Annotated in this window: 89 protein-coding genes and 4 tRNA genes (1 of these 93 running past the window's edge); 42 read left to right on the top strand and 51 right to left on the bottom strand. The window is 60.7% G+C overall.

Features of this window, described 5'->3' with window-relative positions:
• Positions 1-667: the 3' portion of an exodeoxyribonuclease III gene (gene xthA / locus KW840_RS15875; RefSeq protein WP_057714133.1), read on the top strand. It extends 146 nt beyond the left edge of the window; the window shows 667 of its 813 coding nt (coding positions 147-813); its start codon lies off the left edge, out of view; it ends in the stop codon at positions 665-667.
• A gap of 198 nt (positions 668-865) precedes the next feature.
• Positions 866-2,206, top strand: a complete 1,341-nt coding sequence (locus KW840_RS15870) for a phosphate ABC transporter substrate-binding/OmpA family protein (RefSeq protein WP_218496185.1) — start codon at positions 866-868, stop codon at positions 2,204-2,206.
• Positions 2,207-2,401: 195 nt separating this feature from the next.
• Here KW840_RS15870 and KW840_RS15865 read toward each other — a convergent pair whose 3' ends face one another.
• A complete protein-coding gene (locus KW840_RS15865) occupies positions 2,402-3,631 on the bottom strand; it encodes an acyl-CoA dehydrogenase (protein ID WP_218496184.1) in 1,230 nt (409 codons plus the stop codon).
• A 165-nt stretch (positions 3,632-3,796) separates the two neighbouring features.
• On the opposite strand from KW840_RS15865, the gene KW840_RS15860 reads away from it, so the two are divergent.
• The 3 genes from KW840_RS15860 to KW840_RS15850 all read left to right on the top strand — a co-directional run bounded on the left by KW840_RS15860 (position 3,797) and on the right by KW840_RS15850 (position 6,379).
• Positions 3,797-4,726: a LysR family transcriptional regulator gene (locus tag KW840_RS15860; RefSeq protein WP_090456650.1), complete on the top strand. Its 930-nt coding sequence runs from the start codon at positions 3,797-3,799 to the stop codon at positions 4,724-4,726.
• A 205-nt stretch (positions 4,727-4,931) separates the two neighbouring features.
• Positions 4,932-5,333, top strand: coding sequence for a MerR family DNA-binding transcriptional regulator (locus tag KW840_RS15855; protein WP_057714129.1), 402 nt, complete (start codon positions 4,932-4,934; stop codon positions 5,331-5,333).
• A 146-nt stretch (positions 5,334-5,479) separates the two neighbouring features.
• Entirely contained in the window at positions 5,480-6,379 is a 900-nt protein-coding gene (locus KW840_RS15850) for a hydroxymethylglutaryl-CoA lyase (protein ID WP_150812596.1), read from the top strand.
• A gap of 682 nt (positions 6,380-7,061) precedes the next feature.
• Here KW840_RS15850 and KW840_RS15845 read toward each other — a convergent pair.
• On the bottom strand, positions 7,062-8,759 hold the full coding sequence (locus tag KW840_RS15845) for an AMP-binding protein (protein ID WP_218496180.1): 1,698 nt from the start codon (positions 8,757-8,759) through the stop codon (positions 7,062-7,064).
• A gap of 248 nt (positions 8,760-9,007) precedes the next feature.
• Between KW840_RS15845 and KW840_RS15840 the strand changes: the two genes are divergently transcribed.
• The 4 genes from KW840_RS15840 to KW840_RS15825 all read left to right on the top strand — a co-directional run bounded on the left by KW840_RS15840 (position 9,008) and on the right by KW840_RS15825 (position 14,689).
• The gene (locus KW840_RS15840; protein ID WP_007946948.1) at positions 9,008-10,171 is read left to right on the top strand and encodes an isovaleryl-CoA dehydrogenase; all 1,164 of its coding nucleotides are present in this window, start codon (positions 9,008-9,010) and stop codon (positions 10,169-10,171) included.
• Between the two features lie 12 nt (positions 10,172-10,183).
• Positions 10,184-11,791, top strand: coding sequence for a carboxyl transferase domain-containing protein (locus KW840_RS15835; RefSeq protein ID WP_090456656.1), 1,608 nt, complete (start codon positions 10,184-10,186; stop codon positions 11,789-11,791).
• Positions 11,792-11,921: 130 nt separating this feature from the next.
• Positions 11,922-12,734, top strand: a complete 813-nt coding sequence (locus KW840_RS15830; RefSeq protein WP_090456658.1) for a gamma-carboxygeranoyl-CoA hydratase — start codon at positions 11,922-11,924, stop codon at positions 12,732-12,734.
• Complete coding sequence (locus KW840_RS15825; protein ID WP_218496179.1) at positions 12,734-14,689, top strand: acetyl/propionyl/methylcrotonyl-CoA carboxylase subunit alpha; 1,956 nt, start codon at positions 12,734-12,736, stop codon at positions 14,687-14,689. The genes KW840_RS15830 and KW840_RS15825 overlap by 1 nt, the downstream gene beginning before the upstream one ends.
• Positions 14,690-14,727: 38 nt before the next feature.
• Here the strand turns inward: KW840_RS15825 and KW840_RS15820 are convergent, their stop codons facing one another.
• A complete protein-coding gene (locus KW840_RS15820; protein ID WP_150812591.1) occupies positions 14,728-15,375 on the bottom strand; it encodes a LexA family transcriptional regulator in 648 nt (215 codons plus the stop codon).
• A 129-nt stretch (positions 15,376-15,504) separates the two neighbouring features.
• Here KW840_RS15820 and KW840_RS15815 point away from each other — a divergent pair, with 129 nt between their 5' ends.
• On the top strand, positions 15,505-15,846 hold the full coding sequence (locus KW840_RS15815) for a DUF6124 family protein (protein ID WP_090456664.1): 342 nt from the start codon (positions 15,505-15,507) through the stop codon (positions 15,844-15,846).
• 486 nt (positions 15,847-16,332) lie between these two features.
• Positions 16,333-17,484, top strand: a complete 1,152-nt coding sequence (locus KW840_RS15810; protein WP_218496178.1) for a M14-type cytosolic carboxypeptidase — start codon at positions 16,333-16,335, stop codon at positions 17,482-17,484.
• 66 nt (positions 17,485-17,550) lie between these two features.
• Here the strand turns inward: KW840_RS15810 and KW840_RS15805 are convergent, their stop codons facing one another.
• The 3 genes from KW840_RS15805 to KW840_RS15795 all read right to left on the bottom strand — a co-directional run bounded on the left by KW840_RS15805 (position 17,551) and on the right by KW840_RS15795 (position 20,708).
• Positions 17,551-18,918, bottom strand: a complete 1,368-nt coding sequence (locus tag KW840_RS15805; protein WP_218496176.1) for a hypothetical protein — start codon at positions 18,916-18,918, stop codon at positions 17,551-17,553.
• Between the two features lie 162 nt (positions 18,919-19,080).
• A complete protein-coding gene (locus tag KW840_RS15800; RefSeq protein WP_218496174.1) occupies positions 19,081-19,626 on the bottom strand; it encodes a cytochrome b in 546 nt (181 codons plus the stop codon).
• The gene (locus KW840_RS15795) at positions 19,623-20,708 is read right to left on the bottom strand and encodes a catalase family peroxidase (protein WP_218496173.1); all 1,086 of its coding nucleotides are present in this window, start codon (positions 20,706-20,708) and stop codon (positions 19,623-19,625) included. The genes KW840_RS15800 and KW840_RS15795 overlap by 4 nt, the downstream gene beginning before the upstream one ends.
• A 158-nt stretch (positions 20,709-20,866) precedes the next feature.
• Here KW840_RS15795 and KW840_RS15790 point away from each other — a divergent pair, with 158 nt between their 5' ends.
• The 4 genes from KW840_RS15790 to KW840_RS15775 all read left to right on the top strand — a co-directional run bounded on the left by KW840_RS15790 (position 20,867) and on the right by KW840_RS15775 (position 24,850).
• Complete coding sequence (locus KW840_RS15790; protein ID WP_090456673.1) at positions 20,867-21,373, top strand: sigma-70 family RNA polymerase sigma factor; 507 nt, start codon at positions 20,867-20,869, stop codon at positions 21,371-21,373.
• Positions 21,370-22,122, top strand: a complete 753-nt coding sequence (locus KW840_RS15785) for an anti-sigma factor (RefSeq protein ID WP_090456675.1) — start codon at positions 21,370-21,372, stop codon at positions 22,120-22,122. The genes KW840_RS15790 and KW840_RS15785 overlap by 4 nt, the downstream gene beginning before the upstream one ends.
• A gap of 164 nt (positions 22,123-22,286) precedes the next feature.
• Positions 22,287-23,411, top strand: coding sequence for a cell division protein ZapE (gene zapE, locus KW840_RS15780; protein WP_218496172.1), 1,125 nt, complete (start codon positions 22,287-22,289; stop codon positions 23,409-23,411).
• A gap of 125 nt (positions 23,412-23,536) precedes the next feature.
• Positions 23,537-24,850, top strand: a complete 1,314-nt coding sequence (locus KW840_RS15775) for a leucine-rich repeat-containing protein kinase family protein (RefSeq protein ID WP_218496171.1) — start codon at positions 23,537-23,539, stop codon at positions 24,848-24,850.
• A 132-nt stretch (positions 24,851-24,982) separates the two neighbouring features.
• Here KW840_RS15775 and KW840_RS15770 read toward each other — a convergent pair whose 3' ends face one another.
• Complete coding sequence (locus KW840_RS15770; RefSeq protein ID WP_056854673.1) at positions 24,983-25,687, bottom strand: YebC/PmpR family DNA-binding transcriptional regulator; 705 nt, start codon at positions 25,685-25,687, stop codon at positions 24,983-24,985.
• Between the two features lie 225 nt (positions 25,688-25,912).
• Here KW840_RS15770 and KW840_RS15765 point away from each other — a divergent pair, with 225 nt between their 5' ends.
• Positions 25,913-27,334 carry a type VI secretion system Vgr family protein gene (locus KW840_RS15765; RefSeq protein WP_218496507.1) on the top strand — a complete coding sequence of 474 codons (1,422 nt, stop codon included), beginning with the start codon at positions 25,913-25,915 and terminating at the stop codon, positions 27,332-27,334.
• 3 nt (positions 27,335-27,337) lie between these two features.
• On the opposite strand, the gene KW840_RS15760 is transcribed toward KW840_RS15765, so the two are convergent.
• The gene (locus KW840_RS15760) at positions 27,338-28,729 is read right to left on the bottom strand and encodes an FAD-dependent oxidoreductase (RefSeq protein ID WP_218496170.1); all 1,392 of its coding nucleotides are present in this window, start codon (positions 28,727-28,729) and stop codon (positions 27,338-27,340) included.
• A gap of 70 nt (positions 28,730-28,799) precedes the next feature.
• Positions 28,800-30,125: an MFS transporter gene (locus tag KW840_RS15755; RefSeq protein WP_057714112.1), complete on the bottom strand. Its 1,326-nt coding sequence runs from the start codon at positions 30,123-30,125 to the stop codon at positions 28,800-28,802.
• Positions 30,126-30,393: 268 nt separating this feature from the next.
• Here KW840_RS15755 and KW840_RS15750 point away from each other — a divergent pair, with 268 nt between their 5' ends.
• Positions 30,394-31,266 (top strand): LysR family transcriptional regulator, encoded by an 873-nt coding sequence (locus KW840_RS15750; RefSeq protein WP_057714111.1) that lies wholly within the window; start codon positions 30,394-30,396, stop codon positions 31,264-31,266.
• A 121-nt stretch (positions 31,267-31,387) separates the two neighbouring features.
• On the opposite strand, the gene KW840_RS15745 is transcribed toward KW840_RS15750, so the two are convergent.
• Positions 31,388-32,251, bottom strand: a complete 864-nt coding sequence (locus tag KW840_RS15745) for a LysR substrate-binding domain-containing protein (protein ID WP_154861372.1) — start codon at positions 32,249-32,251, stop codon at positions 31,388-31,390.
• 109 nt (positions 32,252-32,360) lie between these two features.
• Here KW840_RS15745 and KW840_RS15740 point away from each other — a divergent pair, with 109 nt between their 5' ends.
• The 3 genes from KW840_RS15740 (at position 32,361) to KW840_RS15730 (ending at position 35,255) form a co-directional block, all read left to right on the top strand.
• On the top strand, positions 32,361-33,470 hold the full coding sequence (locus tag KW840_RS15740; RefSeq protein WP_218496169.1) for a 2-aminoethylphosphonate--pyruvate transaminase: 1,110 nt from the start codon (positions 32,361-32,363) through the stop codon (positions 33,468-33,470).
• Positions 33,471-33,624: 154 nt separating this feature from the next.
• Positions 33,625-34,452 carry a phosphonoacetaldehyde hydrolase gene (phnX, locus tag KW840_RS15735; RefSeq protein WP_218496168.1) on the top strand — a complete coding sequence of 276 codons (828 nt, stop codon included), beginning with the start codon at positions 33,625-33,627 and terminating at the stop codon, positions 34,450-34,452.
• Positions 34,453-34,694: 242 nt separating this feature from the next.
• Positions 34,695-35,255 carry a cytochrome b gene (locus tag KW840_RS15730; RefSeq protein ID WP_218496167.1) on the top strand — a complete coding sequence of 187 codons (561 nt, stop codon included), beginning with the start codon at positions 34,695-34,697 and terminating at the stop codon, positions 35,253-35,255.
• A gap of 34 nt (positions 35,256-35,289) precedes the next feature.
• On the opposite strand, the gene KW840_RS15725 is transcribed toward KW840_RS15730, so the two are convergent.
• From KW840_RS15725 to KW840_RS15710, 4 genes are all read right to left on the bottom strand, one after another.
• Entirely contained in the window at positions 35,290-36,216 is a 927-nt protein-coding gene (locus KW840_RS15725; protein WP_218496163.1) for a 1-aminocyclopropane-1-carboxylate deaminase/D-cysteine desulfhydrase, read from the bottom strand.
• A gap of 156 nt (positions 36,217-36,372) precedes the next feature.
• Positions 36,373-38,412, bottom strand: coding sequence for an FAD-dependent oxidoreductase (locus KW840_RS15720; protein WP_218496161.1), 2,040 nt, complete (start codon positions 38,410-38,412; stop codon positions 36,373-36,375).
• A 154-nt stretch (positions 38,413-38,566) separates the two neighbouring features.
• Positions 38,567-39,298 carry a hypothetical protein gene (locus KW840_RS15715; RefSeq protein ID WP_349735504.1) on the bottom strand — a complete coding sequence of 244 codons (732 nt, stop codon included), beginning with the start codon at positions 39,296-39,298 and terminating at the stop codon, positions 38,567-38,569.
• 50 nt (positions 39,299-39,348) lie between these two features.
• Entirely contained in the window at positions 39,349-50,589 is an 11,241-nt protein-coding gene (locus KW840_RS15710) for a peroxidase family protein (RefSeq protein ID WP_218496159.1), read from the bottom strand.
• Positions 50,590-51,259: 670 nt separating this feature from the next.
• On the opposite strand from KW840_RS15710, the gene KW840_RS15705 reads away from it, so the two are divergent.
• The 5 genes from KW840_RS15705 (at position 51,260) to KW840_RS15685 (ending at position 58,048) form a co-directional block, all read left to right on the top strand.
• Entirely contained in the window at positions 51,260-52,996 is a 1,737-nt protein-coding gene (locus KW840_RS15705; protein WP_090456696.1) for a type I secretion system permease/ATPase, read from the top strand.
• Positions 52,997-53,002: 6 nt separating this feature from the next.
• Positions 53,003-54,343: an HlyD family type I secretion periplasmic adaptor subunit gene (locus KW840_RS15700; RefSeq protein WP_218496157.1), complete on the top strand. Its 1,341-nt coding sequence runs from the start codon at positions 53,003-53,005 to the stop codon at positions 54,341-54,343.
• Between the two features lies 1 nt (position 54,344).
• On the top strand, positions 54,345-55,673 hold the full coding sequence (locus KW840_RS15695; protein WP_090456698.1) for a TolC family outer membrane protein: 1,329 nt from the start codon (positions 54,345-54,347) through the stop codon (positions 55,671-55,673).
• 201 nt (positions 55,674-55,874) lie between these two features.
• Complete coding sequence (locus KW840_RS15690; RefSeq protein WP_218496154.1) at positions 55,875-57,005, top strand: carbon-nitrogen hydrolase family protein; 1,131 nt, start codon at positions 55,875-55,877, stop codon at positions 57,003-57,005.
• A gap of 2 nt (positions 57,006-57,007) precedes the next feature.
• Positions 57,008-58,048: an AraC family transcriptional regulator gene (locus tag KW840_RS15685; RefSeq protein WP_218496152.1), complete on the top strand. Its 1,041-nt coding sequence runs from the start codon at positions 57,008-57,010 to the stop codon at positions 58,046-58,048.
• 343 nt (positions 58,049-58,391) lie between these two features.
• On the opposite strand, the gene KW840_RS15680 is transcribed toward KW840_RS15685, so the two are convergent.
• The 11 genes from KW840_RS15680 to KW840_RS15630 form a co-directional block, all read right to left on the bottom strand.
• Positions 58,392-59,249 (bottom strand): DUF2242 domain-containing protein, encoded by an 858-nt coding sequence (locus KW840_RS15680; protein ID WP_218496150.1) that lies wholly within the window; start codon positions 59,247-59,249, stop codon positions 58,392-58,394.
• A gap of 203 nt (positions 59,250-59,452) precedes the next feature.
• The gene (locus tag KW840_RS15675; protein ID WP_057714094.1) at positions 59,453-61,324 is read right to left on the bottom strand and encodes a SurA N-terminal domain-containing protein; all 1,872 of its coding nucleotides are present in this window, start codon (positions 61,322-61,324) and stop codon (positions 59,453-59,455) included.
• A gap of 235 nt (positions 61,325-61,559) precedes the next feature.
• On the bottom strand, positions 61,560-61,832 hold the full coding sequence (locus tag KW840_RS15670) for an HU family DNA-binding protein (RefSeq protein ID WP_002552737.1): 273 nt from the start codon (positions 61,830-61,832) through the stop codon (positions 61,560-61,562).
• 149 nt (positions 61,833-61,981) lie between these two features.
• On the bottom strand, positions 61,982-64,378 hold the full coding sequence (gene lon / locus KW840_RS15665; RefSeq protein WP_056722330.1) for an endopeptidase La: 2,397 nt from the start codon (positions 64,376-64,378) through the stop codon (positions 61,982-61,984).
• Positions 64,379-64,628: 250 nt separating this feature from the next.
• Complete coding sequence (gene clpX / locus KW840_RS15660; protein ID WP_008048848.1) at positions 64,629-65,912, bottom strand: ATP-dependent Clp protease ATP-binding subunit ClpX; 1,284 nt, start codon at positions 65,910-65,912, stop codon at positions 64,629-64,631.
• Between the two features lie 112 nt (positions 65,913-66,024).
• Positions 66,025-66,660, bottom strand: a complete 636-nt coding sequence (clpP, locus tag KW840_RS15655) for an ATP-dependent Clp endopeptidase proteolytic subunit ClpP (protein WP_057714093.1) — start codon at positions 66,658-66,660, stop codon at positions 66,025-66,027.
• A 93-nt stretch (positions 66,661-66,753) separates the two neighbouring features.
• Positions 66,754-68,064, bottom strand: a complete 1,311-nt coding sequence (gene tig, locus KW840_RS15650; protein WP_057714092.1) for a trigger factor — start codon at positions 68,062-68,064, stop codon at positions 66,754-66,756.
• A gap of 385 nt (positions 68,065-68,449) precedes the next feature.
• A tRNA-His gene (locus tag KW840_RS15645) sits at positions 68,450-68,525 on the bottom strand.
• 77 nt (positions 68,526-68,602) lie between these two features.
• Positions 68,603-68,687, bottom strand: a tRNA-Leu gene (locus KW840_RS15640).
• Positions 68,688-68,743: 56 nt separating this feature from the next.
• Positions 68,744-68,819 (bottom strand) — tRNA-His (locus KW840_RS15635).
• A 32-nt stretch (positions 68,820-68,851) separates the two neighbouring features.
• Positions 68,852-68,928: transfer RNA gene (locus KW840_RS15630), tRNA-Arg, on the bottom strand.
• A gap of 274 nt (positions 68,929-69,202) precedes the next feature.
• On the opposite strand from KW840_RS15630, the gene folD reads away from it, so the two are divergent.
• On the top strand, positions 69,203-70,057 hold the full coding sequence (gene folD, locus KW840_RS15625; RefSeq protein WP_046043051.1) for a bifunctional methylenetetrahydrofolate dehydrogenase/methenyltetrahydrofolate cyclohydrolase FolD: 855 nt from the start codon (positions 69,203-69,205) through the stop codon (positions 70,055-70,057).
• 235 nt (positions 70,058-70,292) lie between these two features.
• Positions 70,293-71,231 (top strand): D-alanyl-D-alanine endopeptidase, encoded by a 939-nt coding sequence (gene pbpG, locus KW840_RS15620; RefSeq protein ID WP_150812572.1) that lies wholly within the window; start codon positions 70,293-70,295, stop codon positions 71,229-71,231.
• Between the two features lie 58 nt (positions 71,232-71,289).
• Here pbpG and KW840_RS15615 read toward each other — a convergent pair whose 3' ends face one another.
• From KW840_RS15615 to KW840_RS15605, 3 genes are all read right to left on the bottom strand, one after another.
• On the bottom strand, positions 71,290-71,505 hold the full coding sequence (locus KW840_RS15615; RefSeq protein ID WP_057714090.1) for a hypothetical protein: 216 nt from the start codon (positions 71,503-71,505) through the stop codon (positions 71,290-71,292).
• Positions 71,506-71,522: 17 nt separating this feature from the next.
• Positions 71,523-71,729, bottom strand: coding sequence for a DUF6021 family protein (locus KW840_RS15610; protein WP_218496148.1), 207 nt, complete (start codon positions 71,727-71,729; stop codon positions 71,523-71,525).
• 93 nt (positions 71,730-71,822) lie between these two features.
• Positions 71,823-72,551 carry a peptidase C39 family protein gene (locus KW840_RS15605; protein ID WP_090456705.1) on the bottom strand — a complete coding sequence of 243 codons (729 nt, stop codon included), beginning with the start codon at positions 72,549-72,551 and terminating at the stop codon, positions 71,823-71,825.
• A gap of 179 nt (positions 72,552-72,730) precedes the next feature.
• Here KW840_RS15605 and KW840_RS15600 point away from each other — a divergent pair, with 179 nt between their 5' ends.
• The gene (locus KW840_RS15600; RefSeq protein ID WP_218496146.1) at positions 72,731-72,898 is read left to right on the top strand and encodes a hypothetical protein; all 168 of its coding nucleotides are present in this window, start codon (positions 72,731-72,733) and stop codon (positions 72,896-72,898) included.
• A 78-nt stretch (positions 72,899-72,976) separates the two neighbouring features.
• Here the strand turns inward: KW840_RS15600 and KW840_RS15595 are convergent, their stop codons facing one another.
• Complete coding sequence (locus KW840_RS15595) at positions 72,977-73,726, bottom strand: TerC family protein (RefSeq protein ID WP_090456707.1); 750 nt, start codon at positions 73,724-73,726, stop codon at positions 72,977-72,979.
• Between the two features lie 29 nt (positions 73,727-73,755).
• The gene (locus tag KW840_RS15590; RefSeq protein WP_102672741.1) at positions 73,756-73,998 is read right to left on the bottom strand and encodes a hypothetical protein; all 243 of its coding nucleotides are present in this window, start codon (positions 73,996-73,998) and stop codon (positions 73,756-73,758) included.
• A 135-nt stretch (positions 73,999-74,133) separates the two neighbouring features.
• Between KW840_RS15590 and nhaR the strand changes: the two genes are divergently transcribed.
• Positions 74,134-75,033: a transcriptional activator NhaR gene (nhaR, locus tag KW840_RS15585; protein ID WP_218496144.1), complete on the top strand. Its 900-nt coding sequence runs from the start codon at positions 74,134-74,136 to the stop codon at positions 75,031-75,033.
• 5 nt (positions 75,034-75,038) lie between these two features.
• Here nhaR and KW840_RS15580 read toward each other — a convergent pair whose 3' ends face one another.
• Positions 75,039-76,193, bottom strand: coding sequence for an MFS transporter (locus KW840_RS15580; RefSeq protein WP_057714084.1), 1,155 nt, complete (start codon positions 76,191-76,193; stop codon positions 75,039-75,041).
• 452 nt (positions 76,194-76,645) lie between these two features.
• On the opposite strand from KW840_RS15580, the gene sstT reads away from it, so the two are divergent.
• Positions 76,646-77,878 (top strand): serine/threonine transporter SstT, encoded by a 1,233-nt coding sequence (gene sstT / locus KW840_RS15575; RefSeq protein WP_218496142.1) that lies wholly within the window; start codon positions 76,646-76,648, stop codon positions 77,876-77,878.
• A gap of 189 nt (positions 77,879-78,067) precedes the next feature.
• Here the strand turns inward: sstT and KW840_RS15570 are convergent, their stop codons facing one another.
• The 14 genes from KW840_RS15570 to KW840_RS15505 form a co-directional block, all read right to left on the bottom strand.
• Complete coding sequence (locus KW840_RS15570) at positions 78,068-78,577, bottom strand: DUF1993 family protein (protein WP_057714082.1); 510 nt, start codon at positions 78,575-78,577, stop codon at positions 78,068-78,070.
• A 204-nt stretch (positions 78,578-78,781) separates the two neighbouring features.
• Positions 78,782-79,657, bottom strand: coding sequence for an SDR family oxidoreductase (locus tag KW840_RS15565; RefSeq protein WP_218496141.1), 876 nt, complete (start codon positions 79,655-79,657; stop codon positions 78,782-78,784).
• A 162-nt stretch (positions 79,658-79,819) separates the two neighbouring features.
• Positions 79,820-80,968 carry an acetyl-CoA C-acetyltransferase gene (locus KW840_RS15560; protein WP_057714080.1) on the bottom strand — a complete coding sequence of 383 codons (1,149 nt, stop codon included), beginning with the start codon at positions 80,966-80,968 and terminating at the stop codon, positions 79,820-79,822.
• Positions 80,969-81,135: 167 nt separating this feature from the next.
• Positions 81,136-82,191, bottom strand: coding sequence for an acyl-CoA dehydrogenase family protein (locus KW840_RS15555; RefSeq protein ID WP_218496139.1), 1,056 nt, complete (start codon positions 82,189-82,191; stop codon positions 81,136-81,138).
• A 10-nt stretch (positions 82,192-82,201) separates the two neighbouring features.
• Positions 82,202-83,368 (bottom strand): acyl-CoA dehydrogenase family protein, encoded by a 1,167-nt coding sequence (locus KW840_RS15550; RefSeq protein WP_057714078.1) that lies wholly within the window; start codon positions 83,366-83,368, stop codon positions 82,202-82,204.
• Between the two features lie 10 nt (positions 83,369-83,378).
• Positions 83,379-84,134, bottom strand: a complete 756-nt coding sequence (locus KW840_RS15545; RefSeq protein WP_090456721.1) for an enoyl-CoA hydratase family protein — start codon at positions 84,132-84,134, stop codon at positions 83,379-83,381.
• 9 nt (positions 84,135-84,143) lie between these two features.
• Positions 84,144-85,211, bottom strand: coding sequence for a nitronate monooxygenase family protein (locus KW840_RS15540; RefSeq protein WP_057714076.1), 1,068 nt, complete (start codon positions 85,209-85,211; stop codon positions 84,144-84,146).
• A 2-nt stretch (positions 85,212-85,213) separates the two neighbouring features.
• Positions 85,214-86,086: an enoyl-CoA hydratase gene (locus KW840_RS15535; protein WP_046043072.1), complete on the bottom strand. Its 873-nt coding sequence runs from the start codon at positions 86,084-86,086 to the stop codon at positions 85,214-85,216.
• A gap of 23 nt (positions 86,087-86,109) precedes the next feature.
• Positions 86,110-86,898: a CoA-transferase subunit beta gene (locus KW840_RS15530; protein WP_218496128.1), complete on the bottom strand. Its 789-nt coding sequence runs from the start codon at positions 86,896-86,898 to the stop codon at positions 86,110-86,112.
• A gap of 12 nt (positions 86,899-86,910) precedes the next feature.
• Positions 86,911-87,792: a CoA transferase subunit A gene (locus KW840_RS15525; RefSeq protein ID WP_218496126.1), complete on the bottom strand. Its 882-nt coding sequence runs from the start codon at positions 87,790-87,792 to the stop codon at positions 86,911-86,913.
• Between the two features lie 11 nt (positions 87,793-87,803).
• The gene (locus tag KW840_RS15520) at positions 87,804-88,700 is read right to left on the bottom strand and encodes a VOC family protein (RefSeq protein ID WP_057714072.1); all 897 of its coding nucleotides are present in this window, start codon (positions 88,698-88,700) and stop codon (positions 87,804-87,806) included.
• Positions 88,701-88,953: 253 nt separating this feature from the next.
• Positions 88,954-89,313 carry a DUF6124 family protein gene (locus KW840_RS15515; protein WP_154861394.1) on the bottom strand — a complete coding sequence of 120 codons (360 nt, stop codon included), beginning with the start codon at positions 89,311-89,313 and terminating at the stop codon, positions 88,954-88,956.
• A gap of 696 nt (positions 89,314-90,009) precedes the next feature.
• Positions 90,010-91,131 (bottom strand): LLM class flavin-dependent oxidoreductase, encoded by a 1,122-nt coding sequence (locus tag KW840_RS15510; RefSeq protein ID WP_102672755.1) that lies wholly within the window; start codon positions 91,129-91,131, stop codon positions 90,010-90,012.
• Between the two features lie 138 nt (positions 91,132-91,269).
• On the bottom strand, positions 91,270-92,454 hold the full coding sequence (locus KW840_RS15505; RefSeq protein WP_150812557.1) for a flavin-dependent monooxygenase: 1,185 nt from the start codon (positions 92,452-92,454) through the stop codon (positions 91,270-91,272).
• A 1,230-nt stretch (positions 92,455-93,684) separates the two neighbouring features.
• On the opposite strand from KW840_RS15505, the gene KW840_RS15500 reads away from it, so the two are divergent.
• The 6 genes from KW840_RS15500 (at position 93,685) to KW840_RS15475 (ending at position 100,365) form a co-directional block, all read left to right on the top strand.
• On the top strand, positions 93,685-94,200 hold the full coding sequence (locus tag KW840_RS15500; RefSeq protein ID WP_218496125.1) for a flavin reductase family protein: 516 nt from the start codon (positions 93,685-93,687) through the stop codon (positions 94,198-94,200).
• Positions 94,201-94,209: 9 nt separating this feature from the next.
• Positions 94,210-95,889: an FAD-binding protein gene (locus KW840_RS15495; RefSeq protein WP_218496124.1), complete on the top strand. Its 1,680-nt coding sequence runs from the start codon at positions 94,210-94,212 to the stop codon at positions 95,887-95,889.
• Positions 95,877-96,632: a glucose 1-dehydrogenase gene (locus tag KW840_RS15490; RefSeq protein ID WP_090456735.1), complete on the top strand. Its 756-nt coding sequence runs from the start codon at positions 95,877-95,879 to the stop codon at positions 96,630-96,632. Before KW840_RS15495 ends, KW840_RS15490 begins: the two co-directional genes overlap by 13 nt.
• A 13-nt stretch (positions 96,633-96,645) precedes the next feature.
• Positions 96,646-97,728, top strand: a complete 1,083-nt coding sequence (locus tag KW840_RS15485; RefSeq protein ID WP_218496123.1) for a ferredoxin--NADP reductase — start codon at positions 96,646-96,648, stop codon at positions 97,726-97,728.
• A gap of 237 nt (positions 97,729-97,965) precedes the next feature.
• Positions 97,966-98,712, top strand: coding sequence for an SDR family NAD(P)-dependent oxidoreductase (locus KW840_RS15480; RefSeq protein ID WP_218496122.1), 747 nt, complete (start codon positions 97,966-97,968; stop codon positions 98,710-98,712).
• Positions 98,713-98,784: 72 nt separating this feature from the next.
• Complete coding sequence (locus tag KW840_RS15475; RefSeq protein ID WP_218496121.1) at positions 98,785-100,365, top strand: FadD3 family acyl-CoA ligase; 1,581 nt, start codon at positions 98,785-98,787, stop codon at positions 100,363-100,365.
• A gap of 254 nt (positions 100,366-100,619) precedes the next feature.
• Here the strand turns inward: KW840_RS15475 and KW840_RS15470 are convergent, their stop codons facing one another.
• Positions 100,620-101,498: an SDR family NAD(P)-dependent oxidoreductase gene (locus tag KW840_RS15470; protein WP_218496120.1), complete on the bottom strand. Its 879-nt coding sequence runs from the start codon at positions 101,496-101,498 to the stop codon at positions 100,620-100,622.
• A complete protein-coding gene (locus KW840_RS15465) occupies positions 101,495-103,237 on the bottom strand; it encodes an FAD-binding protein (protein ID WP_218496117.1) in 1,743 nt (580 codons plus the stop codon). Before KW840_RS15465 ends, KW840_RS15470 begins: the two co-directional genes overlap by 4 nt.
• A gap of 266 nt (positions 103,238-103,503) precedes the next feature.
• On the opposite strand from KW840_RS15465, the gene KW840_RS15460 reads away from it, so the two are divergent.
• From KW840_RS15460 to KW840_RS15450, 3 genes are all read left to right on the top strand, one after another.
• A complete protein-coding gene (locus tag KW840_RS15460) occupies positions 103,504-105,081 on the top strand; it encodes a DUF1302 domain-containing protein (RefSeq protein WP_057714061.1) in 1,578 nt (525 codons plus the stop codon).
• Between the two features lie 23 nt (positions 105,082-105,104).
• Positions 105,105-106,484 (top strand): DUF1329 domain-containing protein, encoded by a 1,380-nt coding sequence (locus tag KW840_RS15455; protein WP_218496105.1) that lies wholly within the window; start codon positions 105,105-105,107, stop codon positions 106,482-106,484.
• A 79-nt stretch (positions 106,485-106,563) separates the two neighbouring features.
• Entirely contained in the window at positions 106,564-107,541 is a 978-nt protein-coding gene (locus KW840_RS15450; RefSeq protein ID WP_218496102.1) for a 5'/3'-nucleotidase SurE, read from the top strand.
• Positions 107,542-108,274: 733 nt separating this feature from the next.
• Here KW840_RS15450 and KW840_RS15445 read toward each other — a convergent pair.
• The 4 genes from KW840_RS15445 to KW840_RS15430 all read right to left on the bottom strand — a co-directional run bounded on the left by KW840_RS15445 (position 108,275) and on the right by KW840_RS15430 (position 111,804).
• Positions 108,275-108,733 carry a transposase gene (locus KW840_RS15445; RefSeq protein ID WP_218496100.1) on the bottom strand — a complete coding sequence of 153 codons (459 nt, stop codon included), beginning with the start codon at positions 108,731-108,733 and terminating at the stop codon, positions 108,275-108,277.
• Between the two features lie 206 nt (positions 108,734-108,939).
• The gene (locus tag KW840_RS15440) at positions 108,940-110,055 is read right to left on the bottom strand and encodes a 3,4-dihydroxy-2-butanone-4-phosphate synthase (protein ID WP_218496095.1); all 1,116 of its coding nucleotides are present in this window, start codon (positions 110,053-110,055) and stop codon (positions 108,940-108,942) included.
• On the bottom strand, positions 110,052-110,978 hold the full coding sequence (locus KW840_RS15435; protein WP_218496093.1) for an alpha/beta hydrolase: 927 nt from the start codon (positions 110,976-110,978) through the stop codon (positions 110,052-110,054). Before KW840_RS15435 ends, KW840_RS15440 begins: the two co-directional genes overlap by 4 nt.
• Positions 110,965-111,804 (bottom strand): SDR family NAD(P)-dependent oxidoreductase, encoded by an 840-nt coding sequence (locus tag KW840_RS15430; protein WP_218496092.1) that lies wholly within the window; start codon positions 111,802-111,804, stop codon positions 110,965-110,967. Before KW840_RS15430 ends, KW840_RS15435 begins: the two co-directional genes overlap by 14 nt.
• Before the next feature lie 146 nt (positions 111,805-111,950).
• Between KW840_RS15430 and KW840_RS15425 the strand changes: the two genes are divergently transcribed.
• From KW840_RS15425 to nudE, 3 genes are all read left to right on the top strand, one after another.
• Positions 111,951-112,994 (top strand): Rieske 2Fe-2S domain-containing protein, encoded by a 1,044-nt coding sequence (locus KW840_RS15425; RefSeq protein WP_057714054.1) that lies wholly within the window; start codon positions 111,951-111,953, stop codon positions 112,992-112,994.
• Between the two features lie 136 nt (positions 112,995-113,130).
• Positions 113,131-114,261 (top strand): helix-turn-helix transcriptional regulator, encoded by a 1,131-nt coding sequence (locus tag KW840_RS15420; RefSeq protein ID WP_057714053.1) that lies wholly within the window; start codon positions 113,131-113,133, stop codon positions 114,259-114,261.
• Between the two features lie 87 nt (positions 114,262-114,348).
• A complete protein-coding gene (nudE, locus tag KW840_RS15415) occupies positions 114,349-114,897 on the top strand; it encodes an ADP compounds hydrolase NudE (protein ID WP_057714052.1) in 549 nt (182 codons plus the stop codon).
• Positions 114,898-115,343 lie beyond the last annotated feature (446 nt).

Genomic DNA, 115,343 nt, shown 5'->3' with positions numbered 1-115,343 from the left:
CCTGGGTTATCACGTGTACTTCCACGGGCAAAAAGGCCATTACGGCGTCGCCCTGCTCTCGCGCCAGGAGCCGCTGGCCCTGCATAAAGGTTTCGCCACCGACGAAGAAGACGCCCAACGACGCTTCATCTGGGGCACCTTCGCCGACGCCAACGGCGTACCGGTGACCATCATGAACGGTTATTTCCCACAGGGCGAAAGCCGCGACCACCCGACCAAGTTCCCGGCCAAGCAGCGTTTCTACGGCGATTTGCAGCAATTGCTGGAAAGCCAGTTCAAGAACGACCAGCCGCTGGTGGTGATGGGCGATGTGAACATTTCCCCGGAAGACTGCGACATCGGCATCGGCCCGGACAACATGAAGCGATGGCTGAAAACCGGCAAGTGCAGCTTCCTGCCGGAAGAGCGCGAGTGGATGGCCCGTCTGAAGAACTGGGGCCTGGTCGACAGTTTCCGTCACTTGAACCCGGACGTGACCGACACCTTCAGCTGGTTCGACTATCGCAGCCGTGGCTTCGAAGACGAGCCCAAGCGTGGCCTGCGCATCGACCTGATCCTCGCCTCCCACGGCCTGTTGCCACGGGTGAAGGCTGCCGGTGTGGACTATGAACTGCGAGGCATGGAAAAACCTTCGGACCATGCGCCGATCTGGCTTGAGTTGAGCTGATTCAGGACCAACCACAATCCCCTGTGGGAGCGAGCTTGCTCGCGATAGCAGTCTTACATTCAACATCGATATTGAATGTAAAGGCCCCATCGCGAGCAAGCTCGCTCCCACAGGGGACCACCACTGCAACTTGTCATTTTTCGGAAACCTTACTGACTTAATCTCCCGACACCTCCTTTGGCTATATATGGTGCCGGCATGATGCTGCGCGTGTTGTTCCTGTTGATGCTGTGCACGGGCTTGCCGCAGGCGGCCTCGGCCGGCGACTTGCCGACACCCGAACACGGCCCGGCGCTGCGGATTCAGGGTTCCAACACCATCGGTGCGGCATTGGGGCCGGCGCTGGTAGAGGGTCTGTTGAGTGAACAGGGCCTGCGCAAGATCCGCCGTGAAACCCCGGACACCGCCAACGAACTGCGCATCGTCGGCGAAACCGTTCAGGGCCGTCGGGTCGTGGTGGAGGTAGCGGCCCATGGCTCCAGCACCGGTTTCACTGCACTCAAAGCAGCCAGCGCCGATCTGGCCGCCTCGTCGCGCCCGATCAAGGACAGCGAACTGGCCAGCCTGCAATCGCTCGGTGACCTGAAAAGCCCGAGCGCCGAACAGGTCATTGCCATCGATGGCCTGGCGATCATCCTTCATCCGGACAATCCGCTGAACCAACTCGACACCGTGCAACTGGCGCGCATTTTCAGTGGCGAGGTGAAGAGCTGGGAAGACATTGGCGGTCGCGGCGGGCCGATTCATCTGTATGCACGGGATAATCAGTCCGGGACCTACGACACCTTCAAGGAACTGGTCCTCAGCGGCCACGGGAAAACCCTCGGCAGTGCGGCGAAGCGCTTCGAGTCCAGCGAACAACTGTCCGATGCGGTCAGCGCCGACCCGCAAGGCATCGGTTTCATCGGTTTGCCCTACGTGCGCCAGGCTAAAGCCGTGGCCATTATCGACGGTCAATCGCAAGCCATGCCGCCGCTCAACAGCCTGATTGCCACGGAAGATTATCCGCTGTCCCGTCGGCTGTTCTTCTATCTGCCACCCAACGGGAAAAATCCCTGGGCCAATGCCCTGGTGGCGTTTGCCCAAAGCACTAAGGGTCAGGCCATTGTGGCCGCCAACGGTTTTATTGCCCAAACCGTCCAGGCCATGGCCGTTACCCCTAATGCGTTGATGCCAGAGGGTTATCAGGCGCTAAGCAGACATGCTCAGCGGTTGTCGGTGAACTTCCGTTTCGAGGAAGGCAGCGCCACCCTGGACAACAAGGCCCGACAAGACCTGTGGCGGGTGCTCGACTATATAAAGCAGCACGACAAAACGGCTGGGCAAGTGACGCTGGTGGGGTTTGGCGATGCCAAGAGCGACCCGGCGCGCGCCGATCTGTTGTCGAAGCTGCGGGCCATGGCGGTACGGCGGGAGTTGGTGAAGAGCGGCGTGGTGTTTCGCGAGATTCGCGGATTCGGTGCCGAAATGCCGGTGGCGGCCAATAGCGCCGATGAGGGAAGGATCAAGAATCGGCGAGTTGAGGTTTGGGTGTATTGAATTGAAATGCGAACAAATGTGGCGAGGGGGCTTGTCGGAACGCCGCACCGCCCCGTTCGGCTGCGAAGCAGTCGTGAATCATCCACCGCGTTGTATCAGAGCCAACACGGTGAATGGATTCAGGCCCGCTTCGCGGTCCAACGGGGGCAAGCCCCCTCGCCACAAATACTCACTGCCCACAATTTTTTTGCGGTCTTATTGCCCGCTACGCATCATCTCCTTCGGCACATATTTGCCGATTTCGAACTTGCCGATTGCCGCACGGTGCACTTCGTCCGGGCCGTCGGCCAGGCGCAGGGTGCGTTGCATTGCATACATGTAGGCCAGCGGGAAATCGTTGGAAACCCCTGCCCCGCCATGGATCTGGATCGCCCGGTCGATCACCCGCAATGCCACGTTTGGCGCGACGACCTTGATCTGCGCGATCTCGCTTTTCGCCACTTTGTTGCCGACGGTGTCCATCATGTACGCCGCTTTCAACGTCAGCAGGCGTGCCATGTCGATTTCCATCCGCGAGTCGGCGATCTTGTCGATGTTGCCGCCCAGGCGTGCCAGAGGCTTGCCGAACGCCGTGCGGTTCACCGAGCGCTTGCACATCAGTTCCAGGGCGCGCTCGGCCATGCCGATCGAACGCATGCAATGGTGAATCCGGCCAGGGCCAAGGCGACCTTGAGCAATTTCGAAGCCGCGTCCTTCGCCCAGCAGGACGTTTTCGTATGGCACCCGTACGTTTTCGAAATGCACTTCGGCGTGCCCATGAGGTGCATCGTCGTAACCGAACACCGGCAGTGGACGCACGATCTTCACACCGGGCGCATCCACCGGCACCAGAATCATCGAGTGCTGGGCGTGACGTGGCGCATCCGGATTGCTCAGGCCCATGAAAATCAGGATTTTGCAGCGCGGGTCGCAAGCACCCGAGGTCCACCATTTCTTGCCGTTGATCACCCACTCGTCGCCATCGCGCTCGGCACGGGCGGCCATGTTGGTGGCGTCGGAGGACGCGACATCCGGTTCGGTCATGGCGAACGCCGAGCGGATCTCGCCCCGCAGCAGCGGTTCGAGCCAACGTTGTTTCTGCTCTTCGTTGGCGTAGCGCACCAGCACTTCCATGTTGCCGGTGTCCGGTGCCGAGCAGTTGAACGGCTCTGGCCCCAGCAGCGAGCGGCCCATGATTTCCGCCAGTGGCGCGTATTCGAGGTTGGTCAGGCCGGCACCCAGTTCGGACTCAGGCAGAAACAAATTCCACAGGCCTTCGGCCTTGGCCTTGAGTTTCAGTTCTTCCATGATCGCCGTCGGCTGCCAGCGATCGCCCTCGGCGACCTGGCGCTCGAACACGGCTTCGGCGGGATAGACGTAGGTGTCCATGAACGCTGTTACGCGCTCACGCAGTTCCTGAACCTTGGGCGAATAAGCGAAATCCATGAGCGAGATACCTTCTTGGGGGAGGTTGTTTTAGGTCATGTATCGATGCTAGAACAGCGTTGATAATTTACCTAGCCTATTCTCGGCGTGTATAAACATTCATCACCGATATATGATCGGCTGATCGTCACGGTCAGCCCGCCCACACAATAAGAGAGCCGCGTAATGAATCTGAGCAAGGTCGATCTCAACCTTTTCATCGTCTTCGACGCGATCTACACCGAAGCCAACCTGACCCGCGCCGGGCAGATTGTGGGCATTACCCAGCCAGCGGTGTCGAACGCTCTGGCCCGGTTGCGCGAGACCTTCAACGACCCGTTGTTCGTGCGCACAGCCCAGGGCATGGTGCCCACGCCCATGGCACAGAACATCATCGGCCCGGTGCGCAACGCGCTCTCGCTGCTGCGCGTGTCGGTGCAGGAAAGCCGCATTTTCAACCCGCAGCAAGCGGTCAAGACCTATCGCATCAGCATGACCGACCTGACCGAAGCGGTGATCCTGCCGCCGCTGTTCCAGCGCCTGCGCCGCCTGGCTCCGGCGGTGATCATCGAAAGCTTCCTGTCCAAACGTCGCGAAACCACCAAGGAACTGGCCGCCGGTCGCCTCGACTTCGCGGTGGATGCGCCACTCAACACCGACCCGCAGGTGCGTCACGTCAAGTTGATGGAGGACCGCTACGTGTGCGCCATGCGCAAGGGGCATCCGCTGGCGGGCAAGGAAAAACTCACACTGGACGATTACCTGAGCCTGACCCACATCCATATTTCCAGTCGTCGCAGCGGCCTCGGCTATGTCGACCTGGCGCTGGGCAAGATGGGCATCCAGCGCAAGATCGCCCTGCGCTCCCAGCATTACCTGATGGCCTCACAAGTGTTGCAGCAGACCGACATGGTCATGACCGTACCGGAACGCTTCGCCCGTCGTAACGATTTGCATGCCTTTTATCTGCCGGTCAACGATGTACCGCCGGTGGAAACCCACCTCTACTGGCACGAAAGCACTGACCAGGACCCGGCGAACCGTTGGATGCGCGAGCAGATGATCGAGTTGTGCCAGCAGGTGACGGCGCAGGAGAAAAAGCTCGAGAAGGTGTAGGGCTTGATACCGAGGTGCCCCCATCGCGAGCAAGCTCGCTCCCACAGTAGGTATCCAGTGAACACAATACTTGTGTCCGACACAGATCCCTGTGGGAGCGAGCTTGCTCGCGATGAGGCCCTTCTCCACACCGCAAAGACCTACCCCTTGACGTAAACGTCAACCTGCCATTAGCTTAGCGCCATGACCTTTTGCGAGCGCGTCCATGAGCAGCCAGACCTACAGCATTTCCGATCTCGCCCGCGAGCTCGACATCACCACCCGTGCCATTCGCTTTTATGAAGAGCAAGGCCTGCTCAGCCCCGAGCGCCGTGGCCAGGAACGCATTTACTCGCCCCGCGACAAGGTCAGCCTGAAGCTGATCCTGCGGGGCAAGCGCATCGGTTTCTCCCTGGCTGAATGCCGCGAGCTGATCGAGCTCTACGATCCGTCCAGCGGTAACACCAAACAGTTGCACAGCATGCTGGCGAAAATCAGCGAACGCCGGGAGCAGCTTGAACAGCAAATGCTGGACATCGAACAGATGAAACTGGAACTCGATACCGCCGAAGAGCGCTGCGTGCAGGCGCTGGAGCAGACGCTCAAAAGCCAGGAAGTCATTCAGTAAAACCCGACCCCTTGTAGGAGCGAGCCTGCTCGCGATGGTCGTTAACGATAACCCGTGTTTGCTGGATAAACACGGTGCCTGGGAGCCCATCGCGAGCAGGCTCGCTCCTACAGGGTTCTCCGAACAATCAGCACAGGTCGAACCCCATGCCCCTCCCCACCCACGTACGCATTGTCGAAGTCGGCCCACGCGACGGCCTGCAAAATGAAGCCCAACCCATCAGTGTTACCGATAAGGTGCAACTGGTCGACGCACTGACCGCAGCCGGGCTCGGCTATATCGAAGTCGGCAGTTTCGTTTCGCCCAAGTGGGTGCCGCAGATGGCCGGCTCTGCCGAGGTCTTCGCGCAGATCCAGCGCAAACCGGGCGTGGTCTACGGCGCGCTCGCCCCCAACTTGCGCGGTTTCGAAGATGCCCTCGCTGCCGGGGTCAAGGAAGTGGCCGTATTCGCGGCGGCGTCCGAAGCGTTTTCCCGGCGCAACATCAATTGCTCGATCAGCGAAAGCCTGGAGCGTTTTGGGCCGATCATGGACGCCGCCAGACAACATGGGGTGACTGTGCGCGGGTATGTGTCCTGCGTGCTGGGCTGCCCCTATGAAGGTCATGTCGCCCCGGAGCAGGTCGCCGTGGTCGCCCGCGAGCTGTATGCCATGGGCTGCTATGAGGTCTCGCTGGGGGACACCATCGGCACCGGCACCGCTGGCGCAACCCGCAAGATGTTTGAAGTGGTATCGAAGGAGGTGCCCCGGGAGAAACTCGCCGGGCACTTCCACGACACCTACGGTCAGGCTGTGGCCAACATCTACGCCAGCTTGCTGGAGGGCATCTCGGTGTTCGACAGCTCCATCGCAGGTCTCGGCGGCTGCCCCTACGCCAAGGGCGCCAGCGGTAACGTCGCCACCGAAGACGTGGTTTACCTGCTCAACGGCCTGGGCATCGACACCGGAATCGACCTCGACGCCCTGATGCTCGCCGGCCAGCAGATTTGCACGGTGTTGGGTCGCCCTACCGGCTCCCGCGTGGCCAAGGCCCGCAGCGCACAGTGAGTGCGCTGAGTGTGTCCGGGTGTTACCGCACGGACTCAAACGTGGGCACAAGCGAGTAACACGGAAACAAAATGTAGGGTTTTGCCTGAGGCGCAAAACCCTACAAATTCTCAAACCATTGATTTTAAAGGCTTTTATAAAGTTGGCACGCCTCCTGCTATATCTATCGCATAACAAGAATAAAAAAATTGCGGCAAACCTAATAAAAACAAGACGTAACGACTCTGACATAACAAAAACAACACGGCAGAGACGCAGCTAACAGATTTTTTTGGAGAAGATGTGCTTTTCAGGGTGCTTTTCGGAGTTACCCGCAACCGGGCAGAGAATAATAAAACTACCTTCAGGTAGCTCCCGAACTAGTTGGATCGCTCAGCGAGAAAGTAGATCAGCGCTCAAAAAAATACGTTTGCTCTTGATCCCGAATGGGGATCGCCAAAAACAGCGGTAAAGGGCAACGGTTGCCAAAAACAAAAACAGACCGACCCTCAATAATAAAAAAAGAGCACGCGCAACAAAAATTAAAGGGGAGCTTCGGCTCCCCTTTGTGCTGTCTGCGATTCTGAAAACTCTGCAAGACACTGTGGGAGCGAGCTTGCTCGCGATGGCGGTGGATCAGTCAGCACAAATGTTGAATGTCACACCCTCATCGCGAGCAAGCTCGCTCCCACAGGTTTCCTCTTCACTCCTGCTTTTCGCGCAACTCCTCGATACTGATCTCGCGCATCCGGAATTTCTGGATCTTGCCAGTCACCGTCATCGGAAACTCCTCGACGAACTTGAAGTAGCGCGGCGTCTTGAAGTGCGCGATGCGCTCCTTGCACCAGGTTTGCAGCTCTTGCTCGGTGGCGCTGTGGCCGGGGTGGAACTTGATCCAGGCGACAATCTCTTCGCCGTAGCGCGAGCAAGGAATGCCGATCACCTGCACGTCCGCAACGGCCGGATGAGTGAAGAAAAATTCTTCCAGCTCCCGCGGGTAAATATTCTCACCACCACGGATGATCATGTCCTTGTTGCGCCCGGCAATGCACACGTAACCCTCGTCGTTCATGCTCGCCAGATCACCGGTATGCATCCACCCAGCCTGATCGATGGCGTCCGCCGTGCCTTCAGGATTGTTCCAATAGCCGAGCATCACGCTGTAACCGCGGGTGCATAGCTCACCGATGGTGCCACGCGGCACCAGGTTGCCCGCTTCGTCGATGATCTTGCTTTCCAGTTGCGGCTGGGTGCGGCCGACGGTGGTCACGCGCAGTTCCAGGTCGTCTGAAGGACCGGTCTGCAACGACACCGGACTGGTTTCCGTCATGCCGTAGGCAATCTGCACTTCGCTCATGTGCATTTCGCTGATGACCCGGCGCATCACCTCGATAGGACAGGTTGCGCCCGCCATGATCCCGGTGCGCAGGCTCGACAGGTCGAACCCGGCACGCTGAGGTTGATCGAGCATGGCGATGAACATGGTCGGTACGCCGTACAGCGCGGTGGCCTTTTCTTCGGCCACGGTGCCCAGGGTCAGCAACGGATCGAACGCGTCGTTCGGGTAAATCATCGTACTGCCATGGGTGATGCAGCCAAGATTGCCCATGACCATGCCGAAGCAGTGATACAGCGGCACCGGGATCACCAGGCGATCGGCCACCGTCAAGCCCAGGCTTTCGCCAACCATGTAACCGTTGTTGAGAATGTTGTAGTGACTGAGGGTCGCGCCCTTGGGAAAACCGGTGGTGCCAGAGGTGTACTGGATGTTCACCGCCTGATCGAAATGCAGGCTTTCCTGACGCTCGCGCAATTGTTCAGGAGACACGCTGCCAGCCAGATCCGTCAGTTGCGACCAGGGCAGGAAACCGCTGGGCGGCTGCACATCCAGGCTGATCACGCCGCGCAACTCCGGCAACCGCTCGCTGAGCAATTTACCGATGGACTGCTCCGCCAGCTCCGGCACCAGGCCCTGCACCATGGCGTGATAGTTCGAGGTCTTGAAGGCCCCGGCACACACCAGCCATTGACAGCCGGATTGCTTCAACACGTATTCGAGTTCGGAACTGCGATACGCCGGATTGATGTTGACCAGGATCACGCCGATTTTCGCGGTGGCAATTTGGCTGATGCACCACTGCGCACAGTTCGGCGCCCAGATGCCGAGGCGGTCCCCGGCTTGCAGCCCCAGCGCCAGCAGTGCCCTGGCGTGCAGGTCCGCGGCCTCGGCCAATTGCCGCCAGGTATAACGCAGCTGTTGATGGCGCACCACCAGCGCCTCCCCGTCCGGGTACTGCGCAACCGTGTTGTCGAACGCCTGGCCGATGGTCATCGCCAGCAAGGCTTTGTCCTGGGAACCACGGGTGTAACTGCGTTGCGGGCTTGCACTGGGTTGATCCATGACGACCCCTATTGTCTTTATTTTGTAGGAGCGAGCTCGCTCGCGAAGAACGTCAAGGCACCGCGTTTATCCAGACAACACGGGTTATCGTTGACGTCCTTCGCGAGCAAGCTCGCTCCTACAGAATCACCCAAGTTGACGTTTACGTAAAGGGTGATTGACAGCCATTCGTCACAGGCTTACGTTAACGTAAAGGTGAGAACCCAATCACGGCCTCCCCACCCTACAAAAAAGCCAAAAGGTGACCCATGAGCTATCCATCCCTGAACTTTGCCCTCGGTGAAACCATCGACATGCTGCGCGATCAGGTTCAGTCCTTCGTCGCCAAGGAGATCGCCCCGCGCGCCGCTCAGATCGACATCGACAACCTGTTCCCCGCCGACCTGTGGCGCAAATTCGGTGACATGGGCCTGCTGGGCATTACCGTGCCGGAAGAGTACGGCGGTGCCGGCCTGGGTTACCTGGCCCACGTGGTGGCCATGGAAGAAATCAGCCGTGGCTCGGCTTCGGTGGCGTTGTCCTACGGCGCGCACTCCAACCTGTGCGTCAACCAGATCAACCGTAACGGCAACCACGAGCAGAAATCCAAATACCTGCCGAAGCTGATCAGCGGCGAGCACATCGGCGCTTTGGCCATGAGCGAACCGAATGCCGGGTCCGACGTGGTGTCGATGAAACTGCGTGCCGATAAACGCGGCGACAAGTACGTGCTCAACGGCAGCAAGACCTGGATCACCAACGGTCCGGACGCCAACACCTACGTGATCTATGCCAAGACCGACCTGGAAAAAGGCCCTCACGGCATCACCGCCTTCATCGTTGAGCGCGACTGGAAAGGCTTCAGTCGCAGCAACAAGTTCGACAAGCTCGGCATGCGCGGTTCGAACACCTGCGAGCTGTTTTTCGATGACGTCGAGGTGCCGGAAGAAAATATCCTCGGCGTGCTCAATGGCGGCGTGAAAGTGCTGATGAGCGGCCTCGACTACGAGCGTGTCGTGCTCTCCGGCGGCCCGACCGGGATCATGCAGGCGTGCATGGACCTGATCGTGCCGTACATCCACGACCGCAAGCAGTTCGGCCAAAGCATCGGCGAATTCCAGCTGATCCAGGGCAAGGTCGCCGACATGTACACCCAACTCAACGCCAGCCGCGCCTATCTGTATGCCGTGGCCCAGGCTTGCGAACGCGGCGAGACCACGCGCAAGGACGCCGCCGGCGTGATCCTCTACAGCGCCGAACGCGCCACGCAAATGGCCCTCGACGCGATCCAGATTCTCGGTGGCAACGGCTACATCAATGAATTCCCGGCTGGCCGTCTGTTGCGTGACGCCAAGCTGTACGAAATCGGCGCGGGCACCAGTGAGATCCGTCGCATGCTGATCGGTCGCGAACTGTTCAACGAAACCCGCTAAACGGAGCTGCACATGGCTACCCTGCATACCCAGCTCAACCCCCGTTCAGCGGAATTCGCGGCTAATAGCGCGGCGATGCTCAAACAGGTCGACGCGTTGCACACCCTGCTCGCCCAAGTGGCGCAAGGTGGCGGTCCGAAGGCTCAGGAACGCCATACCTCGCGGGGCAAACTGCTGCCTCGCGAGCGCATCAACCGCTTGCTGGATCCGGGTTCACCGTTTCTGGAAATCAGCCAACTGGCGGCGTACGAGGTGTATGGCGAAGACGTCCCCGCTGCTGGCGTAATTGCCGGGATCGGCCGTGTGGAAGGCGTCGAGTGCATGATCGTCGCCAACGACGCCACGGTCAAAGGTGGTTCGTATTACCCGCTGACGGTGAAAAAGCACCTGCGCGCCCAGACCATCGCCCAACAGAACCGTCTGCCGTGCATCTATCTGGTGGACTCCGGCGGCGCCAACCTGCCACGTCAGGATGAAGTGTTCCCGGACCGCGAGCACTTCGGACGAATCTTCTTCAATCAGGCCAACATGAGCGCCATGGGCATCCCGCAGATTGCCGTGGTCATGGGTTCCTGCACCGCTGGCGGCGCCTATGTACCGGCGATGGCCGACGAAGCAATCATGGTCCGCGAACAAGCGACCATCTTCCTCGCCGGTCCGCCACTGGTGAAAGCCGCGACGGGTGAAGTGGTCAGTGCCGAGGACCTCGGCGGGGCCGATGTGCACTGCAAGATTTCCGGTGTGGCCGACCATTATGCCGAGAGCGATGAACACGCCCTGGCACTGGCACGCCGCAGCATCGCCAACCTCAACTGGCGCAAGCAAGGCGAGGTTCAGCAACGCACGCCGATCGCCCCGCTCTACAGCAGTGACGAGTTGTACGGCGTGGTCCCGGCTGACGCCAAGCAACCGTTTGACGTGCGCGAAGTGATTGCGCGGCTGGTGGACGGATCGGTGTTCGACGAGTTCAAGGCGCTGTTCGGGACGACGCTGGTCTGCGGTTTTGCTTACCTGCACGGTTACCCGATCGCGATCCTCGCCAACAACGGCATCCTCTTCGCTGAAGCGGCGCAGAAAGGCGCGCACTTCATCGAACTGGCGTGCCAGCGCGGCATCCCGCTGCTGTTCCTGCAGAACATCACCGGTTTCATGGTCGGGCAGAAGTACGAAGCTGGCGGCATCGCCAAGCACGGCGCGAAACTGGTGACCGCCGTGGCCTGCGCCAAGGTGCCGAAGTTCACCGTGATCATCGGCGGCAGTTTCGGTGCTGGTAACTACGGCATGTGCGGTCGCGCCTACGATCCGCGCTTCTTGTGGATGTGGCCGAATGCGCGCATCGGCGTGATGGGCGCCGAACAGGCGGCCGGCGTGCTGGTGCAGGTCAAGCGCGAACAGGCCGAGCGCAGTGGCCATGGTTTCAGCGCCGAACAGGAGGCCGAGATCAAGCAACCGATCCTCGACCAGTACGAAGAACAGGGTCACCCCTACTATTCCAGCGCGCGCCTGTGGGACGACGGTGTCATCGACCCGGCCCAGACTCGCGACGTACTGGCCCTGGCCTTGTCCGCGTCGTTGAACGCGCCAATCGAACCGAGCCGCTTCGGCGTGTTCCGGATGTGATTTTTTGTAGGAGCGAGCTTGCTCGCGATGATCGTCAACGATAACGCTGAAAGCCTGACACCCAGCGGCGCCCTCAAGACCATCGCGAGCAAGCTCGCTCCTACAGAATAGAGTTGTGGAGACGGACAATATGAGCGACTTCAACACCCTCGAACTGCTGACCGACCCCCGTGGATTTGCCACGCTGTGGCTCAGCCGTGAAGAAAAGAACAACGCCTTCAATGCCGAAATGATCCGCGAACTGATACTCGCCCTCGACAAAGTCGCCAGCGATGCCAGCCTGCGGTTTCTGATCGTGCGCGGTCGCGGCAGGCATTTCAGCGCCGGCGCCGACCTGGCCTGGATGCAGCAATCGGCCGAGCTCGATTACGCCACCAACCTCGATGACGCCCGGGAACTGGCGGAATTGATGTACAACCTGGCGAAACTGAAGATTCCGACCCTGGCCGTCGTGCAAGGCGCGGCCTTTGGCGGCGCGTTGGGCTTGATCAGTTGCTGCGACATGGCCATCGGTGCCGATGATGCGCAATTCTGCCTGTCGGAAGTGCGCATCGGCCTGGCACCCGCGGTAATCAGCCCGTTCGTGGTGCAAGCCATTGGCGAGCGCGCTACACGTCGCTATGCCTTGACCGCTGAGCGCTTCGGCGGGCAACGGGCACGGGAAATCGGATTGTTGTCGGAGAGCTATGCAAGTGCCGAGCTGGAACAGAAAGTCGAGCAATGGATCGACAATCTGCTGCTCAACAGTCCGGCCGCGATGCGCGCCAGCAAGGACCTGTTGCGCGAAGTCGGCGACGGCTCACTGACCCCGGCATTGCGCCGCTACACCGAAAACGCCATCGCCCGCATCCGCGTCAGCCCCGAAGGCCAGGAAGGCCTGCGCGCCTTCCTGCAAAAACGTCCGCCGAGCTGGCAAGCCGAAACCACCAAGGAGCCCCGTTGATGAGCGCACCTGTCCTCACCACCCTACTGGTGGCCAACCGTGGCGAAATCGCTTGCCGGGTAATGCGTACCGCCAAGGCCCTGGGCCTGACCACCGTGGCCGTGCACAGCGCCACCGACCGTGACGCCCGGCACAGCCGCGAAGCCGACATTCGGGTTGACCTCGGTGGCAGCAAGGCCGTCGACAGCTATCTGCAGAGCGACAAACTGATCGCCGCCGCCAAGGCCAGCGGCGCCCAGGCGATTCATCCCGGATATGGCTTTCTGTCGGAGAACGCCGGGTTCGCCCGCGCCATCGAAGCGGCCGGCCTGATTTTCCTTGGCCCGCCCGCCTCGGCCATCGACGCCATGGGCAGTAAGTCCGCCGCCAAAGCCCTGATGGAAACCGCTGGCGTGCCACTGGTGCCCGGTTATCACGGCGAAGCCCAGGACCTGGAAACCTTCCGCGCCGCCTGCGAACGCATCGGCTACCCGGTGTTGCTCAAGGCCACGGCCGGGGGCGGCGGCAAAGGCATGAAAGTGGTCGAGGACGTCAGCCAATTGGCCGAAGCCCTGGCCTCGGCCCAGCGTGAGGCGCAATCGTCGTTCGGCGACTCGCGGATGCTGGTGGAGAAATACCTGCTCAAGCCACGCCACGTGGAAATCCAGGTCTTCGCCGACCAGCACGGCAACTGCCTGTACCTCAACGAACGCGACTGCTCGATTCAACGTCGTCATCAGAAAGTCGTCGAAGAAGCACCGGCGCCAGGCCTGAGTCCGGAGCTGCGGCGCGCCATGGGTGAAGCCGCCGTACGTTCGGCGCAGGCCATCGGTTACGTCGGTGCCGGCACCGTGGAGTTTTTGCTGGATGCGCGCGGCGAGTTCTTCTTCATGGAGATGAACACCCGCCTGCAGGTCGAACACCCGGTCACCGAAGCCATCACGGGCCTCGACCTGGTGGCTTGGCAGATTCGCGTGGCACGCGGCGAAGCGTTGCCGATGACTCAGGACCAGGTGCCGCTGGTGGGGCACGCGATCGAAGTGCGGCTGTATGCCGAAGACCCGGGCAATGATTTCCTGCCGGCGACCGGTCGCCTGGAGCTGTATCGCGAATCCGCCCAAGGGCCGGGGCGTCGAGTGGACAGCGGCGTTGAAGAAGGCGATGAAATTTCGCCTTTCTACGACCCGATGCTCGGCAAGTTGATTGCCTGGGGTGAAGACCGTGAACAGGCGCGCTTGCGCCTGCTGAGCATGCTCGACGAATTCGCCATCGGCGGGCTGAAGACCAACATCAATTTTCTGCGGCGCATCATAGGCCACCCGGCATTTGCCGCTGCCGAACTGGATACCGGCTTCATTCCGCGTTATCAGGAACAGTTGCTGCCGACCCCAGCGGAACTCAGCGATGATTTCTGGCAAGCCGCCGCCCAGGCGTTTGCCCAGAGCCAGCCCCATGCAACCCGCGCCGATGACCCGAGTTCGCCGTGGGCTGCACCTAACGGGCTGCGTGCCGGCTTGCCGAGAGAAATCACTCTTCACTTGAGTTGTGAAGGTCAGGACCGTGCGCTGACGCTGGGCGACATCAATGCCCACAGCGCACGTCTCAAGGGCGAGCAACTGCTGACCGAGCACGAAGGCGTACGCCGTCAGCACCGCGCAATACGCCGTGGCGACTATGTGTATTTGCAGTGGGATGGCGAGTTGCGCCGCATCGAGTCTTACGACCCGATCAGCGCCGTCGAGGCCAGCCACAGCCATCAGGGCGGGCTGACCGCTCCCATGAACGGCAGCATCGTCCGGGTACTGGTAGAGGCCGGGCAATCGGTCGAGGCCGGGGCGCAATTGGTGGTACTGGAAGCGATGAAGATGGAGCACAGCATCCGCGCGCCCCACGCCGGGGTGATCAAGGCGCTGTATTGCCAGGAAGGCGAAATGGTCAGCGAAGGCAGTGCGCTGGTCGAACTGGAAGAAGCGTGAAATGAGATCGGTCCTACGCATCGCGACGACCGATCTGATCAGAACCTGGCTGTTGCCTGAACCACTACACCGATGATTCGACACTCTTCGGTGTACAAGGCTTTCGGATACGTCGGATTGAGCGGGACCAGATAACGCTGCCCGCCCTCTTCGATGAGCTTGCGGAACGTGGCTTCGTTGCTGCCCGGCCACTGGGCAATGACCAGTTTGCCAGGCTCGACGTCCACCGCAGGGTCCACCAGGATCAGCATGCCTTCCGGGATGCTGATGCCATTGGGTGCGGTCATCGCATCGCCTGCCACTCTCAACCAGAATGCCGGCCCCCGGGCGTGGTAATCGGACAGTTCAAAGTGCCCTTTTCCGTATACCGGAACCTCGCCGTCACGCACTTCGGCAGGTTCGCGCCAGTCACTGACCGGGTAGCGAAAGTACGGGTTGTACTTCTGTGTCAGGGGGATTTCGTCGTCCGTTGACGCCTGCGGCTCCCGGATCACCAGCGCCACTTCGAGAAACTCAAGGCCCAGCGCCCGCAGCACACGGTTCATGTCTTCGATGCCGGGTTCACGACGTTTGTTGAGCCAGTGGCCAATGCCGCCCTGGGACATCCCGAGGCGCTCGGCGAGTATCTCTTGAGTGATTTTGAGTTCACTCATCTTGGCCTTGACCAATTCAATCCATTTATCCATGTGCGGCACGATACGTGGGCGACTCCAGCCATCAAAACACAAAATGTAGTATTTAAATTGCCGTCACAAATACAGTTCGTATTAGGATCGGTTCACGGATCTGAATCTAACACGGAGCTTGCCATCGCCATGAACCAACCCACCAATGACCTGCCGGACATGCACATCGACACCACCTTTGCCTCGCCCCTGGACTCAGCGGCGGCACAACGCGCGCTGGACTATTACTTGAAACCAGCTGTTTCGGAGGGAGTGGCCGAGCCGCGTTTTTTTGATGTAAACCGCAATATCAGCGGCGAAGAGGCGCTGGTCCATGCCCTGGACCTGTTGCGCTGTGCTGCCGCCACCGCGTACGAGTCCGCCAATCATCTGCAAGGCGCAAGCCGCGACCTGGCATTTTCGACGGTGCACATGATCGACATGGCCAAGGCGATGGTCGATCGATCGCTGGAGAAGTATGAAAACGGTTGAGGTGAGAAGGCAAATCGAGAGGGCAGGAAAGAATTTTCCTGTCGCGCAGGTAAAAACGTTTGACTTGCAAACGAGAATGATTATTATTGCATCAACTGGTCGCGAGATCAGTCGATGGACCAGGTGACCTTAGGTCGGTCTCCTGGACTATCTCCTCATCAGGCTAATCACGGTTTTTGACCCGGCTTTTTGCCGGGTCTTTTTTTTGCCAGTTTTTCTGGCTTTGGCTTCAGGCTAATGAAGTCTTTGGGTGCCGCAAATTCGATGGCGCGGATGATATCAAAAGAATTCCAGTTGGCAAGAGAAGCCCGGCATCATTGGCTAAAACCAGCGACAGATAGCACTTGAGAATCAATCGCATAGTCTCTAAGCTGCGGCGGCGTCAAGGAGGACGCCCCCACCCTCGCACCCCGCAATTCCCCTCGGTTTCACCGCACTCTTGCGTGTAAAGTAGCCACCATAAAAATCATATTCAAGGACCCGATTATGGCCGTGGCTAAATCTTCTTTCGACATCAGTGCCAACTTCGACAGCGGCAATATCCAGGTAATCGATGTCAGCGACCCGCTCAAGCCCCTGCTGGCGATCCGCCCCGATACCAAGAGCAACCATTTCCAATGGTTCCACTTCAAGGCCAGCGGCCTGCATGTCGGCCAGGAGCACTGGTTTCGCCTGAACAATGCCAGCCAATCCTCCTACAACAAGGCCTGGGCCGGCTATCAGGCGGTGGCGTCCTACGACCACGTCAACTGGTTCCGCGTACCGACCATTTTCGAAGGCGACTGCCTGCGCTTCAGCCTCGAAGCCGAGCAGACCCATGCCTGGTTCGCCTACTTCGAACCCTACAGCCGAGGTCGCCACGACTGGCTGATCGAGCAGGCGCTGACCAAGGCCGGCACCGAACTGCTGGCCACCGGCAAGAGTGTCGAAGGTCGCGACATCCAGCTATTGCGCAAAGGCACCGGGGCTGAAGGCCGGCGCAAGGTGTGGATGATTGCCCAGCAACATCCGGGCGAGCACATGGCCGAGTGGTTCATGGAAGGCGTGATCGAGCGCCTGGAAAAGAACGACGACCCGGTGCTGAACAAACTGCTGGCCGGCGCCGACCTGTACCTGGTGCCGAACATGAACCCGGATGGCGCCTTCCACGGACACCTGCGCACCAACGCCATGGGCCAGGACCTGAACCGCGCCTGGCAGAGCGCCAGCCAGGAAATCAGCCCGGAAGTCCTGTTCGTACAGCAGCAGATGGAAAAATACGGCGTCGATATGTTCCTCGACGTCCATGGTGACGAGGAAATCCCTCATGTGTTCACAGCTGCTTGCGAAGGCAATCCGGGTTACACACCACGGCTCGAAAAACTCGAAGAAAACTTCCGCAACCACCTGAAACACACTACAAAGGATTTCCAGACCAAACACGGCTACACCCGCGACGAGCCGGGTCAAGCCAACATGACGCTGGCCTGCAACAGCGTGGGGCAGAAGTACGACTGCCTGTCGCTGACCCTGGAAATGCCGTTCAAAGATCACGATGATCATCCGAACCCGTTGACGGGGTGGTCAGGCAAGCGCTCGAAGCAGTTGGGGAAGGATGTGTTGACGACTGTGGCGAATATGGTTGATACGCTGCGCTGAATCACAGGCTTAAAAACATGACCTCGAAAGAGGTCATGTCGGTACGCCGCCAACGCCAAAGAGTAATTATTTGATATTTTTTACCACCGCGTCATAAGGTTTTGCGGAAACTATATTACTGGGAGGTGACTTCGCCCCATCAACATAGACGGCTACTACATGATAGGGCCGCAACCCACTTGGCACACCCGTCACCTCTGCCTCCAAAGTGCTGCTCTCAGCAAACTTCTTGGGTGGCAGCAAGATATTATCCCGCCCCCAAATTTCATATTTTGTCGCACGAGGTGCCTCATTCCATCTGAATGTAATACTGTCATAGCTCGTTGTAACAACACGAGCTTGAGAAGGAGCACTTAACTCAACAGTTGGTGCGTAGGACGATAACCGCTTGGCACTCATGCGCCACATAAGAGCCATGTTGGCAGTAACAGAATTACCGAGAGGTAAACCGTCGGCATCCTTTATCGCAGGGTTTGAATAGAAAGGGCTTTCATTCCCGCATTGAATTGTCGTGGTCTTGCCATTGTTATAGCCATGAGCAAACGAGATAAGAGTTCCCCCGTCACCGTAACAGTGAGAGCCACCTGCGTTGTGTCCTACCTCGTGTCGAAAGGCCTCGCCATTCACATGTGAAATTGCCTTTCTGCCTCTTACATTGCCCCAACCTACAGCCGAATCATCGGGATGACCAGAAAACATACCGTAAATTAGATCGGGCCGACTACGATCAACACCCTCCTTGAAAATTTTATCTACATTGGTCAGTACTTCGGTCGTTACCGGATAGTTTTGTTCGACTACTTGAACACCGACCAACTTTAACGTGACGTTGGTGACAAGCGAATTACGCAACGCAAGATTAACACTTTCGACTTTCGCGAGCGCATTAGCGACAACATCCCCCCCTCCCGCTTCAGCAGCCGAGCGAGAATAACCGATGAACATATCAATGACATAAGACTCATCCGTAGCATGCTCCGCATCACTAGAAACAACTTCACCCTTATTGCTTACAGTATCCGGACGTGAATAATCCTCAGGAAGATATGGCGTAAAAGTGCCTTGACCTTCATTATTGATTCTCACCAAACCACTTCTTCCCTTCTCTTCAATCACGGCAGTGAGACTGCCATCGATGTTACGCACAGTGACCAACGAGCCAATCGATTTATCGGGCATGATCAAGTTGCCGCTCTCGACGGTATAGTTGCCAATCACTTTTGAACCCGAGCGCTCATAAACAGCAGGAGCAATCCAATCCGAATACAACTCCTGCGTCGTCTTGCTCGTAACATTCGCCACAACCCAGCTTTTCGGCCCCCGAGGATCCGGTGGTGTTGAATACGCACAGGCCCCAACCAACCCAGCCAATGACACAATCGTAATAACGGAAAAAACACTCCGCATAAAACGCACATCTGCAGTCTTGAACATGACTCGTCTCCCTGAATGACACGATCAACGCTGTTCGACTGGCCCCGTTCGAGGCCACTGCAGTCTTTGAACATTGAACGTGCTTTTTCAGGGGAGCGAAACTGTCAAAGTTGACAGGTCAACGAGCCACCTTCAGCAAAAACCGGCTCGCAGTCTTTGAAATCAACCGCGATCCTTGCCCCGCAACATGCTGTCCAGCACATCATCCCGCCGCACCCAACCGTGAAACAACGCGGCCGCCAAATGCAGCAACACCGTCAGAAACAACAGGTACGCCAGATACCCATGCGCCTTGCGCAGGAACGCAAACACCTGCGCATTGGCCGGCACAATCGACGGTAATTGCAGCGAACTGCTGAGCATCACCGGTTCGCCCGACGCCGAAATCATCGCCCAGCCCAGCAGCGGCAAGACCAGCATCAAGGCATACAGCAATACATGCGAGGCCTTGGCCGCTATCGCTTGCCAACCCGGCAAATCCGCCGGCAGCGGTGGTTGCGTGGTGGAGAACCGCACCACCAGCCGCACGATCACCAGCAGCAAGATCGCGACACCCAAAGGTTTGTGTAGATTGATCAGCCATTCATGACGTTCGGAAACCGAGGCGACCATGCCGGCACCGATAAACAGCATGGCGATGATCATCAGTGCCATCAGCCAGTGCAGCAGTCGCGCCAATGGAGCGAAGTGGTTGGGTTGGCTGCTCATTGCTGGGCCTCCTGTTTGGCGGCGGGCAACTGGCTGACTTCGCTGGTGCGACGCAGGTAGGAATTGGCGTAACCGGCTGAACGAGCGGCGAGCAACGGGTCGTCGGACCCTTCGATGCCGGCGGGTAAAACCAGCGGGTCGTAATTGATGTCACGGCATTCGCCATTGAGTTGCGGTTGGGTTTTTTCCAGCACCAGCGTGCCTGCGTTCAACACTTTGCGCCCTTCAGGCCAGGCTTTGCTGGCGTCGTTCACGGGATCGCCGGGATTGGCCAGGATGATATTCAACTGCCAACGCAACGGTCCTGCGGCTATACGCTGAACCAGGTCTTTCTCCAGAAAGTCGCTGCCCTCGGGCGCCATGGCACCCGACGCATCCTGTGCTACCGGCACCATGCTCCAACGCACAGCCTGGCGTTGTCCGGCAGCGTTCACCAGATAAAACGCGTTGACGCTGTTATATGTCTCGGTGACGTAACTGGCTGACGGTTTGGCGGTCTTGATCCAGGCCAGAAAGGGTGCAGCTTCCGGATGCGCACCGAAAAACGCCGGAACCGCGGTCGGGTTCGGTTTGCCCGTAGCCGGGTCCGGCGACTGCGCCTGCTGCAATTGATAGAACGCCTCGGGCGTGCCCACCGGGAACACCGGCATGCTGTTCATCCCCGTGCGCCACTGCTGGCCGTTGGCCTGGGTGAAGCGCAAGGCCATGCTGCGGATCGGCACGGCACTGTCCGCAGCATAAGGGTTGCCGGCCGGCAAGGCGAAACGCCCGACCACCGGCGTCCGAGCTTCGTTGAACACCTGGGCGGTGGAATAGCTGCGCGCCTCACCGCTACTCTCGAAATGCCCGATCACGCACACGCCTTTGGAATGGTTGCGACGGAAACCCGGATGCACGCCGTTGTTGGTTTCCAGCACGTTGATCAGTTTCTTCGGGGTCAGGCGCTGTGGGTCAAAGGTGCCGTTGACGTAGGCAAACGCCCCAGCCACGACGGCAACGACCACGGCAATGCCAGCCAGACGCAACGTCAGGCTTGCCGCACTCAAGGGTGGCCGGGTTGGCGGTGATGATCGATCTACCATGAAAGACTCCAGGGCCATCGGCCACAAGTGAGAAGAATCAAGCAGACGCACCGCATGCAGGTTTATTCCCACGCGCGGTGTTTATTTTTTCTGACGTGGAATAACCTCCGGTACCGGACGTCTTCCTAGTCCCAAGCGTAGTGACTAGTCAGAACTTCATGAACGATATCGACGAACAACTGAGGGAAATCATTCCAGGATTGCGACGGTTCGCCGTGTCGTTGACGCGCAACACCAGCAGCGCTGACGACCTGGTGCAGGCGAGCCTGGAGCGGGCACTCTCGAGTTGGGCTGGCAAACGCGCCGAGGGCGACTTGCGCGCCTGGCTGTTCTCGATTCTCTATCGGCAGTTTCTCGATGCCCACCGTCGCTCCCGGCGCTACGCGCGCATGCTCGAATTCTTCACCGGGCGTGACGATGCCCAGCCCTCGGTGGAGCGCACCGTGATTGCCCAATCGACCCTCAACGCCTTCGACCGGCTGCCCACCGAGCAGCGCGCGCTGCTGCTCTGGGTGTCGGTGGAAGGTTTGAGTTACAAAGAGGTCGCCGAGATTCTCGACGTACCCACCGGCACCGTGATGTCCCGCCTGTCCCGGGCTCGCCAGGCCCTGCGCCAACTCAGCGATGGCGAAATCAACCGCCCTTCCCTGCGGAGACTCAAATGATCAGCATGCCCCCCAGCGAGCGTGACCTGCACGCCTACGTCGACCACCAACTGAGCGACGCCGACCGACGCCAGGTGGAGACTTTTCTGGCCGGTAACCCGCAGATGGCCGCGCAAGTGCGCGCCTGGCAACAGGATGCCCAGGCACTGCGCGCAGCGCTGAGTGGTGCCTTGCAACAACCCGCGAACCCGGACCTGGATCCGGCGGTTATACGCCAGCGCCTTAAACGCCAATCCCGTAGACACCTGGCCAGTGCCGCGATGTTGTTCATCGCCGTCAGCGTCGGCGGTTTCAGCGGCTGGCAAGCGCGGGAGATGACACTGGCGAGTCCCCAGCTTCCAATGACCGATGCGCTGCAGGCGTATCGCCTGATTGCCCAGCAAGGCCTCCTGCCGGCGGATTTCAAAGTCGGCGACGACGGTGACATGCAAGGCTGGCTCGACCGCTACTTCACACAGGCCAATCGCCTGCCCGACCTTTCGGATGCCGGTTTCAAACCGGTCAGCGGGCGCCTGCTGAGCACCGAGCAAGGCCCGGCGGCGATGGTGGTCTACGAGAACCAGAGCGGGCAGAAAATCAGTTTCTACGTGCGCCCGCCAGGGCCGAAAAACTTCCTGCTGCCCAGGGGCAGTCGCAGTGATGGCGAGTTGCAGGCCGAGTACTGGTCGGGAAGTGGCTACAACTATGCGATGGTCAGCCCGGCGGATACACCGGCGGCGCGGATGCTCAAACAGACCACTCAATTCTGATCGCCATCCAGCTGCTTTTTTTGTGGGAGTTTGCGGTGTTCCTTTAGAGCCCAGTGACGGTGGCCCGGAATTTGCCGACACTGCTGGAAGCAGATTCCCTGCTCTGGTTACACTATGGCGGCGCAGCACAAAGAGCCTGCCCGTACACCAGAGGTGATATCCCAGTGGCCGTTCGACCGCCCAGCCGTTCGCGAATCAAATCGCGCTGGCAAACGTTGCGTCGCCTTCTCGGCAAGGCACCGGCGCCCGGTAGCGCCGCGACAGGCCAAGTCATCCACGACTACTTTCGCCATCAGGCCCATGCCCGGGGCTACACCCTCAGTCACAGCCAACAGCGGGTGATCGACTGCATGGCCCGGCATGCCTGCATGCTGATGGGCACTGCGGCGAAACCCCTTCCCGGCCTTTACCTGCATGGTGCCGTGGGGCGCGGCAAAAGCTGGCTGCTCGACGGGTTTTTCCGGGCCATTCCCCTCGCGCAAAAACAACGCCTGCACTTCCATCAGTTTTTCGCCCAACTGCACCAGGGCATGTTCGAGCACCGCGATCAGGCCGACGCCCTGGCGATCACCCTCGATGAACTGCTCAGCGATTGCCGGGTGCTGTGTTTCGATGAGTTCCATGTGCACGACATCGGCGATGCGATGCTCATCACCCGGTTGTTCAAGGCACTGTTCCAGCGCGGCATCCTGTTGCTGGTCACCTCCAATTATCCGCCCGAAGGCCTGTTGCCCAATCCGCTGTACCACGCCCGCTTCAAACCGGTGATCGACTTGATCAATACGCGCATGCAGGTGATGGAGGTCGGCGGGCCCCACGACTACCGCAGCCAGGCCCGAACCCATGCGCATCAGTTGTTCACTCAAGGTCACTACGTCTGGCCGGCGAGCGTGGCGCAACGACAATCGCTGAACCTGCCCAGGCACAATGCCCCGCCTGTTTCGTTGCCGGTAGGTACCCGGCATTTGCGAGCACGTTTCTGCGAAGGGCGCGGCATCGCTTTTACCTTCACCGATTTGTGCGATCAGCCCACGGCGGTGATGGATTATCTGGAGCTGTGCCGCCAGTTCGACCGCTGGATCATCGATGAACTGCCACTGCTGGGCGATTGCACGATTGCCGCCCAGCAGCGTTTTATCAATCTCATCGACGTGCTGTACGACCAGGACAAGCAGTTGACGTTGCTCGGGCAGCACTCATTGCGCGAAAGCCTGGGTGGCGATGCCATTGATCTGGCGCGCACGCGCAGCCGATTGGGACAACTGGTCGAAATCAGCGAACCAGTCTGATCGATATCTTTTTGTTGTATTGAGGGGCCTCTTCGCGAGCAAGCCCGGCCCCACATCTTTCCCGCTATCATGTCGCCCATTTCCAGGGCCCCGCGCCCTCCTCTAGGTTAATGGCGAATCTGTTCATGCATACCCTTGCTCAATTGCGCGCCGGCGAGTTGTCGGGCATCACGCGGCTGGATCTGGCCGAGGGCCTGACCGAGTTTCCCCGGGAGATCTTCGATCTGGCGGATTCGCTGGAAGTGCTCAACCTCAGCGGCAATGCTCTGAGCGCATTGCCAGAGGACTTGCATCGCCTGTCCCGTTTGCGCGTGCTGTTCTGCTCCGATAACCGTTTCACCGAGTTGCCGGCCTGTGTTGGCCAATGCGCTGCACTGACGATGATCGGCTTCAAGGCCAACCGTATCGCCCACGTACCCGCAGCGGCACTGCCACCACTGCTGCGCTGGCTGATCCTGACCGACAATTGCATCGAGACGCTGCCGAGCGCGTTGGGAGAGCGGCCATACCTGCAAAAGCTGATGCTTGCCGGTAACCGCCTGCAGGCGTTGCCGGAGTCGATGCACAATTGTCATCGACTGGAGCTGATCCGCATCGCCGCCAACCAGTTCACCGACTTGCCGCAATGGCTGCTGACGCTGCCAAGCCTGACCTGGCTGGCCTACGCCGGTAATCCGCTGGAAACCGAAGCCGATGCCGCCGCCCTCGATGCCACACCGCGCATTGACTGGTCGGCATTGCACCTGGAGAAAAAACTCGGCGAAGGGGCGTCCGGAGTGATTCATCAAGCTGTCTGGCAACCGACCGACCAACCGGCCATGCCAGTTGCGGTGAAGCTCTACAAGGGTGAAATGACCAGCGATGGCTCGCCGCTGCACGAGATGAACGCCTGCATCACCGCGGGCCTGCACCCGAATCTGATTCGCGTCGAAGGGCGGATTGTCGATCACCCGCAACAAACCGCCGGGCTGGTCATGCAGTTGGTCCCGCCGAGTTTTCGCAACCTCGCCAGCCTGCCGAGCCTGGCGTCGTGCAGCCGCGACATTTATGCCGAAGGCTTGCGTTTCAGTGCGGCGGTGGCGCTACGCATTGCCTCGGGCATTGCCTCGGTGGCCGAACACTTGCACAACCACGGCATCACCCATGGCGATCTCTACGGGCACAATATTCTGTGGAATGAGCAGGGCGATTGCTTGCTGGGGGATTTTGGCGCGGCGTCGTTCCACGGGATTTCCGACAGCCTGGAAAGCCGCGCCTTGCAGCGGATCGAGGTGCGGGCGTTCGGGGTGTTGCTGGGCGAACTGCTGGGGCGGGTCAATTCGGGGTTGAGCGACGAACAGCGTGGGGTACTGGAAGATCTGCAACAGCGTTGCTGCCAGCCGCAAGTGCTGGTACGGCCGGGGTTCAGCGAAATCGTGCGGCAATTGGAAAGTCTGTGACCGCTGTGCGGTCAATCGCGAGCAAGCTCGCTCCCACAGGGTAGCGCTAAACCTGTGGGGGCGAGCTTGCTCCGGGCGGCGATCCGACGATGACGGTCTGTCAAACAACATGACCGTCATTGACACAAAGACTTAACCCGCCAACCCGACAAACATGTCCTGCACGTCGTCGTGGTTATCGAGGCCTTCGAGGAACGCTTCGACTTCCGCCATCTGCTCATCGCTCAGGCCGCTGACCGGGTTTTTCGGCTGGTAGCCCAGTTTGGCCGACAGCACGGTGAAGCCTTGTTCCGGCAGGGCTTTCTGCACCGCGTCGAGGTCGGTCGGTTCGGTCAGGAACAGGGTTGCACCCTCTTCACCCGGCTCGAAATCCTGTGCACCGGCTTCGATGGCGGCCATTTCCGGATCGGCATCCGGGGTGTCCGGCGACGCTTCGATCATGCCGACGTGGTTGAAGTCCCAGGCCACCGAACCGGAAGCCCCCAGCTGCCCCTTGCGGAACGCCACGCGGATCTCGGCGACGGTGCGATTGATGTTGTCGGTCACGCACTCAACGATCAACGGCACCTGATGCGGGGCGAACCCTTCATAAGTCACGCGATGGTATTGCACGGTTTCGCCCAGCAGGCCCGCGCCCTTCTTGATGGCACGATCCAGTGTTTCCTTGGGCATCGAAGCTTTCTTGGCCTGTTCAACCACCAGGCGCAAGTGCGCGTTGGTAGCAGTATCAGCGCCGTTGCGCGCAGCAATGGTGATTTCTTTCACCAGTTTGCCGAAGATCTTGCCCTTGGCATTGGCTGCCGCTTCTTTGTGTTTAACCTTCCACTGTGCGCCCATTTCTCACTCTCTTATCTGTGGCATCTGTGGCGCCGAGACATCTATTGGCCGACGCTTTGCACAAGTTTATACGGCCTAAAGTTGGCAATCGACCAAAAAATCCCGACTTGCATCGACATCTTCACCAGCGGTTGTAGGGCAATTCGGAAATGTCGCTTTACCGTGCCCGCAATGCGCCGGGGTTTCGTACGCTTTGCACCCTACTCCACAGCGGTAGCGCGTTCGATGCACAACGACAAGGAAAGTCCCACCACCCTGACGCTTCTCGAAGACGACCTGAACTTCCAGGTGGTCCGGTTCAGTGGTCATGAAGCTCTCAACCAGCCCTATCGATTCGACATCGAGGTGATCGGGCTGGCACCAGCCCTGATCCTTGAGCGATTGCTGCACCAACCGGCGTTCCTCGAATTCGGCCACGATCAAGGCATTCATGGCGTGCTGGACAGCGCCAGTTGTGAACATCGAAGCGGGCACCGGGTCGCTTACAAGCTGGTGCTGGTGCCTCGTGTCCAGGTGCTGGAACAGCAACGATGCCGACGTATTTTCCAGCACGCCAGCGTGCCCATGATCCTGCGCCAATTGCTGGAGGAACATGGGTTGCCCGCCAGCAGTTATCGCTTTGAACTGGCAACCAGGCACTATCCCCTGCGACCTTTTTGCATTCAGTACGAAGAATCCGACCTGGCGTTGCTGCAACGGCTGTGCGAGGAAGAAGGCATCCACTATCACTTCGAGCATCAACGCGACGGCCATGTGCTGGTGCTGGCCGACGACAGTCTGAGTTTTCCCCAGGAGCCACTGCTCATGTCGATGAGCGGCGGCGCCCCCGGCGAACACCAGGAACCGGTGATCAGCGAACTGTTCCAGCGCCATGACGCCACGCTCTCCCCTGTGCGTCCAGGCGCCAGGAATCCGGGTGCAGCGGACATCAGCGAAGGCGCAGCCAATCACTCGTTCGCCACGGCGAGGCACTGTCCCGCTGGCGAGCAACAACATCGCGACCAGCTCAGCCGTCGACAACTGGAACGCCTGCGCTGCCGTCACCAGCAGATCCACGGTCAAAGTAGCCAGGGGGCATTACGCAGTGGCCGGATCCTGCAAGTGGCCGAGCACCCGCTGGCGAATTTCAATGATCAATGGCTGGTTACCGAAATCCGCCATCAGGGGTGTCAGTCATCCATTCTGCTCGACGACACACCGGGCACGGCCTCGGGTTACCGCAATCAATTCAGCGCCATTCCCTGGTCGACGGTATTCAGGCCCGCGCTCAAACAACCCAGGCCGAATATCCCCGGGTATCAGCCCGGTCGCGTGTGCGGCCCGGTCGGGCAACCGGCGGCAGTGGACGAGGATGGCCGGGTTCAGGTGAACCTCTGGCCCGCCGCGCAACCAGCCGCAGAAGAGTCCAACGGCCTGTGGCTACCGCTGGCACTGACCACCGCCGAGGACTGGATCGATCCGGCCCGCTTGCCCGTGGCTGGCAGCGAGGTACTGGTGATTTTCCTCGACAGTGACCCGGATCGCCCGGTGCTTTGTACGGCCATGGGCCCTCGGCCACAACCTCACCGCCCTCGCCCGCATGAGCCCCGTGGCGATACCCGCCTGCTGTTCGACTGGCTGCTCACCCGCTCGGACCCTGCACCCTGACGCTCAACCCTTGTCAGCCTTGCCGGCTGCAGCAGCGAACTTCGCCAGACGCACGTCCAGATGCCGTGGCCGATGCCCGTGATCCTCCGCGCGCTCCTTGCGGCGGATGGCGTTGCGCACCATCAGCGAGCCGATGTAGCGAATCGGCTCCGGCGGGAAAAAACCCAGAGGGCCATTGACCAGCGGCGAACGGGTCCAGGGGTTGTCCAGGCCTTGAACCATCGACGCCAGAATCTGCCCGCCCATGTGGCAGGGGCCGACGCCGCTGCCGGAATAGCCGAAACCGTAAAACACATTGCCACTGGCGCTCATCTGCCCGAAGAACGGCAGCCCGGTCACCGATCGATCCGATGGACCGTTCCAGGTCGCCTCGACCTTGACGCCGGCAAACGCCGGGAAGAAATCCGCGAGACTGCTCTGCAACAGGCCGGCATAAGGCGATGGCTGATCGAACACCGGCAGCATGCGCCCGCCATAGGCAAAGGTGTTGCCGCCCTTGCCGAGCATGATCCGGCCGTCAGGCGTGTTGTGGTAGTAGTGCACGAAAATCCGCGAATCGAGCACCGTGACGCCGCTGGTCAGGCCGATTTCGTCGAGTAAATCCGGCCGAGGCTCGGTGATCAGCATGTCGCTGGAAACGATCGCCACGCTGCGTTCGAACTGCGGAAACGCCCGGGCCATCCAGGCGTTCATCGCCAGCACCACGCGGTCGGCGCGAATGGTGCCCTTGGGGGTTTGAATGCCCGCCGGCCGGCCCTCCTCCAGCCCGGTCATCGCGGTGTTTTCATGAATCCTCACCCCCAGTTGCAGGGCTACCCGGCGCAAGCCACGCACCAGTTTGCCCGGCTGCACACTGGCCGCGGCCGGGGAAAACCAGCCCTCCAGGTGTTTGCTGGAACCGGCCATGCGCTGCACATCGGCCACTGGCCGCTGGGTGAACGAGTTGATGCCGTTGCGCTCCAGCGCCGCGATCACAGCGTCGGTCGAGCCGACCTGAGCGCGATTGGTCGCGGTGTAGAGGGTGCCATCGAGGCGGTAATCGGCGTCCACCCCATATTGTTCGCAGAAGGCGCCGATGGCATGGATGCTGCGCTCGGACTCCTTGACCAGACGCACGGCTTCTTCGACACCGAACAAACGTTCGAGGGTGAAATACTTGGCCGACCACGACAACGCACAACCGCCATTGCGTCCACTGGCCCCGGCACCGCAGATGTCCGCTTCGATCAGCAACACATCCAGTTCGGGGTTCTGCTCCTTGAGCATGATCGCGGTCCACAACCCGGTGTAACCACCGCCGACGATACAGACATCGGCGCGGGCGTCGCCTTCCAGTGGCGGACAGGTTTCGGATGCATCAGCCTTCAAGGCCTGGTCCAGCCAAAAGGGTCTCATGGGGTCAATCTCCGGTCAGTGGCCCACACGCCGGCCTGCCGCAGGTGCAGCAGGCGACGAGGGACAGGATTCAGGTACGCAGGGGTTTGATGGTCATCGCTTGATTGGGCACGTAGGCGAAGTGAGTGCCCAGGCCACCGGGGCGGCTGTTCCAGTGCGGGATCAATACCAGCGCCGAGAACATGGCGCAGCCGGCGAAGACGATGAACACGGTAACGGTGTCGAAGTAGCCCGGCAGCAGCCCGCCGAGAATCGCCCCGACCGAACCGCAGCCGTTGACGAAGCCGGCTGCCGTGGCGCCGGCCTTGGCGGTGCCGAAGTCGATGGCGGCCGCGCCGCTGATCATCGAGTCCGGTCCGTAGAGGGTCAGGCCCATGACGAACAGCAGCGCCACCACCAGCAGCACGCTGCCGGTATGCAGGGCGCCCATGAAAAACGCCAGGGACACCGTCAGCGCCAACAGGCTGATCACGCAGGCCGGCATGCGCCGGGCGCCGAACAGTTTGTCCGAGGCCAGGCCAATCAGGATCGGCCCGAGCAACCCGGCCAGCTCGAACGCAGTCGGAATGATCGCCGCGCCGACCTTGCCCACCGAAGGCATCTGTTCGAAGACGATCACCGGCCCCCACAGCAGAATCGCGTAGCGCGCCGGCTTGAGCATGAAGTACGCCAACCCCAGCACCAGCACCGTGCGGTTGCGCAGGATTTCCTTCAAAGGCTCCCACATGCTGATTTTGCTTTGCGCCTCGGCTTGTTCGGCGGTCAGCTCAGGCTCCGGCTCCACCGCCGGCAAGCCGACGTCTTCCGGTTTGTTGCGTTGGAAAATAAAAAACAGCACGGCGACCAGCCCAACCACCGCCGCACTGGAAATGAACGCCGCATGCCAGCTGCCGATGAGCGTGTACGCCCACCAACCGGCAAACGGCGAGGCTACCAGGCCACCAAAGGCGTAGCAGGAACTCCACAGGCCCAATACCCGTCCGCGTTGCTCGGAGGGAAAGAAGCTGCCGAGGTTCTTGCACAGCCCCGACCAACCGGTGGACTGCGCCAAGCCTTGTATCAGCATGCAGGTAGCGAAAATCGGTAACGTTGCGAAGTTGCCCATCACCAGCGCCGCGGCGGCGGAAATCAGCAACCCGCCGAGCACCACAACTCGCGGGCCAAAACGGTCTGCGAGGATGCCCCAGGTGAACTGACCGACGGCGTAAGCCGTCAGGTAGATGGCGTCGAGGTTGGCCATGGCCATTTTGTCGAGCATGAAGGTCGGGTCTTCGCCAATACCGAGCTTGGCGACCGAGAATGCTTTGCGGGTGAAATAGAACGCGGCGTAGGCGAGCCAGGTGATCGCGAAGATCTGCACGCGCCAACGCTTGATGGTGCCGATGTGCTTGTTCATTGTGGTTCTGACCTCAGGGTGTGAGTGTGCCGGCAGAATTGGAAGAAAACGCCTGTGTTTTTATTGTTGAGCACTGCGATATCGCCCTGTCCCTACGGCGGATACCGGTCAGATGAGTCCTGTAGTTGCACGCACAGGCTCATGGCACCCGCTGCTGTTCGACTGACCAGTCAGCGGGGCTGAGGTGGATAAAAACAATTACTGATTAATAAGTGAAATCGATTTATCGTATTTCAAATATAAGTTCAGCTTGTTACTGGAGATTCCCATGTCGGTGTCCCACGCCCAGCTCAAAGCTTTCCACGCCGTGGCGGTCCATGGAAGCTTTACCAAGGCCGCCGAACGCCTGTTTCTGACGCAACCGGCGATTTCCGACCAGGTGCGCAAGCTCGAAGAGCGCTACGGTGTTTTGCTGTTTCACCGCAACAAACGCTCGGTGCGCCTGACCGATCTGGGCGAGCGTCTGTTGAGCGTTACCCAGCGGCTTTTTGTGATCGAGGCGGAAGCCCAGGAACTGCTTCAGGAATCCCAGGCCTTGCAGACCGGCAGCCTGATTCTGGCGGTGGATGCACCGGTGCACGTGCTGCCGCAGATTGCCCGATTCTGTGAACGCTACCCCGGGATCAGCGTGAAGATCGAAACCGGCAACACCGATGAGTCGCTGTTTCGACTGTTCAACTATCAGGCCGACCTTGCATTGCTGGGCCGCGATGTCAGCGATGAACGCCTGATTTCACTGCCCCTGCGCAACGACCCGATGGTGGCGTTCGTGTCGCGCAATCATCCGTGGGCCGACCGCGAATCCATCACCCTCGCCGACCTCGACGACACGCCACTGGTATTGCGGGAAATCGGTTCGGTGACCCGGCAGACGCTGGAGGAGGAAATGGCGGGGGCCGGGTTTCGCATTCGGCCGGCGATTCAGGTTGAAGGTCGCGAGGCAGCTCGAGAGGCGGTGGTGGTGGGGATTGGCGTGGGCGTTGTATCGGCTGCCGAGTTTGGTGCGGATTCGCGGGTGTGTGCGCTGCCGATTATCGATTGCAAACGCAGGCTGACGGAAACCCTGGTGTGCTTGCGCGAGCAGAGTTCGCGGCGGGTGGTGGCGACGTTTCTTGAGATGGTGCGCGAGAGTCTTGTGTAGGCAGGTCCGGCCCCATCGCGAGCAAGCTCGCTCCCACAGTGGTGGTGTATCGTCTGAATAATCTGTGATCGACGCAAATCCCTTGTGGGAGCGAGCTTGCTCGCGATGCAGGCAACTCGGTCTACCTGACTGGCGCCAACCCGAAAAACGCCTGAATCAAGCGCAAGTCCCGCCGCCGCTCCATACAACCAATCATGTGCCGGTTTACCAACCCCTCGCCAATGATCGGTACCGCCGCCACCCGTGGATCGTGGCTGACCTCCACCGACGACACCACCCCCACCCCCAGTTCGGCGGCCACCGCCTCGGTCACCGCTTCGCGGCTGTCCAGTTCCAGCAACACCCGTGGATTGACCCTGGCCTGGGCGCAAGCCTCATCGAAGGTGCGCCGGGTAATCGAACTCGGTTCGCGCAGCACCATGATCACCTGATCCAGTTCCTTGAGCTGCACGCCTTTAGTCTTCTGCGCCCAAGGATGCCCGTCGGGCACCAGTGCGCAAATCCGCGATTCGTTCAGCGCCTGAAGATGCAGGCCCTTGCGCGGCTCGACCTCGGTCAGCACCGCCACGTCGGCATGTTCGGACAGTAGCGCCGCCAGGGTTTCCTGGGCGTTGCCCAGGCGCAGGTTCACCGTGATCCCCGGATAGCGCGCCCGCAGGCTGGCAAGCATGGGCATGACCATGTGCGGGCCGTCCGCCGCCACCTCCAGACGCCCGGTCAGCAATTGCCGGTTGGCTTCGAGCATCACCTGCGCCTCTTCGGCCAGGCCGAACATCGCCCGGGTGATTGCCGCCAGTTTGGTGCCCTCCTCCGTCAGTTCCACCCGTCGGGCGGTGCGGCGCAGCAGGGTGATCTGGTAGTGCTCCTCCAGGGCCTTGATGTGCCCGGTGACCGCCGGCTGGCTGATGAACAGCCGCGCCGCCGCCCGGGTAAAACTGCCTTCCCGGGCCACGGCATCGAAGGCGCGGAGCTGAAACAGGTTCATGAATAACCCTCACTGATGGCTGGCATAACAATAAACAATTTGATTGATAACACGGCAAATTGCAATTTAAGCCCCGTAGCTTCATCCCATCGATTGCGAGGACACGAGAATGAGTACTGCCGAACCCATCCTGCTCACCCCCGGCCCGTTGACCACGTCGCCCCGCACCCGTCAGGCGATGATGATCGACTGGGGTTCATGGGATGACCGCTTCAATCAACTGACCGCCAGCCTCTGCGAGCAACTGCTGGCCATCATCAACGGCACTGCCACCCACCACTGCGTGCCTTTGCAAGGCAGCGGCACCTTCGCGGTCGAGGCAGCGATCGGCACGCTGGTGCCTCGGGACGGCAAGATTCTGGTCCTGATCAACGGCGCCTACGGCAAACGCCTGGCGAAAATCTGCGAAGTACTGGGCCGCTCCTTCAGTACCTTCGAAACCGCAGAAGATGAGCCGACCACCGCCGCCGACGTCGACCGCCTGCTACGTGCCGATCAAGACATTACCCATGTCGCCCTGATTCACTGCGAAACCAGTACCGGCATCCTCAATCCGCTGCCAGAGATCGCCCAAGTAGTGGCGCAACACGGCAAGCGCCTGATCATCGACGCCATGAGCTCCTTCGGCGCCCTGCCCGTGGATGCGCAGCAAGTGCCGTTCGACGCACTGATCGCCGCCTCGGGCAAATGCCTGGAGGGCGTGCCGGGCATGGGTTTTGTCTTCGCTCGCAAAGAATCCCTGGCCAGCGCCGCCGGCAACTCGCATTCGCTGGCGATGGACTTGCAGGACCAGCACGCCTACATGGCCAAGACCGGCCAGTGGCGCTTCACCCCGCCGACCCATGTGGTCGCGGCGCTGCACGAAGCCCTGCTGCAATACAACGAAGAAGGCGGCTTGCCGGCGCGGCACGAACGCTACGCCGCCAACTGCCAGGCATTGATGGAAGAGATGGGCAAACTGGGGCTGCGCAGCTTCCTGCCGGCGGCTATCCAGGCGCCGATCATCGCCACCTTCCACGCCCCGAAAGATCCGCGCTACGCGTTCAAAGAATTCTACGAGCGGGTCAAGGCCAAGGGCTACATCCTCTACCCCGGCAAACTGACCCAGGTCGAAACCTTCCGCGTCGGCTGCATCGGCCATGTCAACCCGGCGCAAATGCGCGAAGCGGTGGCGGCGATTGCCGAAGTGTTGCGCGAGATGGAAGTGCTCGACATCTAAACCACACCACATTCCCTGTGGGAGCGAGCTTGCTCGCGATGAGGCCCGATCAGTCGACACACATGTTGAATGTAAGACCGCTATCGCGAGCAAGCTCGCTCCCACAGAAAAGCTGAATGTCCGAATAGATCGATATCACAGGAATCCAAACGCCATGAACTACGCCAACCCAACCAAGCTGCAAGCCGCCATCCTCGACTGGGCCGGCACCGTGGTCGACTTCGGCTCCTTCGCCCCGACGCAGATTTTCGTCGAGGCTTTCGCCGAGTTCGACGTCCAGGTGTCCATCGAAGAGGCCCGTGGCCCGATGGGCATGGGCAAGTGGGACCACATCCGCACCCTGTGCGATCTGCCGGAAGTTGCCGAGCGTTATCGCAAAGTGTTCGGCCGCACGCCGACCGACGATGACGTCACTGCGATCTACCAGCGTTTCATGCCGCTGCAGATCGAAAAAATCGCCGAGCACTCGGCGCTGATTCCCGGGGCACTGGAGACCATCGCCAACCTTCGCCAGCAAGGGATCAAGATCGGTTCCTGCTCCGGTTACCCGAAACAGGTCATGGACAAGGTGGTCGAACTGGCCGCCACCAACGGTTACGTGGCCGACCACGTGGTCGCCACCGACGAAGTCCCGAATGGTCGCCCATGGCCCGCCCAGGCGCTGGCCAACGTCATCGCCCTGGGCATCGACGATGTCGCCGCGTGCGTGAAGATCGATGACACAGTGCCGGGCATTCTCGAAGGCCGCCGCGCCGGCATGTGGACCGTTGCGCTGATCTGTTCGGGCAACGCCCTGGGCCTGGACTACGAAGGTTATCGCGCTCTGGGCAGCGATCAGCTGGACAGCGAGCGCAAGCGCATCCATGGGATGTTCGAAAGTTCGCGCCCGCACTACATGATCGACACCATCACCGATCTGCCGGAAGTGATCGCCGACATCAACAAGCGCCTGGCCAACGGCGAAATGCCACAGTCGAGCTAAATACCGCAACGCCCCCCTCCTGTAGGAGCGAGCTTGCTCGCGATGGTGTGTCAGTCGACATCAATGTATCTGACACTCCATCGCGAGCAAGCTCGCTCCTACAAGGTTTTTCTCTGCCTTTACCCGAACCCGAGCATCCAGCGACCAATCGCCTCAGGCAAATCCGGTGAAACAGGATTACAGTTAACGCACACCGTCGGACAAGAACGGTGGCTTTAAACCGGACCTCTGAGGAACACCCCATGCCGTGGAAAAACTCTGAGTCGCGCTACAGCACCGTATCGATCGCGCTGCATTGGCTGATGCTGGTCCTGCTGGTGCTGGTTTACGCCTGTATCGAGTTTCGCGGGTTCTTTCCCAAGGGCAGTGGCGCGCGCACGCTGATCGTCGAATCACACTTCATGCTCGGCCTGACCGTATTCGTTCTGGTCTGGCTGCGATTGTTCGCACGCAGCCTCGGCCCGGCGCCGCAGATCTTCCCGGCCTCGCCGCACTGGCAAACGACACTGGCCAGGCTGATGCACTGGGCGCTGTACATTTTCATGATCGTCACGCCGATTCTCGGGTGGCTGGTCACCAGCGCCAAAGGCAATCAGGTGATGTTCTACGGTGTCGACCTGCCGATGCTGGTAGCGGAAAACAAGGACCTGGCCAAACAGCTCCAGGGCTGGCATGAGCTCGGCGGCACTATCGGCTATTGGCTGATCGGCCTGCATGCCGTGGCCGGGCTGTATCACCATTATGTGGTGGGCGATAACACATTGCTGCGGATGATGCCCAAGCGGGTAAACCGCGACGCCTGAACTTGACCGCTCCCACATTGGTTTTCGGTGACTTTCAGGTTTGTGAATTGAATCCCCGCCACCCCTGCAAGCCGCCAGTGTGGACGAAGATCAGCCGCGTGCCTCGGGCGAACTTGCCCGCTTCCACTTGGTGCTTGAGTGCCAGCAGTGCCTTGCCGGTATACAGCGGCTCCAGTGGAATATTTCCCACCTGCTCCGTCTTTTCAATAAAGTCGAGCAGCAACGGATCAACCTTGGCAAACCCGCCGCGACTGGCCTCGAACAGCTCATACACTGCATCGACCACCCCCGCTTCCTGCACGATCCGCTCGACCTGCTGCGCCACCCCGTGGTCATCTGGCACCGCCAGGGCACCATATACCGGATGATCCCCCGCTTCGGCCAGCACCAGGCCGGCCAGGGTCGTGCCGGTTCCGCAGGCCAGCCACCAGCCGTCATAGTCACTCCAGCCCAAGCCCGCCAATTGGGTACAAACCCTGGCCCGCAATTGCATGCAACCTTCAGCACCAGGTAATCCACCTCCGCCTTCAGGCACCGGATGCAATGTCGGGTAGCGGGTTTTCCAGGGTTGCCAGAAACCCGCTTCATGCCTCGCTCGATAGCCTGCGTAGCCCAGCCAGTGCAACTCCATGCCGAACGCCTGCAAGTCCTTGACCGTCGGGGTTTGCTGAGGATGCCCGCGCAACAGGCCGACGGTGGAAAAGCCCAATCGCTTGCCCGCCGCCGCCAACGCATGAAGATGATTGGAGTGCGCGCCACCGAGACTGATGATGCCTTCGGCACCCAGACGGTCGGCGGTTTTCAGGTGTTCGATGAGCTTGAACCATTTGTTGCCGCTGATCAGCGGGTCGATCCGGTCCAGATGCAGCACCGCCACTTCGATGCCGGCTTGAGTGAGCCAGTCGAGGTGAAGGGGGTCGAGGGGAGCCTGGGGTAACCAGGTGGAGGGTGGGAGAAGCATTGGCGCCTGATTGAGCTAAAAAAGAAAGTACATTCTAGTCGCTCAAAGGCAGCCATCGCGAGCAGGCTCGCTCCTACCTTCGATCTGCTGAACGACACAGATTCAGTGTGGGAGTGAGCTTGCTCGCGATGGCCATTGGCACGCTTGACCGGTCTGTTACAACTGCGCCGCCAACCGCGACCCCTGATTGATCGCCCGCTTGGCATCCAGCTCTGCCGCGACATCCGCGCCGCCGATCAGGTGCACGCTCTGCCCCGCCGCCGCCAGGCCGTCATGCAACTCGCGCAGCGGATCCTGCCCGGCGCAAATCACGATGTTGTCCACTGGCAGCACCTGAGCTTCGCCGGTTTCGCCGATGCGAATGTGCAGGCCTTCGTCGTCGATTTTCAGGTATTCAACGCTGTTGAGCATCTGCACCTGTTTGTTCTTAAGGCCCGCGCGATGAATCCAGCCGGTGGTCTTGCCCAGGCCGTCGCCGACCTTGGACGTCTTGCGTTGCAGCAGGAACACCTCGCGGGCCGGCGCATGGGGCGCGGCCTTGATACCGGCGACACCGCCGCGCGCCTCAAGGTGTGTATCGATGCCCCATTCCTTCCAGAACGCGGCGCGGTCCTGACTGGTGGCGACGCCTTCATGCACAAGGAACTCGGAAACGTCGAAACCGATACCACCGGCACCAATCACCGCGACTCGCTTGCCGACCGGCTTGCGCTCCAGGATCACGTCCAGGTAGCTCAGCACCTTGGCGTTTTCCACCCCTGGAATGGCCGGCACACGCGGCGCAATGCCGGTGGCCAGAATGATTTCGTCGTAGCCGCCCTCGACCAGCCCGGCCACGTCGACGCGGGTGTTCAGGCACACCTCGACGTTGGTGGTCTGCAACTTGCGGTTGAAGTAGCGAATGGTTTCGTAGAACTCTTCCTTGCCCGGAACGCGCTTGGCAATGTTGAACTGACCGCCGATTTCGCTGGCCGAATCGAACAACGTCACCTGATGGCCACGCTCGGCGGCCACGGTTGCGGCGGACAGACCGGCAGGGCCGGCACCGACCACGGCGATTTTCTTCAGTTGCTGCACGGGCAGATAGTTGAGCTCGGTTTCGTGGCAGGCACGCGGGTTCACCAGGCAACTGGTCAGCTTGCCGCCGAACGTGTGGTCGAGGCAGGCCTGGTTGCAACCGATGCAGGTGTTGATTTCATCGGCACGACCTTCAGCGGCTTTGTTGACGAAGTCCGGGTCGGCGAGGAACGGCCGCGCCATGGACACCATGTCGGCATCGCCCTCGGCCAGGATCTGCTCGGCGACTTCCGGGGTGTTGATACGGTTGGTGGTGATCAGCGGAATATTGACCGAACCCCGCAACTTGGCCGTAACCTTGCTGAACGCCGCGCGCGGCACTTTGGTGGCGATGGTCGGAATCCGCGCTTCGTGCCAGCCGATACCGGTGTTGATGATGGTCGCGCCGGCCTGCTCGATGGCCTTGGCCAGTTGAACGATCTCTTCCCAGGTGCTGCCGCCTTCAACCAGGTCGAGCATCGACAGACGGAAAATGATGATGAAGTTCGGGCCTACCGCTTCACGCACGCGACGAACGATCTCCACCGGCAGGCGCATGCGGTTTTCATAGCTGCCACCCCAGCGGTCGGTACGGTGGTTGGTATGGGCGGCGAGGAACTGGTTAATGAAATAACCTTCGGAACCCATGATTTCCACGCCGTCGTACTCGGCGGTTTGCGCCAGTACCGAGCAGGTGACGAAATCGCTGATCTGCTTCTCGATGCCTTCCTCGTCCAGTTCCCTGGGCTTGAACGGGTTGATCGGTGCCTGGATCGCACTTGGCGCAACCTGTTTCGGGCTGTAGGCATAACGACCGGCATGGAGGATCTGCATGCAGATCTTGCCGCCCGCGTCATGCACGGCACGGGTGACGATACGGTGCTTGAGCGCCTCTTCTTCGGTCGTCAGCTTGGCCGCGCCGGAATACACGCCACCCTCGTCATTCGGGCCGATACCGCCGGTGACCATCAGGCCGACACCGCCACGGGCACGCTCGGCAAAGTACGCCGCCATGCGCTCGAAGCCACCCGGTTTCTCTTCAAGGCCAGTGTGCATCGACCCCATCAGGGTGCGATTGCGCAGCGTGGTGAACCCCAGGTCCAGCGGAGCCAACAGGTGCGGGTATTGAGCGGCGGTCATCGGTAACTCCACATCGAGCGATCACGGAAAGTGCGGGAGCTCTGCGGCCCCCATCAGTCATGTTCGACAGACTAAGAGTCGTGCCGTCATCCCTCAATGACCGTAAATGACAACTTATTGACCGAAATGAGCAGCAACATTGGGCTATCAGTGATCATGCCCAAAACCCGAAGTAAACAAATGCCATGGCCGCGGCTACACCCCACGCGGTCAACGCCATTACCGTTGAATGATGCGGTAACCGGGATTCGCTCAACCGCTGCAATCCGGATTTCGAAAACCCGGACTGGTCATAACGGCAATACTGGATTGCCCGGTAGGTGTGTCGGATGCCTAGCAACAGAAACAGGGTGATCAAGCCAAGGACCAGTCCACGCGTAATAGCCGGTTTGACCAATAGCGCAAGGTGATCCTGCTCGCAGGCGGCGCTGTCGATTTCCTCAACGGTAATACGCTGATCATCCGTCGAAGTGCGCTTTTGGCCAGTCTGGTTCGCCGCCAGTTGCTCCAGATCCAACACCTGATACTTCCATAGCGTTGGCGATCCTTTTCGGCAGAAGGTAAACGCGGCAGGACTTGAGACGGCGATAATACCAGCGTCGTCGATATTCAGTTTTTTCAGCGTTTCCGTGGCGGACCTGGTGAAGTCCAGGTCGAAGAGTGGAGTCACCCCAGTAGCAAAAGCCGCGATCGAAACCAATAGGCTGCTCAAGACGCAGATGGCTGAAATGTTCAAGGCAGGGTTTCCTTTTTTCCATTGTTTTTTGATTTCGCCGCTCGGTTCCAACCTGTTTGATGAGTTCCAGTACGCTGCTGGCCCCCCCGATAACGGATGGTATTGCGGACAAAACCCCGGAGAGTGAAAAGAGAAAGGGAGGGCATCCATTGCCCTCCCCTCCGTGGTTCACGCTCCCTGCGACAGTCCTTATCAGGACCTCAAGAGGCCAGAATGAAGTCTGTGGCCGAGAGGGTGTTTGGATCTCCCACACCTACCAGGGTGATGTTGCCAGCTCCGAAGCTGAGCATCGTATCCGCACCGAGATCGACGACGTTGAAACTGCTGCCAAAGGTCGCCGCCGTGATGTTGAGCGCGGCGATATTGAGCAGATCCTGCCCTCCCGCAGCGTCGGTATCGAAGCCGAGGATCCGGTCATTGCCGAAGCCCGCGCCGAACACGAAGATATCGTTGCCACTGGCGGCATTCATCGTGTCGTTGCCGGCACCACCCGCAACACTATCGTTGCCCGCACCACCATCAAGGATGTCGTCGCCCAGGCCGCCCAACAATGTGTCGTTGCCGCCAGCACCGTTGAGGGTGTCATTACCCACCCCAGCGGTCATGACGTTGTTCGACGCGTTGCCGGTGCCGACGAAGTTGCCGACTCCGGTGAAGAGCAGATGCTCGGCATCGGCGCCCAGTGTGTAACTGTTCAGCGACGTCTGTACGGAGTCCTCACCGCTACCCGCCAGCTCGACCACCGCGTCCGCGGCTGAATCGACGCGGAAGGTATCGTTGCCGACTCCACCTTCCATCCGGTCAGCCCCTGCAGCGCCATCAACGACGTCGTTGCCGCTGCCACCCAACAGCGTGTCGTTGCCAGCACCACCGTTGAGGCTGTCATTACCGGCCCCGGCGGTGATGATGTTGTTCAACGCGTTGCCGTTGCCGACGAAGTTGCCGGCTCCGGTGAAGAGCATATGCTCGACATTGGCACCCAGTGTGTAGCTGTTCAGCGTCGTTTGTACCGAATCGGCACCCTCACCCGTCACCTCGACCACCAGGTCCCCGGCGGAATCGACGCGGAAGGTATCGTTGCCGACTCCGCCGACCATTGCGTCATTACCCGCACCACCCGTGAGGACGTCGTTACCGGCTCCACCGATCAATGTGTCGTTGCCGCCGGCGCCGTCGAGGCTGTCATTGCCCGTCCCACCGGTCATGACGTTGTTCAACGCGTTGCCGTTACCGGTGAAGTTGCCGGTTCCGGTGAAGAGCAGATGCTCGACATTGGCACCCAGTGTGTAGCTGTTCAGCGTCGTTTGTACCGAATCGGCACCCTCACCCGCTGCCTCGACCACCAGGTCCCCGGCGGAATCGACGCGGAAGGTATCGTTGCCGACTCCGCCGACCATTGCGTCATTACCCGCACCGCCAGTGAGGACGTCATTGCCCAGACCACCCATCAATGTGTCGTTGCCGTCACCGCCGTTGAGGCTGTCATTAGCCGTCCCGCCGGTGATGACGTTACCCAGCGCGTTGCCGTTGCCGGTGAAGTTGGCGGCACCGAGGTAGAGCAGATGCTCGACATTGGCGCCCAGTGTGAAGCTGGCCAGCGAGGTCTGTACGGAATCCGCACCCTCACCCGTCAACTCGGTCAGCACATCCCCGGCTGAATCGACGCGGTAGGTGTCATTGCCGACTCCGCCCAGCATCTGGTCATTACCCGCACCGCCGTTGAGGAAGTCGTTACCGTCCTCACCATTGATGAAGTCGTTGCCGTCTCCGCCACTGAGATTGTCGTCGCCGATGCCACCAAACAACTGGTCGACACCGCCCAGGCCAATGAGCGTATCGTTCCCGCCCAGGCCAAACAGCACATCGCTACCCGCGGTACCGACGAGGCTGTTCGCCAGGGCGTCGCCCGTTTGCACCGCCCCCAGCAGCACGACCAGCGCCGTCGCCGCAGAGGTCACCGACTCCAGCGTACCGAAGCCATCGGTGTAGCGCGCAATCACCCGGATTTGCTGGTTGACTTGCGCCGCACCTGGGGTGAAGGTCGCGGCGGTCGCGCCGGCGATGTTGGTGAAGGTAGTCCCGATACCTTGCTGCCATTGGTAGCTGAAGGCGCCCAACCCGTCCGCATCGGCAATCCCGGCCGTCAGCGCGGTCAGCACCTGACCTTGAGTCGGTGTCGTATCACTGACCAACAATGCGCCTGTCGGTACATCGTTGACATTGGCCACCGGAGCCGTGGCGTCGGACGCAACGCTTTCGGCTACACCGAAGTCATCCACGTAACTGACCACCACGCGCACCTGATCGCCTACCTGGGCTTGACCAAGTGTGAGCGTGCTGGTGGTGGCTCCGACGATGTCGACGAAGGTAACCCCGTTGGTCTCCTGCCACTGGAAGGTGAACTGCGGATTGCTGAGACCATCGACGTCGACGATGGTCGACGGGTCGGCGGTCAACACCTGGTTCTGCACCGCAAGCCCGAGGATGCCAGGCCCGGCAGTCGGTGTGTTGTTTGCCGACGAGTCGACGAACTCCAGCGTACTATTGCCATCCTGATACACCGCGCGAACGCGCAGGTTCAGACCGGCGACATCATCCGCCACCCGATAGGTGGTGCCCGTCACCCGCGATGCCTCGCCGGCGGCGATAATTGTGATGTCTTCATAGATGCCCGAACCGGCAATGGTTTCGACCTGCCAGTAGTAAGACACGGGACCGGTAATCGCGCCGGTCGGATTGGCCGCACTGACGCTGTCCGCGTCGCGTATCGACTGACTGCTGACGCGCAGCAGTTGGCCGGCGACAGGAGTGTCTTCACGCGCACCGGTGGTGGCATCGAGGATCGCCAGACGCCCCACAGGAGCGCTGTTCAAGGCGGCGCCAACACCGGAGGCCTGCAACTGGTCAGCGAACTGCAGACGCTCGATGCCCGTCAGGCGATCGACGCCATCACGCCCGGCCACCAGGTCGGTCACGATGACCGCGTTGCCCTCGACAGTGACGCTGTACTCCGATGCATTACCGGAGAACATCGCGGTGTCGAAGTTGTCAGTGCCGGTCAGAATCTCCCGCACGATGACCAGCTGGCCCGGGCTGTAGGTACCGTTGAGCATGAACGGCACCAACGGTTCCATGGTGTCGAACGTGGCGATTTCCGCTCCGGTGCCATCAGCGTTTGCCCGTACGCTGATGCGTACGTTCAGCCACTTGTCACCATCGATGATGTCGTCACCGCCACGACCTTCGATGAGGTCGCTGCCGCTGCCACCGAGGATGATGTTGCCACCGTCGAAGAACGTAGCTCCCGCTGGCAGCAGACCCGCCAGGCCGTTGATCAGGCTGATGTTGGTCAGCACACTGCCGGTTGCTCCCGAGGTAGGTAGCGAAGTCGCATCTTCACTATCGCCGCGCAGGAAGTCACCGTGGGACGAACCCGACAGGCCTTCCATGATGTCGAAGCGCACCAGCGCCGACGCTCCCGAACCCGGCTGCGGAGGCACATCGAAGAAGCGGTCGCTGAAATCGACGCTCACGCCCTGGGCGAGCCCCTTGAAGGTCGCCCAGTCAAAGCCCGAGCCGCCGATATAGCGGTCACCGAGGCCGAGACTGCCGACCATGATGTCGTCGCCGCCTTCGCCGTTGAACTTATCGTTCTCGCTACCGCCGATGTAGACATCGTGACCGATTACCGGGTCGTTGCCGAGCGGGTCGAAGTTGTCGCCAGGTGCACCGTCCGAAGTGCCCTTCTCGATCCAGTCGTCGCCTTCGTTACCCATGTCCTGTTCGTTGGCTTTGCTGCCCAGGATAAAGTCGTTGCCCTGGCCACCAATGGCCTCGGAGGCGTCCTCACCGGTAATGATGAAGTCGTTGCCGAACCCGCCAATGAGCAGGTTGACGCCGTTGCCACCGTGCAGCACGTCGTTGCCGTCGCCACCCTGGACGTTATCGTCGCCGCCGGTGTCGGTGATGATGTCGTCGCCGGCGCCACCGCGCAACTGGTCGTTGCCGTCACCGCCTTCGATGCGATCGTTGCCGCCATCACCCCAGACCGTGTCATCGCCTTCACTGGCGATGAGGATGTCTGCGTTTTCGGTGCCACCCAGCACGATGTGCTCGTCACCTGTGTACTTGATGTAGTTGGTGTCCGCCCCCACGGTCAGCGGGTTGTCGCGGAACACCACCTGCGCGCCATTCGGGCCGAGCGGATCGACGGCGAGCAGACCTTCGTTGAACTGCCTGCCCTGATCCACTTCCAGATAGAACCCAGGATCCGTGAACACCACGCCCGGCAAGTGCGTGGCCGAGGTGTTGGCCATGATCAGCTTGGCGAACGAGTTGCTTTCAAGTTCCGCATTCATCGTCAGGCCAGCGGTACGCTCCAGGTAGTAGAAGCGGTCGCCGTCCTGCAGTTTTTCCATCTGGTTCTCGAACACGAAGTTGAAGGTCGAGCCGAGCATGCCGCCGAACGGAGTTTTCTGTTCGGCAAGGCCGCCAATCCACATATCGATGGCATCGACGCCAGTGATCGTCACGTTCCTCAGGTCGTCGGCAGTACCCAGTACCCCATCGCTACCGGCCAGCGTTACGTTGGCAAAGGCACCGGTGCTGTTGAGGAAGTCCAGGCGGTCAGCCGGCGCCCCCACACCACCGAATACCAGCGCCATAGCTGCAGCGCGTTTGCCTTCCAGCGTGGTCGCCGCCGTGATGGTGTCATGCGTGCCATAGGCCGCGATGAAGTTGATCAACGACTCCGGATGCTTGAGGTGCTGCACCAGGTCGACCCAGCTATTGTAAGGCTTGAGTTGGGTGTCACCGGTTTGGCTGTAGATGTCGCGGCGGAACGCGTTGAGTGAAGGAATCCCCACGTCGCGGCCACGGGCGATGTTGATCGCCGGCAGGTCGAGCGGCAGGCCGAGCAGGTTATTGCGTAGCGCCTCGGTGACGAACTCGTCGATTTCGTTACCGGCTTGCCGGGTCACCCCACGGATGATCGCACTGGTCGCATCCTCTGGCGACACGCCACTGGCGGCGAACGCCAACGGGTTGAGGAACGCCGCGATCAAGCCCAGTTGCTGATCGGGGTTGGCGCTGCTCGGATCGCCTATCACGTTGAAGTCGATATCGTAGCGATCGACAGTCTCGGTCAGCATCGAGTGGCCAAACCGGTACACGGTGTGGGCGAACTCGGCGACGATCGAGGCATCGAGGTCGACGTCGTAGACCTGGGTCGGTGCGAAGAACAGGTCGATGTTGGGCTGGATGGTCCGCGCAAATTCCTCGAACACCAGGTGCTGATACTGCATCTCGGTGCCGAACTTGGCAGCCTGGAACAAGCGCTCGCCATTCCACTGCAGCGCATCGAACTCAGCCTGGGTAGTTGGCAACGCGGCCACCGGAGTCAACAGCCACTCGTTGAGGAAGGCCACGTCACCCGAATCGAGCACGGTGTCCTTGGTCTGCGCAACCAGCCGGTTGTGCTCGGAGTGGAAGATCGCATGCACCGCAGTCAGGCCGATGTTTTCGTTGACCCGGCCGTCGCCGGCGATGTAGTGAGCGTCGAGCAGTTCGTTGTCATAGGTCAGGTTGTTGCCGCCCGGGCCAACGGGCTGCGCATTGCCGACAAGGGTGTCGGCATCCGCCTGCAGAACCCCGCCGGTAACGACCGGCACGGCGTTGTGGGCGATGTCGTTGAGGAAGGCATGGCTGGTGCGCACTGCGTTCACGAGGCTTACCGGGCTGGCCGGATTGCCTTCGACAAGCGTAGTGACATCATCGGCGGTGCCGGCAATGCCATCCGCCCCGTTGTTGACCCGAATGACAACCTGCGGGAAGCCGTTCGGCCCCTTGATGAAATTGCCATAGGCGTCAGTCGCCAGCAGCGGGCCGCTGTCGATATCGGCGTCAGTCAGATTGATACCCAGCACGTCGCGTGCCTGGGCCTTGACCACCTTCCAGGTTGCCATACCACCGATTTCAACGTCGTCAGCGGTGCCAAACGTGCCATCCGCCCCCAGGTCACGGTTAGTGATCAACCGGCCTGTCGCTACGGGGCCGCTGGCGGTAAGTTCATAACCGCGCAGGAACACCTGATGCGACGGGTGCGAGCTATAGGTCTGGTTCTGGTCCACGAACGGCGAGGTGGTGTTGGTGTGCTCATGGATGTCGTCGGCCGTGCCAAGAACGCCATCCGCCCCTGGCTGGTTGGTCGCGCGGGTCAGAACCATGAAGTTCGTCAGGCTACCTGGGACAAAGAGTGGATCATCCGGCTGAAGCGGAATGAAGACGGTGCCCGAACCACCTTTGGTCACCAGGTCCAGACCATGATCGAAGAACTGCCCGAAGAAGGTCATCCAGGCGTTGAACGGCGCGGACAATCCCGCATCCGACGTGGTGTTCTCGAACAGGTACACATCGCGGTCGTCGCCAGTACCGAACTGTCCATCCAGCCCGGGGCTGGCAACAATCTGTACACCTTCCTTGAGCACATCGTCGTTACCCACCGCGCCGAAGTTGAGCACACCGTCCAGGCCCGGGTCGAATGCCGTGGCATAGGCCGCCGGGTTGTTCGCTGTCTGATCGACGATCAGGTTACTGATGGTGCGCGGCTGCGAGTCGATCACAAGGCCGTTGTTCTGCGCATACGACGTTCCCCCTTCCGCCGGATTGAAGACCGGATCGCTCACGCGCGGGAAGAGGTTATCGGCGGCGCCAAACTCGGTGTTGTCAATGCCGTTGAGGTTCATCAGGTTGTTGCTTGACCCGTCGACCGTACGCAGGCCCAGCGGCGCGCGGATGTTCGGGAGCAGCGAGAGGATGTCCTGACCGGCCGCATCAGCCTCGGCAATCTTGATCTGGTCAAGAATGAAGTTGAGGTCGGAGCGGACCATGTTAAGACCGGCGCCACCCGCGGTGGCATCGACTACAGGTACCTGCGCCGTTGGCGTAACCGGTGCACCGGCAACGATGGCAGCCGTCGGCGTGGAGAACAGGATCTCCGTGGTGCCGTGACCGTCCTGATAGATCGCCTTGACCCGCAACGACAACCCGGCGAGGTCAGGAGAGACCTTGAACGCGGTGCCGTCGGCGCTTTGGAACGCCAGGTCGCCAGCCGGCAACAGGATGATATCCTCGAATACGCCACTGCCAGGTTCGGCCTCGAATTGCCAGATGTAGGACACAGAGGAGTTGGTGATCAACCCCTGCGGATTACCCGCCGCAACGTTGTCGGCATCGGTCACCCCGGCCACGCTGACAGTCAGTAAATCGCCCACGGTGATCGCGCCGCCGTTGCCATCGGCAACAGTCGGATTGCCATCCGGTTGGGCATTCTCCCCCGCCACCAGCACTTGCTGGTTATCGGCGAACTGCAGGCGTTCGATATGCAGCAGGGTATCGGTGCCGTCGCGACCCGCTACGCTATCGGCCACTGTCCAGACATCGTCCGTGATATCGGCCGTGCCACGGTCGTCGACAGTCACCGCATACTCGGCCTCAAGCCCGGAGAAAATGGCGGTATCGAAGGCTGCCCCGCCCGTCGAGGTGCCGGGCATGACTTCCCGCACGGCCTTGAGCTGACCAGGGTTGATGGTGCCATCCAGCATCAACGGGATCATATCGACCATGCTGTCGAAGCTGGCGATCTCAGGGCCGGTATGGTTGACGTCTGCCGGGTCATAAACGGCAATCCTGACGTTGATCCATTTGTCGCCGTCGATCAGGTCATCGCCACCGCGGCCCTCGATCAGGTCGCTGCCATCGCCGCCGAGGATGATGTTGCCAGTGGCAAAGCCGGTGACCGGCAGACCGGCATCGGCCAGGAACTGGTCCAGACCGCGGATCAACGCCACATTGGTCAGCGCACTGCCCGTGGTACCACCGTGGTTGATGATGGTGTCCGCATCGACATTATCGCCTTTGAGCACATCGCCGAAACTTGAACCGGACAAGCCCTCGACCTCGGCAAAACGGTCGAGAATCGAGGCCGGCGAGGCGCCCACCGGATTGAATATGCCGGCATTCTGGTTGGGTGTATTGCCATGCGGTTGCGCCAGCGCGGCCATGGTCAGGTCAGCGGTCACGCCGGTCCTGTCATTTTTGTAGGTCACCCAGTCGAAACCGGACATCCCTTCCATCTTGTCCTGGGCATCGCTGCCGGTAAAGATGTCATCGCCACCCTCGCCGATCATTTCGTCGAAACCGGCACCACCGATAAAGATGTCGTTGCCGATCACATCGTCATTGAGCAGCGGCGAGGCGTTATCACCAGGCGCACCGTCCTGGGTGCCCTTCTCGATCCAGTCATCACCTTCGCCACCCATAGGTGGCAGGTTGGTCTTGGCACCGAGTATGAAGTCGTCCCCCTGCCCGCCAAAGGTCAGGGAGATGTCTTCCGTGGTGATGATGAAGTCCTGGCCATCGCCACCCAGGATCAGGTTGCCTCCGGCAAGCATGCTGCCAGCGATGATCACATCGTTACCGTCATTGCCTTCCAGACGGTTGTCGCCGAACGAATCGCTGATGATGTCATCACCCGCGCCGCCCAGTACCGCATCGTTCCCGGCACCGCCTTCAAGGCGGTCATTGCCGCCGTCGCCGTAAAGGGTGTCATCGCCCTCACCGGAAATGATGATGTCATTGCCGGCAGTGCCGCCCATGACGATATGGTCTTCACCGGTGTACTGCAGATAATTGGTGTCCGGACCCACGGTGTCGGGGTTGTCGCGAATCACCAGCGACACGACTTCCACGCCATTGATCATGATACCGCCGGTCGGATCGGCGCGGCCATCCACGCCAAGGCCGGTGAACTGGGCGGTCTGATCCACCTCAAGGGTGAACGTTGGCGTCAGGAACACGGTGTTCGACAGGTGGGTGACATCGGTGTTGAGCATGATCAGTTTGGCAAAGGAGTTGTTTTCCAACTCGGCGCCGAAGTTCAGGCCCGCGGTACGCGCCAGGTAGTAGAAGCGGTCGCCGTTCTGCAACGCCTCCATCTGGGTTTCAAACACAAAGTTGAACGTCGAGCCGAGCATGCCGCCGAACGGCATCTTCTGTTCGGCGAGGCCACCGACCCAGAAGTCGATGTCGTCGACGCCCGTGATCGTCACACCGGTCAGGTCATCGGCAGTACCCAGTACCCCATCCGCGCCGGCCTGGGTTACGTTGGCGTAGGCACCGGTGCTGTTGAGGAAGTCCAGGCGGTCAGCCGGCGAACCCGCACCGTTGAATACCAGCGCAAAGGCTGCAGCGCGTTTGTCTGCCAGCGTGGTCGCCGCCGTGATCGTGCTATGCGTGCCATAGGCCGCGATGAAGTTGACCAGCGACTCGGGGTGCTTGAGGCTGTCTGCCAGGTCAGCCCAACTGATGTACGGCTTGAGTTGGGTGTCGCCGGTGGATGCGTAAAACTCGCGGCGCGCCTCATTCAAGGTGGGGATGCCCGTGTCGCGACCACGTGCCAGGTTCAGGGCCGGCAAATCGAGCGGCAGACCGAGCAGGTTGTTGCGCAACGCTTCGGTGACGAACTCATCGATCTCGTTGCCGACCTGGCGGGTAACACCGCGAATGATTGCCCCTGCCGCCTCGTCCGCAGTCACCCCGCTGCTGGCGAACGCCAGCGGGTTGAGGAAGGCCGCGATCAGACCCAGTTGCGAGTCCGGGTTGGTGGGGTCAGTGAGCAGCGGATTGAACGCGGGGTCGAAGCGATCGACGGTCTCGGTCAACATCGAGTGACCGAAGCGATACACCACGTGGGCGAACTCGGCGAGGATTGCCGGGTTGATCGAGGTGTCATAGCCGGTGGGCGCGAGGAACTCGTCGATCTGTGGCTGAATGGTCCGCCCGAACTCTTCGAACACCAGGTGTTGGTACTGCATTTCGGTGCCGAACTTGGCGGCCTGGAACAGGCGTTCGCCGTCCCACACCAACGCCGCAATCTCGGCGGGTGTAGTCGGTATCGCGGCCACGTCGTCCACCAGCCACTCATTGAGGAAGGCCAGATCGCCTGCGGCAATGATGGTGTCCTTCGATTGCTGAACCAGACGGTTGTGCTCGGAGTGGAACACATGGTGCACGGTGGTCAGGCCAATGTTCTCGTTGACCCGGCCGTCGCCGGCAATATAGTGGGCGTCGAGCAGTTCGTTGTCATAGGTCAGGTTGTTGCCGCCAGGGCCAACGGGCTGCGCATTGCCGATAGCGATGTCGGCATCCGCCTGCAGAACCCCGCCGACGACGACCGGCGCGGCATTGTGGGCGATGTCGTCGAGGAAACCATGCCCGGTGCTCACGGCATTGGCCAGACTGATGGGAGCTGCCAGGTTGCCTTCGACCAGTTGAGTGACGTCATCAGCCGTCCCGGCGATGCCGTCAGCACCGTTACTGACGCGAATCACCACCTGTGGCATGCCGTTCGGCCCGCGGATGAAGTTGCCGTACGCATCGGTTGCCAGCAATGGCACGTTGTGCACATCGGCGTCGGTCAGGTTGATGCCCAGAATGTCACGGGCCTGGGCCTTGACCACTGCCCAGGTCGCCATGCCGCCATTTTCGCCGTCGCCATCATCGGCCGTGCCGAACCGGCCATCCGGGCCGAGGTCGCGGTTGGTAATCAAGCGCCCCGTTGCAACAGGATCGCCCGCCGCGTTGATGACGTACTCGCGCAGGAACACCTGATGCGAAGGATGCGAGGCGTAGGTCTGGCTTTGGTCGACGAACGGCGAGGTGGTGTTGGTCTGGCCATCATCGGCCGTGCCGACTACTCCGTCCGCGCCGGCGGTATGCACTGCGCGTGACAGCACCATGAAGTTGGTCAGGCTGCCCGGGACGAACAACGGATCGTCCGCCTGCAGCGGAATGAACACGACGTCGGTAGTGCTCTTGGTGACCAGGTCGAGACCGTGATCGAAGAACTGGCCGAAGAAGGTCATCCACGAGTTGAAGCTGGCGGTCAGGCCGACGTCCGGCGACACGTTGGGCATGAAGAACACGTCCTTGTCATCGGCCGTTCCGAACACGCCATCCAGTCCGGGGCTGGTGACTATCTGTACGCCATCCTTGAGTACGTCGTCATTACCCACCGTGCCGAAGTTGAGTACACCGTCCAGGCCCGGGTCGAACGCTGAGGCATAGGCCGCCGGGTTGTTGGCGGTCTGGTCGACGACCAGGTTACTGATAATCCGTGGTTGCGGGTCGATCACCGTCCCTGTTCCGGCGTACTGCGCCGATAGAAAGGAAGGATCGAGCAGGCGTGGGAAGTCAGCGTCCGCGGCGCCAAAATCACTCTGGCCGGTGACCAGGTTGTTGAAGCTGCCATCGACGGTACGCAGGCCGAACGGCACCTGGGTATTGGGAAGCAAATCAATGAGGCTGGTGCCGGCGGCATTCGCCTCGGCGATAAAGATTTGCTTGAGGATGAATTCCAGGTCCGACTTGTTGAAATTGGCCATTTTGGATTGCCCTCGATCTGTCTGGTTAAAGGCGCGGGACGAGAAAATCCTCCCGCGCCAAGTCAAGTGATGGCTTGCGCAGTTTGTTGGTTATGTTTTTTTGCGAGAGCTGGCGTTACCCGGGACCCGGGATTCGCGCCTGGAATTCGCGATATGAATTGCTCGCCGGGCGATCAGGCAGAGCGGATTCGAGCCCTGGGCGGGCCATGGAATCTGGAAGTGAAGGCGAACGTCCTGGACAGCCCCTTCCCTCTGCAAAACAACGAAATGATCGACATGGTTCTGCTCCTCCCGGGAAATCACTGCGCCCTGCGTTGCCAAAACGATGACAGGCTTCAGGCGGGCGGGCCCCCCGATAACTAAGACTAAAGTTCCATAGCAAAACTTTGTCAATATTACGTCGTTAAAACAGACGACTGGTGGCAGGCATCACAACTAGCTGTTTTTTAAGGACATATAGAAAGTTGTGTGCTGGTATAGAGCGAAATGTTATTTCGGAGTGATTCAGCGCCACCTACGCTGCTGCATAAGGGAGCAACGCAGCGATTTCGGAAGACTCGCCATCTATAGAGCGACCAGCCTGCGTGTCCATAAGCTGTTTACGGGACTACATTTACTGTTAGCTGTTGCGCGCCAAGGGCAATCGGCTTTTCGCAGTGGGAGGATCAAAATGCCCAAGCAGTCGAGCATCCGTTCAGAACTGGCCGACGCGCTCTTTCGTCTGCGCCGCAGCTTTTATTTGCTGGCAGGGTTCAGCGGCGTCATAAACGTCATGATGTTGACGCCAGCTATTTATATGCTGCAGGTTTACGATCGAGCCCTGGTCAGTCGCAACGTCACGACGCTGACAATGCTGACTGTTCTGGTAGTAGGTTTGTTCTTGCTGATGTCCACGCTGGAAATGGTCCGCACCCGTGTACTGATCCGGGTCGGAAACTGCCTCGACATGGACCTCAACCGACGCATTTTCACCGCTGCATTCGAGCGCAACCTGAACCGCGCCGGAGGTAACCCGGCCCAGGCCCTGCAAGATCTCTCCCAGGTTCGTCAGTTCGTCACCGGCAACTCCCTGTTCGCTTTCTTCGATGCACCGTGGACGCCGATCTACCTGCTGGTCGCCTATTTGATTCACCCGATACTCGGACTGATCACGCTGATCGGCTCGCTGATTCTGGTGGCCCTGGCCTGGCTCACCGAGAAGGCGACGCAGAAACCGCTGGCCGAAGCCAATCAGGCCGCCCTCTCCTCCTCCCAGTACGCCAACAACAACCTGCGCAACGCCGAGGTCATCGAGGCAATGGGCATGCTGCCGTCGATCAGCAAGCGCTGGTTCCAAAGCCATTTGCGCATTCTGGAAATGCAGACCCTGGCCTCCGATCGTGCCGCCTTGATCAGCAGCACCGGGCGCTTCGTGCGGATCACTTTGCAGTCGCTGATCCTCGGCGCCGGCGCGCTGCTGGCGATTGAAGGCAAGATCACCCCGGGGATGATGATTGCCTGCTCGATCCTCACCGGTCGCGCACTGGGTCCGGTGGAACAGGTCATCGCGTCGTGGAAGCAACTGCTCGGCTGCCGCTCGGCCTGGGGCCGGCTCAACGAGATGCTGCAAGACTTTCCGCGCCGGCCACCGAGCATGTCGCTGCAACGGCCAATGGGCATGCTGGCGGTGGAGAATGTGTATGCAGGTGCTCCGGGTACCCCCAACACGATTCTGCGCGGAGTGAGTTTCAGCCTTGTCCCCGGTGAAAGCCTCGGCGTTATCGGCCCATCCGCCTCGGGCAAATCCACCCTCGCCCGCCTGCTGGTTGGCGTCTGGCCGACGCAGGCCGGCAAGGTGCGCCTGGACGGTGCGGACATATTCACCTGGAACAAGGGCGAGCTTGGCCCCTGGCTCGGCTACCTGCCACAGGACGTGGAACTGTTCGAGGGCAATATCGCCGACAACATTGCGCGCTTTGGCGAAGTGGACAGCGAAGCGGTCATCCGCGCCGCCAAGATCACTGGTGTGCACGAGATGATCCTGCGTTTTCCGCAGGGTTATGACACCCGCCTGGGCACCGATGGCAGCCCGCTATCCGGTGGCCAGAAGCAGCGCATCGCCTTGGCCCGCGCGCTGTATGGCGAGCCCAATCTGATCGTGCTGGACGAACCGAACGCCAACCTCGACGACGTCGGCGAAAAGGCCTTGGTCGATGCCCTGGCCGAACTCAAGGGCCGTGGCGCCACCGTCATTCTGATTTCTCACCGTCCCAACGTACTCTGTGCCGTCGATAAGGTACTGATGCTGCGCGACGGCGGCGTGCAGATGCTCGGCACGCGCGATGAAGTGTTCGCAGCGCTGCGCAAGGCCAGTGTGATCCCTGCAAGCGCGTCGACTCCACTGGCCTCCGTCAAAGCACGGGAGTGACCGATCATGCAACTGAGCCAACACACCGAGATGATTCAAGCCGATCCCAGGAGCGTGGTAGATCTGGACGTCGGTAAACCCGCGCGCTGGGGCGTGTGGCTGGTGCTCGCCGGTTTCGGCGGCTTCCTCCTGTGGTCCTGGCTGGCGCCGCTGGATGCCGGCGTGGTAGCGACAGGCACGGTCAAAGTCACCAGTAATCGCAAAGCCGTGCAGCATCTGAGCGGCGGCACCGTGGAGGCCATTCTCGTTCGCGAAGGCGATCTGGTAACAAAGGGTCAGGAGGTGGTCCGCCTCGACTCGTTGCGTGCCCTTGCCGAACAGGGGGCGGTCAGCGCCCAGTACATCGTCAGCAAGACGGTGGAAAACCGTCTGGAAGCGGAACGTGACAACCGCGAAGTGGTGAACTTCGATCCCGAACTGCTCAAGCGCTTCAAGGGTGACCAACGCCTGGAAGCCGCCATGGACCTGCAACAGCGCCTGCTCGATACACGGCGCGCCGGTCTCGCTGGCGAAATCAGCATCCTGAAGGAAAACCTGGCGGCGTCGGCAGTGCAGCTCAAGGGCCTGCAGCAGGTCTATAGCGCCCGTGCCTCGCAGATCAGTTTCCTCAACCAGGAACTGCAAGGCACCCGCGTGCTGTCGGCCGAAGGCTATGTGCCGCGCAACCGCCTGCTTGAGCTGGAGCGCAGCAATGCCGACCTCTCCGCCGGCCAGGCCGAGAACCTCAACAACATTGCCCGGGTGCGTAGCCAGACCACCGAAATCAAGCTGCGCATCCTGCAGCGCCAGCACGATTACCTGAAGGAAGTCGAATCGCAGTTGACGGAAACCGCCAAGGAAAACACCACCCTGGCCGACCGCTTGCGCGCCCTCGACTATGAAGTGACGCACACGGTGATTCGTTCGCCGATCGACGGCATGGTCCAGGCCCTGAGCATCGCCACCGTCGGCGGGATCATTCAGCCCGGCTTCAAGATCATGGAAATCGTTCCGCTCAACGAACCGTTGCAGGTCGACGCGATGATTCCCGTGCAGGCCATCGACAAGATGGTCCCCGGCCTGCCCGTGGACATTTCCTTCCCGGCCTTCAACCATGCCCAGACGCCTAACATCCCCGGACGCGTGATGACTATCTCCGCCGACCGCCTGATGGACGAGGAAAGCAAGCAGCCGTTCTATCTGGCCCAGGTGGAAGTCACCCCCGATGGCATGAGCCTGCTTGGCAGCAATCACATTCGCCCCGGCATGCCCGCCAGCGTCACCATCAAGACCGGCGAACGCAACATGATGAGCTATCTTCTTAAACCAATGCTCGAACGTGTGGACAGCTCATTCAAGGAACAATGAAATGGACCGTCATTGCCTGCTCTTCTGCCTGCTGGGGCTGGCCTTGCCGGCCAGCGCCATGGACCTCAAGCAAGCCTGGGACCTGTTGCAGTTCCAGGGCCCTATCTACCAGGCCGCCGTGAATGAAAAAAAGGCCGGCGGGGAAAATCGCGCCATCGGCAAGGCCGGCCTGTTACCGCAGGTCAACGCCTCGGCCTACAACAACAAGGTCAATGGTACTCAAAGCCAGAACAACATCGACAGAGATCTCCATTACGACTCCAAGGGCGCCAACGTGCGCCTGCGCCAGCCGCTGTTCAACAAACAGAAGATGGCCGAGTACCGCCAGGGTCAGCAACGTGCCGACTACAGCAATGCGGTATTCGATGCCAAGAGCCAGGACGCCGCGGTGCGCTTGGCCGAAAGCTATTTCGATGTGCTCCTGGCCAGCGAAACCATCACCCTGGCCAAGTCCAAGCTGAACGCCTTCGACGAACAACTCGCCTCGGCGAAACGGCGCCTGGAACTGGGGGCCGGCACCGTCACCGACGTCGACGAGTCGACCGCCCGCCGTGACCTCGCCGAAGCCGAACTGATCGAAGCGCAGGACAACCTGGTCAACGCGCGCCGCAAGCTCGAGGAATACATCGGTGAAACCCCCGAATCGCTGACCACCTTGCGTCCGAGCTTCGATACACCACCACTGCTGCCAAGCAACCTGCAGGACTGGTTGGTCAAAGCCCAGACCGACAGCCCGCTGATCCATGCTCGCCGCTATAGCCGTGACCTCGCCGAAGAAGAAGTGAAGCGCGCCAGGGCCGGCCACTGGCCGACACTGGATTTCATCGCCGGCTACACCGCGGGTGAGAGCCAATCACTCTCCGAGCTGAATCAACGCAACCGCTACGGTTCGATCGGACTGGAAGTCAATTTCCCGCTGTTCAGCGGTGGCGGCGTCAGCGCTCTGACACGCCAGGCCAGCGCCAACAGCGACAAGGCCCTGGATGAACTCGACGCTGCGCGACAGGAAGTCATCACCGGAACCACCCGTGAGTTTCAAGGCATTCTGAGCGGTGCCAGACGCATTCGCGCGCTGGAGAAGGCAGTAGCGTCCAACGAACGCTCACTGGCATCGTCACGCAAGGGCTTCAAGGAAGGCGGCACCAGCACCAACTCGGACGTCCTCAATGCCGAAGAGCTGCTTTTCGTTGCGCGCCACGATCTGTTCGAGGCCAAATTGCGCTATTTGATGTCGCGCCTGCGCCTGGCCTCCTCGGTGGGCAGCCTGGGCGACGACGATATCGACCAGATCAACAACTACCTCGGCCCGGAACTGCTGGTCACCAACTGACGCTCACCTGCCGGTCGGTCAAGCCGAATGATGGCAGACCGGCGCCCCTCCTCCCAAGATCCCCATCCAGCCTTTCATGGCCGCGTCGCGGCGCAGAAAGGCAGCCGCCAGCGAAAAAAACAGCCAACCCTTGAAATTTGCCCACTAAGGCCTTGATTCCCTTTATGCTCGAACCGGTTCCAGGCTGTAAACTGTTTCCCCATGCGCAAACTTTTGTACCTGACATTTTCCATGGCGTTGCTCGCCACCCTCACGACCTACGCGATGTGGGCCGCAGACCGGCCGGTGGGTCATTACCTTTCGGATCTGCGGATCAACCTGGCTGTCGACCAGGGCACACCTGCGGACCGCGGCAATCTGTTGGGCATTCAGCCCGAACTGTTTCCCACCGATTATCAAAGCCCCGAGCGTTTGCACCGCAAGCTCGCGGCCTATCTGCAAGCAGCCCGGGACCAGGGTCTGTTGAACGGCAAGACCGTCGTCGTGTTGCCGGAGCACATCGGTACCTGGCTGATGGTCAGCGGCGAGAAGGATGAGTTGTATCAGGCCAGCACCCTCAAGGAGGCCATGAACTGGCTGGCGGTGAGCAATCCCCTGAAGTTCGCCAAGGCGTTGATCAGCGCCGAGGGCGGCAACCGTCTGGACGATGCCCACCTACGCATGAAAGCCAAGGCGATGGCCAGAGACTACCAGGCATTGTTCGGAGGGCTGGCCAGGGAATTCCACGTGACGCTGGTGGCGGGTTCCATCGTACTGCCCGAACCGAGCATCATCGACGGCACCTTGAGAATCGGCCGCGGCGCGCTGTACAACAGCAGCGTGGTGTTCAACAGCGAGGGCCTGCCGATCGGCCAGCCCCAGCGCCAGATACACCCGTTCTTCGCAGAACAGAACGGGATCAAGGCGAACGGTGAGCACTCGCTCAATGTCGTTGATACTCCCGCCGGAAGGCTGGGCGTATTGATCGGTCATGACAGCTGGTACCCGGAAAACTACCTCAAGCTCAACGACCAAAGCGTGCAACTGGTCGCGGTACCGGCCTTTGTTGCCGGCCGTGGCACCTGGGATCAACCGTGGCGTGGCTACAGGGGCTCGTCAGCGCCGACATCGGTCATCTTGAAGCCTGGAGAAGTCAGTGAAGGCCAGGCCTGGCAGCGCCTGAATCTCACGACCCGGACACCTGCCAGTCAAGCCGTCGCTGGCATGAGTGTGTTCCTGCGGGGTCAGTTCTGGGATCAGGGCAGCGCCGGACACAGCTTCCTCAGCAGCAACGGCCAGCATTTTGCCGACGGCAATGCCCATGGTGCGCGTTTGCTGAACCTCTGGTTGTAGCCATGAAGCCGCAGCCGATGCGCCTGGGCGATCTGTCGGTGGGCTTTGTTCATAGCCTGGCCGATGCCGTGCGCAGTCATGGCGTCGATCCTCAGCCACTGCTCGATCAATACGGCCTCGACGCCGGGCGCCTGAGCGAAGCCGGTGCCCGACTGTCGATACCGCGCTACATGCGCCTGGGCCACAGCGCCATTCAACTGACCGGCAACCCGGCCCTTGGCTTGCGCATGGGCCAGCTCAGTCGCCTGAGCCAGGCTGGCCTTGCTGGCGTCACTGCGGCCCAGGCGCCGACGGTACGAGAAGCCGCCCGCTGCCTGATTCGATTCGAAGCCTTGTATGGCTCCAATTATCGGGGTCAATCAAGCTTTCACGAAGACGCCCAGGGCGCCTGGCTGCGCTTCTATTCGATCAGCCCCTATAACGCCTACAACCGCTTTGTGGTGGATTCGATCATCGCCGGCTGGTTGCAGCAATTGTCCAGTGTCAGCCCTGCCCCGCTGCGCGCCGAACGCATCGAGATCGAATTCGAGGAGCCCGGTTACCGCGCGGCCTATGACGTGTTGGGTGACTATCCGATTCAGTTTGGCGGCGAGCGCAATCAACTGCGCTTGAGCCTGGAAAGTCTCGCCCAGCGCAACCCCGAGCATTGCCCGAGTACCTGGCGGCATTTGCTGCAACTGTGTGAGCGAGAACTGGAACAACTGACACGCACCCGCAGCCTGCGCGAACGCATCATCGCGCTGCTGGGCCCCCTGCTCAATGGTGGCCGGGAACCCGACCTGCAAGAGGTGGCGGCACGCCTGAAGCTGCCCACCTGGACCCTGCGCCGCAAGCTCGCCGAAGAAGGCACGCAGTTTCGTGCAATTCTCAACGACACCCGTCGCGACTTGGCCATGACCTACATACGCGACACCGAACTGGCGTTCGGAGAGATCGCCTACCTGCTGGGTTTTGCCTCAGCCGAAGCGTTTCAACGCGCATACAAACGCTGGAACGGACAGACCCCCGGCGAATTTCGCCGCAGTCATCGCCAATCCGCCTGATGCCTACAACTCGGTAGCGTCTTCCGCCGGCTCCAGTGGGTCCAGTTCGAAAGCCTGGTACTCGAGCAACTCTTCTTGATAATCGTCCATTTTTGAATCCCCCAACCCATATTAAAAACGTCTGAATAAATGACCAATTCCCAGAGCATAAAGTGCCCGCATGAAAGAAAAATGACGCGGACACGACACTCTGTCGCTACTGAATAAAACGTAGCAGCTGGTCAGGAATTTATCATCGGATTTTTTCGCGGGAGGCCACAGAACAGTGGTCTTGGTTGACGAGGGTCAATCTTTTGGCTGGCCACGGGATCGGGTCATCCGACCCGATCCCCTGGCATATCCATCACTGGCCTGAGGCAGGCATCGCCGGGATGGGTTCGCTCGGCGCAGGCAAGTCACTCGGGTTCGACGGTGGAGTGACGATTTCCTGGAACGATGCAGGCTCTACACGCTCGGTCGGCGTGATCGGCGCCGCTTCAGGAGGCGGGGCAACCGGCTCGGAGGCCGCTGGAGCCGCTTCAATGGATGCAGGTGCAGGTGCAGGCGCTGGTGCAGCAGGCTCTACAGCGGGAGCCGCTGCCGGGGCAGGTGCCAGTGGTGCCGGCGCTGCCTGGGCTTCAGGCACGCCCAGGTCCGTTTTCGGCTTTTCGGGGATGTGCGCAGCCTTTTTCGCTTCCGGCGGCAGGAACAGTTCGACCAGTGCGAAGAAACGCTCGTAGAACTTGGCAGACGATACGGTTTCGCTGGCGACCTTGACCATCGAGTCATCGGAGGAGCCGATCGGCATCGACACCGAGCCCAACACACCCACACCGAGACTGGCGGAGTTGTTGGTCTTCTTCAGCGCATAACGATCCTGCAGGGCGTTGGCGAATACGGTCGCGTGGTGCCCTTCGCTGCCGTCATCGGCACAGACCACGCTGAAGCTGATCTCCATGTGGTTCTCGCCGGTCTGCTGGAAGCTCTTGTGACCGCTGACCAGCTTCGAATCGTTGCTGGTGATGATGTAACCCTGGCTGAGCAAGGCACGACGAGCGGCTTCACAGCTCTGGGTATCGCTGACCGGATAGTTTCGGGAAAAGGTACCGGAGTCGTCGAAATTCTCATGCTCATAGATGGCGGTCTTGTTCGATGAACAACCGGCCGCAGTAGCAAGCACGGCTGCCAGTCCGACAACCCGCATGGGAAGTGATTTAAACATTGAACATCCTGAAGAAAACGGTTCGGGGCATATTGTGCAACAGATCGATGCTTAGCGGAGCATCGATCATGTCTTAAAACGGTTACAGGCTGATTGACCCCGGTTTTGCGCAAAAGTCACCGCGGCAAGTGACGTACGGCCAAACAAAAAGACCCCAGCCTTCCGGCCGGGGTCTTTTGTGCAGCGCTAAACCTGATCAGGCATCAGTAACGCTTGATCTCCGCCTGGCTTTCCAGCTGCTTGCGGTAAGCCGCGAAGTCTTGCTGGCCGATGCGGGAAGCGAGGTAGCGACGATACTGTGCTTTCTCTTCTTCGGTCGGCGCCGCTGCTTCGTTCACGCCATTGAGGCGCACGATCATCAGGCTGCCATCCGCCAGCGTCACGCTGGTGAAGGTCGGCTTGTCCTTGGACGCAGGCTTCGCCATGCGGAACAGCGCTTGCAGCACCGCAGGGTCGACCCCTTCCTGAGCACGAGTCGCCGCTTCCGTGACTTTCCAGGCCTGGCCGTCGACCGCCTGATCCAGCGGGGTCTTGCCATCGCGCAGGCTCGCAATCAAGGCGTCAGCCTTGGTCTTGGCATCGGCGCTGGCGTGTTCCTTGGCCAATTGCACACGGATCGCAGCAGAGACGCTTTCCAGCGGCAATTGCGAAGGCTTCAGGTGCTCCTTGGCACGCAACACGACCACGGTTTCCGGATCGAGCTCGATGGCAGTGCTGTTCGCACCCTCATCCAGGACCTCCGGGCTGAACGCGGCAGTGATCACGGCACGGTTGGCTGCAATACCCTCACCGCCTTCACGGCCGAACGGCTTGGACGTGTGGACGTTCAGTTTCAGGTCCTGTGCCGGTTGCGCCAGGTCCGACGCTTCGAATGAAGCGTCTTCCAGTTGCTTGGTCGCCTCGACAAAACGCTGTTCGACCTGCTGGGCCTTCAATTCGCGGGTCAGCTTGTCTTTCAGGCTGGCGAATGTCGGAACTTCAGGCGCTTCCACGCCCAACAGCTTGATCAGGTGGAACCCGAAATCGGTGCGAACCGGCGCGGAAACCTGGTCCTTGGCCAACGAATACAGGGCTTTCTCGAACGCCGGGTCGTAGACGCCAGGACCGGCATAACCCAGGTCACCGCCGTTGTTCGCCGAACCCGGATCCTGGGAGAATTCCTTGGCCAGCGCCTCGAATTTCTCGCCCTTGGCCAGACGAGCCTGAATCTCTTCGATCTTCGCCTTGGCTTGCGCCTCGGTGGTCTTGTCATTCACTTCAATCAGAATGTGCGCCGCCTGGCGTTGCTCGGACAGGTTCGCGATTTCTTTCTGATAGGCCGCCTGCAGGTCTTCGTCATTGACGCTGACCTGATCGAAGAAGGAAGCCTTCTTCAGCTCGAGGTAATCGATGACCACCTGATCCGGCGTCATGAATTCCTTGGCGTGCTCGTCGTAGTAGGCCTTGACCTCATCGTCGGTCAGCTTCACCGCTGCCGGGTCGGCCTTGATGTTCAGCGAGGCGAAATCGCGGGTCTGTTTTTCCAGACGGGCAAACGCCAGTACCTGTGCATCGGTCACGAAACCGCTACCGGCGAGACCGGCACGCAGCTGACCAATCAGCATTTCCTGAGCCAGCATCTGGCGGAATTGCATGCGGGTATAGCCGAGTTGGCGAATCACCTGGTCGAAACGCTCGGAGCTGAACTTGCCATCCACCTGAAACTCAGGCGTTTGCAGGATGACCTGATCCAGAGCCGCTTCGGAAAAGGCGAATTTCGAGTCTTCTGCGCCTTGCAGCAGCAGTTTGCGATCGATCAGGCCCTTGAGAGCCGACTCGCGCAGCATTTTTTCATCGAGCAAGGAAGCATCGAAATCCTTGCCCAACTGTTGCATGAGCTGACGGCGTTGCATATCGACCGCCTGGCTCAGTTCGTTCTGGCTGATTTCTTCGCCATTGACCTTCGCCGCTTCATTCGTGTTCGTCGTGGCCTGAAAAATGGCGTCGAAACCGGTCAGAGCCATCAGTGCAACGATGACCCCGATAATAGTCTTGGCAATCCAGCCTTGTGAATTGTCCCTGATATTCTGCAGCATGCGTCCCCCAGAAACGGTTGAACTTCAAAAATTAGGCAACCGTGGAGCGTGGGTAGAATCCGGATAGAAGAAAGGCGCATCCGAGGATGCGCCTTCTCGTAACTGGCGGAGCGGATCGAGGGGCTCGAACTGGCGACCCTCGGTGTCTTGAACCGGCGACCTGCAGTCAGGACTGCCGCTCCGCTGCCAAGTCAGGCATGACCCCGACCCGGATGGGTAAAAACCTGAATCGAACTTAGTTGACAGCTTCTTTCAGTGCTTTACCGGCTTTGAAACCTGGTTTTTTGGCTGCTGCGATTTCCAGCGTCTTACCGGTCTGTGGGTTACGACCAATGCGAGCCGGACGATCAGTTACGGAGAAGGTACCGAAACCAACCAGAACAACAGAGTCGCCAGCCTTGAGAGCGCCAGTGACGGATTCGATTACAGCGTCCAGCGCACGGCCAGCAGCAGCTTTCGGGATATCAGCGGATGCAGCGATAGCATCAATCAGTTCCGACTTGTTCACTCTAAGTCCCCTTATATCTATTTGAGTATGATTCTAAGTTTTTTTGGTGAAAGCAAAAACGAGTGCTGAATGGCCTACAGACACTTAAGAGCCGCTTTATAACAAGGGCTCTAAAAAGCTGTCAAGAAAGCCCCCCAGGCAAATACGTACTAATGCGTGCTAATTCTTTCCTTAGAATCTGCGTCGCGTTTCTCATCCTTCGCGACTATCTCCGGAGCCACGTCCGGCAAGGGCTCCGGCGCGTATTGCAACGCAATTTGCAGGACCTCGTCAATCCATTTAACCGGTTTAATCTGTAGATCCTGCTTGATATTGTCCGGAATCTCTTTGAGATCGCGCACATTCTCTTCAGGAATGATCACTGTCTTGATTCCGCCACGGTGGGCAGCCAACAGTTTTTCTTTCAAGCCACCAATGGCCAAGACCTGGCCACGCAACGTGATCTCGCCGGTCATGGCGACATCCGCGCGTACCGGAATGCCGGTCAATGCCGATACCAGGGCCGTGCACATGCCTACACCGGCGCTAGGGCCATCCTTTGGAGTCGCCCCTTCCGGCATATGGATGTGTGTGTCGCGCTTCTCATGGAAGTCCAGAGGGATCCCCAGGCTCTTCGCCCTGCTGCGGACAACGGTCAAGGCCGCGGTGATCGATTCGACCATCACGTCACCCAAGGAACCGGTCTTGATCAACTGGCCCTTGCCCGGTACGACGGCCGCTTCGATGGTCAGCAGTTCGCCGCCCACCTGAGTCCACGCCAACCCGGTCACTTGGCCAATCTGATCCTGCTGCTCGGCCAGGCCGTAGCGGAATTTACGCACGCCCAGGAAGTGCTCCAGCATGTCTGCGGTGACCTTCACCGAGAAGCGTTTCTCCAGCGCATGTTCCTTGACGGCCTTGCGGCAGACCTTGGCAATCTGGCGCTCCAGCCCACGCACACCGGCTTCACGGGTGTAGTAGCGGATGATGTCGCGGATCGCTTCTGCGTCAAACTCCAGCTCGCCTTTCTTCAGGCCGTTGGCCGTAATCTGCTTAGGCGAAAGGTATTTGACGGCGATGTTGATCTTCTCGTCTTCGGTGTAGCCCGGCAGACGGATCACTTCCATCCGGTCCAGCAACGCCGGCGGGATGTTCATCGAGTTCGAAGTACACAGGAACATCACATCGGACAGGTCGTAATCGACTTCCAGATAGTGATCGTTGAAGTTGTGGTTCTGCTCGGGATCGAGCACCTCCAGCAACGCCGATGCCGGATCGCCACGCATGTCGCTGCCCATCTTGTCGATTTCATCGAGCAGGAACAGCGGGTTGCGGACACCCACTTTTGTCATCTTTTGAATCAATCTTCCTGGCATCGAACCGATGTAAGTACGGCGATGGCCACGAATTTCCGCCTCGTCACGCACGCCACCGAGGGCCATGCGCACGAATTTGCGGTTGGTGGCGTGAGCAATCGACTCCGCCAGGGACGTTTTACCCACCCCGGGAGGACCGACCAGGCATAGCACCGGACCACGAATTTTCTTCACGCGCTTTTGCACGGCGAGGTATTCGAGGATGCGTTCCTTGACCTCTTCGAGGCCATAGTGGTCGGCATCCAGAATGTCTTCCGCGCGCGCCAGGTCCAGGCGCACCTTGCTCTGGGCCTTCCACGGCACTTGAACCAGCCAGTCGATGTACGAACGCACCACGGTCGCTTCCGCGGACATCGGCGACATCTGCTTGAGCTTGTTCAGCTCGGCCGTCGCCTTGGCCAGCGCGTCTTTCGGCAGGCCGGCGGCATCGATACGCTTTTTCAGCTCTTCGACTTCGTTGTGGCCTTCGTCACTGTCGCCGAGCTCTTTCTGAATGGCCTTCATCTGCTCATTCAGGTAGTACTCGCGCTGACTGCGCTCCATTTGTTTCTTGACGCGGCCGCGAATGCGTTTTTCGACTTGCAGCAGATCGATCTCGGCATCCAGCAACGCCAGAACGTGCTCGACCCGGGCCGACAAATCGATGATTTCGAGGATTTCCTGCTTCTGTTCGATCTTCAGCGCCATGTGCGCGGCCATGGTGTCCACCAGGCGGCCTGGCTCATCGATGCTGTTGAGCGACGACAGGACTTCAGCCGGGACTTTCTTGCCCAACTGCACGTATTGCTCGAACTGGGACAGCAAGCTGCGAACGAACACTTCCGATTCGCGCTCTGGTGCTTCAACTTCGTCGATCAGGGAGACTTCGGCACGGCAGTGGCCGTCCACTTCGCTGAAGCGCTCGACAGCGCCCCGCTGCTCGCCTTCGACCAGAACCTTGACCGTTCCGTCAGGCAGCTTGAGCAGCTGCAGAACGGTGGCAATCGTACCAACGCGATACAGGGCATCTTCACCGGGATCGTCGTCAGCCGGGTTTCTCTGGGCCAGCAGAAGGATCTGCTTGTCACCCGTCATCGCAGCCTCGAGGGCTTCGATGGATTTCTCGCGCCCCACGAACAGCGGGATAACCATGTGCGGATAAACCACGACATCACGCAATGGCAGGAGAGGCAATTCGATGGTTGTCTTCATGATTTCGCCTCTACGGCGGCCATAAGGCCGTAAACAGATGGAAGTAAGCTTGAAACCAAGATGGGGGCTGCCCAGGAAAAAAACAAGCGGATAAAAGAACCACTTGAAAGATTGCAGCATACGGAAGCTGCTGCGACGGGCCGGATAAGCCTTCAAAGACCGCCTTCGCTGGCAAGCCGGCTCCTGCAGGCCAGATCCCGAAATAGCAAAGGGGCCCGAAGGCCCCTTCTTTATTCAAGCTGCGTGACGCTTATGCGTCTGGCGCAGCCTTGGCGGTCGGCTCACTGTTTTCATAGATATACAGTGGCTTGGACTTGCCTTCTATCACGCTTTCATCGATCACTACTTTGCTCACCTCCGATTGCGAGGGGATTTCATACATAGTGTCGAGCAATACACCTTCGAGAATCGAACGCAGGCCACGGGCACCGGTTTTACGCTCCAGGGCACGCTTGGCGACCGATTTCAGAGCGTCGGTCCGGAATTCCAGATCCACGCCTTCCATCTCGAACAGCTTGGCATACTGCTTGGTCAGAGCATTTTTCGGCTCGGTGAGGATCTGCATCAATGCAGCCTCGTCGAGCTCGTCCAGCGTGGCAAGTACCGGCAGACGACCGACGAATTCCGGGATCAGACCGAACTTGACCAGATCGTCAGGCTCGACCTCACGCAGGGACTCACCGACTTTCTTGCCTTCTTCCTTGCTGCGCACTTCTGCATTGAAACCGATGCCACCCTTGGTGGAACGGTTTTGAATGACCTTCTCAAGACCAGAGAACGCGCCACCGCAGATGAACAGGATGTTACGGGTGTCGACCTGCAGGAATTCCTGCTGCGGATGCTTGCGACCACCTTGAGGCGGAACGGAAGCGACCGTGCCTTCGATCAACTTGAGCAGGGCCTGCTGCACGCCTTCACCGGAAACGTCCCGGGTGATCGACGGGTTGTCAGACTTGCGCGAAATCTTGTCGATTTCATCGATGTAGACAATGCCCATCTGGGCCTTTTCCACGTCGTAATCGCATTTCTGCAGCAGCTTCTGAATGATGTTCTCGACATCTTCACCCACGTAACCCGCCTCGGTGAGGGTGGTTGCGTCGGCGATGGTGAACGGAACGTTCAGCAAGCGGGCCAGTGTTTCGGCAAGCAGGGTCTTACCCGAGCCTGTCGGGCCGATCAGCAGGATGTTGCTCTTGCCGAGTTCGACGTCGTCATTCTTTTTGTCACGCTGATTCAGGCGCTTGTAGTGGTTGTACACCGCTACGGCCAGAACCTTTTTCGCACGTTCCTGACCAATCACATACTGATCAAGGATGCCGCTGATTTCTTTAGGCGAAGGCAATTTATGCGCGCTGCTTTCGGCCTGTGCTTCCTGCACCTCCTCGCGGATGATGTCGTTGCACAGGTCGACGCACTCGTCGCAGATAAAGACCGAGGGGCCGGCAATCAATTTGCGTACTTCATGCTGGCTTTTGCCACAGAAGGAGCAATAGAGCAGCTTGCCGTTGTCCTCGCCGTTGCGGGTGTCAGTCATTCGTTCGATCCAAATCCGATAGGCTTGCAACACAAGATGAAGGCTATTGCGGGCTTTTTCAAGCCCGCCGGTGATCGGACCCGCCGACCAACCTTATTTTGAGCTGCTTATTTTAAGCGGGGCGCTGGCTGATCACTTCATCGATCAACCCGTACTCACGCGCGGCTTCTGCACTCATGAAATTGTCGCGGTTGGTATCGCGCTCGATTTCTTCAAGAGTACGCCCGCTATGCAGGGCCATCAGCGTGTTGAGACGCTCGCGAATGAAGAGGATTTCCTTGGCATGGATTTCGATATCCGACGCCTGGCCCTGGAAACCGCCCAGTGGCTGGTGAATCATCACTCGCGAGTTCGGCAGGCAATAACGCTTGCCAGGTGCACCGGCCGTCAGCAGGAACGCGCCCATGCTGCACGCCTGACCGATACAGGTGGTCGACACGTTGGGTTTGATGAACTGCATGGTGTCGTAGATCGACATGCCCGCCGTCACCGAACCGCCCGGGGAGTTGATATAGAGATGGATGTCCTTGTCCGGGTTTTCCGCTTCAAGGAACAGCAGTTGCGCACAGATCAGGTTGGCCATGTAGTCCTCTACGGGACCCACCAGAAAGATCACCCGCTCCTTGAGGAGACGCGAGTAGATGTCGTAGGCGCGCTCGCCACGAGCGGACTGCTCGACAACCATCGGGACCAGGCCGCCGGCGGCCTGGATATCAGAGTTCTGCTGAATATACGAATTACGGAACATGCTCTGCAGTCACTCCCAAATAGTTATGTCTTGAATACGCATAAGCCAGCTCGAAGGCTGGCTTATGGTGTTTGCTTCTTACCGCAAAAGTGATCAGTCGGCTTGTGGTGCTTCTACCGGCTTGACTGCTTCTTCGTAAGAGACCGATTTGTCGGTCACGCTAGCTTTCTGCAGAACAGTATCCACAACTTGCTCTTCCAGCACAACCGAGCGAACTTCGTTCAGTTGCTGGTCGTTCTTGTAGTACCAGGACACAACTTGCTCAGGCTCCTGGTAGGCCGAAGCCATTTCCTGAATCATCTCGCGAACGCGGGTTTCGTCAGGCTTGAGGTCGAATTGCTTGACCACTTCAGCCACGATCAGACCCAGTACTACGCGGCGCTTGGCTTGCTCTTCGAACAGCTCGGCCGGCAGTTGGTCAGGCTTGATGTTGCCGCCGAACTGCTGAACAGCCTGCACGCGCAGACGGTCAACTTCGTTGGACAGCAGAGCCTTTGGCACTTCGATCGGGTTGGTGGCCAGCAGACCGTCCATTACCTGATTCTTGACCTTGGATTTGATCGCCTGACGCAGTTCACGCTCCATGTTCTTGCGAACTTCGGCGCGGAAGCCTTCCAGACCGGTTTCCTTGATGCCGAATTGAGCGAAGAATTCTTCGGTCAGTTCTGGCAGCTTTGGCTCGGAAACGGTGTTGACGGTCACGGTGAACTCGGCGGTTTTGCCAGCCAGGTCCAGGTTCTGATAGTCCTCTGGGAAAGTCAGGTTCAGAACGCGTTCTTCACCGGCTTTGGCGCCAACCAGGCCATCTTCGAAACCAGGGATCATGCGGCCGGAACCCAGAACCAGCTGGGTACCCTTGGCGGAACCGCCAGCGAACACTTCACCGTCGACCTTGCCGACGAAATCGATGTTCAGCTGGTCTTCGTTTTGAGCAGCGCGATCGGCCACTTCGAAACGGGTGTTTTGCTTGCGCAGGATGTCCAGCATCTTGTCCAGATCGGCATCAGACACGTCAGCGCTCAGGCGCTCTACGGTGATACCTTCGAAACCGGCAACGGTGAACTCAGGGAACACTTCGAATACGGCTACGTATTCCAGGTCCTTGCCCGCTTCCAGGGATTTTGGCTCGATCGAAGGCTGACCAGCCGGGTTCAGCTTCTGCTCAACCACAGCTTCGTAGAAAGAAGACTGGATCACGTCGCCTACAGCTTCCTGGCGAGCGTCAGCACCGAAACGGCGCTTGATTTCGCTCATTGGCACTTTGCCTGGACGGAAGCCAGCAATCTTGGCCTTTTGGGCGGTCTGCTGCAGACGCTTGTTGACCTGGCTCTCGATGCGCTCAGCCGGCACGGTGACGCTCATGCGGCGCTCAAGAGCAGTAGTATTTTCAACAGAAACTTGCATGGATATTCCTCGTTGCACAGACGTTAGCCGGCCGTTTCCGACCCCAGAATCAAGGGCATGCATTCTAGTGGGTCAAACTCAAGAAGTCACCCTACTGAAAACGGGTAAAAACGCAGCAGGCAATTTATAGGTGCGAATGCACGAATGCACCTCGCCCCGATGGCAAATACAACCAATCACGCCAGGGCTCTGCGCCAACCTTTCCCTATATAGAGAAGGTCGCCAATCATCTCCCTGACAGCCGATCTCGCAAGCAAGGCCGGCGGGCAGGACAGCATCATCGAGAAACATAAATACGACGAAACGCCCGCCCCTGCGACCCGGAACCTGCGGCCGCCGAAACAAAAAAGGCGCCAGACTTTTCAATCTGGCGCCTTTCGAAATATGGGGTGGACGATGGGGATCGAACCCACGACAACGGGAGTCACAATCCCGTGCTCTACCAACTGAGCTACGCCCACCATATTGCCTGTTAAAGAAGCCAAACAACTTCTTTATCAAGCTCCAGCCAGGCCAAGTGCCTGAATGAAGCTTTATTTGGTGCGGATGAAGAGACTCGAACTCTTACGCCTCGCGGCGCTGGAACCTAAATCCAGTGTGTCTACCAATTCCACCACATCCGCGGATGAAGCCTTTAAAGCAAAGGCGCCAGACTGTTAATCTGGCGCCTTTCGAAATATGGGGTGGACGATGGGGATCGAACCCACGACAACGGGAGTCACAATCCCGTGCTCTACCAACTGAGCTACGCCCACCATATCGCGCTACTTGTGCCAAAGCTGCCTAATGGCGCACCCGGCAGGACTCGAACCTGCGACCATCCGCTTAGAAGGCGGATGCTCTATCCAGCTGAGCTACGGGCGCCTTGTTAGCTGTAACCTTGGAGGACTACAAACTAAGTGCTTTCCAGTCTTGCAGAATCGTAATCCTGCTCAACCTTCCTAACCAGTGCTAGGCTGTGCCCGACAAGTGCGACGAATAGTATAGAGCCCCCCGAAGGTCGTCAAATCCTTTTTAAAAAAAATTCATTTAATTAAAGGAGTTAGGGGAATTTGCAGACCAAGCGCCTTTGCCCTCACCGCATGACATGCGAGAATGCGTTCTCTTTTTTTCCCCTCTCGATGGTTAATCACGCGCAATGACTGCACAACTTATCGACGGCAAATCGATCGCCGCCAGCCTGCGCCAGCAGATCGCCCAACGTGTCACCGAGCGTCGCCAGCAAGGCCTGCGCACGCCCGGCCTTGCGGTGATCCTGGTCGGCAGCGATCCTGCCTCTCAGGTTTATGTCTCGCACAAGCGTAAAGACTGTGAAGAGGTCGGCTTTCTATCCCAAGCCTATGACCTGCCTTCCGAAACCACTCAGGAAGCGCTGACCGAGCTGATCGATCGCCTCAACGACGACCCTGCAATCGACGGCGTCCTGCTTCAACTTCCGCTTCCCGAACACCTGGACGCCTCCAGGCTGCTGGAGCGCATTCGTCCGGATAAAGACGTCGACGGTTTCCATCCTTATAACGTCGGTCGCCTGGCCCAGCGCATTCCACTGCTGCGCCCATGCACCCCCAAAGGCATCATGACCCTGCTGGAAAGCACCGGTGTCGACCTTTACGGGATGGATGCCGTGGTCGTCGGCGCGTCCAATATCGTTGGCCGCCCGATGGCGATGGAATTGCTGCTGGCCGGCTGCACCGTGACGGTCACCCACCGCTTTACCAAGGACCTGGCCGGCCATGTCGGCCGTGCGGATCTGGTCGTCGTCGCCGCCGGCAAGCCGGGCCTGGTCAAGGGCGAATGGATCAAGGAAGGCGCGATCGTGATCGATGTCGGCATCAACCGTCAGGACGACGGCAAGCTGGTCGGTGACGTGATCTACGAAACCGCCCTGCCCCGCGCCGGCTGGATCACCCCGGTACCGGGCGGCGTAGGCCCGATGACCCGTGCCTGCCTGCTGGAAAACACCCTGTACGCCGCCGAAACCCTGCACAGCTGAGTTTCAACGCGCACGCTGTCAGCGTGACAAGGAACCCCGCCCTGGCGGGGTTTTTTTTGCCCGCGAGAAACACCGACCGCCCGCCGGAAAATGACTTTTTTTTCATGTTTCTCAGGACTTTCACCTGTTACTTGAACAACCATCGACAGTTATTCAGCCATACTCCAGAATGACGCGCTTTTCAGGAAACAGTCCGTTACAGAACGGCTTATCAACACTTTATGAGTCTGCCAGCGTGAATATCCGTCTTTCCATCCTGAGCCTATTTTTTGCAGTTGCAGGGACTTTCATCACGCCCTTCGCCAGCGCTGGCGAAACCACCGCAGCACCGCGAGATACAAAGACACTCAAGCTCGCTTCCGGCAGCTCCTTGCTGCTGGACATGCAGACCAACAAAGTCATCTACGCCAGCAATCCTGACGTGGTGGTGCCGATCGCTTCCGTCAGCAAGTTGATGACCGGCCTGGTCGTGGTCGAGTCTCGGCAGAACATGGACGAATACATCAACATCAACATCAGCGACACACCGGAAATGAAAGGTGTGTACTCCCGGGTCAAGCTCAAGAGCGAACTGCCGCGCCGGGAAATGCTGCTGATCGCCCTGATGTCATCTGAAAACCGAGCCGCTGCAAGCCTGGCCCACCACTATCCGGGTGGCTATGCCGCGTTCATTGCTGCAATGAACGCCAAGGCCCGGGCCTTGGGCATGACCAATACCCATTTCGTCGAGCCGACCGGTCTCTCGCCGCGCAACGTTTCGACCGCTCGCGATTTAAGCAAACTGTTGATCGCCGCGCACAAGTACCCGCTGCTGACCGAGCTGAGTACAACCAAGGAAAAGACCGTTTCGTTTCGCAAGCCGAACTACAGCCTGGGTTTCCGCAACACCGACCATTTGGTCCGCAAGCCGGATTGGGACATCCAGCTGACAAAAACCGGCTTCACCAACGAGGCCGGCCACTGCCTGGTGCTGGTGACCCGGATGGCTAACCGCCCGGTGGCCTTGGTGATCCTTGATGCCTACGGCAAGTACACCCACTTTGCCGATGCCACGCGCATGCGTAATTGGGTAGAGAGCGGAAAGAGCGCGGACGTGCCTTCTGTAGCCTTGCAGTACAAGGCAGACAAGAACCTCAAGCAGCGGCAGAGCGGCGTGGTAGAAGCATCGAAGTAACCTTGCTGCAAACGCATGAAAAAGCCCCGGACATCCGGGGCTTTTTTTCGTCGCAAAGTTAGTCGTTAGGCAGCGGCATCTGGTCGTCATCCGGGATACCGTCGCCGGTACTTGGATCTCTCCAACCCTTCGGCTTTTCAGTGGGCGCCACCGTTGGCCGTGCCAGGGGATCCCTCAACGGGCTGTCGGGATCCATCACCGGATCGGTGCTTTGCTCGGGGGTTGTGGGGACAGTTTCCGGACGTTTGTCGTCGAAACTGGAATCGGTAGACATACACACCTCCATTGGACCTAAGGCTTCAGATCACCCAGTGGATCGTAGGGCTTGGCCGGAGCCTTGGGGTTGTCACCCGGTTTCACATCCCTCGGTGCCTTGGCGGGCCCAATCGGGTCGACCTGAGGATCGCCAAGGTCCGGGGAATCGGGATCGAAACCCAGCTCATTGCCAGACGAATGCTCGGATGAGTGTGGACCGACGGGCGTAGTTGAATGAGCCATGGGCGCCTCCTGTATCAAGGCCCGGAAAGATCCGGGCCTTTGCAGATTAGAGGCTGGCATCGGGCGCTGGTGCCCGGAGGGTGACGAACGGACTTACTGTGCGGCCAGGGCTTTTTTAGCTTTTGCAGCCGCCGGCTCCTGGCCCGCCTGCGCCAGATCATTGGCTGCCTTGAGCCAGCGTTGCTGATCGACCTGGGCGGGAATCTGCGTCGGATTCTGGATCAACACTGCCCAACCGCCGGCATCCTTGAACGCCGATTCAAAAGAACCGAAGCTCATCAACGTCCGCTGACTCATGCCAGCGCGCAGCAGCACGGTCTGCTTCTGACGGTTGTACCCGGTGAGAATCGCATAACGCGGTTCGGCCCACATCGCCGAGCCTTCGGTGAAGCGCACCATCACCGGATAACCGGCCGCGACCTGGGTCAACAAGGCCGGCAAGGTCGCGTCAAGGGGATAGACCACCATCCCGTACTCACGCGCGAGGTTCACCATGTTCTGTTGCAGCTGGGCTTCGGCGCCCGGCAAATGCAGCGGTTTGTCGAGCAAACCTGGCGTAATCACGATGTTCTGCTGGGAAAGCATGCTGGCCAGCACCTGCGGTCCGCTTTGATTGGCCACGCCCTTGTAGAAGCGGCCACTGAGTTCGACCCGCTCCGGCAGACGCTTGATCTCAGGTGCAACACTCCCGGCGCAACCCGCCAGCGCCACCACACATCCCGCCATCAGCGCCGCCGACAGCATTCGAGAAAATACCCGCACCATCATCACTCTCTTGTTCAGGCGCCAGGCAACAATATTCCCGGCAAGGCCGTTGATCATAGGACGCCGCGCGACAGCGGTATAGCCTTAACCGGCAGTTGTTTGCATTCGATAGAGCGAACTGGTTGGTGACTGCCGACTTTCGGTCAATAGCCTGAAATACAGCAACGGCTAGACTGTTCCTTGAAGAGACGACAGCGAAGCGTGAGTGCCCATTGAAGGGCAAAGAGGAGGCACCGATGAGCCTGACCATGATCATTGTAATGTTGGTTTGCGGCTGGCTGGCGGTAGCCGCCGCCATGCTGTGGGGCGTGCTGCGCATTACTCGCCGCCACCATCACCCTGTCCAGCCGGCGCCTGCGCAAGATGCGGACAAGGCACCGAGCCAGCACGCCAACGCTCACTGACACCACCTTTATCCGAGACCAACAAAAACGGCCGCCTGCACTCCTTCGAGTTCAGGCGGCCGTTTCTTTTAGCGGCGGTCAGACTTCAGTGGCAACCCGCTTCTGCCTGGAGCGACGGGACATCATGTTCAACACCTCGATCGCAGCCGAGAATGCCATGGCCGCATAGACGTAGCCTTTCGGTACATGGGCGCCAAAGCCTTCGGCAATCAGCGTCATGCCGATCATGATCAGGAAGCCCAGGGCCAGCATCACCACTGTAGGGTTGTCGTTGATGAACTTGGCCAGCGGATCAGCCGCCAGCAACATCACCAGTACCGACACCACCACCGCGATGACCATGATCGGCAAATGCTCGGTCATGCCGACAGCGGTAATGATGCTGTCGATGGAGAACACCATATCCAGCATCAGGATCTGACCGATCGCGGCCGCGAAGCCCAGGGTCACGGTCGAGGTCGCCGACTTCGGATCTTCCGGTGCCGGGTCCATGCTGTGATGGATCTCGGTGGTCGCCTTCCACAACAGGAACAGGCCACCGGCAATCAGGATCATGTCTTTCCAGGAAAACGCGTGGCCGAGAATCTCGATCACCGGATTGGTCAACTGGACGATGAACGCGATGGTGCTCAGCAAGCCCAGACGCAGGATCAACGCCATGCCGATACCGATGCGCCGTGCCCGCTGTCGATTGTGCAAGGGCAGCTTGTTGGTCAGGATCGAGATGAAGATCAGGTTATCGATGCCGAGCACGATCTCCATCACGATCAGGGTGGCAAGGGCGACCCAGGCGGTGGGGCTGGCGGCAAGTTGTAAAAGGTAGTCCATGGGTCAGTCCTGACTCGTTGTAATACGGTTTAGATTTCCTGGGAGGAAGATTCGGTTTTTTCCGAGTCTTTTTCCGATGATTCTTTCTTGCTGATCAACCCGCTGGTGGCGTCACTGAGTGCTTGCTCGGCGGCCTTATGGGTATCGTCAATCGCCTGTTTGGCGCTTTCGGCAGCCTTGCCCATCAATTGTTGCGCGCTTTTCTCGGCTTGGTCGCAACCGGCCAGTACCAGTAAAGACGTGATCAGCAATGCCGTGGCTTTAAGCTTCATGATGCTTTCCTCGATAGAACGAACGGGACCTAAACGATGGCCCGTTGATAGCGATGCATTCTAGGGAAGTGAATACTTCAGGAAAATTCGTATTTTCAGCGGCTATACTTCGGTTTTTACGAACTGTAGATCGCCATGCTCAACTATCGGCAATTGCATTACTTCTGGGTGGTGGCCAAGACCGGCAGCATCGTGCGCGCCTGTGAGCAGCTCAATCTCACGCCGCAAACCATCAGTGGGCAGATTTCATTACTGGAACAGACCTTTGGCATCGAGTTGTTTCGGCGTGTCGGACGGCAACTCGAACTCACTGAGGCCGGCCGGCAGGCACTGCCCTACGCCGAACAAATGTTCCAGCTGGGTGGCGAACTGGAACTGATGCTGCGGGCACAACCCAATGAGCAGCAGATCCTGTTTCGCGTCGGCGTGGCCGACGTGGTGCCCAAGTCCATCGTCTATCGCCTGATTGCACCGACAATGGAGCTGAACGAACCGCTGCGAATCACTTGTCGCGAAGACAAGCTTGAACGTTTGTTGGCCGACCTGGCGATCCAGCGCCTGGACCTGGTGATATCCGACAGCCCGATGCCATCGCACCTGGACATCAAGGGCTACAGCCAGAAACTCGGTGAGTGCGGGATCAGCTTCTTCGCCACCCCAGAGCTGGCGGCCCGTTACGGTCACGACTTTCCGCGCAACCTGCACGGTGCGCCGCTATTGATTCCCGGGCCGGAAACCGTGGTGCGCAGCCGTTTGCAACGGTGGTTTGCCGAGCAACAGATCCAGCCGCAAATTGTCGGCGAGTTCGACGACAGCGCCCTGATGCAGGCCTTCGGCCAATCCGGCAGCGGGATCTTCATCGGCCCGAGCGTGATTGCCGATGAGGTGCGACGCCAATATGGCGTGCAGGTGATCGGCCAGACCGACGCGGTGAGCGAGTCGTTCTATGCCATCTCAGTGGAACGCAAGGTCAAGCACCCCGGCATTGTCGCCATTACCGAAGGTGCCCGACGCGAGCTGTTTACCGAGTTTTAGGACACTCAGGCGCAGACTTCCCGGGGCTTGAAGGTCATCAGCGCAATGGCCAGCAGGATCGAGGCGAGGATGAACGCCGCAGCAGCGAAGCCAAGGCCTTGCAGGCCGACGCTGTCGATTACCCGGCCACCGATCATCGCGCCCAGACCGATACCGAGGTTGGCCCCGGCGATGTTCAGCGACGCGGCGAACGCTGGCGCTTCGGGCGCAGCTTTCATCAGGCGCACATGGCTGACCAGGAACAACGCTGCCTGGGTCACGCCCCAGATGCCCATCGCTGCTGCCAGACCCAGCGGCGAGTGGATGTTCGGCACCAGCGCCACCAGGCCGGCAATCATGAACGCACAGAACATCATCGACGCCATCAACGGATGACGATCCACCGCACGGCCACCCAGGGAGTTACCGATCAGCCCGACCGCACCAAAGCCCATCAGGCACCAGCCGACCACGGTGCCGTTGAAGCCGGCCAGTCGCTCAAGGATGTCCGCCAGATAGGTGTACGCGGTGAACATGCCGCTGAACACAATCACCGACAGCAGCACGTGACCGAGCATCAGCGGGCTGCGCAGGATCTTGAACTGCGACCGCAAGCTCACCTGATGCTGGTGCAGGTTGGTCTTCGGCAGATAGATAAACAGCAGCAATGCCTTGGCAAAGGCGATGACCGCCAGAATCGCGAAGGCACTGCGCCAGCCGAACGCATCGGAAATCAGCGTGCCCACGGGAATGCCGAACACCGTGGCGCAAACGATGCCGAAGCCGATCTTGGCGATGGCGCGACCGGCGTAATCCGGCCCGACGATGTCCACCGCCGTTTCGCTGGCCAAGGCCCAGAACACTGGCAACCCCAGCGCCGGGATCAAGCGGGCAAACGCCATCACCCAGATGTTCGGCGCCAGCGCCGCGACCGTGTTGGCCAGGCCAAACATGATCAGCACCGAGATGAACAACTTGCGACGCTCGAAGCGGGCGAAATACGCCGTCAGGAACGGCCCGAACGCGGCCACGGTGAAGGCGAACAGGGTCACCAGCAAACCGGCCTGCGGGATGCTGACCTCCAGGTCCCTGGCGATAGCCGGCAACAGGCCAACAATGATGAATTCCGTGGTCAGCACCGTGAAGCCGGCGGCGGACAACAGAAGAATGGGCAGCAGCATGCAAAACTCCAGAAAACGAAAACACCAGCGATAGCCCGAAGGCCCACTGGCAGACATGAAAATGAGGATGGCGAATCTTAACAGAGTGTTTTCGGATGCGGTTGCACGAACCTGCAATTCGCGTTGAAGACCAGGGTGGCAGTTCGTCACAGGTCTGAAAGATCGTTCCTGCGCTGTGATAAAGTCCGCGCCCTGAAAAACGTACACCCTGTGATCAATGCCGATCATTTAAGGGGCAAAACCTGTGGGAGCGAACTTGCTCGCGATGGCGGACCGTCAGACAACGCAAGTGTCGACTGTGCCAGCGACATCGCGAGCAAGCTCGCTCCCACAAGGAATGCGGTGTTCTACACCCTGTATTCCCCTCCCGGTTTCCGGTCTGCGGCCTGCCCTGCTTGTTGCTGCAACTGCGACGAAACCATGCACTTATAAAAATTCAGAGATGCCGTTTTATGACAGCTTCATCCCCTTCTCTATTGCAACGCCTTAAACGCCTGAGCCTGGTCACACAGATCGTGATCGGCCTGATCGCCGGTATTGCCCTGGCGCTGATCGCCCCCGACATGGCGAAGTCCACGGCGTTCATCGGCAAAGTGTTTGTCTCGTCGCTCAAAGCCGTCGCGCCGATCCTGGTGTTCGTGCTGGTCATGGCGTCGATTGCCAACCACAAGCACGGCCAGGAAACCCACATCCGGCCGATTCTGTTCCTGTATCTGCTGGGCACTTTCGCCGCGGCCGTTGTGGCGGTGGTTGCCAGCATGACGTTCCCGTCGAGCCTGGTGCTGTCGACCCAGGACGTCGCGGTCACAGCGCCTGGCGGGATTGGCGAAGTGTTGCAAAGCCTGTTGCTGAGCGTGGTCGATAATCCGGTCAGCGCCCTGATGAATGCCAATTTCATCGGCATCCTGGCGTGGGCCATCGGTATGGGTATTGCCATCCGCCACGCCGGCGACACCACCCGTGAAGTGCTGGGCGACCTGTCCAATGGCGTGACAGTGATCGTGCGCCTGGTGATCAGCTTCGCCCCGCTGGGCATCTTCGGCCTGGTGGCCTCGACCCTCGCCACTTCCGGCTTCGGTGCGCTGATCGGCTACGCGCAGCTGCTGGCCGTGCTGTTGGGCTGCATGCTGTTCGTGGCGCTGGTGATGAACCCGCTCATCGTGTTCTGGAAACTGCGCCGCAACCCGTACCCGCTGGTGCTGACCTGCCTGCGCGAGAGCGGCATCACGGCGTTCTTCACCCGCAGCTCGGCGGCGAACATTCCGGTCAACCTGGAGTTGAGCAAGCGTCTGGGCCTGCACGAAGACACCTACTCGGTATCGATCCCGCTGGGCGCGACCATCAACATGGCGGGTGCTGCGATCACCATCACCGTACTGACCCTGGCGGCCGTGCACACCCTCGGCATCACCGTGGACGTTCCGACGGCGATCCTGCTGAGCGTCGTCGCGGCAATCTGCGCCTGCGGTGCTTCCGGTGTAGCCGGTGGTTCGCTGTTGCTGATTCCACTGGCGTGCAGCCTGTTCGGCATTCCGAGCGAAATCGCCATGCAGGTGGTGGCGGTCGGTTTCATCATCGGCGTGTTGCAGGACTCGGCGGAAACCGCGCTCAACTCGTCCACCGATGTGCTGTTCACCGCGGCGGCTTGCCTGGGTGAAGAGCAAAAAGCCGAACGCCTGGCCTGACCCCGCCGCCCCTGTGGGAGCGAGCTTGCTCGCGATGAGGGAGTGTCAGTCGACATCAAAGTTGAATGACCCACCGCTATCGCGAGCAAGCTCGCTCCCACAGGGGTCTGCGGTGTAAATGAAAAATGCGGCCCCATGAAAAAGCCCCCGCAGCCAAAGGCTCCGGGGGCTTTTTTGTACCCGAACGGTTTAGAACGCGCCCATGTAGTCGCGCTTGCCCACTTCCACGCCGTTATGGCGCAGCAGTGCGTAAGTGGTGGTGATGTGGAAGAAGAACTGCGGCAGGCCGTAGGTCAGCAGGTAGGACTGGCCGCTGAAGCGCTTCTCTTTAGGCGTGCCCGGACGGGTGACGATCTCGATGCCTTCCTTGCCGTTGATCTGCTCCGGCTTGATCGAGCCGATGAAGGCCAGTGCCTTGGCAATCAACGCTTGCAGTTCGGCGAAGGTGGTTTCGCTGTCGTCGTACTTCGGCAGCTCGACTTCAGCCAGACGACCGGTAACACCCTTGCTGAAATCAACGGCGATCTGCACCTGACGCACCAGAGGGAACATGTCCGGGAACAGGCGCGCTTGCAGGAACGCGTTAGGGTCGATGTTTTTTTCGGTGGCGTGAGCCTCGGCCTTTTTCAGTACATCGCTCAGGGCGTTGAGCATTTGCTGGAAAACAGGCACGGAAGCGTCGTACAGGGAAATGGTCATGGCAGGTCTCGTGTGGTGACTGGAGGGATCGCAGGTAACCTGTGGGAGCGAGCTTGCTCGCAATGGACGTGAACGATAACGCGTTCTGTCTGAATAAACGCGTAGCGCTGGAGTCCATCGCGAGCGAGCTCGCTCCTACAGGTGATCAGCGTTGAAACGTGGGCCGATTATAGCCATGCACACGCCTCCCGAGACCGGTCTTTTTCAGCTGCCGTAAACTTTGGCCGCAGGAACCGCCTGCGTCATCAGTTGAGCGACGGCATCACCCATCTCGCCGACCGCCCAACGGCCCTGACGATCCAGTTGCGGACCACGGCGCCAGCCGTCGGCGATCGACAACTTGCCGCCCTCGACTTCGAACATCCGCCCGGTCACCTCGGCGGAAGCCTCGGAGCCGAGCCACACCACCAGCGGCGCGACGTTTTCCGGGGCGAAGTAGTCAAAGCCCTCTTCAGGCTTTTTCATGGTGTCAGCGAACACTTGCTCGGTCATCCCGGTGCGCGCGGCTGGCGCCAGGGCGTTGGCGGTGATCCCGTAGCGGCGCAGTTCAGCCGCCTGCACCAGCGTCAGCGAAGCAATGCCGCCCTTGGCCGCCGCGTAGTTGGACTGACCGATGGAGCCCTGCAAACCGGCGCCGGAGCTGGTGTTGATGATCCGCGCATCGACCCTGGCGCCGCCCTTGGCCTGCTCACGCCAGTACTTCACGGCGTGGCTGGAAATGCAGAAGTGACCCTTCAGGTGCACGGCCACCACGGCATCCCAATCGGCTTCACTGAGGCTGGCGAACATGCGGTCGCGGCAGATGCCGGCGTTGTTGACCACCACGTTCAGGTCGCCGAAGGTTTCGATGGCCTGGCGCACGATCAAGCCCGCCGAGTCATAGCGGGTGATGTCGTCGCTGTTGGCCACGGCACTGCCGCCCTGGCCGAGGATTTCGCCGACCACGGCCAACGCCGCTTCACGATTGATGTCGTTGACCACTACTTTTGCGCCTTCGGCGGCGAAGGCCAACGCGTAGGCACGGCCCAGACCACCGCCGGCACCGGTGATGATCACCACACGGTTTTCACAGATTTTCATGTTCTACATCCTTCAAATTCATCACGGGTCGACACAATTCCCTGTAGGAGCGAGCCCGCTCGCGATGGTCGTTAACGAAAACGCGGGGTATCTGAATGCCCGCGTCGTTCTTGAGTCCATCGCGAGCAGGCTCGCTCCTACAGGATCGGTGTACATCCTGGTTTACAAGCGTTCGATGATCGTCACGTTGGCCTGACCGCCGCCTTCGCACATGGTCTGCATGCCGAAGCGTCCGCCGCTGCGCTCCAGTTCATGCAGCAAGGTGCACATCAAGCGAGTGCCGGTGGCGCCCAATGGATGTCCGAGGGCAATCGCGCCGCCATTGACGTTGGTCTGTTCGTGGGGGTAGCCAGTCTCTTTCAACCAGGCCATGGCCACCGAGGCGAAGGCTTCGTTGATCTCCACACGGTCAATGTCTTCGAGCTTCATGCCGGCGCGCTTGAGTGCGTAAGCGGTGGCCGGGATCGGCGCGGTGAGCATCCAGATCGGGTCTTCGGCGCGCACGCTCAGGTGATGGATGCGTGCCCGTGGCGTCAGGCCGTAACGCTTGAGCGCCGCCTCCGAGACGATCAGCATCGCGCTGGCCGCGTCGCAGGTCTGGCTCGACACCGCGGCGGTGACCCGGTCACAGCCAAACAGGAATTCCAGCTCGGCCATTTTTTCCAGGCTGGTCTGGCGCGGGGTTTCGTCATGCAGCACACCGGCCAGCGGCACGATCTCGCGGTTGAAGCGGCCTTGCTCGATGGCCTGCAAGGCACGTCGATGGGACTCAAGCGAATAGGCTTCAAGTTGTGCCCGGGACAGGTCCCACTTTTCGGCGATCATCTGCGCCGAACGGAACTGCGTCGGTGGTTGCGCGCCATAGCGCCGCACCCAGCCTTCGGAACCGCTGAACGGATCAGTGAAACCCAAGGGCTCGGCGGCGATCATCGCCGAGGAAATCGGGATCTGGGTCATGGTCTGCACGCCACCGGCGATGACCACGTCCTGAGTCCCGCTCATCACCGCCTGGGCGGCGAAGTGCACCGCTTGCTGGGACGAGCCGCACTGGCGATCGATGGTGGTGCCCGGCACCGATTGCGACAGGCCGGCCGCCAGCCAACTGGTGCGGGCGATGTCACCGGCCAGCGGGCCGATGGTGTCGACACAGCCGAAGATCACGTCGTCGTAATCCTCGTCGGGAATGGCATTGCGCTCGACCAGCGCGCGCAATACGTGGGCGCCCAGGTCGGCGGCGTGGATCTGGCTCAGACCACCCTTGCGCCGCCCGGTGGGCGTACGCAGGGCGTCGACTATGTAGGCTTCAGGCATGGTCTACCTCTGTGAAAAATTGAAATCTGGTATTAAGAGCGCCGAAAAACCTGTGGGCGCGAGCTTGCTCGCGATTGCGTCAGTTCAGTCGACAAAAATGTTGAATGTGCTGCCGCCATCGCGAGCAAGCTCGCTCCCACAGGGATGTAGTCACCCTTACTGACGGGTTAGAACGTACTGCCCGCACCCAGCGCAGGCTTGCCGTCCAGCAACACAGCGCGAATCCGCCCCTTGTGCACACCGCGATCGCCCCAGACCTTGTCCAGCGCCCAGGCGCGCTTCATGAACAGATGCAAGTCGACTTCCCAGGTGTACCCCATGGCGCCGTGGGCCTGGATGGTGTTCTTCGCCGCAAGCATGGCCGCTTCCGCCGTTGCCAGCTTGGCGTGGGAGACGAATACGTCCTGATCTGCCTGCTGCTCTGCGAGCGCATAGGCGGCGCGATACAGCGGGCCTTTAGCGAACTCGATCTGCACCGCGACGTTAGCCATCAAATGCTTGACCGCCTGGAACGACCCCACCGGTTTGCCGAACTGCTTGCGCTCGAAGGTGTAGTCCACCGCCAGGTCGACCATGCGCTTGGCCAGTCCGAGCAATTGCGCGGCACTGGCGAGGGCGCCACGGTTGAAGGCAGCGGCCCACAAACGTCGGCCCTGTTCACCGCTGGCAACACAGGTGTCCGGCGTTGGCGTCCATTCGACCTGGAACAACTGACGGCTCGGGTCGACCGACTCGTTGCGGGTCAGGCGCACGGCATCACGCTCCAGGGCGTGCACTTCATCGCCACGGGCCAGCAACAGCAGATCGGCGACATGGGCATCGCTGACCAGCGGATTACCTGGCTCGGAAACCGCGAGACGCGCGCGGCCCTCGGCCACTCGCGACAGCCATTTTTGTTTGAGCGGGGCGTGTTGCTCATCCAGGGCGGCGAGCAACGGCACGCCGACCAGCATGGTGTCCACCAGCGGCTCAGGCAGACCGGCGTAACCGCACTCCTGGGCAATCAGCACGAAGTCCAGCTCATTCATGCCCATGCCGTCCTGTGCCTCGGGCACGGTCAGGGCGGTCAGGCCCAGTTCCACCAATTGCGCCCAGAGTTGCTCACTGCGCCCGCTGTCGCTCTGCCACAGTTCGCGAATGCGTTCCGGGGTGACTTCGTTGATCAGGAAGCTGCGGACGTTGTCCTGAAACAGCAGTTGGTCGCGGCTGAAACTAAAGTCCATGGTCTACTCCTCAGGCACGCGGCATGCCGAGCATGCGTTCGGCAATGATGTTGCGCTGGATCTCGTTGGTGCCGGCGTAGATCGGCCCGGCCTGGGCAAACAGGAAACCTTCCAGCCAATGGCCGACGTCACCGGCGGCCGGAGCTTGGGGCAGCAGCTCGCCACGCAAACCGAGAATACTCATGGCGGTGTCGTGCATGCGCTGGTCGAGTTCGGACCAGAAGATCTTGTTGGTCGACGACTCCGGCCCGATCTTGCCGCCCTGCACCAGTTGCGAGGCGGTCATGTAGGTGCCCAGGGTGTAGGCCTCGGCATCGAGCCAGGCGCGCATCACTGCTTCGCCAATGGCCGGGTCGCGGTCGGCCTGCTCGCGGTTGGCCAGGTACAACTGCACCAAGCGCTTGGCGGTTTCCTGGAAACGCGCAGGCGAGCGCAGCAGCAAACCGCGCTCGAAACCGGCGGTGGACATCGCCACGTGCCAGCCCATGCCTTCGCCACCGAGGGCGTTCTCCACCGGCACCTTGACGTCGTCGAAGAAAATCTCGGCGAAACCCGGCAAGCCATTGAGCTGCGGAATCGGCCGCACGGTGATCCCCGGCGTGTTCAGCGGCAGCAGGATGAACGTCAGGCCGTGATGGCGCTGAGACTGCGGGTCGGTGCGGAAAATACCGAACGCCCAGTCAGCCCACACCGCACGGGTCGACCAGGTTTTCTGGCCGTTGATCACGTAGTGGTCGCCCACCCGCTCAGCCTTGGAGCGGATCGCCGCCATGTCGGAACCGGCACCCGGCTCGGACCAGGCCTGGGCCCAGATGTCTTCGCCGGTGGCCATGCGCGGCAGGAATCGCGCTTTCTGCTCTTCGCTGCCGTACTCCATCAGGGTCGGGCCGAGCAGGAAGATGCCGTTCTGGTTGACCCGTGCCGGCGCCCCGGAACGGTAGTATTCCTCTTCGAAAATCAGCCACTCGATCAGGTCGCAACCACGGCCGCCGAGTTCGGTCGGCCAGGTGACCATGCCCCAACGGCCTTCATTGAGCTTGGCTTCCCAAGCGCGGTGCTCGGCAAAACCTTGCTCGGTGTCGAACGATTGCAGCGGTTCACTCGGTACATTGGCCGCCAGCCAGGTCCGCGCATCAAAGCGAAAGGCCTGCTGGGCCGGGGTATAGGTCAGGTCCATGGATATGCCTTCAGCCGTTGAATCGGGCATCGCGTTTCTCGACGAACGAGTCGCGTGCTTCCTGAGAGTCCAGTGAGCGGTAGGCTTCGAGGGTGAAGCCCTGCTCCCAGCGGTATTTGTCTTCCAGATTGCCGTCTTCGATGCCGCTCAGCGCTTCCTTGGCCAGGCTGATCATGCCCGGGCTCTTGGCGGCGATGGTGCGGGCGATCTGCAACGCGGCTTCGCGCAAGTCTTCGCGCTTGACCACCCGCTCCACCGCGCCCAGGCGGTAAGCTTCGGCGGCGTCGATGGCCTCGCCGGTGAAGTACATGTGGCGGACTTTCTGCACCGGGAACAACCGCTGCAAATGCGCACCGCCGCCCATGGCCCCGCGATCCACTTCCGGCACGCCGAAGGTGGCGCACTCGGACGCGACGATGATGTCGGCGGCGCCGCAGATGCCGATGCCGCCGCCCAGCACGAAGCCGTGCACTGCGACGATCACCGGTTTCGGATTGCGGTGGATCGCCTTGAAGCTGTCGTAGTTGCCCTTGTTAACGGCGACTATCAGGTTGCCGTCGGCGGCCAGTTCCTTGATATCGACCCCGGCGCAGAAGCCGCGCCCTTCGGCCCGGATCAGGATCACCCGCACCTCGGCATTGCGCCCCAGGCTTTCGATTTCGCTGGCGATGTCGGCCCAGCCCTGGCAGTTGAAGGCGTTGACCGGTGGCCGGTCGAACACCAGTTCCGCGATGCCGTTATCGATACTCACGCTAAATGGTTTCATGCTTTCCCCTTACGACACACGGCGGCACAGCTCGCCCAGGCGCACTTCGGCGTCGCGGACGATCTGTTCAATCAATTGGGCGCAGCTGGGCAAGCTGTCGATGGAGGCGGCGATTTGCCCGGCGGGCAAGACGCCCGCGGCCGGTTGCCCGTCGACCATGGCTTTCTGGATCACCATCGGCGCGTTGGCGGCCATGATGCTTTGCGCGGCGGTCAGCTCCCCGGCGCCGCGCATCTTCAAGGCACTGCCGAGCAACTGGGTCAGGCTCATGCCGGTGTGGCGGCGGTAGGCCAGGCCACTGCGCAATGCCAGCAACAGGCGCTTGAGGCCGCCGCTGTTTTCCAGTTGGTTAAGCAATTCGTTGCGGATCATCCGTTGCGGCATGCCGTCGATGGCGCGGCTGATGATGATCGCCGCCGGGTCCTTGACCGCCAGATAACGCGCAAGCGTCGCCTGGGGCACCGGGCTGTCGGCGCACATCAGGAAGCGCGTACCCATGGCGATGCCTTCGGCGCCGTAGGCCAGGGCCGAAACCAGGCCCCTGCCGTCCTTGAAACCGCCGGCCGCCACCACGGGCACCGACACCGCATTTACCACTTGATCCAGCAGCATCGAGGTCGGCACGGAGCCGGTATGCCCACCGCCCTCGCCGCCCTGTACGGTCACCGCATCGGCGCCCATTTCCACGGCTTTCTGCGCATGCTTGAGCGCGCCCACCGTGGGAATGCACACCACGCCGGCGTCCTTCAGGCGACTGATCATTTGCTTGCCCGGCGAACGGCTGTAGCTGACCGCCCGGACTTTGTGACGCAACACCAACTCGACGATCTCGCCGGCGTTGGCCTGGTACATGTGGAAATTCACCCCGAACGGCTGATCGGTCAGGCGCCGGGTTTCGATAATCGCCGCTTCCATCTGCTGCGGTTCGATGGTCGCCCCGGCCAGGAAACCGAAACCACCGGCATTGCCCGTGGCCGCCACCAGTTTCGGGTCGGCGACCCAGCCCATGGCGGTCTGGATGATCGGATAACGGCACCCGAGCAGTTGTGTCAAACGGGTATTCAACGAGATCGCCATGCTCACGCCTCGCCCGTTTTACGCTGGGAACTGGCCATGGCCTTGGCGTCGTAGCCGCCGAGGCGGTCGCCGGACACCAGTTCGTTGTGGGCATGAGCGAAGTGATGCAGACCGAACACCATGTCCATGGTCGCGCGCTTGCCCATCAGGTCTTCGGCGTTGTTCACCGCCTGCTTGCTCAGCTGCAGGCCCAGGCGCGGCATCTGTGCGATGCGCCCGGCGATGTCGAGGGTCTGTTGTTCCAGCTCGTCGCGAGCAACCACCCGATTGAGCATGCCCATCTGATAGGCACGCGGTGCCGGCATGCGCTCGCCGAGGAACAGGAACTCCTTGGCGATGCGCGGATTGAGTTCATGCACGTGGGCGAAATACTCGACCCCGGGAATGCCCATTCGCACCACCGGATCGGCGAAGTAAGCATCCTCGCTGGCCACGATCAGGTCGCAGACCCAGGCCAGCATCAACCCACCGGCAATGCACGCGCCCTGGACCATGGCGATGGTCGGCTTGGGCATCTCGCGCCAACGGCGGCACATGCCCAGATAGACTTCCTGCTCACGGGCATACAAAAACTCGCCGCCCGGTTTGTTCACATGGTCGTACCACAGGCTGGCGCGGTCGAACGTCTTGTCGACGTCGCGGCCCGGGGTGCCGATGTCATGCCCGGCGGAGAAATGCTTGCCGGCGCCACGCAACACAATGACCTTCACTTCATCGTCATCGCAGGCCCGGCGAAACGCCGCGTCCAGCGCATAGGTCATCTGCGAGTTCTGCGCGTTGTGGAACTCGGGGCGGTTCATGGTGACAAGGGCCACCGCGCCACGCACCTCGTACAGCACCACCTCGGCCTGATTGTTATCGTTATGTTCAGCCATCACTTTTCTCCGCAACGCGTTGCTCAGCGTTGGCCTGGCGGGTTGTCTTTGAGTTGCAGGGCGCGCAGGTTGTGCGGGTCCAGACGCTGGATCAGCTGCAACTGCTCGGCCGTCGGCGCGGCAGTGGTCGGGCAATCGTCCGGCACGTGCAGCTCGAAGCCGGTGTTGTCCTGGACTTGCGCCGCCGTCACGCCGGGGTGCAGCGAACGGATGCGCATCTGCCGTTGCGGGCCCTGGAAATCCAGCACGCAGAGGTCGGTGATGATCAGGCGGATGTCGATGTCGTTCAGCGACCAGCCCCGTGCCAGTCGGGCCGGGTTGTAGCCGACCGAGGCGACCATATCGACCTCGCCTTCGACGAATACCCGGCGGTTGTGGCTCGGCACGCAAAACGAGTTGGCGTGGCTGATCGAGTTGCCGGGAAAACCGCGTACACCGAGCATCTGCGCCTTGGGTTTGACGTAGTCGCCGATGCAGGAAATGTTGGCCTGGCCAAAGCGGTCGATCTGGGTCGGGCCCACCAGGGCATGGCGCTTGCCGCCCCAGACGTTGTCGAAAATCCGCGAGAAACCCATCCAGCTGTCGCGCTTGGGTTCATAGCCTTTGCGCGCGCCCAACGGCACCGGCTCGGCAACCATGTAGGCTTCGGAGTCGGTCATCAGCAGTTGCGGGTTGCTGGTCAGCATGGCCAGCGAAGCGGCCAGACGCGGAATCACGCCGATGCCGGAGGCCAATACTTCGCCGTCTTCGCGCCAGGCTTCGGAGGCCGCGCAGATCATCAACTCGGCGAGGCTGTAATCAGTAGTGCTCATCGGAAGGTTCCCTTAGAAAATCGGCAACGGCAGTTCACGGATCGCAGCCAGGCCGCCGACCTTTTCCAGATACTGTTCGTGGGTGCAGTCGACGTAGTCGCGCACATAGCCCTGCCAGCCATCGGCCGCCTGGACCGTGGCGTTGTAGGCCTTGAAGTGCGCGACGTCGAAACCGTACAGCGGCGCGCACGAAGACGGATGCGCCCCGCCCGGCACATGGGCCACGGCGGTGGTCAGGTTGCGTTCCCAGAACACTTGATGGGCGTGGGCGCTGTCCTGATGGAAATACTCGCTGTCGACCAGTTCATCGCAGGTCACGTAGCTGTGGGTCGCGGCCCGCACAAACAGGTCGTCCATGTAGTGATCCGGACCGCTGATCTGACACACCCCGCGTTTATCGGCACGGTCGACGTGCACCAGCGCCGCGTCGAGCTTGAGCGCCGGCATCGCCACCCAGTCCTTGCCATCGGCATAGGGCGAGGCGATCAACTTGATCTGGCGGTTGTGGCGCAACACATCGGTGCCCAGGCCCACCGCCGTCGGAATGAACGGCACATTCATCGCCGCCGCGCGCAGACCGAGCAGCAGCATGCCTTCGTCGATCTCCATCACTTCCAGCGCCGCTTCCTGGCGCGCCTTGCGGAAGTACGGTTCCAGCGGAATAAAGTCCAGGGAAACGAAGGCGAACACCAGTTTCTTGATCTTGCCGGCCGCGCAGAGCATGCCGACATCGGCACCGCCGTAGGCAACCACGGTCAGGTCCTTGAGGTCCGAGCGCAGAATCTCGCGCACCAGCGCCATCGGCTTGCGCCGCGGGCCCCAGCCACCGATACCGATGGTCATGCCGTCACGCAGTTGGCCGACGATCTCGGCGGTGGTCATTTGCTTGTCCATCGTCATGTTCCTCATTGGCGACCGACACTGAAGTCGTGGCCCCAGTGGCTGACCACGGTGCTTTCGAACGGCGTGTGGCGGTCCCAGTCGACCACCAGGCCATCGCAGCCGTATTCCAGGTCAAACCCGGACGGGGTCTTGATATAGAAAGAAATCATCTGGTCGTTGGTGTGCTGACCGAGGGTGGCCGACAGCTTCACGCCATTGGCGTGGACGCGGTCCAGGGCGCGGCCGACTTCGTCCAGCGCGTTGACCTCGACCATCATGTGCACGCAGCCGTGGGGCATCGGGCACTCGAAAATCGCCAGCGAGTGGTGGCGGCCGTTGTTGCAGTGCAGAAAGTGAATACGTTTTTGCGGCTCGGCCGGGTCCGGGGTGAAGCGCACTTTCATCAGGTCCGACAGGCCAAAACCCAGCACCTGCTCGTAGAAGTCGCGGCAGCGCTCGAAGGCAGGTGCCGGCAGCACTACGTGGCCCATGCCCAGTTCGTTGGTAACGAACCCTTTGACGCCCACCGGCGAGACGAAACGGGCGAAGTCCTGCAACGGGCCCCAGAAGATTTCGTGACGGTTGCCATCCGGGTCGCTGAAGTGCACCAGCTCCTGGACCTTGCGCAGCTCGGCCTCGGCCGCGGTACCACGGGTCACTTGCACATCGGCCTGTTGCAACTCGCTGACCGCCTGTTCCAGCGCCGCCTTGCCGGCCACTTCCCAGCCGCAGGCACCGAAGCCGTTCTCGACGTTCTTCTGCACCAGGATGCGGTAGTGGCGCTCGTCCATCTTCAGGTACAGGTGCGCGTCGTCATCAGATCCGATGACCATCATGCCCAGCACCTGGCTTGCGTAGTGGCGCCATTGCGCCAGATCGCTGGATAACAGGGTGACGTAACCCAGACCACGGATATCCATGGATGCACTCCTCGTTTTTCTCAGGCGGTGCCGCCCTTCGGCGACTGCCGGGGGAGACTTTATGTAGGGCCTATTCAAACGGGTTCGGGCAGGGGCAACATCGTCCAATGGGACTAGCGGAAATGATGGCGCGGAACCTGAAAAACCTGTGGGAGCGAGCTTGCTCGCAATGGCGGTGTGTCAGTCAACAGAGATGCTGGATGACAGGGCCTCATCGCGAGCAAGCTCGCTCCCACAGGGGGGGGGTGCGGGTTTATGCAGCTGGTTCGATTTGATCGAGCACGCGATTCGCGGTGATTTCGGCGAGCATTACGCTATTGGAAATACCCAGCAGTGCATTACGGTCACCGCCCTCCAGATGATCCACCAGTTGATGCACCATCACATCCACCGAGGCCAACGTCTCGACGAGATAGACCACCAGGGTTTCGGTCGTAGCGTCAGGGTCGACGGTAAACAGTGTGCTGATTGTTCGAGGAGTGGCTTTGATGTCGGCTGTCGAGGGGAAGTGGTAAGCGAGGGCAGGCTCGGCGGCCTCGTTGAGTTTTTTGGAATCGGGCTCGTACGGGGATGCCGGATCGGTGTCCGGCGGGTTTGGCGTTACCTTGAACATTTACGACTCTCCAATAATTTGGAGCCGTCACCGACTTGCGACTAAACGAGAGGTGGCAGCTGTACGCAGGTTAGTCGACCGGGGAGAATCGAAACCGGCGCGCCCAAAGGCGCCCTGCGCACAGCTACCATAAAGTGCAGGTATGAAATGACCTGACTGTCTGGATGCAGATGCGCTTCGATTGACCACGGGCGACTAAACCCGATCACTGATGGGCAGTGACGCGAATCAAGTTACCGAGCGGCCCCAAGGCGCACAAGCCGGCGGATTCTGGCGTACCTGTAGGCAACGACGCAAGGCGGTGTAGCTTTCATCAAGTAACACTGACAGCCGTTAAACAGACTTCGTTTAACAACCCAAAAACCTGTGGGAGCGAGCTTGCTCGCGATGGGGCCATACCACTCAACATCGATGTTGAATGCAAGACCGCCATCGCGAGCAAGCTCGCTCCAACAGAGGGGCATGTGATGGTCAAGTTAGTGCAAGCATAAAAAAACGGGCCTTGGGGACCCGTTGGAAAGTTGGCCTGACGTCCGTGCCAGGCCTGAAATGCGTTCAACTGTAGGAGCGAACCTGCTCGCGATGGTCGCCAACGATAACGCTGCAAGCCTGGCACCCCGCGGCGTTCTCAGGTTTATCGCGAGCAGGCTCGCTCCTACAAGGGGTATGCGGTGTTCATGCGTTTAGCGTCAACTATCACGCCTTGCGGAAATGCGGAATCACCTTCTCGCCAATGTTCTTCAAGGTCTCCAGCTGCGCCCACTGCGGCACGGTGCCCATCTGACAGATGAACAGGATTTCGTCGGCGCCGGCATCGATCAGGCGCTGCACGTAGCCGATGCAATCCTCGACGGTGCCGTAGGCGTGGTTCGGGTTCATCATGGCCATGGTCGGGTCGGAGAAGTCGACACTGACTTCTTCAGAGGCGAAGCGCGACTTGATCACGCTCTGGCCATTGCCATCGACGAAGGTGTCGTCCTTCCACTTCTCCGGATCCGGACGCTCGCCACCGCCGTACCAGTAGCCCAACGACTCCATGAAGTAACGCTGGCCACGGATACCGATGCGGCGCGCTTCTGCGTTGTCGTCCAGCACGATGGCCGGGCACAGCGCGGCAATGTGACGGTTAGGGCGGAAGCCCACTTGCTTCTTTTCATCGCGGTTGTCGTAGGCCGTGTGATACACCTCAACCTTCTTGGCGATCTCTTCCGGGCCACCAAAGCCCAGCACCAGCGCGCCCATGCCACGACCGCCGGCATTTTTCAGCGACTCGGTGTTGGTGCACGCCAGGTACATCGGCGGGTGCGGGTCCTGATACGGCTTTGGATGGATCGGACGCTTGGGGATCTGCACGAAGTCGCCGTTGTGCTCGATCTCGTCCTGCACGAACATTTTCGGAATCAGGTACATCATCTCGTCGATCTGCGGCTGCAAGGTCGCCAGGTCGTAGCCGAAGGTGCCGGCTTCCTGCTGGGTACCGCCCTTGCCCACGCCAAAGTGCACACGGCCCTTGGACAGCAGGTCGAGGGTGGCGATGCGCTCGGCGACCTTGACCGGGTGGTTCATCGCCGGAGGCAGGCAGACCACGCCGTGGCCGATACCGATGCGCTCGGTTTTACCGGCCACGAAAGCCAGCATGGTTTCCGGCGCGGACATGTGTGAGTAGTTGCTCAGCGCCGTGTGTTCCACGCACCAGAAAGTGTCAAAACCCAGCTTGTCGGCCAGCACGGCCTGCTCGACGGTGTCTTCGAAAATCTTGCGGTCGCCTTCGCGGCTGGAGTCCACCGTCTGGGCTTCGTAAATCAGGGAAAATTTCATGGTTGATCCTTGTGCTTATTTGGATGCGCAGTCGGCGCCGTAGACCTTCGCCTTGCCGCCAATGCTCGGGCATCGGCGGGGCGCTCGAATCACGCAAACGGACTAGCCCGATTCATAGAAAAGAGCTGTACGCCAGCGTCAGAGGAAAAAGTCGCTGCTGTCCTGCCCCATGCTGACCCCGCCGAGGTTCCAGGCGTACTTGGCCGGGCTGTTGGCGACGTGGGCGCGACCGGTGTGAATATCACGGAACGCTCGGTTGATCGGATGGCTGCGGAAGATCGTCGAAGCACCGCTGTTGAACATCAGGTCACCAGCGGCCTTGGCGCACTTGTCGGCCACCAGCGCCGAGTCGTAACGCATCTTCACCCGCTCGGGCATGCTCAACGGCTCACCCTTCTGCGCGCGCTCCAGCATCAGGGCGAAGTTGCGATGCAGCACGGTCTTGCACTCATCGACGCAGACCATGGCGTTGGCCAGCGCCGATTGCGCGGCCGGGTCCTGGACCATCTTGCGACCGTCATTGACCCCGACCCGGGCGCGGTTGTGCTCGACAAACTGATCCACCGCGCCTTGCAGGGCACCGATGGCCGAGGAGGAAACCGCACGCACGAAAATCTGACCGAATGGCAGGCGGAACAACGGCGCGGTGTTGACCGCATTGCCCGGACTGTTCTGCATGAAACCGTCGAGGGCGCGATGGGTGCGGTACTCGGGAACGAAGGCGTTCTCCACCAGAATGTCGTGGGAGCCGGTGGCTTCCAGGCCCATGACGTTCCAGTTGTCGAGAATCTGGTAGTCGCTGCGCGGCACCAGGAACGTCCGGTAATCCGGCGCCCCGCCCGCCTCTGCCGGCGGCACCAGCGCACCGAGGAACGCCCACTCACAATGCTTGCTGCCGGAGGAAAAGCCCCAGCGACCACTCAATTTGAAACCACCCTCGACCCGCTCGACCTTGCCCACCGGCATATAGGAAGAGGAGATCAGCACGCTGGAATCCCTGCCCCAGACATCCTGCGCGGCGCGGTCGTCGAACAGCGCCAGTTGCCAGTTGTGGATCGCCACCACCCCCAGTACCCAGGCCGAGGACATGCAGCCTTCGGCAAGGGTCATCTGTACGTCGAAGAAGTCCTTGGGCTCCAGCTCATAGCCTTCCCAACGGGACGGTTGCAGGATGCGAAAGAACCCGGCGTCCTGGAAATCCTTCAGGGTTTCTTCGGGCAACTGGCCTGCTTGCGCGGCGTTCAGGGCACGTTCACGCAGGATCGGCACCAACTCGCGGGCACGTTGGCTCAGACGCTGGCGAATCAGGTCTTGGTTGAGCATTTTTATTGTTCTCCTTTGTTCACCCCATCCGCCGGGGCGCGCGTGCAACGGGGCGGATGTAGCGCCCCTACACTGGCATTCAAACAATGCGCAACGCAGGGGACATCCCTCAAACGGACCATGTGGGATTGGGGAACAGGTATCTGGGGAGGTGTATTAGAAAGGGATGTGTTGCTTGGCAGGCTGCCATCGCGAGCAGGCTCGCTCTCCGGTCTCCGGTTTTACTCGGGACTTGTGGCCACTGAAGATCCCTGTGGGAGCGAGCTTGCTCGCGATGGCTTTGTGTCAGGCGATAAGTGTTTTGTGGGTGTACATATCCGTTGCTGCGGTAACGGCCACTCAGGGTTCCGCCCTTACGGCGGGTCACTTGGAAAAGCCCCAAGTAACCAAGGGCTCTTGCCCCTTTCGTTCGGTGCCTCGCTTAGGCTCGGCATGCCCTCGCTCCGGTCCTGCTCCGTGGGCCCGCCGCCATCGGCCATCCATGGCCGGGGGCGGCTAACCCGGCATCCATGCCGGGTTGCCCACTGCGCAGAACCTCCACTCGGCCTCACGAGGGGGCAAGAAGATCAAAAGCCAAAGCCAAAGCGAGGCGGCCTGCTGGCCGGCCTGATCGCAATTGAACGCGTTTCCCTGTAGGAGCGAGCTTGCTCGCGAAAAACGCCAGGACAACGCGGGCATTCAGGTAGCACGCGTTATCGTTGACGTCCATCGCGAGCAAGCTCGCTCCCACAGAAGAGCAGAGCAAAAGCAGAGCATCCCGCACCACCGCGTCGCTTCTCACCACTCATCAGGCCGAGCGTTAGCTCGCCTGCAGCTTTTGATCTTGATCCACCCGCCCCCTCGGCAGGCTGAGTGGAGGTGTTCATCCGGGGATTGGCGCGCAGCGCCGTTCGACGCAGTCGAACACATCGCATGTAGGTGCCAGCGAAGCCAACCGGAGGGCGATGCCCCCGGATGAATGCCGGAGCGAAGGAACCCCGAGCCTTGGCGAGGGCCGTACGTTCGGGGCGAGACTTTTTGGTTCCTTTTGTGTCGTTTGACAAAAGGGACTCGCCGTAAGGGCGAAACCGCCAGCCGCCATTACCGCAGAAACGGATATGTACTCAATCAACCAAGAGCCTGGTCGGCCCAGAGGCCGCCAAGGCCTAGTCCCCTCGGACGATGCTCCAGACAAGAGCCAGAGCAAGAATCCATCGCACCCAACCCCCAACAAAAAAAAGGCCCAGCGCGATGAACGACGCCAACCTCAAAGCCGACATGCTCCAGGCCATGCGCCGCCTGGCCAAGTCAGTCACCATTATCAGCACCAGCAACGGCACCGAACGCTTCGCCATGGCCGCCACGGCCGTCGACTCGCTGAGCACCGAGCCACCATCGCTGCTGATCTGCGTCAACAAGACCGCCTCGCCCCACGCCGCACTGGCGACCGGCGCCGACTTCTGCGTCAACATCCTCGGCGTCGAACAACAAGACCTGGCCAACCTGTGCAGCGGCGCGATCAAGGGCGAAGCGCGCTTCGACCGTGGCAACTGGCTGACCAGCCCCGGCGGCATTCCTTACCTGGGTGACGCACAGTCGGCGATCCTCTGCCGCCAGGACGGCCACTTCAGCTACGGCACCCACACCGTGTTCATCGGACGCATCCTGCAGATCCACACCACCGCCGAAATCACCCCGCTGGTCTACCTCGACGGCAGCTACACCACCACCGCCAAACCCGCACCCTCTCTCGCTGCTGCTGGCTGAGGCCCGAACATGGACAGCCTGAACAGGTTGACGGCGTTGCGAGTGAACAGCGCCGACCAGTTGCCATGGGATGACCGTTGCGACTTGCTGATCGTCGGGTTTGGCGGTGCCGGCGCCTGTGCCGCCATCGAAGCCAGCACTCGCGGCCTGTCAGTGCTCGCACTGGATCGCTTCGAAGGCGGCGGCGCCACGGCGCTCAGTGGTGGCGTGGTGTACGCCGGTGGTGGCACGCCGTATCAGCGTCAGGCTGGCTATGAAGACACCAGCGAAGCCATGTTCAATTACCTGCGTCAGGAAGTCGGCGAAGCCGTCAGCCACGAGACATTGCGCAATTTCTGCGACGGCAGCCGCGAACAACTGGCCTGGCTGGAGCGACAGGGCGCGGCGTTCGAAGCCAGCGTGCCGCCGCATAAAACCTCGTACCCGAGTGACCAGTACTACCTCTATTACTCTGGCAACGAAGCCGTGCCGGCCTATGCCGCCAGTGCCAAACCGGCACCCCGTGGCCACCGCACCAAAGGTCCGGGCATGTCCGGCGCCAGCCTGTTCGCCCCGCTCAAGGCCAGCGCCTTGCGTCACGGTGCGCGCCTGCGCAGCCAGTGCGAAGTGCGGCGACTGGTGCTCGACCTCGACGACAAGGTCATCGGCGTCGAAGCCTGGCAGTTGCCTTCCGGCAGTCGCGTAGCCCGACAACATGCGCGTCTGTCGCGCTGGGCCGCCGCCATTCATATGTACGCCCCCGCATTGGCTGACCGCTTGCGCGCCCGTCAGCGTCGCATCGAGCAGACCAGCGCCATTCGGCAATTGATTCGCGCCGAACAGGCGGTGCTATTGAGCAGCGGCGGTTTTATCTTCAATCGCGACCTGGTGCGCCAACACGCGCCGCAGTACCTGGCCGGGTTGCCCCTGGGCGCCACCGGGTGCAATGGCAGCGGCATCGCCCTGGGCCAGAGCGCCGGTGGCAGCGTGGCGCGGATGGACAAGATCAGCGCTTGGCGCTTCATCAATCCGCCACTGGCCTGGGCCCGCGGGCTGATCGTCAATGCCCGCGGACAGCGTTACGCCAACGAAGAAATCTACGGTGCGACCCTCGGCCACGCCATGGTCGAAGAACAAGACGGTCGCGCGATCCTGGTGCTCAACCGTGAGCTGATGCGCGAAGCGTTGCGTCAGGTGGGCCCGGGCAAGGTGTGGAATTTCCAGCGCCTGCCGGTGCTGCTCAATCTGCTGTTCAACGCCAAACGCAGTAGCAGCCTGGCCGGGTTGGCCAAACGCTGCAATCTGCCGCCGGAACTGCTGCGCCAGAGTGTCGAACGCTATTCCCGGGCGGCACGCGGTGAGGTCGCCGACGAGTTCGGCAAGTCCTCGGCGATGCTCGCCAATCTCGAACAAGGCCCGTGGTACGCCCTCGACCTGTCCTTCACCAGCCGCCTGTTCCCCTGCCCGGTCATCACCCTTGGCGGGTTGAAGGTCTGCGAGGGCAGCGGTCGGGTGCTGGACCACGCCGGTCAACCGATCCAGGGCCTGTACAGCGCCGGCCGCAATGCGGTCGGGGTCGCTTCCAACCTGTATGTCTCCGGCCTGTCCCTGGCCGACTGCATTTATTCCGGTCGCCGGGCTGCCGCCCACGTGGCCGACCAATTCGCACTTCAAACCGCACGATCAGGAGAACAACAATGCAACGTGTAGAAGGCAAAGTCTGCATCATCACCGGCGCCGCCAGCGGCATCGGTCGCGAAGACGCCCTGCTGCTGGCCCGCGAAGGCGCCAAAGTAGTACTGACCGACCTCAACGAAGAGGCCGGTCGCCAGGTGGCTGCAGAAATCGGCGCCAACGCGCTGTTCATCCGCCACGACATCGCCAGCGAAAGCGATTGGCAACAGGTGATCAAGACCACCGTCGAACACTTCGGCCGTCTCGACGTACTGGTCAACAACGCCGCGATCCTGGCCCTGGGCAGCATTGAAGACACCACGCTGGAGCTGTGGCAGAAGGTGCAGAAGATCAACGGCGAAGGCTACTTCCTCGGCTGCAAGTACGCGATCCAGGCGATGAAGGAAACCGGTGGCGGGTCGATCATCAACATGTCGTCGGTGGCCGCGTTGGGCGCGATGCCGATGTTCTGCGCTTATTCGGCGTCCAAAGGCGCGGTGGCGGCGATGACCCGTTCGATTGCCCTGCACTGCAAGCAGCAGGGTTACCGCATCCGCTGCAACAGCGTGCACCCCGATGGCGTGAACACGCCGATGACCCAGGCCCTGGCCGGTGGTCAGCCGATCCCGCAGGAAGCGCTGGACCAGGACCCGATGAACCGCATGGCCGCGCCACGGGACATTGCCAACGTGGTGCTGTTCCTGGCCACCGACGAGTCGCGATTCGTCAACGGTGCCGAGATTCGCGTCGACAACGCCCAACTGATCAGCAGTCTCTGAGGTCGAGGTGAACATGGGCACGCAACAACAGAACCTGACCCCGGCCGAGCACACGACGGCAAGCGTCTCATTGCAAGTGTGCGCGGTGATCGACGAGACCCTGGATGCGCGCTCGCTGGTGCTGGACGTACCGCCAGCCCTGCGTGAGCGCTTTCACTACAAACCGGGCCAGTTCCTGAGTTTTCGCGTGCCCTTGGCCGGCAAACTGTTGACCCGCTGCTACTCCATGGCCAGCTCGCCCCTCGCGGACGCGCTGCCCAAGGTCACGGTGAAACGGGTCGACGGTGGCCGGGTGTCGAACTGGATGAACGAAGTGCAGGTCGGCGACTGGCTGGAAGTGCTGCCACCGGCCGGGCATTTCTGCCTGGACCCGCAGGCGGACACCGAAAAACCCCTGGTCTTGTTCGGGGGCGGCTCGGGCATCACCCCGGTGTTTTCCATTCTCAAATCGGTGCTGCACAGCAGTCGGCGACCGATCAAGTTGATCTACGCCAACCGCGATGAGGCGTCGGTGATTTTCAAGGACGAGCTGTGCCAGTTGATCAAGGCGCATCCTGATCAACTGCACGTGGTGCACGTCCTCGATTCGGTGCAGGGTTTTTTGACGGACCATCAGGTCCGTCATCTGCTGCGCGGATCAGCCGGCGGCGACTACTTCATCTGTGGGCCGGGACCGTTCATGGACACCGTGGAGCGCACGCTGCTGGCAGTGGGCGAAGCGGCCGAGCGGATCCATGTCGAACGCTTCGTCTCGCCGCCGGACCCCGATGAACTGCTGGCCGAAGAGGCCGTGGCACGAGCGGCGGCCATGGATTCGCAATGCGAAGCGCTGATCGTCGAGCTCGATGGTCAGCAACACGAAATTGCCTGCAAACCCGGCGACACCCTGCTGCAAAGCTGCAAGGCCGCCGGTCTGGACGTGCCCTCGTCCTGTGAAGAAGGTTTTTGCGGGGCCTGCATGTGCGTGGTCCAGGAAGGCCAGACCCAACTGGCCCGCAACGACGTGCTGACCCCCAAGGAGCTCGCCGACGGCTGGACGCTGGCCTGCCAGAGCCGCCCGACCGGGGCGAAGGTGCGCCTTAAATTCCCTGATTGAAGATACGCTCCTACGGGGGAATGCGGTCAATTGTGGGAGCGGGCTTGCTCGCGAAGGCGGTGTGTCAGACAACGATGATGTCAAGTTTGCCGCCCCCTTCGCGAGCAAGCCCGCTCCCACAGTTGAATTGTGCACGCCGGGGGATCTGTTGCTTAGTCTCAACGGACGATCACCCAGGCCCGGTCTGCGGTTAGACTCGACCACAGCATTAGCCCACAACAATAAAGAGGTGCAGTTATGGCTCGTTTGCAGAATAAGGTCGCGGTGGTCACCGGCGGCGCTTCGGGTATCGGTCTGGCCTGCGTGCGCCGTTTCGCGGCCGAAGGCGCGCAAGTGATTGGACTGGACATCGGCAGCGCACCGGCAGACTTTCCCGGCCTGTTCATGACCCTGGACGTGCGCGACGAAGCGCAGGTGCAGCAGGTCATGCAAGAAGTCATCAGCCGCTTCGGGCGCATCGACGTACTGGTCAACGCCGCCGGCGTCGCCGACCAGGGCAGCGTGACCCAGACCACCACCGCCAACTGGCAACGGGTGATGGACATCAACCTGACCGGTAGCATGCTCACCAGCAAATACGCGCTGGCGTCGATGGTTGAACAACGCAATGGCTCGATCATCAACGTCGGTTCGATCTTCGGCCTGCAAGGCTGCGACGGCAACGTGGCCTACAACGTGTCCAAGGGCGGCATCAACCAGCTGACCCGCTCGATGGCCATCGACTACGGCTACGCCAACATTCGCGTCAACGGTCTGTGCCCCGGCCTGATCGAAACGCCGATGACCAGCATGGTCCGTGACAATGACGCGTTCCACGCCTTCTTCGCCTCGCAGCACATGCTCAGCCGCTCCGGACAACCGGAAGAAGTGGCCAACGTTGCGCTGTTCCTGGCGTCCGACGAAGCCTCCTTTGTCAGCGGCCAGATGATCGCCGTAGACGGTGGCTTCTCCGCCGGTCGCCGTTTCGCCCCGCCCGCCCAGTAATTCGCAATCCGGCCGGGCGCCCTGCCCGGCCTACTCCCTTTTTCGTACTTGTCTTCTAACCGGGGAGGCCCCATGCCGCCTGTCGCCACCACACTGACCATTGCTCAACTGTTCGCCAACGCGGCCCAGGCCTACGGCGACCGCCCGGCCATCGAGGACGCGGGCCACATCATCAGCTACCGACAACTGGACCAACTGCGCCGCCAGGCTGCCCGCGCACTGCTGGCCCTCGACGTACAGGTCGGGGACCGCGTGGCAATCTGGGCGCCGAACGTGTGGGAATGGATCGTTGCGGCTGGCGCCCTGCAGAGTGTCGGTGCCGCCCTGGTGCCGCTCAATACCCGGATGAAGGGCAGCGAGGCCGGCTACATCCTGCGCGAAAGCGGCGCCTGCGTACTGTTTGCCATCGGCGAATTCCTCGGCGCGGACTACCCCGGCATGCTGACGTCGGAAGACCTGCCAGCCCTGCGCCACATCGTCAGCGTGCGTGGTGCCAATTCGGGCACCCTGGCCTGGGAGCGGTTTATGGATCTGGCGGCCGATGTGCCGCAACTGGCCTTGCGCACCCGCGAACAGAGCGTTGGCCCGCAGGCCTTGTCCGACGTGCTGTTCACCTCGGGCACCACTGGTAAACCCAAAGGCGTGATGACCAGCCACGGCCAGAACCTGCGAATCGTGCGCGACTGGAGCGATATCGTCGGTTTGCGCGAGAGCGATCGCTACCTGATCGTCAATCCGTTCTTCCATTCCTTCGGCTACAAGGCCGGCTGGCTGGCAGCGCTGATGCGTGGCTGCACCCTCCTGCCGCAACAGGTGTTCGACGTGCAGGCCGTGCTCGAATGCGTGCAGCGCGAACGCATCACCGTGTTGCCCGGGCCACCGACGTTGTATCAGTCGTTGCTTGCCCATCCGCAACGCAACGAATTCGACCTGAGCTCCTTGCGCGTTGCGGTGACCGGGGCGGCAGCGATTCCGGTGGAGATGATCCACCGCATGCGCGACGAACTGGGCTTTGCCACCATCGTCACCGCGTATGGCCTGACGGAAGTCTGTGGGTTCGCCACGATCTGCCGGTCCGGCGACTCGGCGGAACTGGTCGCCAACACCAGTGGCCGGGCGATGCCGGGGGTGCAAGTGCGCTGTGTCGGTAGCAGCGGTCGCAGCCAGCCGGCCAACATTCCCGGTGAAGTGCAGATTCGCGGCTACAACCTGATGCAGGGCTATCTCAACAACCCCGAAGCCAGCCAGGAAATTCTCGACGCCGACGGCTGGCTGCACACCGGCGACATCGGCATGCTCGACGAACAGGGTTACCTGCGCATCACCGACCGCCTCAAGGACATGTTCATCACCGGTGGCTTCAATGTGTACCCGGCGGAGATCGAACAGTGTTTGCTGACCTATCCGGGCGTGGCCCAGGCAGCGGTGATCGGGATTCCCGACGAACGCTTGGGCGAAGTGGCGATGGCGTTTCTGCTGCCTGCTCCAGGTATGGAAATCGAGCAGACCCGATTCCTCGCCTGGTGCCGTGAGCAGATGGCCAACTACAAGGTTCCGCGTCGGGTGCGGGTGCTGCAGAAGATGCCGATCAATGCGGCGGGGAAAGTGACCAAGAATGTGCTGCGCGAGTGGGCATTGCAGCCAGTCGACTAAACACAATCCCTGTAGGAGCGAACCTGCTCGCGATGGTGTGTCAGTCGACATCAATGCAACTGATAGACCATCGCGAGCAAGCTCGCTCCCACAATGTTCGAGGGTGTACACAGGTTTCGAGTCCGACACAGATCAACTGTGGGAGCGAGCTTGCTCGCGATAGCGTCAGGTCAGTCGACATAGATGTTGGCTGACACTCCGTCATCGCGAGCAAGCCCGCTCCCACAGGTTTTGTGTGTGCCGAGATGACGTAGTTAAACCACCCGCGCCGGATGCTGCTTACGCGGGTCGCCGAGCATGGCGCGGTGGGACGGCGGCTGGCGGCCCTCGGCTTCGCTGATGCCGTAGCCAGGGGCAATTTCGGCGGTGATCAGGGTCTGCCCGGACAACGCCATCAACTGCGGATCATTGAGCAAGGCATGAATCACCCGCCCGTTGAATTGCGGGGTTTCGGCGTGGGCCAGGAATGCCTGGTACTGCTCGCCATGCTGTTCGCCGGCAATCTTCGTACGTTCGGTCAATTGCGGGCCGAGCCACAGCGACAATGCCGCCACGCCCTGCCCTTCGAAATCGATCGCCATGTCCGCCGCCAGCTTGTCGACGCCGGCCTTTTGCGCGCCGTACGCCGGGCCATGCATGTAGCACCCGGCACCGAACGACGAAGTGAAGCAAATCAGCCCTTGTGCACTTTTGAGCAACAGCGGCGCGGCATAGAAGCTGGCGATGTAGGCCGAGCGCAGGCCGACGTCGAGAATGCGCACCAGGTCCAGCGGTTTAGCCCAGAACGGCCCTGGTTCGATCAACTGGTCATGGATGAACGCGGCGTTGTTCACCAGCAGATCCAGATGCCCGCACTCATTTTCCACACGGGTAAACAGCGCCTGAACCTGCGCGTCATCGGCGTGATCACAGACCACCGCGATACCGCGCCCACCGGCGTCGGTGATCGCGGCGGCGGTGTCCTCCAGCGAGCCGCGCAAGGCATGCCCGTACAAACTCGACCCGCCCTTTGCCGGGGCGCGACCGGTGACATACACCGTCATGCCCGCCGCTCCAAGGGCCAGGGCAATGCCCTGACCGACTCCGCGACTGGCGCCGGTCACTACGGCGATCTGTGGACGCTGGTTGTTCATTCGACACTCCCGGACAAGGTTTTCGCCGAAGCGGTTTCGCTCTGGCGCTTGATGTGATTGGCGGCCAGGTAACCGAAGGTCATGGCCGGGCCGATGGTCGAACCGGCACCCGGATAGGTGCGGCCCATCATCGAGGCAGCGCTGTTGCCGATGGCGTACAGGCCGTTGATCGGTTCGCCGTCTTCATGCAACACGCGGGCGTGCACGTCGGTCAGCAGGCCCCCCTTGGTGCCGATGTCGCCGGCGTCGATGCGCACGGCGTAGAACGGCCCCTTGAGCAACGGCGCCAGGCACGGATTGGGTTGCACGTTCGGGTCGCCGTAGTAGCGATCGAACAGTGATTCGCCCTTGTGGAAATCCTCGTCGACGCCCTGCACGGCCATGCCGTTGAAACGCTGCACGGTGCGCATCAGCCCGCCAGCGTCGACGTCGATTTTCGTCGCCAGTTCTTCCAGACTCGACGCCTTGTGGAAGTAATCACGCAAATGCTCGGGCAATTGCCAATCGCGCTGGGCATAGCCCGGCAACAAGGCGCCGCACGGGTATTTGCGGCGGAACTCGGCGTCGAACACCATCCAGCACGGCACGCTCGCGGCGCCTTCGCGGTTGTTGGCGTACATCGCGTAAACGATATCGGTATAGGGCGCGGCTTCGTTGACGAAACGCTCCCCCGCCGCGTTGACCATCACACACCCCGGCAGGGTGCGTTCGACGAACAGCGCCCGCTGTTTTTCTTCGCCCTTGACGTAAGTGGTCGGCGCCCACCAGCTGTGCTCCATCAACGCGGTCCGAGCTCCGATGGCCAGGCCAGCGCGAATACCGTCACCGGTATTGTTGGGTGGCGTGGCACTCCAGTTGGCCCGGGACGGCTGCGGCAGGTACTGCTCGCGCATCGCCTGGTTACGCTCGAAACCACCGGCGGCGATGATCACCCCGTAGCGCGCCTTGACGTTGAGCAACTGACCGTTGCGATTGACCCGTGCCCCGCCGACCCGGTCGCCGACCAGCAGCAGCTCTTCGAATGCACAGTTGAGCCACAGCGACTTGCCGCGATCCTGCAACGAACAGCGCAAGGCACCGATCAAGGCATTGCCCAGGGTCAGGAAACGGTCACGACGGGATAAACGCCGCCCCTCGCGATCACGCCAGTAGCGCCACATCACCCGCAGGGTCAGGCGCAACCAGCCGGGGCCACGGCACAGCAGCACTTGCGCCTCTTTCATGGTCATCGCCATGCGCCCCATCATCAGGGTGCCGGGGGACGGTGCGCGCATGCGCAAAAATTCTTCGCCGAGTTCGGCGGCATCGAACGGTTGCGGATCCATCGAACGATAGCCCGGTTTTCCGCCCTCGACTTCCGGGTAGTAATCGGCGTAGCGCGGTTGCGCCTCGAAGCGCACGCGGGTGTGTTTTTCCAGGTACTCGACCATCTCCCGGCCGTGTTCGACATAGGCTTCGATGCGCCCATCGTCGATCTCGCCATGGGTCACGGCGCGGATGTAGGCAATCGCTTCGGCCGCCGAATCACTGCCGCCGATGGCGTTGATCCGGTGATTGTTGGGGATCCAGATGCCGCCGCCGGACACCGCCGAGGTGCCGCCGTACTCGCCGCTCTTTTCGATCAGCAGCGCATTCAGGCCCAGGTCGTGGGCGCGCAGCGCTGCGGTCATGCCCCCGGCTCCCGAGCCAATCACCAACACATCACAACACTCGTCCCATTTGATCCCGGCAGCGTTCATGCGATCACCCTTGTTCAGCGCCCATCAGGCAGAAACCGCCACCGCCGGATCTTCGCCCGGTGCAGTCGGTCTCGGGATTGTTCGCCCCGTGCGCCGGGTGTTCATCGTCCGATAAGACTAAGGCCAGGACTGCGCCCGCCCCGTACAAATCGCTTAGTCCGCTTGGACGATGTTGCGCGCAAGTCGTGACTCCATAGTCGCCCACAGCACCAATCACTCCCCTGAAATGCAGGTCGGGCAAGTCTGACCTGGGCCATGAGGACGACATGATAAAAACAATAATCGCCCCACCAACACAGCACCCTCGCACACAGCTTGTTCTATTGATGCTCGCTGGTGGACTTAGCGCTCACGTTAACGCCATGAGCTTTCAGCCAAGCGAAGACTTGAGCATCGACTGGGACACCACTCTGACCTACAGCCTCGCCTGGCGGACCGAGTCTCGCGATCACAAGCTGACCGCCAATGCCAACGGCAACGACGGCGACAACGCGTTCGACAAAGGCAGCCTGATCAACAACCGCAGCGGCTTTCTCACCGAAGCCAACATCAAGTGGCAAGACGACTACGGCGTGTTCGTCCGGGCGACGGGCTTCTACGACAACGTCTACGATCAGGACAACGACAACACCACCGGCACTTCCAACTGCTTCGCCGGCGGCCATTGCAGCAAACCCGACCGTTTCTCCCAGGACACCATCGACCAGCATCGCAATGAGTTGCGCATGCTCGACTACTACGCCTATGGCACCTGGGACGTGAGCGGCCATGCCCTCAACGCGCGCCTGGGTAATCAGGTGGTGAGCTGGGGTGAAAGTCTGTTCTATCCGGGTATTTCCGCGGCCCAGAGCCCGGTGGACGCGACCAAGGCGACCACCCCGGGCGTCGAGGTCAAGGAAATCCTGCTGCCGGTCGGCCAACTGTTCACCCAGTTCGCCCTGACCGAAAGCCTGGGTATCCAGGCCTACTACCAATACAAGTGGGAGAAAACCGAGCTGTTCGGCGTGGGTAGTTACTTCTCCACCACCGACTTCATCGACGAGGGCGGCTTCAACGACGCCTCCGGTTTCGTCACCCGCCTCAAGGACGACAAGCCGAGCGACAGCGGCCAGTACGGTGTGGCCTTCACCTACGCCGCCGAGTCGCTGAACAACACCGAGTTCGGCCTCTTCTACTCGCGCTATCACGACAAGACGCCGTCGCTGGATTTTGCGACGAACCTGGGCCGCTACCAGGTGCGCTACTTCGACAATATCGACCTGTTCGGTGCGAGTTTCGCCACGGTGCTGGGCGATGTCAGCTGGGCCGGTGAAGTCAGCTACCGAGACGGCACGCCAGTGATGGTCGACAACGGTTTCTCCAGCCCCGTGCGCGGCAAGACCATACAAGCACAAACGTCGATGATCTACGTGCTCGGCCCGACCTCCTTCGCCGACAACACCAGCCTGACCGGCGAGCTGGTCTACAACACCGTGGTCAGCAACGACGAGTCGCAGCCAGTGACCCTGGCCCCTGGTTTCGCGCTGCCGGGCACCGACAGCCTGGTCTATGACCGCGATGCCTGGGGCTACACGGTGCAGGCGAACTTTGACTACAACGACGTCTTCAGCGGATGGGACATGTCGGTGCCTGTCACCTTCAGCGCCGCCGCCCACGGCGACAGCTCGATGGTCGGCTCGATCAACGCCGGCCAGAACGATAACCGCGCCAGCATCGGCAGCTCGTGGCGCTACCTGGGCAACTTCACCGTCGAGGCCCGCTACAACGCCTACCTCGGCAGCGCCAACAACAGCCCGTTGGCCGACCGCGACAACGTCGCGCTCAACTTCAAGTACCGGTTCTGATTCCCCTGTCGGAGGAGCACAGCATGTCCAGATTCACCCAAACATTATTGAGCACTGCGCTGACCGTCGGCCTGCTCGGCAGTGGCCTGGCCTACGCCAAGGTCAGCCCCGAAGAAGCCGCCCGCCTGGGCCAGGACCTGACCCCGATGGGCGCCGAAAAAGCCGGCAACGCCGACGGCAGCATCCCGGCCTGGTCCGGCAAATGGCGCGGCCTGCCGCCAGGACTCAAATACGCCGGCCCCGGCACGCCGTACCCGGATCCGTACGCCGCGGAAAAACCGCTGTTCGTGATCGACTCGAAGAACATGGACAAGTACGCCGACAACCTGACCGATGGCCAGAAGGCGCTGTTCAAGCGATACCCGGATACTTTCAAGATCCCGGTCTACCCGAGCCACCGCGACTTCCGCCTTGATCAGCGCCTGGAAGACCAGATCAAGAAAAACGCCGTCACTGCCGAACTCGAGAATGACAACAACGACACCAAAAACGCCTGGGGTGCCTCGCCGTTCCCGATCCCGAAGAACGGCAGCGAGTTGATGTTCAACCATACCTTGCAGGGGCGCGCCAACACTGAAGAGGCCAACTACGGCCAGGCGGTGGTGTACTCCAACAAGGAAAAGGTGCTGGAAGAGGTCAACTACAAGATCTTCTCGATCTGGTCGAGCCCGGACAAAACCCTGGAGGCCGCAAACGGTGTATCCACCCACTTCCTGCTCACCACCCTGGAACCGGTGCGCAAGAAAGGCGAGATCGTGGTCGGTCACGAGTTCATCAATCCGACCGCCTCCCCGCGCCAGGCCTGGCAGTACAGCCCCGGCCAACGCCGGGTACGTCGCGCGCCGACCGTGGGTTATGACTCGCCGACCGGCGCGGGAGGCTTTCGGGTGTACGACGAAGACCGCCTGTTCAACGGTGCGCCAGACCGCTACAACTGGACCATCGTCGGTAAGAAGGAAATCTACATTCCGTACCACAACTACAAGATCGACGACCCGAGCGTAACGGCCGACCAGATCCTGGACACCACCGGCCACGTCGATCCGCAGTACATGCGCTACGAGAAACACCGCGTCTGGGTGTTGCAGGCCAACCTCAAGGAAGGTGCCCGCCACGTATACGCCAAGCGCGTGCTGTACCTGGACGAGGACACCTGGTCCGCGACCATGGCCGACAATTACGACAGCCGTGGCCAGTTGTGGCGCACCAACATGCAGACCTCGATCTACGCCTATGAGATGCAGCGCTACCACGCTCGTCTGGGCATCTACCACGACCTGATCGCCGGCTCTTACCTGGTTGACCGCATGCTGATCGATCAAAAGCCGGCCAAGCTCAACGCCACCGCCTTCACTGAAGACGAATTCACCCCTAGCAACCTGCGCAAACTCGGCACCCGCTAAACTCACCGCGCCCCGACCGAATCATTCGGTCGGGGCGTTGTGCTTTGTAAAATCCGCTGCGCCCACGGAAGACTTCGCCATGAAAAAACTCCTCACCGGCATCATCGCCATGGCCAGCGTTGGCCTGTCGATGCAAGCCAACGCCTTGAACATTCTGCTGACCAACGACGATGGCTGCCGCGCGCCCGGCATCGATGCGATGTACCGGGCGCTGACCGCCGCCGGGCACAAGGTCACCCTGGTCGGCCCGTTGAACGACAGCAGCGGCATCAGCGCCGCCAGCGTGGTCGCACCCGGCCAGGCCCTGGCGGTGACCGAACTGGCGCCAGGCAAATTTTGCGTCGGGCCGCCGCAGGACTACACCCCGCCCACCGGCAAGACCTCCGCCATCGGCACGCCGGTGGATGCGGTCAACGTCGCCCTCGACGTGATCCTCAAGGATTCGCCACCAGACCTGGTGGTGTCAGGCAGCAACTTCGGCGAAAACGTCGGCCCGCTGACGCAGATGTCCGGCACCCTCAACGCCGCCGTTCGCGCGATGTTCAAGGGAATTCCGGCGGTGGCGGTGTCCACGGGTATCGACATGGACCTGATCATCCGCGACCAGCAGGCCGGCTACCGCAAGACCCTCGGCGCCATGGACGACACGGCGCGCTTTGCCGTGAAGGTCATCGAACAGGCGGGCCTGGCCGGTACAGACGCCAAGCTGGCCTGTGCCAGGAACAAACATCAGTGTGATTTGAACGTGCTCGGCCTGCCGGGCGTCAGCGGCCTGAACCTCAACTACCCGCCCCTCAAACCCGATGAAGTCAAAGGCGTGCGCTTTGCGCCGATCGGCAATTGGGATCGGGTCAACTTCACCTCCCAGCGCGGCGCCGACGGCGTGGTCCACGTCAACCTGGCCGCCCCCTCGATACCGACCCAAGCCCAGCAACAGGCCGATGCCTATCAACTGTGGCAAGGCCACGCGGTGATCACCGTGATCGACGGCAACATGACCGCGCCGCAGGCGATGCAAGATCAGGCGAAGAAGATATTGCGCGGGGTCAGGCCTTAAGCAAGCACGGAACGGTGTTAATCACAAAACCATTGCTCGCGATGAGGCCGGCCCAGTCCACATCAAACTCGCCTGACAGACCGCCATCGCGAGCAAGCTCGCTCCCACAGGGTTAGCGGGTGTGCACAACATCTGCGGCTATCCAAAAATCATTGTGGGAGCGAGCTTGCTCGCGATGAGGCCGGTCCAGTCCACATCAATCTCGCCTGACAGTCCGCCATCGCGAGCAAGCTCGCTCCCACAGGGTTACCGGGTGTACGCAACATCTGCGGATAACCAAAAATCATTGTGGGAGCGAGCTTGCTCGCGATGAGGCCGGCCCAGTCAACATCAATCTCGCCTGACAGACCGCTATCCCGAGCAAGCTTGCTCCCACAGGGTTAGCGGGTGTGCGCAACATCTGCGGCTATCCAAAAATCATTGTGGGAGCGAGCTTGCTCGCGATGAGGCCGGTCCAGTCCACATCAATCTCGCCTGACAGTCCGCCATCGCGAGCAAGCTCGCTCCCACAGGGTTAGCGGGTGTGCACAATATCTGCGGTTATCCAAAAATCATTGTGGGAGCGAGCTTGTTCGCGATGAGGCTGGCCCAGTCCACATCAATCTCGCCCGACAGTCCGCCATCGCGAGCAAGCTCGCTCCCACAGGGTTAGCGGGTGTGCACAACATCTGCGGCTATCCAAAAATCATTGTGGGAGCGAGCTTGCTCGCGATGGTGGCTACGCGGTTACGGATCAAACCCAGATCGCATCCCACAACGGATAGTCGCCAAGCTTCTCAACCAACCCAGCCCGCAACGGGTTCGCGACAACATATCGAGCAAGCTTGACCAGGTCCTCATCCCGCCTCAACGCCCGATCGTGATAGCCCTGCTGCCATAGACTGCCTTTACGTCCGACGGACATGTTCACGGCCCGCGTACTCAATGATTTGGTTTTTTGCATCAGCTGACTGAGTGAGCACTGCTGCAGTTCGATCAACCAATGAAAATGATCGGGCATGACGACCCACGCTAAAGAGTTCGCCCAGTATTGTTCCTGTGCATATTGAAATTGCTTGACGACCAGCCTGCCCAAACCGAAATCCTTGAAAACCGGTTCTCGATCCAGCGTGTTGCTCGTCAACAGGTAAACCCTGTTGGGCTCGGCATAGCGGCCGATGCGCAGACGAAATGAAGCAGGTAAATGAGGCATTCCTTTGCCCTCTCCATAGTGAATTCAGGAGCAAGGCTAGACCGGTGGATGCTTGGGCGTTGGGTCAACCTTTGACCGGATGTGACCAATCGATAGCTATCGCGAGCAAGCTCGCTCCCACAGGGTTAGTCGGTGTACGCAACATCTGCGGGTATCCAAAAACCATTGTGGGAGCAAGCTTGCTCCCACTGGGTTTTGTGTTGGCTTCAGACTGCCGGCTGAAACGGCACAAACTCCGTCACTTCCAGATCAAACCCGGACACGGCGGTGTACGGCACCGGCGAACTCATCAGGCGCATTTTGCGCACGTTCTGGTCGCGCAGGATCTGCGCGCCAATGCCCAAAGTCCGTTGCGGAAACTGTGGCGCCCGGTGCTTGCCGCCGCTGCGCTGACGCAGTTGCTCAAGCACGCCCTCGGCGGTTTCCTTTTGCGCCAGCAGCACCAGCACACCGCTACCGGCCGCCGCGATACTGGCCAGCGAACGCTCCAGCGTCCACTGTTGCGGCCCGCCTTCGCTTTCACACCCCAGCACGTCACGCAACGTCTCGATGCTTTGCACCCGCACCAACACCGGTTGCGTGCTGTCGATCCGGCCCTTGACCAGTGCCAGGTGCAGCGAGCCCTGGTAGGTGTCCTGATAGGTGGTCACCTGGAACTCACCGTGGCGGGTATGCAACGGATATTCGCCGCCGCGCTCGATCGTGCCTTCATGCAGGATGCGGTAGTGAATCAGGTCGGCAATGGTGCCGATCCGCAAGCCATGACGTTGGGCGAACTCATGCAACTCGGCACCACGGGCCAGTTCGCCGTCCTCGTTGAGAATGCCCACCAGGGTTGCCGCCGGTTGCAGCCCCGCCAGTCGCGTCAGGTCGCAAGCGGCCTCGACATGTCCGGCCCGCTGCATCACGCCACCGGGCAAGGCTTGCACCGGGAAGATATGCCCCGGTTGCACCAGGTCCGTTGGAACGCTGGCCGGGTCGACCGCCACCTGGATCGACCGCGCCCGGTCCGCCGCCGAGATACCCGTGGACACCCCGGTGGCGGCTTCGATCGAGCGGGTAAAACCCACGCCATGTTGCGCCCGGGAGTTGGGCACCATCAGGTCCAGGCCCAGCGCGCGACAGCGCTGCTCGGTCAGGGCCAGGCAAATCAGCCCGCGTGCCTGCACCGCCATGAAAGTGACGGCTTCGGCCCCGGCCTGTTCGGCGGCCATCAGCAACGAGCCTTCGCCGTTGTGTTCGTCGTCGGTGATCACCACCATCCGACCGGCGCCTATGGCCTCGATCAGTTGCGGTACCGTATTGAAAGCCAGGCCGTTCATTTGAGCGCCCCGCGCAGGTCGGCTGCCGCCTCGGACAAGGCATGTGCCGCCCCTTCGACAAATGGCGCCATGCTGATAAAGCCGTGGATCATGCCGTCACAACGCTGTACGCGCACAGGCACGCCGGCCTCGCGCAAACATTCGGCCATGGCCTCGCCCTCATCGCGCAACGGGTCGAATTCGGCAGTCATCAGGGTCGTTGGCGGCAATCCCGCCAGGCTCTCGGCACGCAACGGCGAGGCCAATGGGTCATCCGCCTGCCCGACGTCTTGCAGATACTGCTGCCAGAACCAGCGCATCATTGCGGCGGAAAGCAGATAGCTCTCGGCAAAGTCTTCGAAAGACTGAGAGTCGCAACCCGCATCGGTGACCGGGTAAAACAGGCACTGATAGCTGATCTTCGGTCCTTGGCGTCGTGCCGCCAACTGACTGACCGCCAGCGCCAGATTGCCCCCGGCGCTGTCTCCGGCCACAGCCAGCCGACTGCCATCGACGCGCAGTTCAGCCGCGTGCTCGACCAGCCAGCAGGTGGCCGCATAACAATCGAGAGGCGCAGCGGGGAACTTGCTTTCCGGCGCCAGTCGGTAGGCGACCGACACCACCACCGCCTCGGTCTGGCGGGCCAGCGAGCGGCAGAGATTGTCGTGGGTATCGAGATTGCCCATGACAAACCCGCCACCATGGAAAAACACCAGCAATGGCAGGTCGGGTTCTTCCGATGGCCGGTACAACCGTGCGTCCAGTTCACCGTCCGCGCCGGCCACCCGCAAGTCGCGCACTTCGCTCATCGGATCGCCGGGGATGGCCGGCAGCAGGTTGTCGGAGAACTGCCGGTACTGAGCGGCATCGACCTGGCTGAAATCGGGCTCGGGGATGTCGCGAAATTGCTGGAGCACCCCAGCGATCTGCTTATCGAGCGGCATGGGCATCGTCCTCTACGTCGGCCATTTGAAACTGCGGATTGGTCTCGCCCAGGATGCTTTGTACCCGGCGCTCAAGGGCCGGCTTGAAACCCTTGTGGGGCAGGATCCAGAAGCGTTTTTGCGCGATGGCGGCGAACACTTGCGCGGCCAATTCCGCCGGGGTCATGCCCTGACGAATGGTGCTGTCGAGCAGTTGGCTGAAGTCGGACCCGGCAGTGTCCACCACCTGGTTCGACGCCATGATTTCACTGGCCACCGGCCCCGGGCACAGCACCGAAACCGATACCGGCGCACCGATCATGGCGAGTTCGTAATGCAGGGTTTCCGAGAGCGCGACCACCGCCTGCTTGGTCACGTTGTACGGCGCCATCAGCGGACTGCTGACCAGCCCGGCTAGGGACGCGGTGTTGATCACATGGGCTGCCCGGCCCTGACTGAGCAGCAACGGCACAAAGGTGCGAATGCCGTTGATAACGCCGTTGAGGTTGACGTCCAGCATGCGCTGCCATTGCGTCTCGGTGATTTCCCAGCTGAAGCCGGTTTGCATCACCCCGGCATTGTTGAATAGCAGGTCGACCCCGCCGAAGTGCTCGACAGCCCGGTCACGCAAGCGCTCGACCTGTTTCACATCACCGACATCGGTGACGCAGGCAATCGCTTGCACACCGCTGGCCTTCAATTCGTCGCACAGGGCTTGCAGGCCCGCTGCATCCCGATCCGCCAGCACCAGGCGCATGCCCAGTGTCGCGGCGTGTTCGGCCAGGCCACGGCCAATACCACTGGCGGCCCCGGTAATCACCGCTACCGGCCGTTGTTCATTACTCATCGCCAACTCCTGCCATGGGTCCAATGGCGCCAGTAGAGCGGGCCTACTTAAAGCAGCCATCGTCCATTCAGACGATGCCCGCTTTTACAGGGGCGGCAGAATCCGTTACATGCGCCAACCCCGTGATCCCTTGGGAGAATAATAAGATGAGTACCCTGCACCGCATCGAAGCCAAACTGCTGGAAGACCGCTACGCCCGCGGCTGGCATTGCCTGGGCCTGGCCGCGCAATACCGCGACGGCAAGGCCCATCGCCTGGAGGTGTTCGGCACCCGTCTGGTGGCGTTCCAGGGTGAAGACGGCGAGCTGCATATTCTTGATGGCTACTGCCCGCACATGGGTGCCGACCTGAGCACCGGTTGCGTTGAAGGCAACTCGATTCGCTGCCCGTTCCACGCCTGGCGTTGGGGCGCCGATGGCGTGTGCGATGACATCCCCTACGCCAAGCGCATCCCGCCTCGGGCCAAAATCAAAAGCTGGCCGATCATGGAAGAGAACCAGTTGCTGTTCGTCTGGAATGACCCCGAAGGCAACCCCCCGCTGCCGGAACAACGCATTCCGCGCATCGACGCCTGCTACAGCGACGAATGGGCGGCGTGGGAAGTCGCCGAGCTGCAGATTGACACCAACTGCCGCGAACTGATCGACAACATCGCCGATATGGCGCACTTCGGCACCGTCCATGGCGCGCCGGTCGACGAGTTCATCAACATTTTCCAGGGCCACCTGGCCACTCAGATCATGCGCGCCCGCAGTGAGCGCCTGTCCGGTGACAGCGTGCTGACCACCGAGGCCACCTATTTCGGCCCGGCCTATCAGATCACCGAGATGAACGGTGCCATGAACGGCCAGCCGATCCACTCGATCCTGCTCAACTGCCATGTGCCGGTCGACCTCGACAGTTTCACCCTGCGCTACGGCGTGCTGGTGAAGAAGATCCCGGGCTTGAGCGAAGAGCAGAACCAGGCGATGGCCAAGGCCTACGTGGCGCAGGCGCAGGCAGCCTTCTACGAAGACGTAGCCATCTGGCACAGCAAGACCCGCGTCGATAACCCGCTGTTGTGTGACGGCGACGGTCCGGTCTATCAGTTGCGCCGTTGGTACGAGCAGTTCTACACCGACGTCGAGGCGCTGTCGGCGGACGTTGCCGAACACAAGAAGTTTGTCGTGCGCGCCAGCGAACGGGTCTGACGCCAGCGGTTTTTCGCCCGTCATGGGCCTGTTCGGCAGCCGCCGGTCAGGCCCTGAGCCCGAGCGTTGCAAGGAGTCGATACCGGCGCTTATTCTCGGCCACCGCCAACGCTAATAATAAAAACGGTTTTTCCCTATGCAGCAGAGCCTCAGCCTCGATACGTTCAGTGATTTGATCGGCAACCTCTATCAGGGTCCGCTGGAAACCATTCCCTGGGCTACTTTTCTCAATCAGCTCAATGTGCATCTGAACAGCAAGTACGTGACCTTCATCCTGCGTCCGCCCAGCGCCCACGTGGACGGCTTGATGGTCAACACCACCGGCACCTCGACCGAGGCGACCGCGTCGTACAACAAACACTTTTTCAGCCTAGATCCGTTTGTCGACCTGCCCAACCGCCAGGTGGTGACCCTCGCCGAGTTCGTCTCCAACGACGACTGGCAGAATTCCGAGTTCTACAAGAACTTCCTTGAACCGGTGGACGTGTTCCACATCCTCGGTGCCGACATCAACACCGTCGACGGCGCCCAGTGCCGCATTCGCATCAGCCGCGGACGTGACGACAAGCCGTTCGGCAATGAAGAAAAGGCCATGCTCACGCATTTCATTGCGCACCTGGAACGTTCGATCAAGATCCACATGCAGCTCAACCGCATCGAAGCCGAACGCAATCTGTACGCCGGCGCGGTGAACCAGATGGCGGTCGGCACGATCATCCTCGATGAGGCCGGCAAGGTACTGCAGACCAACCAGGTCGCCGACCGGCTGATCCAGGAAAAGGACGGCATCAAACTGGTCAACGATGGCCTGCAGGTCGGTACGGCCCGGGACACCCAGGAGTTCCGTCGCCTGGTCAAGCAGTCGCTGCTGTCGCAAAAAAGCAGCAACCCGTCGGTGGTCGAAGCCCTGCGCGTGCAGCGGCCGTCCGGCAAAGCGGACCTGGGGATCATCGTGCGCTCGGTGCCATTGACGGACTGGAGCGAGGGCAAGCAGTGCCCGACCGTGGTGATTTTCATCAGCGACCCGGAGCAACAATCCACCGCGCCGCAGGAAATCGTTCGCGCGCTGTTCGACTTCACCCCGGCGGAAACCCAGCTGGCGATGTTGCTTGCCAACGGCTTGACCCTCGACGAAGCGTCGGAAGAGCTGGGCATCAGCCGCAACACCTCGCGGGCACACCTGCGCTCGACCTTCTCCAAGACCGGCGTGACCCGCCAGACCATGCTGGTGCGCCTGATCCTGCGCAGCGTGGCGACCCTCGGCTAGCCCTCATTGCCGCCCTCGTCCGCTCGGACGATGGCGGCTCCCGTTGCACAGCGCACAGTGTCTTTATCCCAAACAGGGGACTGCCCCATGCGCAACTGCCCAACCATCCTCAAGACTGAACTGCTGGCGCAAAGCGGCCACTTTCAGATCGAAGCCCTGCACCTGCAATTCAGCAACGGCCAGCAGCGGGTCTACGAACGCCTGCGCGGCACCGGTTATCGCTCGGTGATGCTGGTGGCGATGCCCGATCCAGAGCATGTGCTGTTGGTGCGCGAATACGCGGTCGGTGTGGAAAAAACCATTCTCGGTCTGCCCAAGGGCGGCGCCGAGCCCAATGAAGACTACTTGCAGGCGGCGCAACGCGAGCTGAGCGAAGAAGTCGGAATGCGCGCCGAACGCCTCACTGAACTGGGCGAGCTGACCCTGGCACCGGGGCACTTGTGCCACCGCTACCGAGTCGTACTGGCCGAACAACTGAGCCCCTGCCAACTCGAAGGCGACGAACCCGAACCCCTGGAATGCCTGCGGGTACCGCTGGCGCAAATCCCCGAACTGGTGGCCCGCGGTGAACTCCACGAGGCCAGGGCGATTGCGGCGCTGTTCATGGCAATAGGCGCCCTCGCCCGACGAACCTGACACCACACCGGCACATCCAACATCCATGTCGCCTGATAGGCCGCTATCGCGAGCAAGCTCGCTCCCACAGGGGATCACGGCCAGGCACAGATCCTGGGGACGCCCAATAAACCTGTGGGAGCGAGCTTGCTCGCGATGAGGCCGGCAAATCCAACACCCATGTCGCCTGATAGGCCGCCATCGCGAGCAAGCTCGCTCCCACCGGATCGCGGCCAGACGCAAATCCCGGGAACGCCCAATAAACCTGTGGGAGCGAGCTTGAACTGGTCAAGTAATCCCGGACACCGGTTACGGTGTTTATGCCGCTTTTTGCTCCATAGCTATTGGCGACAGATAGTTGTTGTAGCTGTGGAGCCTGGTGCGGTTGTAGTACATGAAGAAGCGCACCATATCGGTTTTGGCTTCCTCGATCTTGCTGTAGCCACTACGAGGCACCCATTCTGATT

Origin of the sequence: Pseudomonas sp. PDM30 (assembly GCF_019218985.1) — a bacterium.
Lineage (GTDB): Bacteria > Pseudomonadota > Gammaproteobacteria > Pseudomonadales > Pseudomonadaceae > Aquipseudomonas > Aquipseudomonas jessenii.
The sequence above is the reverse complement of the archived record's forward strand: the minus strand, read 5'-3'. Positions and strand labels throughout refer to the sequence as shown.

What these genes read in the sequence shown, in the direction of transcription:
- KW840_RS15855 (WP_057714129.1), top strand. Translation starts at nt 4,932, where the DNA reads ATGAGCAGCCAGACCTACAGCATTTCCGATCTCGCCCGCGAGCTCGAC.
- KW840_RS15850 (WP_150812596.1), top strand. Translation starts at nt 5,480, where the DNA reads ATGCCCCTCCCCACCCACGTACGCATTGTCGAAGTCGGCCCACGCGAC.
- KW840_RS15555 (WP_218496139.1), bottom strand. Translation starts at nt 82,191, where the DNA reads ATGGACTTTAGTTTCAGCCGCGACCAACTGCTGTTTCAGGACAACGTC.
- KW840_RS15465 (WP_218496117.1), bottom strand. Translation starts at nt 103,237, where the DNA reads ATGAACGCTGCCGGGATCAAATGGGACGAGTGTTGTGATGTGTTGGTG.
- KW840_RS15820 (WP_150812591.1), bottom strand. Translation starts at nt 15,375, where the DNA reads ATGGATAAATGGATTGAATTGGTCAAGGCCAAGATGAGTGAACTCAAA.
- clpP (WP_057714093.1), bottom strand. Translation starts at nt 66,660, where the DNA reads ATGTTCCGTAATTCGTATATTCAGCAGAACTCTGATATCCAGGCCGCC.
- KW840_RS15425 (WP_057714054.1), top strand. Translation starts at nt 111,951, where the DNA reads ATGAGTACCCTGCACCGCATCGAAGCCAAACTGCTGGAAGACCGCTAC.
- KW840_RS15495 (WP_218496124.1), top strand. Translation starts at nt 94,210, where the DNA reads ATGGACAGCCTGAACAGGTTGACGGCGTTGCGAGTGAACAGCGCCGAC.
- KW840_RS15535 (WP_046043072.1), bottom strand. Translation starts at nt 86,086, where the DNA reads ATGGCTGAACATAACGATAACAATCAGGCCGAGGTGGTGCTGTACGAG.
- KW840_RS15610 (WP_218496148.1), bottom strand. Translation starts at nt 71,729, where the DNA reads ATGGCTCATTCAACTACGCCCGTCGGTCCACACTCATCCGAGCATTCG.
- KW840_RS15870 (WP_218496185.1), top strand. Translation starts at nt 866, where the DNA reads ATGATGCTGCGCGTGTTGTTCCTGTTGATGCTGTGCACGGGCTTGCCG.
- KW840_RS15860 (WP_090456650.1), top strand. Translation starts at nt 3,797, where the DNA reads ATGAATCTGAGCAAGGTCGATCTCAACCTTTTCATCGTCTTCGACGCG.
- sstT (WP_218496142.1), top strand. Translation starts at nt 76,646, where the DNA reads ATGACAGCTTCATCCCCTTCTCTATTGCAACGCCTTAAACGCCTGAGC.
- KW840_RS15690 (WP_218496154.1), top strand. Translation starts at nt 55,875, where the DNA reads ATGCGCAAACTTTTGTACCTGACATTTTCCATGGCGTTGCTCGCCACC.
- KW840_RS15770 (WP_056854673.1), bottom strand. Translation starts at nt 25,687, where the DNA reads ATGGGCGCACAGTGGAAGGTTAAACACAAAGAAGCGGCAGCCAATGCC.
- KW840_RS15480 (WP_218496122.1), top strand. Translation starts at nt 97,966, where the DNA reads ATGGCTCGTTTGCAGAATAAGGTCGCGGTGGTCACCGGCGGCGCTTCG.
- KW840_RS15605 (WP_090456705.1), bottom strand. Translation starts at nt 72,551, where the DNA reads ATGATCAACGGCCTTGCCGGGAATATTGTTGCCTGGCGCCTGAACAAG.
- tig (WP_057714092.1), bottom strand. Translation starts at nt 68,064, where the DNA reads ATGCAAGTTTCTGTTGAAAATACTACTGCTCTTGAGCGCCGCATGAGC.
- KW840_RS15570 (WP_057714082.1), bottom strand. Translation starts at nt 78,577, where the DNA reads ATGACCATTTCCCTGTACGACGCTTCCGTGCCTGTTTTCCAGCAAATG.
- KW840_RS15725 (WP_218496163.1), bottom strand. Translation starts at nt 36,216, where the DNA reads ATGCTTCTCCCACCCTCCACCTGGTTACCCCAGGCTCCCCTCGACCCC.
- KW840_RS15420 (WP_057714053.1), top strand. Translation starts at nt 113,131, where the DNA reads ATGCAGCAGAGCCTCAGCCTCGATACGTTCAGTGATTTGATCGGCAAC.
- KW840_RS15845 (WP_218496180.1), bottom strand. Translation starts at nt 8,759, where the DNA reads ATGGATCAACCCAGTGCAAGCCCGCAACGCAGTTACACCCGTGGTTCC.
- KW840_RS15785 (WP_090456675.1), top strand. Translation starts at nt 21,370, where the DNA reads ATGATCAGCATGCCCCCCAGCGAGCGTGACCTGCACGCCTACGTCGAC.
- KW840_RS15530 (WP_218496128.1), bottom strand. Translation starts at nt 86,898, where the DNA reads ATGAGCACTACTGATTACAGCCTCGCCGAGTTGATGATCTGCGCGGCC.
- KW840_RS15775 (WP_218496171.1), top strand. Translation starts at nt 23,537, where the DNA reads ATGCATACCCTTGCTCAATTGCGCGCCGGCGAGTTGTCGGGCATCACG.
- clpX (WP_008048848.1), bottom strand. Translation starts at nt 65,912, where the DNA reads ATGACTGACACCCGCAACGGCGAGGACAACGGCAAGCTGCTCTATTGC.
- KW840_RS15435 (WP_218496093.1), bottom strand. Translation starts at nt 110,978, where the DNA reads ATGCCGCTCGATAAGCAGATCGCTGGGGTGCTCCAGCAATTTCGCGAC.
- KW840_RS15580 (WP_057714084.1), bottom strand. Translation starts at nt 76,193, where the DNA reads ATGCTGCTGCCCATTCTTCTGTTGTCCGCCGCCGGCTTCACGGTGCTG.
- KW840_RS15565 (WP_218496141.1), bottom strand. Translation starts at nt 79,657, where the DNA reads ATGAAAATCTGTGAAAACCGTGTGGTGATCATCACCGGTGCCGGCGGT.
- KW840_RS15810 (WP_218496178.1), top strand. Translation starts at nt 16,333, where the DNA reads ATGGCCGTGGCTAAATCTTCTTTCGACATCAGTGCCAACTTCGACAGC.
- KW840_RS15790 (WP_090456673.1), top strand. Translation starts at nt 20,867, where the DNA reads ATGAACGATATCGACGAACAACTGAGGGAAATCATTCCAGGATTGCGA.
- KW840_RS15840 (WP_007946948.1), top strand. Translation starts at nt 9,008, where the DNA reads ATGAGCTATCCATCCCTGAACTTTGCCCTCGGTGAAACCATCGACATG.
- phnX (WP_218496168.1), top strand. Translation starts at nt 33,625, where the DNA reads ATGAACTACGCCAACCCAACCAAGCTGCAAGCCGCCATCCTCGACTGG.
- KW840_RS15490 (WP_090456735.1), top strand. Translation starts at nt 95,877, where the DNA reads ATGCAACGTGTAGAAGGCAAAGTCTGCATCATCACCGGCGCCGCCAGC.
- KW840_RS15865 (WP_218496184.1), bottom strand. Translation starts at nt 3,631, where the DNA reads ATGGATTTCGCTTATTCGCCCAAGGTTCAGGAACTGCGTGAGCGCGTA.
- KW840_RS15615 (WP_057714090.1), bottom strand. Translation starts at nt 71,505, where the DNA reads ATGTCTACCGATTCCAGTTTCGACGACAAACGTCCGGAAACTGTCCCC.
- KW840_RS15475 (WP_218496121.1), top strand. Translation starts at nt 98,785, where the DNA reads ATGCCGCCTGTCGCCACCACACTGACCATTGCTCAACTGTTCGCCAAC.
- KW840_RS15430 (WP_218496092.1), bottom strand. Translation starts at nt 111,804, where the DNA reads ATGAGTAATGAACAACGGCCGGTAGCGGTGATTACCGGGGCCGCCAGT.
- KW840_RS15515 (WP_154861394.1), bottom strand. Translation starts at nt 89,313, where the DNA reads ATGTTCAAGGTAACGCCAAACCCGCCGGACACCGATCCGGCATCCCCG.
- KW840_RS15710 (WP_218496159.1), bottom strand. Translation starts at nt 50,589, where the DNA reads ATGGCCAATTTCAACAAGTCGGACCTGGAATTCATCCTCAAGCAAATC.
- KW840_RS15505 (WP_150812557.1), bottom strand. Translation starts at nt 92,454, where the DNA reads ATGCTCAACCAAGACCTGATTCGCCAGCGTCTGAGCCAACGTGCCCGC.
- folD (WP_046043051.1), top strand. Translation starts at nt 69,203, where the DNA reads ATGACTGCACAACTTATCGACGGCAAATCGATCGCCGCCAGCCTGCGC.
- KW840_RS15455 (WP_218496105.1), top strand. Translation starts at nt 105,105, where the DNA reads ATGTCCAGATTCACCCAAACATTATTGAGCACTGCGCTGACCGTCGGC.
- KW840_RS15830 (WP_090456658.1), top strand. Translation starts at nt 11,922, where the DNA reads ATGAGCGACTTCAACACCCTCGAACTGCTGACCGACCCCCGTGGATTT.
- nhaR (WP_218496144.1), top strand. Translation starts at nt 74,134, where the DNA reads ATGCTCAACTATCGGCAATTGCATTACTTCTGGGTGGTGGCCAAGACC.
- KW840_RS15440 (WP_218496095.1), bottom strand. Translation starts at nt 110,055, where the DNA reads ATGAACGGCCTGGCTTTCAATACGGTACCGCAACTGATCGAGGCCATA.
- KW840_RS15695 (WP_090456698.1), top strand. Translation starts at nt 54,345, where the DNA reads ATGGACCGTCATTGCCTGCTCTTCTGCCTGCTGGGGCTGGCCTTGCCG.
- KW840_RS15590 (WP_102672741.1), bottom strand. Translation starts at nt 73,998, where the DNA reads ATGAAGCTTAAAGCCACGGCATTGCTGATCACGTCTTTACTGGTACTG.
- KW840_RS15600 (WP_218496146.1), top strand. Translation starts at nt 72,731, where the DNA reads ATGAGCCTGACCATGATCATTGTAATGTTGGTTTGCGGCTGGCTGGCG.
- KW840_RS15450 (WP_218496102.1), top strand. Translation starts at nt 106,564, where the DNA reads ATGAAAAAACTCCTCACCGGCATCATCGCCATGGCCAGCGTTGGCCTG.
- KW840_RS15795 (WP_218496173.1), bottom strand. Translation starts at nt 20,708, where the DNA reads ATGGTAGATCGATCATCACCGCCAACCCGGCCACCCTTGAGTGCGGCA.
- KW840_RS15500 (WP_218496125.1), top strand. Translation starts at nt 93,685, where the DNA reads ATGAACGACGCCAACCTCAAAGCCGACATGCTCCAGGCCATGCGCCGC.
- KW840_RS15545 (WP_090456721.1), bottom strand. Translation starts at nt 84,134, where the DNA reads ATGAAACCATTTAGCGTGAGTATCGATAACGGCATCGCGGAACTGGTG.
- KW840_RS15760 (WP_218496170.1), bottom strand. Translation starts at nt 28,729, where the DNA reads ATGAGACCCTTTTGGCTGGACCAGGCCTTGAAGGCTGATGCATCCGAA.
- KW840_RS15560 (WP_057714080.1), bottom strand. Translation starts at nt 80,968, where the DNA reads ATGCCTGAAGCCTACATAGTCGACGCCCTGCGTACGCCCACCGGGCGG.
- KW840_RS15765 (WP_218496507.1), top strand. Translation starts at nt 25,913, where the DNA reads ATGCACAACGACAAGGAAAGTCCCACCACCCTGACGCTTCTCGAAGAC.
- KW840_RS15685 (WP_218496152.1), top strand. Translation starts at nt 57,008, where the DNA reads ATGAAGCCGCAGCCGATGCGCCTGGGCGATCTGTCGGTGGGCTTTGTT.
- KW840_RS15525 (WP_218496126.1), bottom strand. Translation starts at nt 87,792, where the DNA reads ATGGACAAGCAAATGACCACCGCCGAGATCGTCGGCCAACTGCGTGAC.
- KW840_RS15595 (WP_090456707.1), bottom strand. Translation starts at nt 73,726, where the DNA reads ATGGACTACCTTTTACAACTTGCCGCCAGCCCCACCGCCTGGGTCGCC.
- KW840_RS15470 (WP_218496120.1), bottom strand. Translation starts at nt 101,498, where the DNA reads ATGAACAACCAGCGTCCACAGATCGCCGTAGTGACCGGCGCCAGTCGC.
- KW840_RS15485 (WP_218496123.1), top strand. Translation starts at nt 96,646, where the DNA reads ATGGGCACGCAACAACAGAACCTGACCCCGGCCGAGCACACGACGGCA.
- KW840_RS15675 (WP_057714094.1), bottom strand. Translation starts at nt 61,324, where the DNA reads ATGCTGCAGAATATCAGGGACAATTCACAAGGCTGGATTGCCAAGACT.
- KW840_RS15835 (WP_090456656.1), top strand. Translation starts at nt 10,184, where the DNA reads ATGGCTACCCTGCATACCCAGCTCAACCCCCGTTCAGCGGAATTCGCG.
- KW840_RS15700 (WP_218496157.1), top strand. Translation starts at nt 53,003, where the DNA reads ATGCAACTGAGCCAACACACCGAGATGATTCAAGCCGATCCCAGGAGC.
- KW840_RS15730 (WP_218496167.1), top strand. Translation starts at nt 34,695, where the DNA reads ATGCCGTGGAAAAACTCTGAGTCGCGCTACAGCACCGTATCGATCGCG.
- KW840_RS15745 (WP_154861372.1), bottom strand. Translation starts at nt 32,251, where the DNA reads ATGAACCTGTTTCAGCTCCGCGCCTTCGATGCCGTGGCCCGGGAAGGC.
- KW840_RS15680 (WP_218496150.1), bottom strand. Translation starts at nt 59,249, where the DNA reads ATGTTTAAATCACTTCCCATGCGGGTTGTCGGACTGGCAGCCGTGCTT.
- KW840_RS15805 (WP_218496176.1), bottom strand. Translation starts at nt 18,918, where the DNA reads ATGTTCAAGACTGCAGATGTGCGTTTTATGCGGAGTGTTTTTTCCGTT.
- KW840_RS15740 (WP_218496169.1), top strand. Translation starts at nt 32,361, where the DNA reads ATGAGTACTGCCGAACCCATCCTGCTCACCCCCGGCCCGTTGACCACG.
- KW840_RS15540 (WP_057714076.1), bottom strand. Translation starts at nt 85,211, where the DNA reads ATGGCGATCTCGTTGAATACCCGTTTGACACAACTGCTCGGGTGCCGT.
- KW840_RS15510 (WP_102672755.1), bottom strand. Translation starts at nt 91,131, where the DNA reads ATGAAATTTTCCCTGATTTACGAAGCCCAGACGGTGGACTCCAGCCGC.
- KW840_RS15720 (WP_218496161.1), bottom strand. Translation starts at nt 38,412, where the DNA reads ATGACCGCCGCTCAATACCCGCACCTGTTGGCTCCGCTGGACCTGGGG.
- KW840_RS15800 (WP_218496174.1), bottom strand. Translation starts at nt 19,626, where the DNA reads ATGAGCAGCCAACCCAACCACTTCGCTCCATTGGCGCGACTGCTGCAC.
- KW840_RS15825 (WP_218496179.1), top strand. Translation starts at nt 12,734, where the DNA reads ATGAGCGCACCTGTCCTCACCACCCTACTGGTGGCCAACCGTGGCGAA.
- KW840_RS15715 (WP_349735504.1), bottom strand. Translation starts at nt 39,298, where the DNA reads ATGGATGCCCTCCCTTTCTCTTTTCACTCTCCGGGGTTTTGTCCGCAA.
- KW840_RS15815 (WP_090456664.1), top strand. Translation starts at nt 15,505, where the DNA reads ATGAACCAACCCACCAATGACCTGCCGGACATGCACATCGACACCACC.
- KW840_RS15750 (WP_057714111.1), top strand. Translation starts at nt 30,394, where the DNA reads ATGTCGGTGTCCCACGCCCAGCTCAAAGCTTTCCACGCCGTGGCGGTC.
- KW840_RS15520 (WP_057714072.1), bottom strand. Translation starts at nt 88,700, where the DNA reads ATGGATATCCGTGGTCTGGGTTACGTCACCCTGTTATCCAGCGATCTG.
- KW840_RS15445 (WP_218496100.1), bottom strand. Translation starts at nt 108,733, where the DNA reads ATGCCTCATTTACCTGCTTCATTTCGTCTGCGCATCGGCCGCTATGCC.
- KW840_RS15460 (WP_057714061.1), top strand. Translation starts at nt 103,504, where the DNA reads ATGATAAAAACAATAATCGCCCCACCAACACAGCACCCTCGCACACAG.
- KW840_RS15550 (WP_057714078.1), bottom strand. Translation starts at nt 83,368, where the DNA reads ATGGACCTGACCTATACCCCGGCCCAGCAGGCCTTTCGCTTTGATGCG.
- lon (WP_056722330.1), bottom strand. Translation starts at nt 64,378, where the DNA reads ATGAAGACAACCATCGAATTGCCTCTCCTGCCATTGCGTGATGTCGTG.
- KW840_RS15755 (WP_057714112.1), bottom strand. Translation starts at nt 30,125, where the DNA reads ATGAACAAGCACATCGGCACCATCAAGCGTTGGCGCGTGCAGATCTTC.
- nudE (WP_057714052.1), top strand. Translation starts at nt 114,349, where the DNA reads ATGCGCAACTGCCCAACCATCCTCAAGACTGAACTGCTGGCGCAAAGC.
- KW840_RS15705 (WP_090456696.1), top strand. Translation starts at nt 51,260, where the DNA reads ATGCCCAAGCAGTCGAGCATCCGTTCAGAACTGGCCGACGCGCTCTTT.